Annotated in this window: 76 protein-coding genes, 1 tRNA gene and 1 other annotated feature; of the genes, 9 read left to right on the forward strand and 68 right to left on the reverse strand. The window is 45.7% G+C overall.

The window, feature by feature from the left end:
• Positions 1 to 104: 104 nt before the first annotated feature.
• The 7 genes from NLX74_RS23145 to NLX74_RS23175 form a co-directional block, all read right to left on the reverse strand.
• Entirely contained in the window at positions 105 to 1,682 is a 1,578-nt protein-coding gene (locus NLX74_RS23145; RefSeq protein WP_254330502.1) for a glycoside hydrolase family 43 protein, read from the reverse strand.
• 16 nt (positions 1,683 to 1,698) lie between these two features.
• Positions 1,699 to 2,655 (reverse strand): pectinesterase family protein, encoded by a 957-nt coding sequence (locus NLX74_RS23150; RefSeq protein ID WP_235309416.1) that lies wholly within the window; start codon positions 2,653 to 2,655, stop codon positions 1,699 to 1,701.
• Positions 2,656 to 2,680: 25 nt separating this feature from the next.
• A complete protein-coding gene (locus NLX74_RS23155) occupies positions 2,681 to 3,565 on the reverse strand; it encodes a dienelactone hydrolase family protein (protein ID WP_254330504.1) in 885 nt (294 codons plus the stop codon).
• A 23-nt stretch (positions 3,566 to 3,588) separates the two neighbouring features.
• Positions 3,589 to 4,950: a glycoside hydrolase family 28 protein gene (locus NLX74_RS23160; protein ID WP_254330506.1), complete on the reverse strand. Its 1,362-nt coding sequence runs from the start codon at positions 4,948 to 4,950 to the stop codon at positions 3,589 to 3,591.
• A gap of 131 nt (positions 4,951 to 5,081) precedes the next feature.
• Complete coding sequence (locus NLX74_RS23165) at positions 5,082 to 6,602, reverse strand: extracellular solute-binding protein (protein ID WP_028540499.1); 1,521 nt, start codon at positions 6,600 to 6,602, stop codon at positions 5,082 to 5,084.
• A 28-nt stretch (positions 6,603 to 6,630) separates the two neighbouring features.
• The gene (locus NLX74_RS23170; RefSeq protein ID WP_013311055.1) at positions 6,631 to 7,254 is read right to left on the reverse strand and encodes a YesL family protein; all 624 of its coding nucleotides are present in this window, start codon (positions 7,252 to 7,254) and stop codon (positions 6,631 to 6,633) included.
• A gap of 21 nt (positions 7,255 to 7,275) precedes the next feature.
• The gene (locus NLX74_RS23175; RefSeq protein WP_023989418.1) at positions 7,276 to 8,235 is read right to left on the reverse strand and encodes an ABC transporter permease; all 960 of its coding nucleotides are present in this window, start codon (positions 8,233 to 8,235) and stop codon (positions 7,276 to 7,278) included.
• Between the two features lie 269 nt (positions 8,236 to 8,504).
• Between NLX74_RS23175 and NLX74_RS23180 the strand changes: the two genes are divergently transcribed.
• Positions 8,505 to 9,404: a carbohydrate ABC transporter permease gene (locus tag NLX74_RS23180; protein WP_013311057.1), complete on the forward strand. Its 900-nt coding sequence runs from the start codon at positions 8,505 to 8,507 to the stop codon at positions 9,402 to 9,404.
• Here NLX74_RS23180 and NLX74_RS23185 read toward each other — a convergent pair.
• A complete protein-coding gene (locus NLX74_RS23185) occupies positions 9,401 to 11,662 on the reverse strand; it encodes a helix-turn-helix domain-containing protein (RefSeq protein ID WP_235309414.1) in 2,262 nt (753 codons plus the stop codon). The two genes, NLX74_RS23180 and NLX74_RS23185, sit on opposite strands and share 4 nt — an antisense overlap.
• A 168-nt stretch (positions 11,663 to 11,830) precedes the next feature.
• Between NLX74_RS23185 and NLX74_RS23190 the strand changes: the two genes are divergently transcribed.
• Complete coding sequence (locus tag NLX74_RS23190; RefSeq protein WP_254330507.1) at positions 11,831 to 13,327, forward strand: GDSL-type esterase/lipase family protein; 1,497 nt, start codon at positions 11,831 to 11,833, stop codon at positions 13,325 to 13,327.
• A gap of 287 nt (positions 13,328 to 13,614) precedes the next feature.
• Positions 13,615 to 13,947 (forward strand): hypothetical protein, encoded by a 333-nt coding sequence (locus NLX74_RS23195; protein ID WP_025718617.1) that lies wholly within the window; start codon positions 13,615 to 13,617, stop codon positions 13,945 to 13,947.
• Between the two features lie 90 nt (positions 13,948 to 14,037).
• Here the strand turns inward: NLX74_RS23195 and NLX74_RS23200 are convergent, their stop codons facing one another.
• Positions 14,038 to 14,616 (reverse strand): LysE family translocator, encoded by a 579-nt coding sequence (locus tag NLX74_RS23200; protein ID WP_254330509.1) that lies wholly within the window; start codon positions 14,614 to 14,616, stop codon positions 14,038 to 14,040.
• Positions 14,617 to 15,020: 404 nt separating this feature from the next.
• Between NLX74_RS23200 and NLX74_RS23205 the strand changes: the two genes are divergently transcribed.
• Together NLX74_RS23205 and NLX74_RS23210 are read left to right on the forward strand one after the other, a co-directional pair.
• Positions 15,021 to 15,263, forward strand: a complete 243-nt coding sequence (locus tag NLX74_RS23205; protein WP_235309408.1) for a PepSY domain-containing protein — start codon at positions 15,021 to 15,023, stop codon at positions 15,261 to 15,263.
• Positions 15,264 to 16,098: 835 nt separating this feature from the next.
• Positions 16,099 to 16,494: a (deoxy)nucleoside triphosphate pyrophosphohydrolase gene (locus NLX74_RS23210; RefSeq protein ID WP_235309406.1), complete on the forward strand. Its 396-nt coding sequence runs from the start codon at positions 16,099 to 16,101 to the stop codon at positions 16,492 to 16,494.
• 121 nt (positions 16,495 to 16,615) lie between these two features.
• Here NLX74_RS23210 and NLX74_RS23215 read toward each other — a convergent pair.
• From NLX74_RS23215 to lspA, 11 genes are all read right to left on the reverse strand, one after another.
• Positions 16,616 to 16,689, reverse strand: a tRNA-Ile gene (locus tag NLX74_RS23215).
• A gap of 124 nt (positions 16,690 to 16,813) precedes the next feature.
• On the reverse strand, positions 16,814 to 16,978 hold the full coding sequence (locus NLX74_RS23220; protein WP_014282411.1) for a hypothetical protein: 165 nt from the start codon (positions 16,976 to 16,978) through the stop codon (positions 16,814 to 16,816).
• Between the two features lie 146 nt (positions 16,979 to 17,124).
• Entirely contained in the window at positions 17,125 to 17,766 is a 642-nt protein-coding gene (gene pyrE, locus NLX74_RS23225; protein WP_071641730.1) for an orotate phosphoribosyltransferase, read from the reverse strand.
• Positions 17,763 to 18,557, reverse strand: coding sequence for an orotidine-5'-phosphate decarboxylase (pyrF, locus tag NLX74_RS23230; RefSeq protein WP_302058705.1), 795 nt, complete (start codon positions 18,555 to 18,557; stop codon positions 17,763 to 17,765). The genes pyrE and pyrF overlap by 4 nt, the downstream gene beginning before the upstream one ends.
• A 67-nt stretch (positions 18,558 to 18,624) precedes the next feature.
• On the reverse strand, positions 18,625 to 21,840 hold the full coding sequence (gene carB, locus NLX74_RS23235; RefSeq protein WP_235309404.1) for a carbamoyl-phosphate synthase large subunit: 3,216 nt from the start codon (positions 21,838 to 21,840) through the stop codon (positions 18,625 to 18,627).
• Position 21,841: 1 nt separating this feature from the next.
• Positions 21,842 to 22,978: a glutamine-hydrolyzing carbamoyl-phosphate synthase small subunit gene (gene carA / locus NLX74_RS23240; RefSeq protein ID WP_254330521.1), complete on the reverse strand. Its 1,137-nt coding sequence runs from the start codon at positions 22,976 to 22,978 to the stop codon at positions 21,842 to 21,844.
• A gap of 62 nt (positions 22,979 to 23,040) precedes the next feature.
• Positions 23,041 to 24,363 carry a dihydroorotase gene (locus NLX74_RS23245; RefSeq protein ID WP_254330523.1) on the reverse strand — a complete coding sequence of 441 codons (1,323 nt, stop codon included), beginning with the start codon at positions 24,361 to 24,363 and terminating at the stop codon, positions 23,041 to 23,043.
• Between the two features lie 58 nt (positions 24,364 to 24,421).
• Positions 24,422 to 25,336: an aspartate carbamoyltransferase catalytic subunit gene (locus NLX74_RS23250; RefSeq protein WP_254330525.1), complete on the reverse strand. Its 915-nt coding sequence runs from the start codon at positions 25,334 to 25,336 to the stop codon at positions 24,422 to 24,424.
• Positions 25,333 to 25,899, reverse strand: coding sequence for a bifunctional pyr operon transcriptional regulator/uracil phosphoribosyltransferase PyrR (gene pyrR, locus NLX74_RS23255; protein ID WP_043882258.1), 567 nt, complete (start codon positions 25,897 to 25,899; stop codon positions 25,333 to 25,335). Before pyrR ends, NLX74_RS23250 begins: the two co-directional genes overlap by 4 nt.
• 505 nt (positions 25,900 to 26,404) lie before the next feature.
• Complete coding sequence (locus tag NLX74_RS23260) at positions 26,405 to 27,376, reverse strand: RluA family pseudouridine synthase (RefSeq protein ID WP_254330526.1); 972 nt, start codon at positions 27,374 to 27,376, stop codon at positions 26,405 to 26,407.
• A 1-nt stretch (position 27,377) separates the two neighbouring features.
• Positions 27,378 to 27,869, reverse strand: coding sequence for a signal peptidase II (gene lspA / locus NLX74_RS23265; protein WP_023989430.1), 492 nt, complete (start codon positions 27,867 to 27,869; stop codon positions 27,378 to 27,380).
• A 235-nt stretch (positions 27,870 to 28,104) separates the two neighbouring features.
• Here lspA and NLX74_RS23270 point away from each other — a divergent pair, with 235 nt between their 5' ends.
• The gene (locus NLX74_RS23270) at positions 28,105 to 28,839 is read left to right on the forward strand and encodes a TraR/DksA C4-type zinc finger protein (RefSeq protein ID WP_235309398.1); all 735 of its coding nucleotides are present in this window, start codon (positions 28,105 to 28,107) and stop codon (positions 28,837 to 28,839) included.
• A 22-nt stretch (positions 28,840 to 28,861) separates the two neighbouring features.
• Here the strand turns inward: NLX74_RS23270 and NLX74_RS23275 are convergent, their stop codons facing one another.
• From NLX74_RS23275 to NLX74_RS23455, 37 genes are all read right to left on the reverse strand, one after another.
• Entirely contained in the window at positions 28,862 to 29,254 is a 393-nt protein-coding gene (locus NLX74_RS23275; protein WP_235309396.1) for a DUF5665 domain-containing protein, read from the reverse strand.
• Positions 29,255 to 29,394: 140 nt separating this feature from the next.
• Positions 29,395 to 32,484, reverse strand: coding sequence for an isoleucine--tRNA ligase (ileS, locus tag NLX74_RS23280; protein ID WP_254330528.1), 3,090 nt, complete (start codon positions 32,482 to 32,484; stop codon positions 29,395 to 29,397).
• A 78-nt stretch (positions 32,485 to 32,562) separates the two neighbouring features.
• Positions 32,563 to 32,842: a binding site (T-box leader), on the reverse strand.
• 161 nt (positions 32,843 to 33,003) lie between these two features.
• Entirely contained in the window at positions 33,004 to 33,513 is a 510-nt protein-coding gene (locus NLX74_RS23285; RefSeq protein WP_023989434.1) for a DivIVA domain-containing protein, read from the reverse strand.
• A gap of 173 nt (positions 33,514 to 33,686) precedes the next feature.
• Positions 33,687 to 34,469, reverse strand: a complete 783-nt coding sequence (locus tag NLX74_RS23290) for a YlmH family RNA-binding protein (RefSeq protein WP_254330530.1) — start codon at positions 34,467 to 34,469, stop codon at positions 33,687 to 33,689.
• A gap of 8 nt (positions 34,470 to 34,477) precedes the next feature.
• Complete coding sequence (locus NLX74_RS23295) at positions 34,478 to 34,735, reverse strand: YggT family protein (protein WP_023989436.1); 258 nt, start codon at positions 34,733 to 34,735, stop codon at positions 34,478 to 34,480.
• Between the two features lie 7 nt (positions 34,736 to 34,742).
• The gene (locus NLX74_RS23300; protein WP_013311078.1) at positions 34,743 to 35,195 is read right to left on the reverse strand and encodes a cell division protein SepF; all 453 of its coding nucleotides are present in this window, start codon (positions 35,193 to 35,195) and stop codon (positions 34,743 to 34,745) included.
• Positions 35,186 to 35,887: a YggS family pyridoxal phosphate-dependent enzyme gene (locus NLX74_RS23305; RefSeq protein ID WP_235309392.1), complete on the reverse strand. Its 702-nt coding sequence runs from the start codon at positions 35,885 to 35,887 to the stop codon at positions 35,186 to 35,188. Before NLX74_RS23305 ends, NLX74_RS23300 begins: the two co-directional genes overlap by 10 nt.
• A gap of 8 nt (positions 35,888 to 35,895) precedes the next feature.
• Positions 35,896 to 36,780, reverse strand: a complete 885-nt coding sequence (gene pgeF, locus NLX74_RS23310) for a peptidoglycan editing factor PgeF (protein ID WP_254330532.1) — start codon at positions 36,778 to 36,780, stop codon at positions 35,896 to 35,898.
• Positions 36,781 to 36,866: 86 nt separating this feature from the next.
• Entirely contained in the window at positions 36,867 to 37,211 is a 345-nt protein-coding gene (locus NLX74_RS23315) for a YlmC/YmxH family sporulation protein (RefSeq protein ID WP_254330533.1), read from the reverse strand.
• Between the two features lie 111 nt (positions 37,212 to 37,322).
• Positions 37,323 to 38,105, reverse strand: coding sequence for an RNA polymerase sporulation sigma factor SigG (gene sigG / locus NLX74_RS23320; RefSeq protein ID WP_007431182.1), 783 nt, complete (start codon positions 38,103 to 38,105; stop codon positions 37,323 to 37,325).
• A 96-nt stretch (positions 38,106 to 38,201) separates the two neighbouring features.
• A complete protein-coding gene (gene sigE / locus NLX74_RS23325; protein WP_235309388.1) occupies positions 38,202 to 38,942 on the reverse strand; it encodes an RNA polymerase sporulation sigma factor SigE in 741 nt (246 codons plus the stop codon).
• A 106-nt stretch (positions 38,943 to 39,048) separates the two neighbouring features.
• Complete coding sequence (gene spoIIGA / locus NLX74_RS23330) at positions 39,049 to 40,035, reverse strand: sigma-E processing peptidase SpoIIGA (protein WP_254330535.1); 987 nt, start codon at positions 40,033 to 40,035, stop codon at positions 39,049 to 39,051.
• Positions 40,036 to 40,223: 188 nt separating this feature from the next.
• On the reverse strand, positions 40,224 to 41,348 hold the full coding sequence (ftsZ, locus tag NLX74_RS23335; protein WP_013311084.1) for a cell division protein FtsZ: 1,125 nt from the start codon (positions 41,346 to 41,348) through the stop codon (positions 40,224 to 40,226).
• A 67-nt stretch (positions 41,349 to 41,415) separates the two neighbouring features.
• Complete coding sequence (ftsA, locus tag NLX74_RS23340; protein WP_250268825.1) at positions 41,416 to 42,687, reverse strand: cell division protein FtsA; 1,272 nt, start codon at positions 42,685 to 42,687, stop codon at positions 41,416 to 41,418.
• A gap of 199 nt (positions 42,688 to 42,886) precedes the next feature.
• Positions 42,887 to 43,651 (reverse strand): cell division protein FtsQ/DivIB, encoded by a 765-nt coding sequence (locus NLX74_RS23345; RefSeq protein WP_061828510.1) that lies wholly within the window; start codon positions 43,649 to 43,651, stop codon positions 42,887 to 42,889.
• A 56-nt stretch (positions 43,652 to 43,707) separates the two neighbouring features.
• Positions 43,708 to 45,018, reverse strand: a complete 1,311-nt coding sequence (gene murA, locus NLX74_RS23350) for a UDP-N-acetylglucosamine 1-carboxyvinyltransferase (RefSeq protein ID WP_254330536.1) — start codon at positions 45,016 to 45,018, stop codon at positions 43,708 to 43,710.
• Positions 45,008 to 45,913, reverse strand: coding sequence for a UDP-N-acetylmuramate dehydrogenase (gene murB, locus NLX74_RS23355; RefSeq protein ID WP_069289985.1), 906 nt, complete (start codon positions 45,911 to 45,913; stop codon positions 45,008 to 45,010). Before murB ends, murA begins: the two co-directional genes overlap by 11 nt.
• 146 nt (positions 45,914 to 46,059) lie before the next feature.
• Positions 46,060 to 47,169, reverse strand: coding sequence for an undecaprenyldiphospho-muramoylpentapeptide beta-N-acetylglucosaminyltransferase (murG, locus tag NLX74_RS23360; protein ID WP_061828512.1), 1,110 nt, complete (start codon positions 47,167 to 47,169; stop codon positions 46,060 to 46,062).
• A gap of 6 nt (positions 47,170 to 47,175) precedes the next feature.
• A complete protein-coding gene (gene spoVE / locus NLX74_RS23365) occupies positions 47,176 to 48,273 on the reverse strand; it encodes a stage V sporulation protein E (RefSeq protein ID WP_061828513.1) in 1,098 nt (365 codons plus the stop codon).
• 49 nt (positions 48,274 to 48,322) lie between these two features.
• Entirely contained in the window at positions 48,323 to 49,744 is a 1,422-nt protein-coding gene (gene murD, locus NLX74_RS23370; RefSeq protein WP_235309382.1) for a UDP-N-acetylmuramoyl-L-alanine--D-glutamate ligase, read from the reverse strand.
• 4 nt (positions 49,745 to 49,748) lie between these two features.
• The gene (gene mraY, locus NLX74_RS23375) at positions 49,749 to 50,717 is read right to left on the reverse strand and encodes a phospho-N-acetylmuramoyl-pentapeptide-transferase (protein WP_013311092.1); all 969 of its coding nucleotides are present in this window, start codon (positions 50,715 to 50,717) and stop codon (positions 49,749 to 49,751) included.
• Positions 50,718 to 50,739: 22 nt separating this feature from the next.
• Positions 50,740 to 52,143, reverse strand: coding sequence for a UDP-N-acetylmuramoyl-tripeptide--D-alanyl-D-alanine ligase (locus tag NLX74_RS23380; protein WP_235309863.1), 1,404 nt, complete (start codon positions 52,141 to 52,143; stop codon positions 50,740 to 50,742).
• Positions 52,143 to 53,630: a UDP-N-acetylmuramoyl-L-alanyl-D-glutamate--2,6-diaminopimelate ligase gene (locus NLX74_RS23385; RefSeq protein WP_069289989.1), complete on the reverse strand. Its 1,488-nt coding sequence runs from the start codon at positions 53,628 to 53,630 to the stop codon at positions 52,143 to 52,145. The genes NLX74_RS23380 and NLX74_RS23385 overlap by 1 nt, the downstream gene beginning before the upstream one ends.
• A 55-nt stretch (positions 53,631 to 53,685) precedes the next feature.
• Positions 53,686 to 55,602 (reverse strand): stage V sporulation protein D, encoded by a 1,917-nt coding sequence (locus NLX74_RS23390; RefSeq protein WP_235309381.1) that lies wholly within the window; start codon positions 55,600 to 55,602, stop codon positions 53,686 to 53,688.
• An 81-nt stretch (positions 55,603 to 55,683) separates the two neighbouring features.
• A complete protein-coding gene (locus NLX74_RS23395) occupies positions 55,684 to 57,975 on the reverse strand; it encodes a penicillin-binding transpeptidase domain-containing protein (protein ID WP_254330547.1) in 2,292 nt (763 codons plus the stop codon).
• A gap of 60 nt (positions 57,976 to 58,035) precedes the next feature.
• Positions 58,036 to 58,416 (reverse strand): hypothetical protein, encoded by a 381-nt coding sequence (locus NLX74_RS23400; RefSeq protein ID WP_235309380.1) that lies wholly within the window; start codon positions 58,414 to 58,416, stop codon positions 58,036 to 58,038.
• Between the two features lie 24 nt (positions 58,417 to 58,440).
• Positions 58,441 to 59,391: a 16S rRNA (cytosine(1402)-N(4))-methyltransferase RsmH gene (gene rsmH / locus NLX74_RS23405; RefSeq protein WP_254330549.1), complete on the reverse strand. Its 951-nt coding sequence runs from the start codon at positions 59,389 to 59,391 to the stop codon at positions 58,441 to 58,443.
• A gap of 17 nt (positions 59,392 to 59,408) precedes the next feature.
• A complete protein-coding gene (mraZ, locus tag NLX74_RS23410; RefSeq protein WP_013311099.1) occupies positions 59,409 to 59,846 on the reverse strand; it encodes a division/cell wall cluster transcriptional repressor MraZ in 438 nt (145 codons plus the stop codon).
• A gap of 330 nt (positions 59,847 to 60,176) precedes the next feature.
• Positions 60,177 to 61,442 carry an adenosylhomocysteinase gene (locus tag NLX74_RS23415; protein WP_013311100.1) on the reverse strand — a complete coding sequence of 422 codons (1,266 nt, stop codon included), beginning with the start codon at positions 61,440 to 61,442 and terminating at the stop codon, positions 60,177 to 60,179.
• 63 nt (positions 61,443 to 61,505) lie between these two features.
• On the reverse strand, positions 61,506 to 63,137 hold the full coding sequence (gene bshC / locus NLX74_RS23420; RefSeq protein ID WP_254330554.1) for a bacillithiol biosynthesis cysteine-adding enzyme BshC: 1,632 nt from the start codon (positions 63,135 to 63,137) through the stop codon (positions 61,506 to 61,508).
• Between the two features lie 122 nt (positions 63,138 to 63,259).
• Positions 63,260 to 64,198, reverse strand: a complete 939-nt coding sequence (locus NLX74_RS23425) for an ABC transporter ATP-binding protein (RefSeq protein ID WP_013311102.1) — start codon at positions 64,196 to 64,198, stop codon at positions 63,260 to 63,262.
• Between the two features lie 11 nt (positions 64,199 to 64,209).
• Complete coding sequence (locus NLX74_RS23430; protein ID WP_254330555.1) at positions 64,210 to 65,160, reverse strand: ABC transporter permease; 951 nt, start codon at positions 65,158 to 65,160, stop codon at positions 64,210 to 64,212.
• 4 nt (positions 65,161 to 65,164) lie between these two features.
• Positions 65,165 to 66,097 carry an ABC transporter permease gene (locus tag NLX74_RS23435; RefSeq protein WP_013372103.1) on the reverse strand — a complete coding sequence of 311 codons (933 nt, stop codon included), beginning with the start codon at positions 66,095 to 66,097 and terminating at the stop codon, positions 65,165 to 65,167.
• 201 nt (positions 66,098 to 66,298) lie between these two features.
• On the reverse strand, positions 66,299 to 67,999 hold the full coding sequence (locus tag NLX74_RS23440; protein ID WP_254330557.1) for a peptide ABC transporter substrate-binding protein: 1,701 nt from the start codon (positions 67,997 to 67,999) through the stop codon (positions 66,299 to 66,301).
• 153 nt (positions 68,000 to 68,152) lie between these two features.
• A complete protein-coding gene (locus NLX74_RS23445) occupies positions 68,153 to 68,542 on the reverse strand; it encodes a DUF3397 domain-containing protein (RefSeq protein ID WP_254330559.1) in 390 nt (129 codons plus the stop codon).
• A 4-nt stretch (positions 68,543 to 68,546) separates the two neighbouring features.
• Positions 68,547 to 69,527: a ketopantoate reductase family protein gene (locus NLX74_RS23450; RefSeq protein WP_254330560.1), complete on the reverse strand. Its 981-nt coding sequence runs from the start codon at positions 69,525 to 69,527 to the stop codon at positions 68,547 to 68,549.
• Positions 69,528 to 69,630: 103 nt separating this feature from the next.
• Complete coding sequence (locus tag NLX74_RS23455; RefSeq protein ID WP_254325272.1) at positions 69,631 to 70,281, reverse strand: RsfA family transcriptional regulator; 651 nt, start codon at positions 70,279 to 70,281, stop codon at positions 69,631 to 69,633.
• A 300-nt stretch (positions 70,282 to 70,581) separates the two neighbouring features.
• Here NLX74_RS23455 and NLX74_RS23460 point away from each other — a divergent pair, with 300 nt between their 5' ends.
• Positions 70,582 to 71,667 carry a hypothetical protein gene (locus NLX74_RS23460; protein ID WP_254330562.1) on the forward strand — a complete coding sequence of 362 codons (1,086 nt, stop codon included), beginning with the start codon at positions 70,582 to 70,584 and terminating at the stop codon, positions 71,665 to 71,667.
• Positions 71,668 to 71,766: 99 nt separating this feature from the next.
• Here the strand turns inward: NLX74_RS23460 and NLX74_RS23465 are convergent, their stop codons facing one another.
• The 5 genes from NLX74_RS23465 to NLX74_RS23485 all read right to left on the reverse strand — a co-directional run bounded on the left by NLX74_RS23465 (position 71,767) and on the right by NLX74_RS23485 (position 78,032).
• Positions 71,767 to 73,098: a PhoH family protein gene (locus NLX74_RS23465; RefSeq protein WP_023989462.1), complete on the reverse strand. Its 1,332-nt coding sequence runs from the start codon at positions 73,096 to 73,098 to the stop codon at positions 71,767 to 71,769.
• Positions 73,099 to 73,399: 301 nt separating this feature from the next.
• Complete coding sequence (locus tag NLX74_RS23470; protein ID WP_235309373.1) at positions 73,400 to 74,461, reverse strand: LCP family protein; 1,062 nt, start codon at positions 74,459 to 74,461, stop codon at positions 73,400 to 73,402.
• A 125-nt stretch (positions 74,462 to 74,586) separates the two neighbouring features.
• Positions 74,587 to 76,428: a translational GTPase TypA gene (typA, locus tag NLX74_RS23475; RefSeq protein WP_061828529.1), complete on the reverse strand. Its 1,842-nt coding sequence runs from the start codon at positions 76,426 to 76,428 to the stop codon at positions 74,587 to 74,589.
• Positions 76,429 to 76,720: 292 nt separating this feature from the next.
• The gene (locus tag NLX74_RS23480; RefSeq protein WP_254330564.1) at positions 76,721 to 77,212 is read right to left on the reverse strand and encodes a hypothetical protein; all 492 of its coding nucleotides are present in this window, start codon (positions 77,210 to 77,212) and stop codon (positions 76,721 to 76,723) included.
• A 160-nt stretch (positions 77,213 to 77,372) separates the two neighbouring features.
• Positions 77,373 to 78,032, reverse strand: coding sequence for a TerC family protein (locus tag NLX74_RS23485; protein WP_254325269.1), 660 nt, complete (start codon positions 78,030 to 78,032; stop codon positions 77,373 to 77,375).
• Positions 78,033 to 78,249: 217 nt separating this feature from the next.
• Between NLX74_RS23485 and NLX74_RS23490 the strand changes: the two genes are divergently transcribed.
• Positions 78,250 to 78,945, forward strand: coding sequence for a TerC family protein (locus NLX74_RS23490; RefSeq protein WP_250260925.1), 696 nt, complete (start codon positions 78,250 to 78,252; stop codon positions 78,943 to 78,945).
• Between the two features lie 71 nt (positions 78,946 to 79,016).
• Here the strand turns inward: NLX74_RS23490 and thiI are convergent, their stop codons facing one another.
• From thiI to NLX74_RS23520, 6 genes are all read right to left on the reverse strand, one after another.
• Positions 79,017 to 80,243, reverse strand: coding sequence for a tRNA uracil 4-sulfurtransferase ThiI (gene thiI, locus NLX74_RS23495; protein ID WP_069289993.1), 1,227 nt, complete (start codon positions 80,241 to 80,243; stop codon positions 79,017 to 79,019).
• Position 80,244: 1 nt separating this feature from the next.
• Positions 80,245 to 81,393 carry a cysteine desulfurase family protein gene (locus tag NLX74_RS23500; RefSeq protein WP_254330566.1) on the reverse strand — a complete coding sequence of 383 codons (1,149 nt, stop codon included), beginning with the start codon at positions 81,391 to 81,393 and terminating at the stop codon, positions 80,245 to 80,247.
• Positions 81,394 to 81,550: 157 nt separating this feature from the next.
• Complete coding sequence (locus NLX74_RS23505) at positions 81,551 to 82,243, reverse strand: lytic transglycosylase domain-containing protein (RefSeq protein WP_103049626.1); 693 nt, start codon at positions 82,241 to 82,243, stop codon at positions 81,551 to 81,553.
• A 220-nt stretch (positions 82,244 to 82,463) separates the two neighbouring features.
• Positions 82,464 to 82,856, reverse strand: a complete 393-nt coding sequence (locus NLX74_RS23510; protein ID WP_235309366.1) for a hypothetical protein — start codon at positions 82,854 to 82,856, stop codon at positions 82,464 to 82,466.
• Positions 82,857 to 82,900: 44 nt separating this feature from the next.
• Positions 82,901 to 83,128 (reverse strand): DUF1540 domain-containing protein, encoded by a 228-nt coding sequence (locus NLX74_RS23515; RefSeq protein ID WP_061828536.1) that lies wholly within the window; start codon positions 83,126 to 83,128, stop codon positions 82,901 to 82,903.
• A gap of 187 nt (positions 83,129 to 83,315) precedes the next feature.
• On the reverse strand, positions 83,316 to 83,822 hold the full coding sequence (locus tag NLX74_RS23520; protein WP_061828537.1) for a YpuI family protein: 507 nt from the start codon (positions 83,820 to 83,822) through the stop codon (positions 83,316 to 83,318).
• A 186-nt stretch (positions 83,823 to 84,008) separates the two neighbouring features.
• On the opposite strand from NLX74_RS23520, the gene NLX74_RS23525 reads away from it, so the two are divergent.
• Entirely contained in the window at positions 84,009 to 85,889 is a 1,881-nt protein-coding gene (locus tag NLX74_RS23525; protein ID WP_254330573.1) for a S8 family peptidase, read from the forward strand.
• Positions 85,890 to 85,994 lie beyond the last annotated feature (105 nt).

An 85,994-nucleotide genomic window follows, 5' to 3' on the forward strand; every position in this document is an offset into this window, starting at 1 on the left:
GTTATCTCCATATCTTACGACATGGCTTGATTCTCTTGAAGGTGTTTTGATTTGTCTCACGTTATGGGGTCAGTTCCCTTTCAACATATTCATTATCATGTTTTTTATGAGGAAAGATGATCCTTACTCTGATATAAGAAATGAGAAAAATCAGCGTAGCTTCCTTGGAATTGTTGCATATCATGAGCAGCAATACCTACAAAATTCCCTGTAAAACCACCGGATAAAAAGCTGATATCCTGCATTTCAAAAAGCCGCTTCCACGCAGGTTTGTCTCCGACTCCATAATAAAATTGCCCGTGGGATGCATGGACTTCCACAGCTAAATGTATAGGAAGATCGTCCTGAAGCGTAATCGCTTGGGGAACTAAGGTAAATGTGTTGGCTTCACATCGCATTATGCGCAGTACCTTCCCTTGTCCCTCCTCATAGCTAATATAGGCGTACAAATAATCTTCTTCATTAAGGTACAGTAGAAGCCCCGCCATTTGCAAATAGCTTGTTGGCTGATACTCCAATGCTGTTTCCACCCGGAAATGATGATCCGTTTGCCGAATGGCAAGCACATGATGCTGAAACAGACTTTGAATGGATTCTCCAGCTAGAATCCGAAGATAACCGGGGCGCTGGCTTAATGAACACCAGCTATCGTCCGCCAGGATACGCAATGTGTTCCACGTTTTATCTAATGCGGGTCCCTCGAAAAAATCCTCGAAAATATAACTCTGCTGCTCTTGCTTAACCGAGAACTTCCCTTGAGGTGCGGGCACCTCCAATTGAGGTGTATGGCCCCCGGCGGTTAATCGCAGCCAGCCTTCATCATTCCAGTACACTTGCTGCAAGGCTGTTTCCCGTCCTAAAATGGCATATTTCCCCTCTACTGGACGTGTGCATAAATGAGCCATGTACCATTCACCGTCCGGTGTTTGTACAAGACTGCCATGTCCTGCGCATTGTAACGGGAAATCCAGTCGATCACGTGACGTAAGCATGGGGTTGTGCGGGTCTACTTCATATGGCCCGGATATCTGCTTCGACCGTGCTACGGTAACGGCATGCCCCGTACCCGTTCCGCCTTCCGCTGTAACAAGATAGTAATAACCGTTTTGCTTGTAGATGTGAGGCGCTTCTGTTTTCTTCAAAGGAGTACAATCAAAGATTTTAACAGGCTCGCCAATGAGTTGTTGTTGCTTGCTGTCATACTCCTGCATGACGATGCCGGAAGATTTATTACTTTCCAACATGCGGTAATCCCACAATGCGTTCAACAGCCATTTGCGTCCGTCCTCATCGTGAAATAAAGACGGATCAAATCCGCTACTGTTAAGATAGACGGGTTCCGACCAAGGCCCTTGGATCGTAGGCGCCGTCATCACAAAATTATGAACATCCTTGAACGGACGTTTGGTGCTTTTCACATCCGTATAGAGCAGATAAAAAAGGTCATCCGCATAGCTAAGCTGCGGTGCCCAAATGCTGCAATTTTTCGGGTTTCCTCTTAAATCAACCTGATCGGTCAAAATATCTGTGCAATGCTCCCAGTTGGCCAAATCTTTGGACTGGTACACCCGTACTCCAGGCAACCACTCAAACGATGACACCACAATATAGTAAGTATCCTCGACTCGTGTAATACACGGATCGGGATTAAAGCCTTTTAATATGGGATTTTGGATCATCATGAGACCTCACTTCTCCTTACTTCCAAAATGTTACTTCATCAAATACCTGTTCCTTGCTCCATACTTCTGTTCCCGTTTCAAAACAATCTGCCCACGGAACACGCTGCTTACGTAACGTAGCAACTTCATCGGGTCCGTTATATTCCTGATAACAGACTGTTTTCTCGTTCGCGACATTGTTCCAATTGTCCCAGCCACGTGGGTCAATATGATCGCCCATTTTACAATCGACAAATACGGTCTTGGCATACTCCCGCCACGGACGCCCCAAAAAAACCGGGGTAATATCAGCTTCTGCGGTTAAGTAGCAATGGTTGAATACATAACCATACGCTTGTCCTTGCGGCGTAGAGGCGGCTGTGACGTAGCTCGTTTGGTTGTCATGATGGCGTAAACTGCGAATCTCGCAATCTTCAAAATACGCGGTAGCCCCACCAAAAATAAAGTCCACCGTCCCCTCTATATAACAATGCTGGTAGAGCTGTCGATAGTGCCTATGATGCTCCTTCAAATGGATTCCACCAAACTGGAGTCGTTCTTTCGGTGCAGGAGGTAGAGGGCCTGTAAATAAAGTATCCTGGTGCCCTTTAAAGGTACAGTTTCTAAAGACCGTTTCATCACAATGAGCGTATACCGCAACGGCCTGCCCAATGGCTTCTCCCTGTCCTGCCGTGTTGGAAATCGTGAGATTTTCCAAGATCAGATGGCTACCACCTAAAAATAAAGTAGGTGTGGCAAAGGTCCCTATTTCCTCACCCGCTTCATCCTGCTCCTTGGCATACCGATCCATTCGAATCTCTACCTGTCCGATGCCTATAATATGAAGATATGAACGGTAAATTCGCACCTCTTCCTCATAAGTACCTGATAAAATAGTTAGCGTTTCCATTTCGTTGGAATCCGACTGCTCCAATACAGCAATCGCCTCCTGAATCGTATGGAAATCGCAAAAGGATTCTTTTCCAACTAGCATGGTTACCCCGATCCTTTCATTTGATTTACAGGTGTTCAGCTAAAAATAACTGCCACGCCGTTCGCATTTCCAACGTCTCCATATGTCCACCGCCCGCAATCACAGGCTGCCAATGCTCAGGGTGACCTGCTTCCTGGTAAGCTTCCAGCAGACCTTTTGCCAAATGCTCGACTCCCTCAATAGGACACATCCGATCATTTTGACCTGTTATACTCATCCGTGGACGAGGTACGATCCGCTTTTGAATATCCAAGGTGGTAAAATGCTTCAACAAGCCAGGGACATAGGAATAGAAACCATGATGATCCAACCCCCTTTTGGCGATTAGCGTATGGGCATCTACCTGTCCACAAATATCAACCGTCACCTGTATCCGTTCATCTAACGCAGCCATCCACCATGCCATGAGTCCGCCCATCGACATACCGATTGTTGCGATACGGGAAGCATCGATATCTTCACGCTGGCACATATAATCCACCAAGCGACGGTTATCATACAGCATCATGCCCCACAGCACTTGGCCCTGCCAGAGCATTTCCTTTACCAGCTCGCTCTCAGTTTTGCCCCCACGTTCATTGAAACCCCACATGTCAATGCAGCATACACAGTACCCCATGTCTGTCAGGGTAGTAGCAAACGAGGGCTGCTGCAAGTAAGGGCTGCTATGGATCAGTTCCTTGCGCCCGTTCGTATAATTGCCTCCATGCGAATGGTTAAAAACGACCAATGGGAACGGACCGTTCCCTTGTAAGGGTGTAGCTACATAAGCGGGTACAGACTCGATCCCGTTCAAGTCGAGCAGGAGACACTCCAGTCGGTATCCCTCGCGCTCTTCTTGATTCAGCAGAGTTGCCGTTACAGGGCGATCTGCCGGAAGGTCGCCCAACAATGCTTGCAACTTATCCACGTTGTACCTCCTTTCATGCCCTCCTAATTCATCTTATTTCGTTCAGAAGGTTGTATCGTTACTTGTTCTATCAGCTTTTCGGGCTGAGCTGTATTCTTCGAATGACAACGATTGATTTCAACGTCTTCTCCATTTTCAATGTAAAAGGCAGGACCTTCATGATTCTCAATCGTCACATGTTGAAAACGAATATCCTTCACATTACCTAGATAAAAACCACGGTTGTTCATATCTTCAATCCCTGTCATCATCGCCGGACGACCGGGAATTGCATTTTTAGCCATAGAAATATCAATATTGGAAAATGTAATTTCAGCAATATATTGCTCTGCAAGTCCGTATAAGAATCCAGCAGCCGCATGAACCTGTCGTGCCGTAATATCGGAAAAATGGATTCGTCTAAAGCATGGGGTTTCATTGGTAATCGGATAGGGATTTTTATCCCACACATATTTGTCTTTGCCCCGAGGGCCGCAGAAATAATAAAGGTTCAGAATAAATGGACAAATTACATCTTCCATCACAATGTTGCTGACGCGAATATCCTCGATGGTTCCGCCACGTCCTCGTCTGGATTTCAGACGTATACCCCGATCCGTTTGCTTGAACACGCAATTACTGATCGTAACATTACGAATATCACCACTCATTTCGCTTCCCAGTACGACTGCGCCATGTCCATGTACCATCGTACAGTTGGTAATCGTAATATTTTCACATGGAATTCGCTCTTGTGTATCTTCGGTTCCTGCTTTGATGGCAATACAATCATCGCCCACATCTATATTGCAGTTGCTAATACGAACATTGGAACAGGATTCAGGATTAATGCCATCCGTATTGGGGGAGTCCGCAGGGTTAAGAATGGACAAATTATCAATCGTAACGTTATAGCAAGCGATGGGGTTTACAGTCCAACTGGGGGAATTTTTTAACATAACATCTTTAATGGTAACCCGCTGACAACGGTCAAAGCTGATTAATTTGGGTCTCGGATATTGTAACTCCTCTGGATGATTCCGGTGCTTTTCCCACCACGGTTGGCCATTTCCGTCCAGCGTTCCGCTACCTGTAACTGAAATATTCTCAAGGTTCTGTCCATAAATGCATGACGCATGCACTTCCCGCTGAACGCCTTCCCATCTGGATTCTACTACAGGGTAATCAGCCAGTTCCGTACTGAAGGACAGAGTTGCGCCAGGGCTTACATGCAGCTCAATGTTACTTTTCAGAAAGATAGCTCCTGTCAGATACGTCCCAGACGGAACATAAACGGTTCCTCCTCCAGCATTGCTGGCCGCTTCAATGGCAGCCGCAATCGCTTCTGTAGCCAACGTCGTACCATCCTGAACTGCTCCATAATCTACAATGTTATACAATTGCATTTCGTTCTCTCCTGTCTTTATATTTTGTGGATGTTAGATCCATTTTGTATTGGGAAAGCATAAGCTGCCCCCGGGTTTCAACATCCAAGAAATCATTCAAGGAGTCTGGGGGCAACAGCCATACTCAGCTATTATTTTTTCGTTTTTTTATACGCTTCCTCATACTCAGCAGTAATCCGTGATCCACCGGAGTTTTTCCAGTTTTCTACGGCTGCTTTAAATCCGGCTTCGTCAAGCTCGCCCATAATAAATTTGAAGGAGGCGTCGGTAATGATTTTCTCCAGCTCTGTTCCTTGCTCATTAGCAGTGACTGAATCCAGTGGCACGGTCGGGTCCAGAACAGCAAATTCATTATTTTCTCGGACTAATTCATTAGCCAGTTCCTTTTCTGGATTGGCATCTTTTAAGTTGTAGGTCACTTCACTTGGTCTGGAGCTTGAAAACGGCTGAACATCTGCTTGCCACAAATCTGTATTCGTAATTTTAAAGGCTCCATCTTTTTCGATTTTATAATGAGTGCCTTCAATACCACCGGTCATATACATATATACATCTTTGTCAATTAAATCATCTACAAATTGCAGCAGTCTCTTCAACTCAGCTTCCGTTTTTACTTCGGATTTTGGAAATGCCAGCAAACCTCCTACCCCGCTTCCTTCAGACCATACGTGGTATTTGCCATCTCCATTCGAAATCTTGTTAACCGGTACCAGCTTCAGTCCCTTTTGTAGGCCTTGGGACAAGGTTCTGAGGTTAGAGATATCGATCATACCCGTATAAATACCTGCTTTACCTTGTGCAAATTGTTGCTGCTGATCCGTTTTAGCGGTTACAGCAAAGTCTTTAGAGAGATATCCATTTTTGTATAATTTATTGGAATACTTTAAGGTCTCCAAATATTGAGGAGTATCAAATTCTGGCGTAAACTTTCCGCTTTCATCTACTTTCCAGCCATTAGGTGTGCCAAAGTAGGAACTTAAAGTTTTGAAGCTGCTGTAGCGTAGATCTGATCTGTCAACAAACCCAGTCGTATCATTTTTTCCATTTCCATCCGGATCATCTTCTGTAAACGCTCTCGCAACTTCATACAACTCATCCAGTGTCGTCGGCACCTTCAGTCCTAAGCGATCCAGCCAATCCTGACGAATGACTAGACCCGCCCGAGCCAGATTCTTCTGGAACGGAACGCCATACAGTACCCCTTCAATGGATGCGGCTTCCCGAACTTCAGGCGGGATCTTCTTCAAATTTTCATAATCATCCAAATACTTTCCTACATCCCAGAATAGCCCTGATTTCAAAGAGCTTCGTACTGAAGAATTTGTCATCATCGTCAGCGTCACCATATCGGCCAATTCGCCGGATGCAAGCGCGGTAGTGATTCTCTCTTCTTTGGAAGCGTCAGGCACCCAATTGAACGTGATTTTAGAATTGGTGTATTCTTCAATTTTGCTTTTGATCGTTTCTGTAGGCGGAGAAGCGGTATGCAATACGTTTAACCAGGTAAATTCCAGTTTGGACTTCGGATCATAGGTTTGGCCGCTTTGATCCTCAGCTCCCTTGTCACCGCAAGCAGCTAAAAAAACACTCATGACCATTAGTACAGCAAGAAGGCCCGATACTCCCTTTTTCGTCGTGATTCCCTTTTTCATCGTGTTTGCTCCTCTTCTGTTTATATATTTATGCCATATCTTCCTCTTTCACCAGAACCTCTCGCTCTATTTTGCTGAACACCTGATGCGTCATCCACATCACGAGATAACCCATAATACTTGCTCCGGCAAAAGTTAGAATTCCTGGGTACAAGCCTAGAATCAATGCAAAAAGCACGACAATGGCTACAAAAAGAACAAGCGTATATTGTAAATACGAAAATCCAATCACTATCGACATTTTGACCTTCAGTCTGATACCTTTCCAATCATAGTGAGCCAGTAGCGGGAAAATGTAGGCCAAAGAGATGAGATACAAAAAGGCTCCAATAAGCGTCACCACACGAACATACCAGGACGAGACATTGACTATATCCACGTAGAGTACGTAACCCACAAGGCTGTAAAGCCCGCCAATGATTGCTGCTTCTTTAAAGCTTTCTCTAAAGTAACGTACAAACGTCGAGAAAATGGCGACTTCCTCATTGCCCCGAATCCACTGCCTTAAAATACTAAGCATAGCAACGGTCGCAGGTCCGACACCTATAAAACCCAAGCCTAGAATCGTCGCAACCGTCCAAAGCAAATTAAGGTAGACCAGGCGCAGCAGGCGCATGCACCATTTGTTCATGTTTTCTACAAACCGTACCATTATGCATCCTTCCCGTCGTCATTAATAAACGCCGTCTTCACCAAATTTCTTGGCCAGTCGATTGGACCCCATAATCAGGATTAAACCTACCACACCTTTAAAAAGTCCTACCGTCGTACTGAAACTTAATTGTCCATTCTTTAAACCCGCAGTATAAATGTAGGTGTCAAAGATTTCGGCAACCTCGCGATTTAATGAGTTCAATAACAGATACATATGCTCAAAGCCCAAATCCAAAGTGCTACCGATTTTCAAAATTAACAATGTAATAATGACCGGGCGAATCGCAGGCAAGGTAACGTGCCATGTCTTTCTCAGGCGTCCAGCTCCGTCCATCTCTGCTGCCTCATACAATTGCGTATCTACCACTGTAATCGCAGATAAATAAATGATGGTAGACCAGCCGAGTTCCTTCCAAATCACTTGCCCGATGTAGACGGTTCGCAGCCATTGGGGAGAAGTTAAGAAGCTGATCTTCTCACCGCCTAGCGCGGCAATCATTTCATTCAGCACCCCACCATCTACGGTTAGGAATACATAAGAAATCGAAACAATGATAACCCATGACATAAAGTGCGGGATGTAGATAATGGTTTGAATAATGTTTTTAAAAAACATCTTCCTAACCTCGTTCAGCATGAGTGCCAAAATGATGGGCAATGGAAAAAAGATTACAATGTTCAATGCGAACAAAACCAGCGTATTGCGAAGCAGCATAAAAAACGTAGGCTCGGTAAACAAACGAATAAAATGCTTCATTCCTACCCATGGACTGCCCGTGATTCCCTGAAAAGCTTGATAATCCTGAAATGCAATCACCAATCCCCCCATAGGAAAATACTTAAAAATAATGAAGTACACCAGTCCGGGTAAAACCATTAAATAGAGCAACTTGTGTTTCTGCATTCGTAAAAGGCTTTCCGTCGTTCTTTTGTTCTTTTTCATTTTCATGTTTGGTGCGGGGACACTTGAAACTTTCATTAGTTCGACCTCCTTCAAACGTTCCTGTATACGTTTTCAAGAGTATGCGATTTTCGGCATTCCGCATATAATCATCAAATGATAGCGTTTACAAAACTGGGTGTGCAGCCTACTTTTCAACCTTATCACCTTAGCTAATGATTACTACACAACCTAATGAGCATCCGCTTATTTCCATGATTAGAGAACACCTCAAGATTTGATTATATACGGAATTCTTTCCTCTTGATAAAGTTGACATGTAAACGATTACGAGGAGGTCAACCACATTGACACAGCCATTACGAAAACAAAAATTACGAAAAAAAGAATCGCTGGGCAGCCGTATTTTCAACATTGTAAACAGTACACTATTGATTCTCATTGCCCTCACTTGTCTCTTACCTTTTTTGAATATCATCGCCAGCTCTTTTGCCTCAACCGAAGAGGTGATAGCCAAGAAGTTCATTTTATTCCCAGTTACTTTTTCCTTGGATGCCTACCGCTATATTCTGTCGACTCCCACCATTTTTAGAGGTCTCGGGGTTTCGGTCGGAGTAACGATCGTCGGTACAGTTGTAAGTATGATATTTACTGCTTTTATGGCTTATGGATTATCCCGAAGATATCTACTTGGCCGCAATACGATTAACTTCATTGTCGTGTTTTCTATGTTGTTTAGTGGGGGGATGATTCCGACATTCCTGGTTGTAAAAAGCATGGGGCTTATCAACTCGTATTGGTCCTTGATTCTTCCCGTGGCCATTAATGCGTTTAACCTGATTATCATGCGTAACTTTTTTCAGGCGCTGCCAGATGATCTGGAGGAATCAGCCAAGATGGACGGGTGCAACGATTTTGGTATCTTCTTTAAAATTATGTTGCCATTAGCCCTGCCTTCTATTGCAACCATCTCTCTATTCTACGCTGTTGCCTACTGGAATACGTATATGCACGCCATTCTCTATATCAATGATTCTGCCAAATGGCCGATTCAAGTCTTGCTACGACAAATTGTAATCGTTTCCAGTGGTATGCAGGCAGAAGGAACTGCTGTAGATGTCATCCCGCCTGCGCAGACGATTAAGATGGCGGTCATTGTCATTGCGACCGTTCCGATGTTAATCGTATATCCATTTGTGCAAAAGCACTTTGTCAAAGGAGCTTTATTAGGCGCGGTAAAAGGCTAATTGGCTTGCTTCATCTTTCGGTAAGCTCCCGGTGTAACCTGTTCTTTTTTCCGAAAAGAGCGGATAAAGTTTTGCGAATTATGATATTGCAGTCGCTCGGCGATTTCTTTAATCGTCATATCTGTCTCAACGAGCCATTTCTTGCCCATTTGTAAGCGGTAGCCCATCAGATATTCACTAAACGTCGTTCCGTATTCTTTTTTGAAAATACTGCTTAAATAATTCGGATTGTAATGAAGTCGGTCTCCAATGAGTTCTAATGATAATTCCTGGTCATATTCAGCACGGATAATAGCAGCAATTTTCTCCGAGAGACAACGGAATTGCTGGTTGGTCTTCTCTTTCATGCTTTTTACCATGGGGAAAATAACTTGCTCTATTAGCATACGTTCTATCTCTTCCGGGTTACGGATGTCCAGCAAACGATGATACAAGGCATGATTGTCTTGCGTCAGCAGCACTTCAATCCCTAATAGTTGCTCCAATTGGATGAGGTTATTCACAAACCGTACCAACAGCACTTCAAAGTTCATGGAATGATTATTTTTTATCATCATTTCCTCTAATAAAGAGTGCACGGTATGATATACCTGCTCTTCGTCCCCTATTCGGATGGCATCAAACAGTTTTGATTCCAATTCCGTAGGATAATGAAGCAGCACCGGACCTGAAATGACCATGGAAATATCTTCATAAAAAATAATCGACTCTTTGCCTAAGTTTAAACGGTGATGCAAAGCTTGCTTGCTCATCTCACAGGCTTCTTTACTTTCTAATAAGTTATCATACACCGTACTAATGCCGATGCTGATGGATACATTCAAATACTCTTTTACGTTTCGAACTAAAAGGGTCGCATCATCTAGGACTTGCTTTCTCATTTCCTGTTCGCTCTTACCTGTCAAAATTAATATGGTGGCCTGAGTGTTATCGTTCAAAATGATGGGAAGCATTCGCTGCTGCTCTGGAATCGTTTCTTCTACGATTTTGTTAATAGCCAGCAGCAAAACGTCTTTATCCGAGGGCTCTCGATCTCCCAGATTATCCAGTTGGACTAACAAGGTAATATACATTTGATTCTCGATCTGCGGATAACCCAGGCGTGGCATTTTTCGTGCCAATTCCTCTGCAGAAATACGTTTGCGGAACAGGTTGAGAATCAATTGGGTTTCCAACTGTGGCATTTCGGACTGAATGAGACTTTCCAAGCTTTCCTTCTCGGTTACAATGTTGTCGATGGAATTAATAATCCATTCAATTTCATTTTTAGAAGGTTCATTTTTGAAAGCGAAATTAGGATTTTTAGGCAAGCTTCGTTTTATTTGCTGAAATGGCTTTGTAAAGTAAATGGCAATGAAGTACGCCACTACCACCATTAAGAGCGTTAATACAAGTCCCATCATGATGATTCCGAATTTGGTCGTTTGAAAGGCATCCGCAATTTCTTTCTTATCCAATACCGTTAAGTAAGTCCAATTGTTATAGGCAGATTTGGCGTAAATGACTTGTCGTGCAGGCTGCTGATCCGTTTTCTCCAAAGTTAACATACCTGTGTTGTTCGGCTTCACTGTAGCTTCTGAAATGTGCTGAAGCTGCTGGGTGGACAATAATTGTTCAGCAGGCTGGGTTTCATACATTAAATCGCCTTGTTTATTCAAAATAAAAACAGCCATATGATCCTCGGTTTGAATCGTATGATTTAACGTTTGCAGCGAAATATCCGACAAAGCAATGGCTTGCTTCTTCTTAGAGAATACAGGCAAGGTATTCACAAAACGAATTCCTTTATCTGTTTTAACCCAGAATAGCCCCTTCTCTTGGTGGTCGATATAGGTACTAATCAGCTTTTCTCGTTCCGCTTTCGTCAAATAGGACAGGCTTCCATTGGAGATTCTCCAATTCTGATCCAGACTGATTAGTGAGTATTCCGTTCCTTCTAATCCCATCGTAGCAATATAATTGAGCTGAGTATTCACATTCCGATACGCTATAAAATCTTTTTCTGTAATGGGATTTTTCACAACATCATTAAAGGAACTGGTCGTGCTATACGTATTAAAAGCATATTCAATCGTTTGAATTTTCTGCTCCAGACTATTTCTGATCTGTGCCATGTAGCTTTGCTTGGTATTGGAAACTCTCTCCACAACGGAGCTAATTGTTGTAAAATAGATGTAGCTGCCAAAACTGGCCACCAATCCTACTCCCAAAACCAGAATCGTAATAAAAATAGTGTAGAACATTCTTCCTTTTTTCATTGCGCTCCCCCTCTGGCTCTTTGCTTCACATCAAAATTATAGCGCTTTCATAACAAGGTTTAAATCATTTTTTTCACGTGTGCATTATTTTTTACATCCGTATCATTCCAATTTAAGTCGATTTTGTTTGGTTTGCGGCAGTTAAAAAGAAATTTGGAGGAGTTACTTATGTTACATGTTGTTAGTCCTAAAGAACCGATTATAAAAGGAGAATTTCCGTCAGACACTTCCTTTCTCTCCCTCTATCCCGTAGCAGTTCGTGAAGCTCGTCCTTTTATATTGGTATTACCTGGCGGTGGCTACGAGCATTTGGCCTCACATGAAGGAGAGCCTATAGCCCGGTGGTTGAATGATCTAGGTATTCATGCGGGTGTGCTGGAGTATCAAGTCGGCGATTTCGAGATTACTTCTTTGTTGGAGGATGTAGAACATGCTCTGCAATGGATTCGCCAAACACCGCATGACTGGCTAGTCATTCCTGATCAAGTGGGGCTTATCGGTTTTTCTGCAGGCGGTCACTTGGCCTCCATTGTCTCCACTATAGGGACAGTAAAGCCAGATCTTCTGTTGTTGGGATACCCTGTAATTTCATTTCATGAGCCTTATACACATATCGGAAGCCGTACACATTTTTTAGGTGAACAGCCGACGCCGGAGCAGCTTCAAGCCTTTTCATCCGATCAGCAAGTAACTTCACAGACACCTCCAACTTTGATGTGGACTACAGCTAATGATGGCGCTGTACCAGTAGAAAATAGTCTGTTGTTCGCTTTTTCATTATCCAGAGAACATATTCCGTTTGAACTGCATGTATTTGAGGAAGGAAGACACGGATTGGGACTGTCAGAGGACAACCATGAATGCCATCAATGGCTTAATCTGGCGGAAACTTGGCTTCAAAAACATGGATATGCTCAGGCAAGGCAACAGATGACAACTCGACTGTTTATCGCTGGGGACTCCACTGCAGCTCAAAAAGGGGCTACCGAAAAACCGATGACAGGCTGGGGCGAACACTTGCAAAGCTACTTGGCACCGTCTGTTCATGTGGACAATCGTGCCGTCAATGGACGAAGCACCAAATCTTTTATAGCAGAAGGCCGGTTAGCTGATATTGAAAAAGATATTCAAGCTGGAGATTATCTGTTTATTCAATTTGGACACAACGATGAGAAACAAGAAGACCCCACTCGCTATACCGATCCTGATGGAGAGTATCGTCAAAACTTAATTCAATACATTCAGTCCGCTCGGGAGCGTGGTGGAATTCCAGTGCTATTGACCTCTGTAAGCCGCCGCCGATTCACCGCAGACGGTGAACCTGATCCGTTGGCTGTAGGAGCCTATCCTGCTGCCATGAAAAAAGTAGCCGCGGAAACCAAGACACCCCTGCTCGATATTTTTGAAGCTTCTCAGCAGCTTTATCGTTCAATGGGTGAAAAAGAGTCACAGCAGCTATTTATGCATTTGCCTAAAAAAGCGCATCCTAATTACCCCGCTGGTGTAACAGATAATACCCATTTTTCTGACGAAGGAGCCAAACAGGTCGCCCAGCTTGTAGCGGAAGCCATTCGACAGTGTGCGGAACTGTCTGCATTAAAACAGCGTATCGTAGAAAGGAATCTAGACAGCGATGAGAGGCTTGCACACCAACTTGTAAACTGATTTCAAGAACTAACTAGATACAAACACAAAACGGACTTGGAGCTAATCACTCTGACGTCCGTTTTTTATTCCGTGTGGATCAAAGACTATACAGCTAGGAGAATAGTTCAAAAGTACAGTAACTTAAAATAAAATTCTTTAATTGTTATATTTTAATTATTTTGTATTTCATAGGACTTTAGAATCATTTTATTGTATTATTTTAACAACATTTGTCGAATGAAGTGAGATCCATAACTTTACATGGTAATTTTAGGAGATTGCATCATACATAAGGAGGATTTTTTATGAAAACTAAGAAAATATTATTATCAACAGCTATGTCTCTGGGACTTATCGGGAGTATTATCGTCCCTAGCGCGTCCGCATCTGTAGGCCCTTCTCCGGTAATTACGCCTGTCGTAGAAGTTAACGGAGTATACTACAGAACGGCTACGTTGCCACGTAATTATTCCTATGCGTTGTCAAATTACCCAGGAGATACTTATAAAGTGGCGAGCGGAAATGTCACCGTCTCCGCTTCCGGGGTGGTAACCACCACTACTGCAACGAATGCAAGAGTTGAGATTTACGGCGGTAACGGTAAATTGAGAATGGTATACACTGTTAAGGTATCTTAAGATAAAAACGGTAAAAATAGCACTGTCCGTTTATTGGGGCAGTGCTATTTTTATGGACGGGCTGATGTCAACCCCTATTCTCATAGCTATTCAATGTCCTGTTCTTTGAATTCTAAAGATCATGTTTAAACCGAATCCAATTAAAACGAGGCCCGTAGCTTTATCAATAACATTTTGTACTCTCGGAGACATTAACCATTTCCTTACATAACTCAACAATAATACGATTGTGGCAAACCAAACAATGGAAACTGCTGCATAAAAGGACCCCATAAGTAAAAATTGTAGACTTGGATTGTAGTCCGGCATAATAAATTGCGGTAAAAACGTTAGAAAAAATATAGCTACTTTAGGATTTAAGGTGTTAGATATAAGTCCTTGCATAAAGGGTGACTTCTTCGAGTGTACTGTCTGGTCATAATTCTCTGTTGGTTTACGTCGTTTGATGAAAGATAATAGGCCCATATAAATCAAATAAATAGCCCCGATGTACTTAACGATTTCAAATGCGAATGCTGATTTCATTAAGAGCAAAGAAAGTCCCAATGCAGCAGCAGCCGTATGAATAAGAACACCAGTAGTTATACCTAGTGCAATTTTGATACCATCCTTTTTACCATCAGTGAGTGTTCGCTTTGTGATTAATGCAAAATCAATCCCCGGTGACATGACTATGAAAATAAGTAATAGGCACAAAAGCTAATATGTCATTCATGAATGTGCCTCCATTAATTTAAATTTTGGATACATAATATTAACGCGTTGCTGTTCTTTTTTCAACCACCATAGTCATCCTCCTGCGGTATGTAATGAACAATTTATTATTATGATAAAATTGAGATTAAGTTGAGATTAAGTTTATTAATTTTAGATGTAGCTACTAGATGATCAACACTTTCACCAAGCCATATTCAAACACTAGGATTAGCAAAAAGATCACTGGTGCTTCCCATGACCAGTGATCTTTTTATTTTCAGATCCTTCATAGCTGGCAACTAAGTAAAATTTGCACCAAAAACCTGTCTGATACATATGGATGAATGAACTAATTTTTTAAAGGGGAATGATTCTGTATGTATGGTATTGGCTATAATTCTGGTCCTGTATTTAGACAAAGAATTTCACTACAGCAAGCACAAGAAATAGCCCTTAGAAATGTGCCTGGGCAAGTTGTTCATGTAGGCATGGATTTAGAGAATGGAATTTTCATTTATGAAATTTTCATTTTGACACCACAAAACAAAATATTTGAGGTTGAGGTAGTTGCCAAAACAGGACGGATAATAAAGATTGAAGAAGAAGATGATTTTGATTGATACCTTCGGATTGCAACAACCTTCTTCCAATTCATATTTGAGTCAGAGGAGATGGAGTGAAGAAAAATATCGTGGATGAAGATTCGTGTGGTGTGGCAACGTGGGATTCGAAATTTAGAGAGACGTTACGACGATATTCTAACACTTGATCAAATCCAACAATTTCGTCGAACAGATAATTTCTCGCAAGGGTACAGGACTTTAATATGCTAGCAAAGAAGCAGTCGGTTGGATAACTTCCTTCCGATTGTTTTTTCGCCTATGGGTATTACACGTAGTTGTTTTACATATAACTTATGATTCAACTAATTGAAAACGATAGTTCAATAAACACGATAAGACGGCAGACGATAAACTGGCTGTCGTTTTATCAACTAACGTGCAGTATAGCATAACAAAGTATAGCTTCTGTTATACTGAGAATAACAATTATCTGAGGAGCTTATGTATGATTACCATATCCAAAGAACAATTAATTGAATGCTTTAAATCTGTTCTTCAGCAAGGATTTTGAAAACCAAGTCAACATGGCGGAACACGCCGCATTACTGGTTTGGGTTCATCTGATCCGTTGGATATAGATGATACTATGTGGAAAAAAACCGAACTAAGATCTTAGATTAAAGCTCTCGTTACAAAAGATGTAAAATATCGTCATATTCCAAGGAATTAACATGATACTGTAGATTTAAATTGTAGAATTAAAAAGGGGACAATTTCTAAATAATTAATGGAGATCAGAAATGGATAGCTGATGTAATTATTGGTGATTTAGTACAAACTCGTGTTGGACAAGACAAGTTTAAAGTTATGTATATTATAAGAGGTGTCGGCGATGAAATTAGTTACGGCGGCCATTATTCACAATGATGACGAATTTTTAATCACCAGACGAGGCCCCGACAACAAACATGCTGGTAAGTGGGAATTTCCTGGTGGAAAGCTTGAAATCGATGAAACACTTGAAGAATGTATTAAACGTGAGATCAAAGAAGAACTTGGAATTGATATTGAGGTTGGTCAACAATTTGGAGAGTCTGTTTATTCATATGGTCATGGTTCAATAAAATTAATTGCATTTTGGACAACGTGGGTATCTGGTGAAATTCAATTAATAGATCATGATCAATTACGTTGGGTCAACAAAGAAACAATACTCCAATATGATTTCTTACCTGCAGATTTACCATTTGTGATGCAGCTTAGTAAGGGCGATAAACCTCGACAATAAATTCACGTTAACAAATATGTTAGCAAATTATAATCGCCCCTTATAAATGCTACTTCCCTCCATTTTCTAACCCTCTATAAACAACAAAAAAACCCTTGCTACGCAAGGGTTTTTGAGGAAATGGGCCCTGAGGGACTCGAACCCCCGACCAATCGGTTATGAGCCGACCGCTCTAACCAACTGAGCTAAGGGCCCTCAAAAAAATTTGTATATTCACGTTACATATTCATAACAGCAACGTTAATTAATATACAACATTTTCTTGTGTTTCGTCAATAGTCTTTCGAAAATTTTCTTTTATAAAATTATTTTTGTGGACTTACGGAATAAATCGGACACCATAACGACCTTTGCGCGAGCGGTACACCTCCACTGCGCGGGGATCATTGTAGCCATACATCCAGCCGTCGTGTTCCAACCTTTTTGCCAGACATCCTGCCTGAAATTTAGTCGTGTACAGTCTGCCATAGTAAATCCAATACATCCGAGCTCCCTCTTTTCACATGATGGTAGGAGTAGTGTAACCGGATCGAATTCGATTTACACGGCCTGAGCCATAACAATCTACAATAGTTAGCAATGAGTACGAATCGTTCTAATCATTAGCTCTGTTGTCCCCTATAGCTCATCTTATTTGCCAAAGGAAGCCGGGTCCTGACGCCAAGAACGCAGCAGTTCCATCTCTTCTTCCTGAATGGTTCCTTCACGCAAGGCAACATTCATCAGAGCTGTATAATTGGACAAGCTTTGCAGCTCCACACCTGCTTCTTCAAAAGCTTGAGTCGCTTTGTCTAGCTGGTAGCTGAAAATAGCTAGTACCGCTAACGGCTGAGCGCCTGCTTGTGCTACAGCCTGCGCTGCTTTAATGGAGCTGCCTCCTGTAGAAATGAGATCCTCGATGACCATAACCTTTTGTCCTGCGCTGATGCGGCCTTCAATTTGGTTCTCTTTCCCATGTCCTTTGGCTTTGTCCCTTACATAGGCCATTGGCAGATTTAGCTTTTGCGCCACCCAGGCCGCATGAGGAATCCCTGCTGTAGCTGTCCCTGCAATGACTTCGGTTTCGGGATATTGCTCACGAATGAGGGCAGCAAATGAGTCTGCGATCAGCTCGCGCACCTCCGGGTAGGACATAGTCAGGCGATTGTCGCAGTAAATTGGCGATTTAATGCCGGATGTCCATGTAAAAGGCTGCTGCGGGCGCAATGCCACCGCCTGGATACGTAACAGATGGGATGCAATTTGCTCGGGTATATTATTAAATGTGGTCATACTTGTATCATCTCCTTAATAATGTGTTCCGCTGCGGCGCGTGGGTCTGCTGCTGCGGTGATAGGACGTCCAACGACAATGTAGCTGCTGCCTTGGGCAATGGCTTGTCCAGGTGTAAGCACACGCGATTGATCGCCTGTAGCACTACCTGCCGGGCGTATGCCAGGGGTTATCGTCTTAAATTCTGATCCACATACAGCACGAATGGCAGGCACTTCCAAAGGGGATGCTACCACACCATCCAATCCCGCCTCACGGGTCAGTTGTGCGTAACGAACCACTGCATCCTGTACCGTACCAGGAATACCTAACTCCTTATTCATAGTCGTCTGATCCGTGCTGGTCAGCTGTGTGACTGCAATAATGAGCGGCATGGAAAGCGAGCTGTCTGCGGAAATAGCTGCTTCTGCACCAGCTTTAGCGGCTGACATCATATTAACGCCCCCAGCAGCATGTACGTTGAACATATCCACACCTAGGCGGGTAATGCTCTCTGCCCCTCCCCGCACCGTGTTAGGGATATCATGCATTTTCAAATCCAGAAATACGGAGTATCCTCTGGACTTTAGCTGTTCTACAAAAGCTGGCCCTGCACTATAAAACAGTTGCATACCTACTTTTATATAACAGGGAATCCCCTCTAGCTGCCGAATTAACTGCTCAGCCTGTTGTGCATTGGGATAATCTAATGCAACCATCAGCCGTCCTGCCATCTGCTGAAATGCTCCATTCACCGTTCTACATCCCCTTTTCGCGTCAATTCGGGTACATTTGCCCGTGATAAAGGACATCCGTCAGCCGAAGCTGATGAATGTCCTTCCCTGTGCTACTTATTTCCTCACATCTATTCGTAACGCATTATTTGCTCAGGACTGGCATGGATTCGGATGTGAAATTGATCGTTTCCAGCATTCTTAGCAAAGCGCGTACTGTATCCAATGAGGTCATGCAGACGATGCCATTCTCAACTGCTTCACGGCGGATACGGAATCCATCACGCTCTGGCGTTTTGCCTTTGGTCAGCGTATTGAAGACAAAGTTGGCTTCACCCGTACGGATCATATCCAGGATGTTTGGGTTCCCTTCGCTCAGCTTGTTGATCGTGTTCACTGGAATGTTGGCCTGCTTCATAGCAGCCGCCGTTCCACCTGTTGCAATAATTTTATAGCCCAGTCTGTAAAAGCCCTGCATCAACTCGACAGCTTCTTCCTTGTCCTTATCCGCCACTGTAATGATGATCGCTCCAGTGGATGGAATTTTCATACCAGCCCCCACAAGTCCTTTGTACAGGGCTTTAGCATACTGAATATCGCGTCCCATAACTTCACCTGTCGATTTCATTTCCGGGCCCAGCGTCGGCTCTACACGGCGCAGTTTGGCAAAGGAGAATACCGGAACCTTAACCGAGACATAATTACTTTCAGGCCATAGACCTTCTGAATAACCTGCATCTTTAAGCTTACCGCCCAAAATAGCCTGTGTAGCCAGATTCGCCATCGGGATATTTGTTACTTTACTCAAGAAAGGAACTGTCCGCGAGGAGCGAGGATTAACCTCGATCACGTACACCTCGTCTTGATGAATAACAAACTGGATATTTACCAGACCGATCGTTTTCAATTCCTTAGCGATGCTGATTGTAATTTCCACAATTTTTTGTTTCAGCTCGGCAGACAAGTGCTGTGGTGGATACACCGCGATCGAGTCACCTGAGTGAACCCCGGCCCGTTCTACATGCTCCATAATGCCTGGTACCAATACTGTCTCGCCGTCGCAGATGGCGTCGACCTCAACTTCTTTACCCAGCATATAACGGTCGATGAGCACCGGATGCTCTGGATTGATTTTAACCGCTTCTTCCATGTACCGCAGCAATTCCGTATCTGAGTACACGATTTCCATAGCGCGCCCGCCCAAGACGTAGGATGGCCGTACCAGGACCGGATAGCCTAGCGCCTGTGCGGTTCCTACTGCTTCATCTACCGATGTGACCGTGTTGCCTTTAGGCTGTGCGATAGCCAAACGAGATAAAAGTTGCTCGAACTTTTTCCGGTCTTCCGCTTCATCGATACTTTCCAGACTCGTACCCAAAATATTCACGCCTGCCGCACTCAGCGGAGCTGCGAGATTAATGGCCGTTTGACCACCGAACTGGACGATAACCCCAATCGGTTTTTCCTGCTCGATGACATTCATGACATCTTCGAAAAAGAGCGGTTCAAAGTAGAGGCGGTCGGATGTGTTAAAGTCCGTAGATACCGTCTCCGGGTTGTTATTGATAATCACTGCTTCGTAGCCCGCTTTTTGAATAGCCCATACCGCATGTACGGTGGAGTAATCAAATTCAATCCCTTGCCCGATCCGAATCGGTCCAGAGCCGAGTACGATAACTTTCTCTTTGCTAGATGGAATCACTTCATTTTCCACCTCGTAAGAGGAGTAGTAGTACGGAGTTGTGGCTTCAAACTCGGCTGCGCACGTATCTACCATTTTGTAGACCGGACGCAGGTTTTGAGCTAGACGAAATTCACGTACCTCACGCTCGGTTATCATACTGTCGTTTTGGCCCATACTGCGAATCTCGGCGATCGAGCGGTCGGTAAAACCTTTACGTTTGGCCTGATAGAGTGTTTCGTAGGTCAGCTCAGACTCTCCAGCGATGATGGCTTCGAACTTGACGATTCCCTCTACCTTATCGAGGAACCACCAGTCAATTTTCGTCAAATCTTGAATCTCCTGCTGCTGCCAGCCGCGACGGAACGCCTCGGCTACCAAGAACAACCGCTCATCATCTGCTTTAATCAGGCGATCCTGGAGTACGTCATCAGACAGCTGTTCGGCTCCCTTAAGATGCAGACGGTGTACACCGATTTCCAACGACCGTACCGCTTTATGGATGGATTCCTCGAATGTGCGTCCGATGGCCATGACTTCACCCGTTGCTTTCATTTGCGTGCCCAGCTTGCGGTTGGCAGAAATGAATTTGTCAAATGGCCATCGTGGTATTTTGCTCACGATGTAATCCAGTGTTGGCTCAAAGCAAGCATACGTTTGACCCGTTACCGGATTCACAATTTCATCCAACGTGTAGCCCAGTGCAATTTTGGCAGCCATTTTAGCAATCGGATATCCGGTTGCCTTGGAAGCCAGTGCCGAGGAGCGACTTACGCGCGGGTTTACTTCAATTACATAGTATTGATAGCTGTGCGGATCAAGCGCAAACTGTACATTACAGCCACCTTCGATATTGAGGGCGCGGATAATTTTCAGAGAAGCGGAGCGCAGCATCTGGTATTCGCGATCTGACAGCGTCTGACTCGGAGCTACGACGATACTGTCGCCAGTATGCACGCCGACTGGATCAAAGTTCTCCATATTACAGACTACGATGCAGTTATCATTGCCGTCACGCATGACCTCATATTCGACTTCCTTCATACCTGCGATACTTTTTTCCACCAAACATTGTCCGATTGGACTGTATCTTAAGCCAGAGCTGACGGTTTCACGCAGTTCTTCTTCTGTGGAACAGATACCACCGCCTGTTCCCCCTAGCGTATAAGCCGGGCGAACGATAATTGGATAACCGATTTCGTTAGCAAATTCTAACGATTCTTCCAAGGTTGTTACAATTACACTCTCCGGTACAGGTTGTTCCAACTCGCGCATCAAATCACGGAACAGATCACGATCTTCGGCTTTTTCTATCGAATTCAGTTGAGTTCCCAGCAGCTTGACGTTTTCACGCTCCAGCACTCCGGCGCGAGCCAGTTCCACTGCCATATTCAGACCTGTCTGTCCTCCCAGCGTAGGAAGCAGCCCATCTGGACGCTCTTGACGGATAATCTGTGTTACAAAATCAAGTGTAATCGGCTCGATGTATACTTTGTCTGCCATGTTGGTGTCTGTCATGATGGTTGCCGGATTACTGTTGATCAGTACTACCTCGACGCCTTCTTCTTTGAGCGCTTGACAAGCTTGTGTACCAGCGTAATCAAATTCTGCTGCCTGACCAATGACGATAGGACCGGAACCGATCACAAGTATTTTTTTAAGTTCTGTATTTTTCGGCATATTAGCGCTCTCCTCTCACTGCGGCGGCGATAGCAGCCTGACGCGGTTGCTTTGGATGATTTCTTTTGTGCTCACGGATCATGTCCAGAAAGCGGTCAAACAGGTAGCCATTATCGTAAGGTCCTGGTGCAGCCTCTGGATGATATTGCACCGAAAACGCGGAATACTTGGTATGTTTAAGACCTTCAATCGTTTTATCGTTGTTATTAATATGCGTCACTTCAAGCTCAGTACCTTGGATCGAATCCTCATTCACCGTGTAGCCGTGATTTTGTGATGTGATAAAGCAGCGTCCGCTCTCCAGTTCTTTCACCGGATGGTTACCACCGCGATGTCCGAATTTCAGCTTTTCCGTATCCGCGCCGGAAGCTAAAGCGAACAACTGGTGTCCCAAGCAAATTCCGAAAATTGGGTATTCCCCTAACAGTTCAGCTACCGTACGAACGGCATGGGGTACGTCTTTTGGGTCTCCAGGGCCGTTAGACAGCTGGATACCGTCCGGGTCCAAGCGACGAATTTCCTCAGCCGTCGTATCATGTGGAACGACAACTACATCGCAGTCCCGTTTGTTCAGTTCGCGCAAAATGCCGCTTTTGGCACCGTAGTCAATCAATACGATCCGCTCTCCGTTGCCAGGACTGCTGTACGGATGAGGTGTGGAAGTCATAGGAACCTGATTGCGCAGTTCTTCAATGGTCAAGTCAGACATCATTTCTTTCAGTTCTTCCAGCGGCTGGGAACCAGTCGTCAAAATGCCCTTCATCGTGCCGTGATGGCGAATAATCCGGGTAAGCATGCGGGTGTCGATGTCGCTAATGCCAATGATGCCATATTCCTTCAGCAAATCGCCCACGCTGTATTGAGCACGCCAGTTACTTGGCGCTGGCTCGTAATGTCTAACAGCAAAGCCATGGACATAAGGCCGTACCGATTCAAAGTCATCACGAGTAATTCCATAGTTGCCAATCAGCGGGTAAGTCATCGTTACGATTTGTCCGCAGTAAGAGGGATCAGTCAGCACCTCTTGATAGCCTGTAATCCCTGTGTTGAAAACGACCTCGCCTGTTTTATCACCTTCCGCACCAAATGATGTGCCTGTAAACAGCGTGCCGTCCTGAAGTAACAATCTTGCCTGCATCCCGTCTCACTCCTCTATATTGTTTCCTGCTATAAGGTTCTATTTTTTTTAGTGGTTTCTATTTATTTTGCTTCGTCAGCAGACCATACCAGTTTGCCGTCTACCCAAGTTTTCACAGGCCATCCTTTGAGCTTCCAGCCTGTAAAAGGAGTGTTGCGTCCTTTGCTGGCAAACGTTTGCGGATCAACTGCCTGCTCCTGCTCCAGATCAATCATGGTCAGGTCAGCTGGAGCTCCTTCTTCCAGGCGTCCCGTATCCAGGCGGAAGACACGCGCTGGATCAGCAGTCATACGACGCACCAGAAAGTCCAGCGTCCACTGTCCGGTAGCTACGAATTTCGTGTACAACAGCGGGAAGGCCGTCTCAAATCCAACGATCCCGAATGGCGCCAGCTCCATACCTCTTGCCTTCTCTTCCTCACTGTGCGCTGCATGGTCGGTTACGACGATGTCAATCGTGCCGTCTTCCAGTCCCTCGATGCATGCCTGCACATCACGTGGGGAGCGTAGCGGAGGATTCATTTTCCAGTTCGCATCCAGCCCAGGAATGTCCTCATCTGACAATACCAAGTGGTGCGGGCATACCTCAGCCGTTACCTTGATACCAAAAGATTTCGCGTGGCGGATTAACCGCACTGACTGCTCTGTGCTGACATGGCATACATGATAGTGTGCCCCGGTTGCCTCGGATAACAAAATGTCGCGTCCGACGTGAATGGCTTCGGATTCGTTCGGAATGCCTTTAAGTCCGTGGCGCTTGGCAAATTCGCCGTCCGTCACTGCCGCTCCTTCAACAAGCGTGTTATCTTCACAGTGTGCAATAACCGGCATATCCAGTGCCTTGGCCCGCGCCATGGCGTCCTTCATCATTTGCGCGCTTTGCACCCCGACACCATCGTCAGTAAAGCCGATTGCACCTGCTGCTTTGAGCGCTTCAAAATCTGTCAGCTCACGACCCAGTTCGTTTTTCGTAATGGCTGCGTAAGGAAGAACCTTGGCAAACCCGGCTTCCTGTCCCTTTTTCAATACCAGCTGGACTGTGTCAACATTGTCCGTCACTGGACGTGTGTTTGGCATGCAGGCAATCGTCGTAAATCCGCCTTTCACCGCCGCGCGGCTGCCCGTTTCAATTGTTTCTTTATATTCAAAGCCAGGTTCTCTCAGATGCACATGCATGTCGATTAAACCGGGGGTGACCAGTTTTCCCTGGGCGTCGATCTTTTCGATTTCGCGCTCCTGCCCAGATGCCCCTTCTTCCATAAGTAGGCTCACTCCAGCATCCGCATTTGCAATAGCCAAAATCTTTCCGTCGGCGATTAGGATGGATTTCAATTCAGCCTCGCCCTGCTCGTTCAATACGCTTGCATTCATAATTAATTGTTTCATCTGAAATATTCCTCCGCTCAGTTTTCTGCAACTTTTCCTACGATCCTACTAACAGCTTCTATAGCTTCATTGCCCGTTCCATAACCGCCATGCGGATCGGAACCCCGTTTGCCATTTGTGGAAAAACTCGTGATTGTTCGCTCTCCACAACCGCACTGTCAATTTCCACGTTCCGATTCACTGGAGCTGGATGCATGATGATCGTTCCGGGCTTCAGGTTCGCTGCTCTTTTCTCTGTCAAACCGTACTGCTCTCGGTACTCATCCGCTGAGCGTAACATCCCTTCGGCATGCCGTTCCAGCTGTACCCGAAGCATCATGACCACGTCCGCCTGTAGTGCCTCTTGCATCGGAACATAAGGCGCGTACGCCGCAAGATCAGGTGCTTGCATATTATCAGGAGCGCAGAAGCTAACCTTGGCTCCGAATTTTTGCAAGGCCCACAGATTCGAGCGAGCGACACGGCTGTGCAGAATGTCTCCTATGATGGATACTCTCAAGCCTTTAAGCTCACCGAAAGTTTTGCGCATGGTGTACAGGTCCAGCAGAGCCTGCGTTGGATGCTCATTGTTGCCGTCCCCTGCATTAACCAGTGGAACACTGACCTTCTCAGCGAGCTCTTGCAGCACCCCGGCTGGCTTTAACCGGATGACTCCTGCATCAATGCCCATGGATTCGAGCGTACGTACTGTATCGTAAATGGACTCCCCTTTTTCCACACTGGAAGCCGCAGCGGAAAAGTTCAAAACCTGAGCGCCCAGCCGCTTCTCTGCCATCTCAAAAGAAAAGCGGGTGCGAGTGCTGTTTTCAAAAAACATGTTGGCCGCAAAGCGTGATTGCAGTACTGGAACCAGTTTTTCTGGTTGAGATTCCCAATAATGAGCGCGATCCAGAATGGACTCGATTTCATTTCGGCTAAGTTCCTTTAACCCGAGCAGGCTACGTTCTTTAAGTTGACTGGCTGTTGTGATCATAGCTGTTCCCCCCGGTTCTGAATGATCGTCACTTCGTCCTTACCGTCCGTCTCTTGAAGGGCTACTACGATTTCCTCAGATTTGGAGGTCGGGATGTTCTTGCCGATGTAATCCGGACGAATCGGAAGCTCACGGTGTCCGCGATCTGCTAGCACTGCCAGCTGAATCATTTGCGGTCGTCCGCAGTGCATCAATGCATCCATCGCCGCGCGGATGGTGCGGCCTGTGTACAGCACATCGTCAAAGAGAATGACTTTCTTATCATGAACCGATACGTCAGCAGGATTCATCAAAAGCTCTTTTCCATTTCCTTTAGCTTCGGCTACGCTGCTCCGGTCATCCCGGTAGGCTGTGACATCCAGCTCTCCCCATGGAATTGGTGCGCCTTCAATCTCAGCAATTTTTTCAGCCAGGCGTTGCGCCAGATGAACTCCGCGTGTTCGAATACCTACTAGCACACAATCATCAATACCTTTGTTTTTCTCCAAAATTTCATGTGCAATCCGTGTCAATGCCCGACGAATCGCAATTTCATCCATTAGTACATGTGTTTCATTACTCATGCTTCCAGCCTCCTCAGGTGATGTTCCCTTCAGACCTGGTCCCGTGTTCGGATACAAAAAAGACTCCTTGCCCAAGTTTGGCAAGGAGTCTCGTATGAACAGTCTTCCACTGTTCTCCGATCTCTCGGACACACTGAAGACATACCGCCGCAGCGGATGCACTGATCAGTGATCCATTCACGTTACCTTGCCAGCCTCACGGGACTGATTTAAAGGTGCTATTCAGGATTTCCTTTGTCCTGCTTCTCATAGTGTGAGATGGTTAGCCATCTCTTGGACAAAGTTCATCGCAACTACAAGAAGTATGACAGATTGAAAATCGTGTGTCAACACCCGTTCAACCGGAACCACCGGAAGCACTCTAATAATTATACAACTTCATTGTATAATTATCCATAGTTGTTTTTACCTATACCTTATCCCACAATAAAAAAAACCGCCATTTAGGCGGTTTAACTTAATGATTTATTCAGGTTTGTGAATAGGAATGCAAATTGTCATTGTTTTAGCGACTACGCAGGGACGCTAACACATCCTCCATATCAGGAGGGATCGGTCTGTTGAATTCCATGTACTCTCCAGTGGATGGATGCTTAAAGCCCAGTACCGCCGCATGCAGCGCCTGACCATCCATACGAACCCCTTTGCTGCGCCCATACATAGGGTCGCCAACCAATGGGTGTCCAATAAATTTCATGTGAACACGAATTTGGTGTGTGCGTCCTGTTTCCAATTGAAGTTCAAGCAGGGTATAATCTCCCAACCGTTCAATGACGAGAAAATGGGTGACTGCGTGCTTGCTGTTACGTTCCGTCACTGTGAACAATTTGCGATCACCGGAATCGCGGCCAATCGGAGCATCTACCGTTCCCTGATCGTGGCTCAAATGACCGTGAACTAAGGCTATATATTTCCGAGTCACACTATGGTCCTTAAGCTGTGCTGCAAGTGATGCGTGAGCCTGATCATTTTTAGCCGCCATCAGCAGTCCTGATGTATCCTTATCAATACGGTGAACAATACCAGGACGTAATTCCCCGTTGATGCCGGAAAGATCGTGACAGTGGTACATCAGTGCGTTAACCAATGTTCCCGAAGAGTGTCCCGGTGCAGGATGCACGACCAGACCACGTTGCTTGTTAATAACAATAACGTCCGAGTCCTCGTAAACGACATCCAACGGAATATTTTCCGGTACAATATCTACACTTTCTGGCTCCGGTATCGATAATACAATACGATCTCCTTCAGCCAGCTTGTAGTTCGCCTTGATCGCCGTACCGTTCACCAGCACGCGACCATTTCCGATCCACATCTGTATCTGAGAACGAGACACTTCCTTCATTTCTTCGGCGATATATTTGTCTATACGCGTTTTGGCATCCCCGGAATCGGCCGTCCATTCCAGAGATTCACCCTCCAGTTCGTCCTCATAAGACAGACCTGCGGCTTCGCCGTTTTCATTCACTTCGCTCATGCTATGACTTCCCTTCAATGCTATCATTGCCATTTCCTTTTTCCCGACGCGATTCCAGCAATGTATCCAAAATAATCAGTGCTACACCGATGACAATCGCCGAATCTGCCACATTAAAAATGGGGAACGTATAGCTCCCAAAATTAAATTGTGCAAAATCAACTACTTCCCCTGAAATAGCTCGATCCAAAAAGTTACCGACTGCTCCCCCCAGCACCAAACTTAGCGCAACAGGAAGTAGCTTTTGTCCAGCCTTGACTGTTTTTCGCAGGTACCAGACGATACCAATCACCACTACAATTGTAATCACGATAAAAAGCCAACGTTGACCTTCCAAAATCCCAAAAGCGGCTCCACGATTTCGATGGGAGGTGATTAAAAAGAAATTGCCGATGACTGGTATTTGTTCGTACAATTCCATCCGCGTAGCCACCAAATATTTGACTCCCTGATCAATCAAAAAAATAATTAGCGCAATACCAAAATAAATCACAGTCCTTCGTCACTCCGATCCGCTTATATCCGTTGTTGAACCCATTTATTGTAGCATAAGCATTCTCAGATCGTCCACGAATCCCGCAAGCTTCAAGTACAGATCATCCATAAAATGAACTCCTTCGCATTTGATTAGAATTTCCTATGTAAAAGAGGTCTTCCCGGTGCATGCTACATGGAGCATACTTCACACAACGCATGCGCATGTAAACCTAGAACAAGGAGAGGATTCCATGTCCCCATTGACGGAGCAACAATTGCAGGGCTTGCGTAACGAACTGCTGGAACGCAAAAAAGAAATTGAGCATCGTTTGCAAGGCAACGACCATTACGGACTCGGCGATTCCCAACGCGACCAAACCGGCGAGCTTTCTCCTATTGATAACCACCCAGGAGACCTGGCTACCGAAACCTACGAGCGAGCCAAGGATATTTCCTTACTGGAACACGACGAATTCCAATTAGAACGCATCGAATCAGCTCTAATGGCCATGGAAAAGGGGACGTATGGCATTTGTGCCGCCAGCGGTAAACCCATTCCCTATGAGCGCCTACTGGCTGTTCCCTATACCATTTACTGTAAAGAGTACAGTCCCGAAACAGAAGTGTCTAACCGCCGCCCAGTAGAGGAAGAATTTCTCGCTCCCTCGTTCGGCAGAACGAGTCTGGATGAGCGTGATGATCAAAACGGCTTCGACGGTGAAGATGCTTGGCAGATCGTCGAAAATTGGGGTACCTCTAACACACCAGCGATGGCCGAAAGTGGAGAAATCCACAGTTATGATGATATGGAAATTGAAGCAGGTGATGATAATATGGGCTTCGTAGAGCCATACGAAAGCTTTATTGCTACTGACATTTATGGACAAAATGTATCTGTTATTCGCAGCTCCATTTATCAGCGTTATATAGAAGATGGCGAGGGCGAAGGTCTGCTGGAGCCGGATACGCACGAAGACGAATCGTGAACCTCAAAGTGGAGATCGCTGCCTAATAGGTGGTAAGCTCCAATTGTCGCTGTACGATCCGTACTATATCAGCGATATAATCACCGATAATCGGCAAATTCAACGCTCCGAGCACTTGCAGCACATAAATAATGGTAGCGGCAAAAAAAGTAAAACCTAGCGCGATGCCGATTCCCCGGGAAACGCCTGATATTAGATTTAGCCAGAGTAATCGCCAAGGCTTATTCAGCAGCAAGGCGTAATCTGCAATACGTGTCCGTTCCATTTGCTCTGACACAGCACGTATCAGCTTTTCAACACGACTTAATTGCTCTGCCTGATTACCTGTTTTGCTTTTATCTGCGGCTATGGCAGCCCCTTCTCCATTGATACCTCGGAGACTCCTTCCCTGTCTACGCCTTGATCGTGCCGTCATATGCACAATCCCCCTTTTCCCATGGCTGCCCTGAACGCAGCAAACGAGCCGAAGCACGTAACGGAGAAAACCCGTTTCCGATGCTTAGGCTCGTTTTTATACGCTGCCTGTTATTGTATTATGGGACAGGGGGCTTGTAATTATTCCCCAATATGAACGCCGATGGTTTTACCGTTCACTTCCACATGTTCTGCCGGTTCGGCTTGACCAAATGTCACAGTAGTAACCAGTACGTTCTCACGCAACACAGAGTCGAAGCTTTCGATGGCCAGACGTAGCTCATTATCCACATCCAACGTCAACGCCACATACTTTTCAATCGGCAGATCCAGTTTTTTACGATAATCCTGTACCGCACGAACCACTTCACGTACCCAGCCCTCTTGCTCCAGCTCCGGTGTAATGTCTGTGTTTAACGCTACCGTTAAGCCATAACCGGAAGCAGAAGCGAAGCCTTCTTTCGCTTTTTTCTCCACCAGCAATTCTTCGGCCGTAACTTGCAGTTCTTCACCTTCTGGAGAAGCGACGTTTAACACTCCTTTTTCTACAACAGAACGGGTATCCTCAGCAGACATTCCTTTGAAAAAGTTTTGTAGGAAACCGACATTTTTGCCGTATTTCTTGCCTGCTACTTTCAAATTCAGTTTCAGTGTAAAATCTACAAAGCCGCTATCGTCCGTCTCCACATGAATATGCTTCACGTTAATCTCATCTTTGATGATTTCCTCATAGCCACTCAGTTCAAAGTCCTGATCCATGGACAGAATCAACTCGGACAACGGTTGACGCGTTTTCAAACCCGTTTCGTTGCGGACGTTACGCGCCAATTCAACGACACGGCGTGCCGTTTCCATATCTCGTTCCAGTTCCAGATCGATCAAGGACTCATTGGCAGTCGGATAATCATCCAGATGAACACTTTCCCCGTTGCTTAGGTTGAGGTAAATATCCTCTGCAAGCAGTGGTGTAAATGGCGCAAGCAGTTTGGCAGTCGTTAACAGCACCTCAGTCAGTGTACGGTATGCATCCAGCTTATCTTCTGTAAGACCATTGCCCCAGAATCGGTCGCGTGAACGACGGATATACCAGTTGCTCAGCTCATCCACAAACGATTCAATTGCTTTAGATGAGTTCAGGAAGTCATTTACAGCCAGCGCTTTGTCCACTACCAAAATGAGGCTGTTCAGACGGGACAAAATCCAACGATCCAACTTATGGGCCGATGGTTTGAACGGATGCTGTGCCGGATCAAATCCGTCGATATCTGCATACAAGGTCAGAAAAGCGTGTGTATTGACAAGCGTATCGACCAGCTTCGATTTAGCCTCACCTACAATGCCTTTGGAGAAACGTTTGCTATTCCATGGTGCACTATCGGACAGCAATGCCCAACGGAAAGCATCTGTACCGTACTCGTCAATCACTTCCCACGGATCAATAACATTGCCCTTGGATTTAGACATTTTCTGCCCTTGCTCATCCAGTACATGGCCTGTCGCCATGACAGCTTTATAAGGAGCTTTGCCAGTCAGCATAGTCGAAACCGCAAGCAAGCTATAGAACCAGCCACGAGTCTGGTCAATTCCTTCACAGATCATATCTGCCGGAAATTGCTGCTCGAACGTTTCATTATTCTCAAAAGGATAATGATGCTGCGCAAACGGCATGGAGCCGCTATCGAACCATACGTCGATTACTTCCGGTGTACGAGTCATTTCGTATTTACCGCATTGGCTACGAACCTTGATATCATCTACATATGGTTTGTGAAGCTCGATATCCGCTGGTACGTCGCCGATCGCACGTTCCCTCAACTCAGCAATACTATGCGGAGCGAACTGTTCTCCAGTTTCCTCACAAACCCAGATGTTTAGTGGTGTACCCCAATAGCGATCGCGACTGATGTTCCAATCCACCAGTTCCTCCAAAAACTTGCCAAAACGTCCTTCACGTATATGCCCCGGGTACCATTCGACTTCGCTGTTGTTGGCAATCAATTGATCCTTGATCGCAGTTGTTTTGATAAACCAGCTGTCCATAGCATAGTACAATAATGGAGTGTCGCAGCGCCAGCAGAACGGATAGCTATGCTCGTATTTTTCCTTGCTGTACAGCAAGCCTTTTTCGGACAGCATTTTAACAATATCTACATCACAGTCTTTCACAAAACGGCCTGCAAAATCAGTGATTTCCTCTACATAGTTACCTTGAAGATCCACCACGTTGATAAATTCAACACCATTTTCACGGCATACCCGGTAATCATCCTCACCATGCGCCGGAGCCATATGAACGATACCTGTACCGCTGGAGTCTGTTACGAACTTCGCACCCAGAATCTGATTACCCTTTTCAACCTGAAAATACGTAAATGGCGGGGTATACGTTTGGCCAACCAGTTCTGAACCGGATAGCGTGCCAATCACTTCATGTTCGCCTTTAATTACGTCCTCAACCAGATTTTTAGCAACGATGTATACACCGTCTTCCTGCTTCACACGTGCATATTCCAGTTCAGGGTTGACGGCGAGCGCCACGTGACTCGGCAAGGTCCAAGGCGTTGTCGTCCAAGCCAGTACATATTCACCACTGTTATGCAGTTTGAATTTAGCCGTGGCGCTCAGATCCTTCACATCTTTGTAGCCCTGCGCTACTTCATGAGAACTTAGCGTCGTTTGACAATCCGGGCAATACGGACTCACACGATGACCACGATACAGCAGATCTTTTTCATGAATCGTCGCCAAAATGTTCCATACACTCTCGATATAGTTATTATCCAATGTAATGTACGGGTTATCGAGGTCTGTCCAATATCCGATCGCTTCGGTTAAATCACGCCATTGTTGCTCATACTCAAACACGCTCGCCTTACATTTTTTAATAAACTTTTCAACACCGTATTCTTCAATTTCAGGTTTGTGGGAGATTCCCAGCTGCTTTTGTACACCCAATTCTACCGGCAAGCCATGCGTGTCCCAGCCTGCCTTACGTACGACGCGGTATCCCTTCATCGTCTGATAGCGACCGACGAAATCCTTAATTACACGGCCCAGCACGTGACCGATATGCGGTTTACCGTTAGCTGTTGGTGGGCCTTCATAAAACACAAAATTTGGCTTTCCTTCACGATTTGTGATGGATTTACGGAATGTGTCCTCCTGCTTCCATTTGCTCAGGATGCGTAGGTCACGAGACCGTGCTTTTTCTTTAACATCCACTCTGTTCATACGTCATACTCCCTCTCTGCTCATCATTGATTTCTCTAGCATTTCCTAAAAAAAGCAACAAAAAAAGCCCCATCCCTGTAAAGGGACGAGACTGTGCTCGCGTTACCACCCTGATTCCGTAAAAACAGACCATTAAAAATACAGTCTCATCACGGCTCTCTGAGCCCCACTCAACTACAGCAGGGCGCCATTATAACGCATGGCAAACGGTGATTGCTTACACACGCCATAAATCTTAAGCGCTTCAGCTCACTTCTCCGGGAGGATCTTCGGTCATGTTCTGAACGTTGGCTTGCACCGGAAGGCCAACTCTCTGAGGGACAAATCATGACGTACTCGTTCCCATCAACGAATTAAACATGTTAAATTCATCGAAATCAGCAACATCGTTGCCTTGAATAACAATCATCAGCCGACAACGGATAATCATTGAAATCAGTATAGTATTTACAGTTATAGCCTGTTTAAAGATAAAAGTCAACCCTAACAAAGCCTGATAAAAGCTTGTCAGAAATGAAATTAGTAAATTTCTTTCATCTCACGCTCGCGCTCCAGTACTTCGCGTTCCCGGTTTTCAAGTGCTTCCCAGCCGTCTTGGCTTAACAAGTCAAGCTGTGCTTCCACCAGTGTACGAAACCGTGCTCGGTAAATCGATGCCTGCTTCTTCAGTTCTTCAACCTCCAACGCGATCTTGCGGGATTTGGACAATGCTTCGTTCACAATACGATCCGCATTTTTTTCCGCTTCCTTCACGATCAGTTGGGATTCTTTCTTAGCGTTGTTACGAACTTCATCAGCCGCTTCCTGCGCTACGATAATCGTCTTACTCAGCGTATCCTCAATCGTCGCGAAATGATCGAGCTTCTCCTGTACGTTCAACAACTCGGTGCTGAGTTCTTTATTTTCACGAATAACGCCCTCGTAATCTTTGATCACCTGATCCAAAAATTCATTAACCTGATCCTCATCATAACCGCGAAGCCGGCGGGCAAATTCCTTGTTATGTATATCCAATGGCGTTAATGGCATGCCGTCCACCTCCTATAAGATTGACAAAAAATACATTTTCCGCGTCACGACGCTCACTATCATCTATCGGTCATCATACCCCGTTTTGTGAATACTGTACAGAGCAAAATCGTTCCAGTTCTTCGGCTATAGCTTAATTCTTTCGACAGAAAGCTCGTGATTCCTGCCTATAGCTATACAAACTTACCAATTTTGACACGGAATCTCCCCTTTTTTGTCATCCCGTCTGTTTCAAGCACTTTGAAACGCCCAAAACCCTGCATGGAAATAACGTCCCCCGCTTTAAGCGGAGTGGATGGATTCTCCTCCACCTTCCAATTTACCCGGCACCGCCCCGCCCGAATCGGTGTTAATATTTTACTTCGGCTTAGCTTGTACACGTCGCTGGCAATACCGTCCAGGCGCAAGGAAGCGACCGTCAGATCTAGCGCATCTAATGCAACTTCCTTCGTTCGCAGACTCGCGACAGGCAACAGTTCTGTCCATACATGAACACGATGTACCTGCTGTAAATGCATCGTCATAAAATCACCAATCTCTGAAGCTACCAATACATGGCACCCATCATCCAGTACATGAATGTCCCCGATTTTCCCACGTTTGATTCCAAGCCCCAGTAGGGCACCTAGATAATCACCGTGCTCAAGGGTACCTATTTTATGATCGTCAGATGTGATGGAAAGGACCTGAATCCCCATCTTCTCACCGTCCAAATACGAATAATCGGGCGCAATCAGCGCCCGCTTTCGTTCCGAAGCCATGTATCCGCCATCTACCCTAATCGTGACCTTGTCTTCCTTCGAAGCAAGTGTCTCCAATATGTACTGTTGGCGCGGGTCCAAAAAATCAGTCAGCTTCTGCTCATGATAAGCTCCCGCATGACTGATCCATTCGGAAGCGCGATCCACATAGTCCCGTTCATCCGGGTGAAAATGCTCATAAATCTCAGTTCGCATAACTCCTCCTAGACGAAATTACCAATTAAAGAAATCAAACCGTACGACGCAAAACGCAGAGCAATCAGCGCAACGATGGGCGAAATATCAATCATCCCGAAGATTGGCGGTATAAACCTGCGAAAAGGAGACAAATACGGCTCCACAAACTTGGCAAGTAAATCACCAATTACACTCTCTCTGGCATTAGGAAGCCATGACAGCAGAACATATGCAATGATCATGTACGAATAAATCTGAAATAGCCAGTAAATTACCTCGATCAAGAAAAGTTCACCTCATTCTGTTAAGTTCTTGTTCAGTGTCAGCCAGTATTTCTGTAATAGAGCCTTGAATTTCAACCGTATCTGGTGTACACAGAAAAATATTATTCCCGACCTTGGAAATACCACCACCCAGTGCATACACAGTACCACTCAAAAAATCAATAATGCGCAGCGCCTGATCCTTGCGAATTCGTTGCAAATTGACTACAACGGTACGATGGGAACGGATATGGTCGGCAATTTCCTGTGCTTCATCATAAGAACGCGGCTCATACAGGACAACTTTCACATTTTTCTGTGAATGGATGCTGACAACATTAGTGCCCTTCTGGTTCTTACGTTTATCAAAGCTTGGGGTTTCAATTTCTTGATCTTCCGGCGTATTCATAACCTCTCGCTCTATAACTTCCTCTTCTTCCTGAAGCCCCAGAAAGTTCATGAACTTATTCATTACGCCCAATGGAAATCCTCCTCTCGTCCGACCAGTACGGAACCAAGCCGCAGCCAGGTCGCTCCCTCTTCAACTGCCACTTCAAAATCATTGGACATCCCCATTGACAAGTGAACGATGGGTTCTCTGGTCAAGGCTTGTCCATTTAACGTATCCCGTAATTCACGCAATCCCCGAAACACAGGCCGAGTTTTTTCCGGGTCTTCTTCATGAGGAGCCATCGTCATCAAGCCAATCACGTCCACATGCTCCAACTCGCGAATTTGTTCCAAGAAGGGGGCAACCGCCTCAGAGGACAAGCCATATTTGGACATTTCTCCAGAAATATTGACTTGCACAAAAGCTTTAACTCGCAATCCCAGAGCGGCTGCTTTCTTGTCCAATTCCTGAGCGAGCGATAAGCGGTCAAGCGAATGTATAAATTTAAATTTTCCAATCACATCTTTAACCTTATTCGTTTGGAGATGACCAATAAAATGCCATGTTCCCCGGTCACCCAACTTGCTCCATTTATCAGCAGCATCCTGCCAGCGATTTTCGCCCACATGCTCCAAGTTGCTATCCAATACTGATGTCATTGCCACTGCCGAAACATATTTCGTGACAGCGATCACATTAACTTCATCACGCGAACGCCCACTTCGGGCACATGCCGCTTCTACACGGGCATTCACTTCTTTAATTCGTTCCTCCATAGACACGGGAGGACTCACCTCTCTTCCAGACCAATCCAACTCGCCATTCTTCCTGTGACGCCGCCTTCTTTGCGATATGAAAAAAACAAATCGCTACGGCTACTCGTGCATAAGGTAGTACATTCGATATGGCTCGGCAATATTCCTGCTTTCATCATAATGTGTCGATTGCATTGTTTCAAGTCAAGTAGTGTTTTTCCGTCGGTTAAGGGGAAGTAAACAGAACCTTCCCATTTATCATTACCCGGGCAATCATGCTCCAAAACCCTAATTTGGCTCATCACGTGCTCATCCACCTCATAGGATTCAGAACCAATGGAAGGACCGATAGCTGCTAGTATATCAGACGGCTGAGATCCATATTCGTTCTGCATGGTCTGTACCATTTTCAATGCAATTTCCGCAACTGTTCCCTTCCAGCCTGCATGCGCCAACCCAATCACACGGCGCACTGGATCACAAAAATATAAAGGTACACAGTCTGCATAAAAGGACGTCAGCAAAATGCCAGGTACATTCGTCAAAAGTCCATCTGTGTCCTGAAAAGCGGATGCACGATCCATAAAGCCCCGCCCGCGATCAGCAGCCTTGACGACAGCAACATGGTGACCATGAACCTGCTCACCGCACGTCCATGCTTCAGCAGCAAAACCAAGCTGCTCTGCAATGAGCTGCCGATTACGAATGACTTTCTCGGGGTCATCCCCTACGTGAAACGCACAGTTCAGACTAGCGTAGGGCACCTCACTGACACCGCCATGACGACCTGTAAAACCAGCTGTTAATCCCTGAACCTGTCGCTCCCAAGATTGAATATATAACAACTCCGGTACGGGACGCCCGCCATCTTGCATTGGCTTTGCCCCCGTAGCCTCGGTATTCACTACAAATGGTTCCATTCATTCTCACCTCTACTGCCCAGTGTACCAAAAAGCCGCCGCCGTGTCTTCACAACACACTAAAATACGTAGATAGATCTGCAAGTTCAGAAGCCCCTTCGGTCACTCCGCTCTTGACGTTCGATATACAACTTTTCTTCCCCTTCACCCGGCGGCTCTTGCAATCCTTCTAGTCGTACAAGCACAACATCCGAACCAATTTTCACAATGTTGCGCCACGGGATGACCAACTCGCTTCCGCCTCCAAACCAGCCCATAAAACGACTGCTGCTTGGAACCACAATGGCTTCAATTTTCCCCTGCCGCACGTCAATCTCCAAATCACTGATTTGTCCGAGGCGTCGTCCATCTACAATGTTAATGACATCCTTGGTTTGAAACTCGGAAATTTTCATTGCTCTTACTGACGTTTCCGGTGCACTCACACGCATCACATCCTTTATTTCACTATATGAGTGGAAGAGCCCAAAAAATGTCCTGTAAACGCAAAAACGATCCGAATAGGATCGTTTTTATCGCTGATCATTCAAGCATTCATTTCATTAGGACTTTACATGTTTTTGCATTTGCTGTATAGCCGACTTCTCTAATCTTGAAACCTGGGCTTGAGAGATACCGATTTCGTCGGCAACCTCCATTTGCGTCTTTCCTTCATAAAAACGCATAGACAATATCATCTTTTCACGCTGGCCCAGGCGATGCATCGCTTCCCGCAGAGCGATTTCCTCAATCCATGAGACGTCTTTATTTCTGTCATCACTGATCTGATCCATCACATAGATTGGGTCGCCCCCGTCGTGATATATCGGCTCGAACAGCGAAACTGGATCCTGAATCGCATCCAACGCGAACACAACGTCTTCTTTAGGCACATTCAGTGCCTCTGAAATTTCAAAAATCGTTGGTTCTCGCGAGTTCAGATTCGTCAGACTGTCCCGCACCTGAAGCGCCTTATATGCAATATCCCGTAACGAACGAGACACACGGATCGGATTGTTATCCCGCAAATAACGGCGGATCTCTCCGATAATCATCGGCACCGCATAAGTGGAGAACTTTACGTTTTGCGAAAGGTCAAAATTATCAATCGCCTTCATTAGGCCGATACATCCTACCTGAAACAAATCGTCCACAAACTCTCCCCGATTGTTAAATCGTTGAATCACACTCAGGACGAGCCGGAGATTGCCGTTGACCAATTTTTCTCTGGCTGATCGTTCATTATTTTGCTGAAGTGATGTGAACAACTCGCGCATTTCTGCATTGGTTAATACCGGCAGTTTGGCGGTATCCACACCGCAAATTTCCACTTTGTTTCGGGTCATCGTGTCTTACCTCCCAAGGAGCAACATTAATGTACATTATCTCCTGAGGGCATTTTTTTATTCGCCGTTTCCATCGCTTCCGGATATACCCATGCATTATACCATTTTATTAAATTCTTTTCGTAAGCGCTTTATAATTCGCTTTTCCAGACGCGAAATATACGATTGCGAGATACCCAACAGGTCAGCAACATCCTTCTGTGTCTTCTCCTCTCCGTCTTGTAAGCCGAAGCGCAGCTCCATAATCAAACGCTCTCGATCCGTCAATTTATCCAGTGCCTTATGCAATAATTTACGGTCCACCTGCTCCTCAATATTACGGTAAATGGTATCATTTTCCGTGCCCATCACATCAGAAAGCAACAACTCATTACCATCCCAGTCAATATTCAGAGGCTCATCAAAAGAAACTTCCGTTCTCGTTTTACTATTGCGACGCAAATACATCAAAATCTCATTCTCAATGCATCGAGAAGCGTATGTGGCAAGTTTGATTTTCTTCTCCGGATCAAAAGTGTTAACCGCTTTGATTAGTCCAATAGCACCGATGGATACGAGATCCTCAATGTTGATGCCCGTATTCTCAAATTTACGGGCAATGTATACGACTAACCGCAAATTTCTTTCGATTAGCATCGACCGTACTGCCGCATCTCCAGAAGAAAGTTTTCCCAGCAAATATTCTTCTTCGTCTCTCGTCAGCGGTGGGGGGAGCGCCTCGCTGCCGCCAATATAATAAATTTCTTCACTTTTCAGCCCAAATAAAAATAAAATACGATAATATTGCAATTGCAATGCTAACCTAATTTTCATCTTCAATTTCAACTGTTCCCGCATATCATTCTCCCCCTTTTGAAAATAGTGCAATTCCAGCTGTGCTCCGCCCATTTCACCATTGGATATTTCTCGTCGCCTTCAAACATCGTTTTGTGTTTATGCTCCGTCATCCTGATTCTGTAAAATGCTCACCAATATGTGCATCTTCTTTCTGGTTTGTATCAGCACTGCCCTCTTCTTGTGCCGTCACATCCGGGTGGATGATGGCGCGATACTTACCCTCTGCCGACAATGTCCCCCCGTCCAAGCCAATCAACACTCGATGATGTACAAAATGAACCCCATTCATCACCACCTCTACCCGGTCTGGTTTAAGGGCGAGCATAAAGGAATGATTGCGGTTAATTCCACGATAGGGGACGAGGCGAACACGATCCTGCCAGCTAAACGATTCGTCCCCCAGTTCCATCACCAGTTGGTCAGCATTACCCTCAGAACATTTTCGGAGCCAGGAGGCGGGCAAATACGATTCCCACAAAGCCGCCTCCATGACCATCACCGGGGTTCGGGTCAAAGGATCATAGAGCTGATTACCTGTATCCAACAAGCCTGTACACTCAATATGATCCTGCCCAATCCATACCTGCACTTGTCCCAAAAACCCACTCATCCTTTCTGTGCGCTGCTTTGAGGACTGCACAATACGAAAGAAAAGCATCACTCCGCCAAATGCGCATAAAATAAACCAGAATGCGATTTTGAGTTCAAAGGACATTCCACCCGAAGCGGTGTACCAGATGCCGTTAAACAATTCCCCCGTATTTTGGAGAAAATAATGCATCCCCAAAATGCCACCTGCAGCTACAAAATTGATCATGTAAAAAGCACCCATTGTACGAAGATACTTTTGCATGCTGCCAAATCCAAAAGCCACCAGCAGCATTATGACCGATAATGCCAGTTTGATCAGGAATGTAAATAAAAAGGACAGTTCCGGCACAAACATCATGACCACATACATTGCGCCGATTCCAGCTGAAGTCAACAACCTCCACCACACTGGACGGATTTTTCTCATCCAGGCGGTGACCATCAGCAACACAGCATCAATGAACAAATTGGCCAAAAAAATCAAGTCGATATAAACAACCAAGGCTTCACCCGCCCAGCGTTTGCAGGATAGGATTAAGTATAGTAGTCATGCTGTTCAAAGTCTGTCTAACGGTGGGGACGGTGACCGACTAATTTTGTCGGAAAGAGGAGAAGCGCCTGAACTGCAAGACACGGAAAACAGAAAGAAGCCCGCATCTCCAGGGAGAATGCGGGCAATCCGAATTGAAACTAGTTATCGTTATTATTATTGCGCGAACGGTTACGTAAGAATGTAGGAATGTCTAATTGGTCACTGCTTTGAGTGTTACCAAATGGACGCAAGTTAGGAGAGCCTTTTTCCGCCGATTCGGAAGTAGCCGGGTTGGCTGCCGGTTTACGTCCCGGTGCCGGTTGACTTGGCTTGCCTTCAAAGCCAGTGGCAATGACGGTAACCTTGATCTCTTCTTTCAACTCTTCGTCAATGATAGCACCGAAAATCATGTTTACTTCCGGATCGGAAGCCGATGTTACAATTTCAGCTGCCTCATTAACCTCATACAAGGACAGGTTGTTGCCGCCAGTGATGTTCATAATCACACCACGAGCACCTTCAATGGATGTCTCCAACAACGGGCTCATGATAGCCTTGCGTGCTGCTTCAGCCGCACGATTTTCACCAGTTGCTTCGCCAATCCCCATCAAAGCGGAGCCACGCTCCGTCATGATCGTCTTAACGTCAGCAAAGTCGAGGTTGATTAGACCCGGTACAGCGATCAAATCTGAAATACCTTGAACCGCCTGACGCAGAACATTGTCTGCTTCACGGAATGCTTCCAACATTGGGGTTTTCTTGTCCACAATTTCAAGCAAACGGTCATTCGGGATTACAATCAAAGTGTCTACTTTTTCTTTTAATCCTTCAATACCAAGTTCAGCTTGATTGGAACGCTTACGCCCTTCAAACGTGAATGGTCGGGTTACGACGCCTACAGTCAGCGCGCCGCATTCCTTGGCAATTTCAGCAATGACAGGAGCCGCTCCGGTTCCAGTACCGCCACCCATTCCCGCCGTTACGAATACCATATCCGCACCTTTGAGCGTATTCATAATGAGCTCACGCGACTCTTCAGCCGCTTTTTTACCCACATCGGGGTTAGCGCCGGCACCCAGACCGCGGGTCAGCTTATCCCCAATTTGAAGCTTATGCTCAGACTTTGCTAAATGAAGTGCCTGGGCATCTGTATTGACTGTAATGAACTCCACACCCTGAACACCATTTTCGATCATTCGGTTAACCGCATTGCTGCCGCCGCCTCCGACGCCGATCACTTTAATTTGAGCCAAGCTCTCCATTTCAAAATCAAATTCCAACATACTATTCCATCTCCCCCTCAATGTGCATGGATGGCCCGTCCATGATTGGCATAATTAGCAATGAACGTTATATAAATTCACTGAACATATTTTTTAAGCGTTCAATCAACCCCTGCTTTTGCTCGCCTTCCGTGGCGGGACTACTGCTTTTGGTTCGGTTAGTCGGCTTCTTGGTACTTCCGCCACTGTTGCTAACGCTAGTCGATCTTCCGCGATAGTAACGAATAGCATTATGCAAGATTCCAACTCCGCTCGTGTAGCCCGGATCCCTTACACCGATAAAATCAGGTACGGCGATCCTTACGGAAGCGGCCAGTTCGCTTTGTGCCACCTGAAGTACACCAGGCATGGAGACGGTGCCTCCGGTAAGTATATAACCTCCCGGAAGCTCTGTGTAACCCAAGCGCTTAACTTCCGCCTGAATGAGTTGAAAAATTTCCTGCACTCTCGGCTCAATAATAGCAGCCAAATCCTGCTGGTTGAATTCCTTATCCACATTACTGCCGATACGCGTCACTTTAAAGACGACATCGGCTGCCGCATCATCATACCATGCGCAGCCGTATTTAAGCTTTACTTTTTCGGCTTGATCGGTAAGGGTTCTCAGTCCGTAGGCAATATCATTGGTTACAAATTCTCCACCAATCGGAAGTGTTGATGTGGCAACAATCGTTCCTTCCTGGAAAATGGCAACATTCGTAGATCCTGCACCAATATCCACCAGCACTGAACCCATCACCTTTTCATCCTTCGAAAGAGACAATTGTCCGGCTCCAAGAGGCAGCAAGACCAGATCTTTAATCCTCAAGCCGGCTTTCTCAACGCAGCGCAACAGATTATGTATCGGGGTCTTGCCTCCAGTAACAATCGTAGCCTCTACTTCGAGACGAACTCCAATCATACCGCGAGGGTCCTGAATGCCTTCAAGGCCATCCACGACATACTGCTTGGCTACCACGTCAATAATTTCTCTCTCCGGTGGTACGGCAATAACCTCAGCTGCCTTCAGTACACGCTCAATGTCCTCCTCACCGATTTCACGGTCCTCGTTGGACACGGCTACTACGCCATGACTATTTTGCAGGCCAATATGATTGCCTGAAATCCCCACATACACTTCTGTTATTTGAATACCAACCATGCGTTCTGCGTGATCCACGGCGTTACGGATTGATTGCACGGTTTGATCAATGTCTACAATTGCACCTTTGCGAATCCCTTCCGAGTCGGCAGATCCAACTCCAATAATATTAAAGGTTCCATTATTCATTTCCCCAATAATAGCCCGAACTTTGGATGTACCGATGTCCAAACTAACAATGATGTCATTGTTGCTCAAGTCTGTGGCACCTCCTGACTCCAAAATGAATTTCGTTCTTTAAACACACTCTGTACATATTCAACAAACTCCATGCTTTCCCTCTTTTTTCTACAAATTTTTTAGAAGCCAATTTATGGTTGCAGTCACATAAAAATTTGAAGAAAAAAGAAGGAGGCAAGTCTATTACCCATAAAATCAATTCTAGCATTTTTTCACATCACTGAGTAGTATCTTTTTCTTGGCCCTCTTCACTCGTATCCGGTTTGAACGGAACGTAGGAATCCGCCTCCAACATGGTGATCAAACCTGGATCTTCTGTTTCTAGCACCTGGTTCAAATAGCTGATTTTAGAATTCAGTAGAGAAACAGTTGTAATAACCTCAAACTGGGAACGTGTGTACATTTTGATGCGATCCGGAAAAGAAGGAATCGGTGCGGGAATGATTTCCGAAATATCGGCTGTCCATTCCCCCGGAATGCGCGATAAAGCATCACACAGCTTCGCTTTGTACGGATCATCAGATTTCCATTTAGTCAAAATAGGCTTCTCAACAGCTATTCCGCTACTTCCCACGCTCACGCTTGTCCCATTCGCTAGAATAGCACGAAGGCTCCCATCACTCTGCAACTCGTAAGCGACCGTAGCAAACTCTTTAATGTGAATAGCAATAATACCCGGAAACTGCTTGTCCACTGTGACTTGCTGTATCGATTGAATTTCCCGCAGCTTCTCAGAGATGTCGGATGAACTGACTCCGAAATACTGGTCTCCAACAGCCAGACCGCTTCGATTAAGAAGCTGATCTCGGGTCGAAAATACATTACCATCAAAACGAATTTCAGAAACCCGACTCAACGAAGAACGGAAAAAGAGAACAGCGAGCAGTACGATAAACAACAAAATGAGAAGAATAGCAATCTTCCGGCTTGTTCTTTTTTTCGTTCTGTTCTTTTTAAGAACAGGTATTTGAGCATTTGGCATAGCTTCTCTCCACAAAAGCCTTTTGTCCCCCCGTTAACGGAGGGACATTACAGGCATTAATTTACGAAATCCAGGTGCTCCGGCACCGGAGACTGACGGCTCATTCGGGCACCCAGTCCCTGGAAAAGACGTTCGATCCGGTCATACCCTCTGTCAATATGATGAACCTGCTCGACAATAGTACGTCCTTGAGCCGCTAGACCCGCTATGACCAGCGCTGCCCCTGCCCGCAGATCGGTAGCCTCTACCGTAGCCCCGTACAGACGAGAAACTCCTCTTATAAAAGCAGCATTTGCATCAACCGTAATATCAGCACCCATTACATTTAGTTCATCCACATGTTTGAATCGGCTTTCGAAGACGGTCTCTTTCATGACACTAAATCCGTCCGCCAAAGAAAGCAGAACCATGACCTGAGATTGCAAATCTGTCGGAAAAGACGGGTAAGGGGAGGTAACGATCCTCTCCACTGCTTTGGGACGACTCATACAACTTACGGTCATTATATCATTCAAGATGCCGATTTGAACACCAGCCCGCCTGAGGACGTGAATCAGAGCAGACAAGTGGGATGGATTGCAGTGGGTCAGCGACACACTTCCTCGTGTAGCTGCAGCTGCAATCATAACCGTTCCAGCTACTATGCGGTCAGGAATGACCTCATACGTACACGGATTGAGGCGGCTGCCCCCCGTGATTGTAATCGTGTCGGTTCCAGCACCAATAATACGGGCTCCCATGGCATTCAAGAAGTTTTGCAGATCCTGAATCTCCGGTTCCCTCGCTGCATTGGTGATCGTTGTTCGTCCTTCAGCCAACGCAGCGGCCATCATAATATTTTCCGTTGCACCTACACTCGGGAAATCCATGTGGATGTCCGAGCCGATTAGCTTGTGGGCTCGAAACGTAATTTGCTCGTCTTTTTCCTCTATCTCTGCGCCAAGAGCTTTTAAGCCCTCTAGGTGAAGATCAATTTTGCGCTCGCCTATGGCGCAGCCTCCGGGCTGGTAAATGGAAACTTCTCCATATCTGGCGAGCAGCGGTCCCATCAGAAAGATAGATGAGCGCATTTGCTTCATCAAATCTTCCGGAATTTGGAACGTTCGGACGGACGACGTATCCACGTATACCGTTTCCTCTTCATGTCGGCATGTACAGCCGAGTCTTTCAAGGATGTGCAGCATGACCTTAATGTCTAAAAGATGGGGCACATTCCGAATTTCTACCTTACCTTGTGCAAGTAAGCTCGCTGCAAGAATAGGTAGTGCCGCATTTTTTGCCCCATGGATACGTATGGTGCCTGACAGGGGACGGCCTCCCTCAATCACCAATTTGTCCAATGTATCACCTCCGAGTTTACCGCTCACCCACTACGAAAACCTCCGGAACTAGCTTGATGCCGGTTTGAGATGATATTGTACTTTGAATATGCTTCATTAGGGTAAGCACGTCCTCTGCTGTCGCTTGACCGGTATTTACAATGAAATTGGCATGCTGTACAGATACCTCAGCGCCTCCCGCCTTCAAGCCCTTGAGACCTGCGCTCTCAATAAGACGAGCAGCATAGTCACCTGGAGGATTACGGAACACGCTTCCTGCACAAGCTAACTGTAGCGGCTGGGTCAGCCGACGGCGGTCTTTAAAAGCCGCAAGCGCTGATGAAATTTCCTCCCGATCGCCCCGCTTCATCCGAAACACTGCCTCTGTCACCATTCCACGTTGCTCATGCAACACGGAGTGACGATAGCTGAAATGCATATTGTCAGCATCGTACACAGCCAATTCCCCTGTATCCAGCACAATCTCAGCGGACTGGAATATTTGTGACACATCAGACCCATGGGCACCGGCGTTCATGTAGACAGCCCCACCAACTGATCCTGGGATACCACCAGCAAATTCAAGACCGGACAGGCCCTGCTTGCTGGCCATAACGCACAGTTTGACCAGTGAAACGCCTCCTCCAGCAACGATCTGTTCATTCTCAAAATGAACATAATCAAATCCTGGCCCCAGCTTGATCACAAGTCCCCGTATCCCTTTGTCAGAGACGAGCATGTTGGAGCCCCGCCCCAACTGCATCCAGGGAATTCCGTGCTCGCTAGCCAGCTTCAAAACTCTTGCCAGCTGCTCTTTGGTATCCGGGATGACAAGTGCATCCGCAGGGCCTCCAATCTTCCATGTCGTATATTTGGACAGCGGCTCATGCTCCAGCACTTTTCCGATATCATGCTCCGCTAATAATGGCATCCATTGCTGCATTGTACTGAAACCTCCTTGTTGCTTGCCCCGCATGGTTGTAAGGCTCTCACCTGACAACCGGCAGCCTGAGTGATGGTCACAATCTATAGGGTATCCTATGTAAATACCATCCGGTGTGTGACAACCGCCCAATTCTGCGCTGCAGACTACCTTTTATGGGCAAGACGTTCCATTTCTTTTACTAAAATATCTGCTGAGTCAGGCTTGCCGAGCGCAGACGCCGACTCTGCCATGCGACTTCGCCGTGCCTCATCCTTCATAATTCCCGCTATAGATTGAAACAGGGCCGGGCCACTCAGTTCCTTTTCTACAATCATGACGGATGCGCCTGCCTTTTCAAGTGTACGAGCATTAGCCTCCTGATGGTTATTCGTCACATTAGGTGATGGGATCAGAATGGACGGAATGCCCAAAGATGTGATCTCTGCCAAGAAGGACGCACCTGCGCGATTAACAATTAATGAGGTACAAGCCAGCACCTCTGGCATATTGTGAATATAGGGAAGCACATGTAGATGATTGGGCAATGAGCCGATCTGATTCCGTATGCTATCCAGCGTTTGCTCATAATAAGATTCACCGGTTACATATACAAAATGGACGTCTTTCAGTTGCGAAAGTTGCGGAGCCATTGCAATCATGGCGTCATTAATGGCCTTCGCTCCCCTGCTGCCACCGACCACAAGGACGACCGAACTGTTCATCGGAACCCCAATTGTAGCAAATCCCCGATCCCGGTTAGCCAAACGAACTGTTGTAGCACGCGGGTTCCCAGTGTACAGTACATTTTTAGCTTTGGGGAAAGCTCCTTCTGAGCCTTCAAAGCTAACAGCCACTGTATCCACATAGCGACTCAGAAATGTATTAGTCAACCCTGGAATTGCATTTTGCTCATGAATAATGCTGGGAATTCCCAACTTGGAAGCTGCATAAACGACGGGTCCGCATACATATCCCCCCGTGCCAATAACGACATCTGGCTTAAATTTCTTTAATAATGCTTTGGATCTGCGAACCCCTTTGAAAAAGCGCATGATCGTCTTTATATTTTCCACAGACAAGCTGCGACGAAATCCTGTGATATCAATAGCCTCAAATGGAATTTTTTCCTGAGGAACCAACTTGCTTTCGAGTCCTCGTTGACCGCCAATATATAAAAATTCAGCGTCCGGATCAATCTCTTCGCACTGTCTGGCTACGGCCAGCGCCGGATAAATATGCCCTCCGGTGCCGCCGCCGCTCAACACGACGCGCATAAACGTTCACCTCGCATAACGTGATAAATTTAGTAAAATGCCCAGAGCTGTTAGCATTAAGGTCAGAGAAGAACCTCCATAGCTGATTAAGGGCAGTGTTATTCCTGTCACCGGCATTAAACCGATAACGACACCAATATTAATGACGACCTGTACGGCGACCATTGCGACAATACCCACCGCAAGCAAACTGCCATAGGTATCGGGAATGGTTATAGCGACACGCATTCCTCTCCATACGAGAACCAAAAAGAGCCCCAGCACCGTCATTCCACCGATAAAGCCAAGCTCCTCCGCCAAAATGGAAAAAATAAAATCAGTTTGCGGCTCAGGAACGTAGCTATATTTTTGTCGACTCATGCCGAGTCCCAAGCCCGCCAGCCCGCCAGGACCAATCGCATATAGCGATTGAATAATTTGATAGCCTGCGCCAAGCGGATCGGACCAAGGGTCCAGAAAAGCGGTGATGCGCTGGAGTCGATAAGGCGCAGCTGCAATCAGTGCAGCAAACCCTGCTGCTCCCGACAGAGCCAGCAGACCGAGATGCTTCATACGCGCGCCTGCCGTAAATACGATGAGCATGGACGCTCCCATCATTACCGTGCCTGTGCCCAAATCGGGCTGGAGCATAATAAGCCCAAAAGCCAGTCCCATGAGTCCAAGCGGGGGCAACAGGCCGCGCGTAAAAGAGCTAATATCATAGTCAGGACGACTGAGCCAACGAGCGAGAAAAAGAATCATACCTAGCTTCATAAACTCGGAAGGCTGAATGCCGAAAGAGCTAATACCGAGCCAGCTTCGTGCCCCGCCTCTTACTACACCAATGCCGGGAATTAATACGGCAACCAGTAGCGCTAGACAGATCAACAACACGACCTTGGCATATTTCTGCCAGATCCGGTAGTCCGTTCTGGCAGTAAAGTACATCGCTACAAGGCCGAGCCCTGCAAACAGCAATTGCCGCTTTACAAAATAGTAGGAGTCCCCGTACTCGTGAAAAGCGAGGACGGCGCCCGCACTGTATACCATAACCATGCCGATGGCTAATAAGCTTACAATACAAACGAAAAGCCATAGATCCGGCGCTGGACGAGATTGCTTCATCAGGAGGCCACCCCTTGCATAAAAGTAGGGGCTTATCCAACCCCCCTACTTACAATTTATGCGCCGCCTCTTTAAAAATACGTCCACGCTCTTCATAGGATCGGAACATATCCCAGCTTGCACAGGCGGGTGAGAGTAATACTACATCTCCCGTCTCAGCAAATTCAGCAGCCTTGTTCACAGCCTCCACGAGCGTAGCGGCGGCATCCTCCCCATTATCGACGACCTTGACATGCTCTATTCCAGCCTGCTGGGCCCGCTCAGCCAACTTATGCCGTGTCTCACCCAAGAGCACAACGGCTTTCACACCTTCCTGCAAGGAAGGTACGAGCTCTGTATAATCAGAGCCTCGATCCAATCCTCCGGCAATGAGTACAATGGGTTGCTTAAAGGAAGATAAGGCCATCATTGTTGCTTTCGAATTGGTTGCTTTGGAATTATTGTAATAAGCTACACCAGCGTGTTCTAAAACATATTCAAGCCGATGTTCGACGCCGCGAAAAGTACTTAATGGTTCCGCCAAATTCGCTGATTCTGCGCCTGCAGCAATGGCGATTGCGCAAGCAGCAAGAGCATTTTCTACGTTAAAACGACCGGGAAGTCCAATCTCAGCTACGCCTATAATGGGATGCAGCACACCATTTCCATCGCGGTATACGATGCTACGTTCAATATCGTCCGTCACATCCAGTATGTATGGCGGGTCAGCGAACAACCCTTCCTGCAAACGTTCTGTCATAGAGAACGGAAGCAGCTTCGCTTTTATATAGGGTACGAGCTCCCGGCAGACGGGGTCATCCCAGTTCACCACCGCAGTATCCGCTGCCGTTTGATTGGCAAATAGACGCGCCTTGGATGCAACGTAGTCCTCCATGCCTCCGTGGTAGTCCAAATGGGTCTCAGCTACATTGAGCAGGCAGGCCACAGTGGGCTTGAAATCTTTTGTTCCTTTTAACTGAAAGCTGCTCAGCTCCACAACCATCCACTCGTCCGACTTGGCATCCACAGCCGCCTCACATACGGGCGTACCGATATTACCAGCCACGATTGGATTCATGCCGGATGCTTCCAACAGCTTGCCTACCCAAGTGGTCGTGGTCGTCTTTCCGTTGGAGCCAGTAATTCCGATGATCGGAGCTTTACATAGATGGTAGGCGACCTCAACCTCGGTCACGACCTCAATGCCGAGCTCGACAGCTTTCTGTACGGGAGGGGCGGTATAAGGAATCCCTGGATTTTTGACAACCAGCTTCACTCCAGGATGAATTAGCCCTTCTGGGTGACCCCCACATAAAACGGAAATTCCCAAAGCCTCTAATTCAGAAGCTTCGGGACATTGTTCCCTATCCTTTTTATCATTGACTGTCAGCTTGGCTCCGGCCTGGTGCAGCACCTTGGCAACTTGCACGCCGCTTTTAGCCAGACCGATAATGACGACTTCCTGATCTCTGTATGCGTCTGGATGGTTCATTTGTCTACAACCCCTTGTTGAGATAAAGTCCGAGTCCTGCCAACAGCAGTCCTACAGCCCAGAATGTAATAACTACGCGCCATTCGGACCAGCCGGACAGCTCGAAGTGATGATGAATTGGGCTCATTTTGAAAATACGCTTGCCACGTGTTTTAAAGGAAGCTACTTGCAAGACTACGGACAGCATTTCAATTACGAATACACCACCGATAATGAGGAACAAAATTTCGCTTTTCGTAACGATGGCAATGGCACCTATGGCGCCGCCGATTCCCAGCGAGCCTGTATCACCCATAAACACCTTGGCTGGATGAGCATTATATACGAGAAATCCGAGTACAGCGCCAATCATAGCTGCTGAGCATACTGCTGCCGGAAGCGAGGTTGCCTGAATCGCGACAATGGCATAAGCAGCAAAGGCAATGGCACTTGTACCGGACAGCAGCCCGTCCAGCCCATCCGTGAAATTGACAGCATTGCTAATCGCCAGCATCATAATAATGATGAACGGATAATAAAACCAGCCGCCCCAATCAAATGACCATGACGTTCCAGGGATGCCGATCGCAGTACTATGATCATTGCTAAGCAGAAGCCAGCACATAATTGCGCCGAACAATAATTGCCCAAACAGCTTTTGACGCGCCGTCAGACCTAACGAGCGTTTGAATACAATTTTGATATAGTCGTCCAAAAAGCCGATCAGCCCAAAACCGAGCGTAGCAACCAACAGAACGTAAAAGTCCGTATTTTTGATAGCTGAAAACTTAAGAAAGGTCAGCGTAAAAGCCACCAGAATCACGATACCGCCCATTGTAGGCGTACCTATCTTTTTAAGATGGCTTTGTGGCCCGTCATCCCGGACCTGCTGGCCGAATTTCATTCGCCGCAGCAGCGGAATGAGCAGTGGAGCGGCAATGACCGCCAGTATAAACGATACGACGATCGTCAGCAGTAATAATTGAATATCCATGGGAGTCTCCCTCTCGTCAACATCAGTTCTGTAGCGGACCGTTTTTCAGCGCATCCACAATTTCTTCTAGTCGCATCCCTCTGGATGCCTTAACCAGCACAATATCATTGGCGTGGAGATGAACCTGCAAATGCTGGATCAGCTCTTGCTTATCTGTATAAGCGTGCACGTTAGCAGTTGGCATCAACCCTTGCGCACCCTGCGCAATCGAAGTGCCTAACGCACCGTAGGTATACAGTACCTCTACGTCGTGCTTTGCCGCGAAAATTCCAATCTCCTCATGGAATTGCTTTTCCTCAGGTCCCAGCTCCAGCATGTCACCAAGCACGGCGACTTTACGTCCGTCCGTTTTATACGCAGACAACGTCTGAATGGCAGCCTTCATTGAAGCCGGGCTGGCATTATAAGCGTCGTTTAGCACGGTAAGTCCATTAGGACAGTTCACGACCTCAATGCGCATGCCCGTCAGTTTTAAAGACGATAACCCTTTACGTATATGGTCTGCATCGACATTGAAATGACGCGCTACCGCCAGTGCTGCCAAACCATTTACAACATTGTGCTGTCCAAGCAAGGGAAGCCGGAAAGCCTCTTTGCCAGATTGGGCTGTTATGAATAAGCTACCTTCTCCATCCGAAGTGATTTCAGTCGGATAGTCATCATTGCCTGTAGCTAGCCCGAACGTAAACAATTTCAAACCTTCAGGCTTGACCGTTTCAGACTCCGCCAACACTTGTGAAAGCAGTGGTTCATCCCCATTGTAGATCAGCAAACCACCAGGCTTAAGGCCACTTGTAATCTCCAACTTTGCACGAGCGATTTCCGTTCGAGAACCAAGCTGCAGCAAGTGCGATTCGCCTATGTTCGTTATGATAGCTACATCTGGTTGAGCGATATTAGCCAGCAGACGAATCTCTCCGCGCCCACTCATACCCATCTCCAGAATGAGAATATCTGTATCCTGCGGCATGGAAAGTACCGTTAAAGGCAAACCGATATGATTGTTATAATTCCCTTCGGTTTTGTGTACTTTAAAAGTCGTACCCAGCAGAGCGTTTACGATGTCTTTCGTTGTCGTCTTGCCGTTGCTTCCCGTGATCCCAACGACAGAAACGCCAATTTCGCGTAAGTATGCAGCTGCTAGATGCTGAAGGGCTTCTAACGTATCCTCTACCTCAATAGCGTTCTCAGCCGGAGGTGCTCCATGATCCTTTTGCCATAAAAATGCAGCTGCACCTGCCTCGCTTACGATCTGCTGCACATAATTATGTCCATCAAACCGTTCGCCCACGAGTGGAACAAACAACCCTTGGCTCTGCGGCCTGCGAGAATCTGTAAAAACGCCTTCGACCATCTGTTCGGCGTCCGCTTCTCCATGAAGTGTTCCTCCACACATAGATGCAATCTGACCGATTGTTCTTTTCATCACTTGGATAAACCCCTTATCGCTTCTTTGGCTACGATGCGGTCATCGAATTCATGCACCGTTTTTCCGATCAACTGGTAAGTCTCATGACCTTTTCCCGCAATCAATACTACATCGTCAGGGCTTGCCATTTCAACAGCTTTATGAATTGCAGTTCTGCGATCCACGATCAATTCGTATCGTTCTGCGGGTACACCTTCGTCAATCAACCCTTGTTCGATGTCTTTCAAAATCACTTTCGGGTCCTCTGTTCGCGGATTATCGGAAGTAATAAACGAATGATCGCTGTAACGCGCAGCAATTTTCCCCATCAACGGACGTTTTGTACGATCCCGGTCACCGCCGCATCCAAATACACACCATACTTTACCGACCGCAAATTCCTTTACGGTGCGAAGAACATTTTCTAATCCGTCCGGTGTATGGGCATAATCTACAATAACAGCAAAGGGCTGACCCGCATCTACAGGCTCTACCCGCCCATCTACGCCTGCGATAGACTCTAGACTGCGCTTGATATCCACTAGCGAGATTCCTTCCAGCAAAGCAGCGGTAATGGCCGCCAGTGCGTTGTACACATTGAACTTGCCCACCATTCGAAGCTCAATATCGGTATCTCCTTTAAAAGTAGACACATGGAAGGAGGTTCCCTTGGAACCTATAGTGATACGAGATGCCTGCACATCAGACTCCTTTTCTACGCCGTATGTAATCACTTGGGCCGCAGTTTGAGCCTGCAAATAGGAAGAAGCCGGATCGTCTGCATTCAGAACAGCATATTTGCTATCTGATGCATCCCGCGAGAAAGCATTTCCCAACCTAGAGAACAAAAGTCCTTTTGCAGCACGGTACTCCTCCATTGTGTTGTGGTAGTCCAGGTGGTCCTGCGTCAGGTTTGTAAATATAGCGGTGCGAAAATCAGTTCCTTTGACGCGGCCCTGCTCCAACGCATGTGAGGATACTTCCATGACACAGCATTGAACCCCCTGCTCTGCCATATTTCCGAGATAACGTTGCAGTTCCACCGCTTCGGGCGTAGTGCCAGACATTGGGTAAGACTGACCTCCGTAACGCATTTGAATCGTACCAATCAGTCCGGTGTTCACCCCGGCATCCTTCATGATCTTTTCAATCAGATAAGTTATCGTTGTTTTACCGTTGGTTCCGGTTATGCCGATCATGCGCATACGTCGGCTCGGTGAATCAAACATATAATCCGCCAAAACCGCCATGGCATGTCGTGCATCCTTAACTACAAGTTGCGGAACAGGTACATCCAGTTCCCGTTCAACGACCAATGCTGCCGCCCCGGACGCAATTGCCTGCTCAGCATAGTCATGTCCGTCCACTGTAAAACCTGGCAAACATAGAAATAAATCTCCCTGTTGCACTCGACGTGAATCCGCCCCGATTCCTCGGCAATCCACTGTACCGTCACCCACCACACGGGAGACGGCCAGCAGTGAAGCCAATTGTTGAAGCTGCATCTTTCATTCCTCCATTGCTCTCTCGTTATTCATAGTATGGTATAAAATGAACCTATCAATCCCCCATGTAAATACGGATCGTTGATCCCCGCTCCAATCTGGAGCCCGGCTTCGGCGCCTGACTCACGACCGTCTTGCCTGACCCAGATTTCACGAGCATAAAGTTCATATTCATATCTTCGTACAAATCAGCTGCAGTAGCACCTACCAGATCAGGTACCGTTTCGATCGGATTTTCTCCATACTTGTACTCTTTGGCAATTTGATTGGTGCGAGGCGGTATTTTCAAGGCAATCAGCGCGTCCTTTAAAATATTTTGCACGATTGGCGCAGCAACCACCCCGCCGAATTGAATGCCTTTCGGGTTATCGACAGCGGTATAAACGACGATTTGCGGATCATCCGCCGGTGCAAAACCAATAAAGGATACAATATGCTCCGAGGAAGAATAACGCCCGTTAATCACCTTTTGTGCTGTCCCCGTTTTACCTCCCACCCGGTAGCCTTCAATGAAAGCAGGACGACCTGTACCTTTAGCAACGACGCTTTCCAGCGCTTCCCTTACCTGTAGGGAGGTTTCCTCTGAAATAACCCTACGTACCAGTTCTGGCTCTACTTTTTCCAGCACTTTTCCGGTTCCCGGCTGAACCCAACCTTTTGTAATGTGAGGCTTATAAAGATTACCGCCATTGATTGCCGCTGATACAGCCGTAACCTGCTGGATCGGAGTAACAGACACCCCTTGACCAAAAGCGGTTGTCGCCAGCTCTACAGGACCGACCTGAGGTAGTTTGAACAAAATACCGTTGCCCTCACCAATCATGTCGATCCCCGTTTTGCTGCCGAAGCCAAAATTGCGAATGTATTTGAACAGTGTTTCTTTACCTAATCGCTGCCCCAATGTTACAAAACCAGGGTTGCAAGAATTCTCCACCACTTGAAGGAAAGTTTGGCTTCCATGTCCGCCTTTCTTCCAGCAACGCAGGCGTGCTCCACCGACTTCAATATATCCCGGATCAAAAAAACGGTCATTTTTGAGATTAACCTTCTTTTCTTCCAAGGCAGCAGCCAATGTAATAATTTTGAAAGTAGACCCAGGTTCATATGTCATCCAGATAGGCAGATTTCGATTATAGATTTCAGGCGCATATTGCTTGTATTGCGCTGGCTCATAGCTTGGTCGTCCAGCCATGCCTAATATTTCACCCGTCTTAGGGTTCATAGCTATAGACAATGCGGACTTCGCCTGAAATTTGACCATGGCTTGGTCAAGCTCCCGTTCCATAATGGACTGCACAGACTTATCAATGGTTAATTGTAAATTCAGTCCATCCTTCGGTTCAATGTATTTTTCAGAAGAACCAGGCATTAGACGACCACCTGCATCCGATAAATACGCAATGCTTCCGTCGATTCCCCGAAGCTTACTGTTTTGCTGCTTCTCTACGCCTGTCAGCCCTTGATTATCAATTCCTGTAAACCCAAGAATATGAGCCGCTAGATCACCATAAGGATAATAACGTTTGTTGTCTTCAGCAACAACGATACCCGGCAGCTTCAAATCACGAATTTGCTGCGCTTTCTCCATCGTAATTTTTCGTCCGCCGGGCTGAAGTTTTTGGCTTGCTGTTCGTTTGGTAATCAGCTTGAGCACTTTATCCTCACTCATATCCAGCAAGGGTGCCAGCCTGCGTGCCGTTTCTTCCGGCTTCTTAATTTGTACTGGTATCGCCATGACTGTCGGCGAACTGACATTATAGGTCAGCGCCGTACCCTGCCGATCCAAAATTTCGCCACGCTTGGCGGCAAATGGAATATTGCGGCGCCACGAATCCTCAGCCTTGGCCGAGAGCTCGCCTCCTTTACCCAATTGAACATAGGCGAGCCGGATCGACAAGGCCGCAAACAGTACAAATAATCCCATTAGCCCCCATACCAGCCTCCGCCGCATGGTCACGTTAGATTTTTTCAAACGCGCTCCCTCCGTTCCTCAAATACTCATGACATGTCTTACCTCATGAATATTCAAAAGAACGGACATTAGAACAAGCTATCAGTTATCCTCGCCTTTAATCGCAGCAGCATTTTCCTCATCTGCAACAGCAGATATTCCTCCCTTAGGAGCTCCCGAGTCTGTTCCAGCATCAGCAGTAGTACTGGAATCAGTTTTAGTATCGACCTCCGGTTTCACTCCGGTCACCGTTTCTTTGGCCGGCTGAAGCGTCACGCTGACAATCCGCTTTCCATTTACCATTTGCGCCTTTTGAGAGACAACATAACCTTCGCCGCTTACCTGCACACCAACCTTCATAAGGGTCAGAACTTGAAGTGTGTCACGCAACGAAACACCTGTAAAATCAGGAATAGTCATGTTGGCACTATCCTCAGTCAGCAAGTAAATGCGTTGTCCGGGTTTCATTTTGACGCCTGCTTCAGGATACTGGCGAACAATTTTGGAGCCTTTGCCTACCGTTTCATAGGCAATTCCCTGTTTGAGCAATGCATTTTGCGCATCCTTCTTCACCTGACCAGTTAATGTTGGTATCGTTGGCAAATTCACTGTTTTTACAACAGCGGCACCTGATTTATTCGTTTTGGTTCCCGTTTTGGGAACTCCCATATATAGCAGCGATTGGGATACGATTTTTTTAAATACAGGCGCTGCTGCTGTACCGCCGCCTACTGATTTGTTGGGTTCGTCCATAACAACCAAAACAGCTATTTTCGGATCATTTACCGGTGCAAAACCTATAAAGGACACGACATCCTTCGAATGGTCATATACTTTTCCGACGACCTTCGTCGCTGTACCTGTTTTACCAGCTACACGATATCCGTCAATATAAGCAAGGCGTCCCGTACCAATTTCTTGGTCAGATACGACCTGCTCTAGATAGCTGCTTGTCTGGACTGCCGATTCCCGAGTAATCACTTGGCGGACTTCCTTCGGTTGAATCGTCTGAACTTCGCCTGTATCTGGGTTGATGATTTCCTTCACCAGATGAGGCTGCATCAGCTTCCCCCCGTTAGCAATTGCCGAGATGGCAGCTACCTGCTGGATTGGCGTCACCTGAACACGTCCGTGTCCATATGAAGCGGTTGCGACCTCGGATTTGTACTGGGTATGGAACGTAATAGCTCCGGTAGACTCACTTGGAAGATCAATGCCCGTTTTCACGCCGAATCCAAAGTTATTAATATATTTCTTCAGTCTCTCGCCACCCAACTTATCCAAACCCAGATGGACGAAACCAACGTTACTTGAGCGCTTGACTCCCTGCAGATAGGTTAACGTTCCCCAGTTGCGGCTTACATCACGAATATCCCAGCCTCCGACCCGAATCATACCAGATTGGTAAGATTCATTTGGATTGAACACCTTTTCTTGAACCGCAGCTGCCAAGGTTACAATCTTAAACGTGGAGCCAGGCTCGTAGATAGATTGAGTAGCATTATTACGGAAATATTCCAAGGGTGTACTCCCATATGTATTGGGATTAAAATTCGGATAAGTTGCCATACCAAGAACATCCATCGTCTGGGGATCAGCAGCTACTACAGTCATCGTTTTCGGGTTGTATTTTGCAATAGCTTCCTGCATGGCATCCTCTATATAATACTGAATCGTATCGTCAATCGTCAGCTTTAAATTTTTACCATTTTGTGCCGGCTCATAGACACTTTCCGATCCTTGAAGAGGAACTCCCTTCCGATCCCGCTGATACAGAAGCTTTCCAGCCGTCCCCGAGAGCTCTTTATTATAATAAGCTTCCAACCCCATACCTGCTGTGCCATCTTTTCTTTGATAGCCAAGAACATGGGAAGCCAGCTTATTTTCCGGATAATAGCGTTTGGATTCTTGAACGGTGTCCACAGCTCCAATTACTTCATACTTATCCTTCAAATACTCTTTGAACGTATCCACTTGCGCCTTGATCTCAGGGTCTACCTTCCAGCCCCCATTACGAATCTCGCGATTTTTTAAGTAGTTCCCCTTTTTATCCTTTGCAGAAAGATGTCCTCTAAGCTCATCCTCAGGCGTTTTGAGTAACTGGTGCAGCTTAACTACAACCTCATTCTCCAAATCATACTCCTGAATGATGCTAGGATTGACAACTACCGTATAAGCCGGTGCATCCGTAGCCAATACGTTTCCTTTACGGTCCGTAATGGTTCCACGCTTGGGCTGAATCACCTGATCTCTTTCTACTTGATTAACTACCAGGTTATGCCAGTACTCCCCGCTCACAACTTGAATCCAAAATACCTTAAGTAGCAGAACAAGAAAAAAGAGGGTAATACATCCCCCTATTAGCAGTGTGCGAAGCTTTATTCTTTTGACCATAGCTCAAACCTCTCTGCAAAAAAATGTACATCAGAGCATAGCTTGATGCTATGCCCTTAACTATTTGGCAGCCTGCTTTTCCACACGAATGGGCTCTCTTGTTGGTTCGATATATCCTTGTTGCTTTGCAGTCGGCACGATCTGATTTTCCAGACGCTCCTTTTGCATCTTCAGTTGGGCGATATTGGTCTGTAATTTGGTAATGTCCTTGCTTGCCGTATTAATCGAATAATTGATTTGATAAATGTGAGCGTACCTGCTAATCAACATACCAGCAATGACAATGCACGCTACAAGTGTCAATAGATACAGCAGCTTTTCTCGAATCGGCAGCTCTCTGCGGCGTGTAACGACTTTGGTGGTCTCACGATACCGTTGTTGCTGAACCTGTTCCTGACGGGCTTTTTCTTTTACAGCCAAATTACCGCGTGTATAAGCCATGTCGCCTCTCCTTCTCCATTAAATTTACAATTTTTCGGCAACTCTCAGCTTCGCTGACCGGGACCGTGGATTAAGCTCTAATTCCTGCTCCGACGCCACAATCGGCTTACGGTTCACCAGCTTCAGATCGCCTTCCATTTTGTCCTCCAAAATAGGCAAATCAGATGGATAGATGCTTTTCGCCAAATACCCCTTGAAAATATGCTTGCATATCCGATCCTCCAGAGAATGGAATGTAATGACCGAAATTCTGCCTCCTGGAGCCAGACATCTTACTGCCTGATGCAAAGTATCTTCCAGTGCACCCAACTCATCATTCACAGCAATCCGCAAAGCCTGGAAACTGCGTTTAGCCGGATGTCCCCCGGTTCTGCGTGCCGCAGCCGGAATTCCTTCTTTGATAATATCGACAAGTTCCCCTGTTGTGTGAATAGGCTTGTTCAATCGACGTTCAATCATGATCTTTGCGATCCGCCGTGAAAACTTCTCTTCTCCGTAATGAAACAAAATACGCGCAATCTCTGCTTCGGACCATTCATTGACAATTTCGTAAGCCGTAAGCGAGCTACTCTGATCCATCCGCATATCAAGCGGCGCATCATGATTGTAGCTAAATCCCCGTTCCCCCTCATCGAACTGGGGCGAGGACACACCCAGATCGAACAAAATCCCCTGGACCTGCGGGACGCCGTCTTTCTCGGGCAATCCCAATTCGGTCAGCTTGTCCTGCAAGTGGCGAAAGTTGGATTTCACTAATGAAATCTTGCCTTCATAGGCTGACAGCTTCTCTCGCGCATTGTTCAATGCCCAGTCGTCCTGATCAAAGGCAATGAGCCTTCCCTCAGGGCCAAGCTGTGATGCAATGACGGAACTGTGTCCTGCCCCTCCCAACGTGCAGTCCACATAAATCCCGTCCTGCCTGATGTTTAGTGCCTGTGTTGCTTCTTCTTTGAGTACGGTAATGTGGTGAAACAAACGGCTGACCTCCTAAATTACAATTCAAAGTTGAAATCAACCAATTTCTCAGCAATGTCGTTAAATGCTTCTTCTGATTGGTTGAAATATTGCTCCCAAGTGTGCTTGCTCCAAATCTCTACACGGGTGGACACTCCCAATACGACGCACTCTTTAGTGAGCTTGGCGTATTCGCACAAATTCCCCGGTAAATTTACCCTGCCCTGTTTGTCCAATTCGCATTCAGTCGCCCCCGAGAAAAAAAAACGGGTAAACGCCCGCGCATCGGCCTTCATCAGAGGCAGTGCTTTAAGTTTTTTCTCCATGACAGCCCACTCATCCATGGGATACACGAAGAGGCATTGGTCCAACCCGCGGGTAACCACGAACGAGGCACCGAGAAGTTCACGAAACTTGGCCGGTACAGTAAGCCGGCCCTTCTCATCAATGCTATGTTGGAACTCCCCCATAAACATTGGTTTCGTCACCCCTTACCCTATTCTCCCACTTTGGCCCACTTTCCACCACCTAAGCATAATAGATTCGCTTTAAAAAATCAAAGACCTCTTTTTCATTACCAAAAAGTGATAGAAGCTGGATCCATACCATTATGTCTGTTATTGTAGCCCCGCGTCACAAGATGCAAAAAAGCCCTTATCCCATGAAGCCGTCCCCCGACAATATGCATCAGGCTTCGAAATAACACGGAATAAAGGGCTTACTCTCTGTCCATTATGTCAACCTAAACAAATACTTGCATTAAAAACGCAACACTTTGCAGCGAAAATCGTGATGGAAAAATCCGATTACGCGTTCCAGCTGTCCAAATAGATCTTTTGGTCTTCAGTTAACGTGTCAATTTGGATTCCCAGACTATCAAGCTTGAATCGAGCTACCTGCTCATCAATTTCATAAGGTACATTAATAACGGCTTTGCCTAGTTCATTGTAACGATCATTCACATATTTCAAGCCAAGCGCCTGAAGCGCAAATGTCGTATCCATAATTTCCGCAGGATGTCCATCAGCAGCAGCCAGATTCACGAGGCGTCCTTCTGCCAGCAAATACATTTTACGTCCATCTTTAAAGCGATATTCCTCGATATTGCGACGCACCGTACGAATGGATTCGGAACGTTTAGCAAGCTCAGGCTTACTAACCTCCACATCAAAATGCCCTGCGTTACACAGCACAGCTCCATCCTTCATCACATCAAAGTGTTCTCCTGTAATTACAGCCTTGTTTCCAGTTACTGTAATAAAGAAGTCGCCCAGTTTAGCAGCCTCTACCATCGGCAAGACATGGAAACCATCCATATGGGCTTCTACTGCCTTGATCGGATCAACTTCGGTTACAACAACGTTGGCTCCCAACCCTTTCGCACGCATTGCAACTCCTTTGCCACACCAGCCATAACCTACCACAACCACTGTACTTCCTGCTACAACCAGATTAGTCGTACGAATAATACCGTCGAAAGCTGACTGTCCTGTACCATAGCGGTTATCAAACAAATATTTGCAGTAAGCATCATTAACAGCCACCATCGGAAAGTGAAGTTGCCCTTCTTTTTCCAAAGCCTTCAAACGAATAATGCCAGTAGTTGTCTCCTCTGCTCCCCCACGGATCGTTGAAATCAGATCAGGCCGTTCGGATTGCAACAGAGTAACCAAGTCACCACCATCATCTATAATGAGATCCGGCTTTGTTTCCAGTGCCTTGATTTGCAAATTCTTGAATTCTTCTGGGTCTGGATTGTATTTAGCTAATACTGTAACGCCATCTTCAACTAATGCGGCGCAAACATCATCTTGTGTAGACAATGGATTACTCCCCGTAATAGTTACCTGAGCTCCACCTGCTTGTACCACTTTAGCCAGGTAAGCCGTTTTGGCCTCCAAATGTAGACAGATGGTTACCTTCAGACCAGCAAAAGGCTGCTCTTGCTCAAATTGTTGACGTATACGGTTCAATACCGGCATATGGGCTTCTACCCAATCAATTTTCAAATGACCTTCAGGGGCCAATTTAAGATCGTGAACTATGCTATTTTGTAGAGAATGGGAAGTCATACTTTGTTTCCTCCTTCATATTGGTTAAATTTGCTTCATGATAAATCCTATATAAAATAACAATCATACATAAATCACACGATGCGTACCTGTCAGATCCAATGGTACATTCATAATCGTATCAATCAAGCTGAGACCATGACGGTTTAGAAAATGATAGATCGTATACGCCCGCTCCTGCGGCTGTCCAAATGGAAAAAGCGACCATTCGATGCGATCCCACTGACGAAGTGCTGTTTCATTTTGCCGAAGCAACGCTTCCTGAACTTTTGCTTCCAGATAGGCGATCTGTGCCAGAATCTTCTCGCGGTTGGTTTCTCCGAGCCGTAGCAAACCTTTTTCAATCAAACCTGTCTGCTGCACAAGTGGTTTGTACATGCGGACAAAAGCTTCCTTAGCCCCGGAAAACTGATCCTGCATTCCAAGCTGATCTTGAGTGGCAATCCATTGCTTTTTCCGTTCCTCAAGTCCGTCTCTAACTTGACCAAAACTTAATTCATACTTAAGCATATGCTTCTCCACACCTGGCTCTACCAACGTAAAAGACATTCGTGGCAGCAGTATCGGCATCTGCATCTCCAACACCCCGAAAGCATCCCGTGTAATCGCCCAGTAAGCAATCTCACCTAGACCCAGCACAGATGCCAGCACCGGAAACAGTGAATCCTGCATTAGAGGACGAGTTAGCACATTGTTACTAAAACGTTCGGGATGTCTATCTATCTCTTCAAGCAGTTCATCCACAGTAAACGCCACCAGACCGTGTCGATCCGTGAATAGTCCAGCTTTTTTGAAAAGCAACAGGCGTTCATCTTCATGGATATAAAAGAGATTCGCGCCACCTTCATGCACATCGGCTTGTAAATGATATCCATAATCTACGATCCGTGTGGCTGCCGTCCGATAAGCCTGCTCCAACTCATCATTGTGCTGAACCAGCCGCTTAAAAACGGATGCTTCCAGCTTGCGTAGCGAAGGATCTGCTGAATCCAAGAGTACTAATCCATAGGTGCCGAACAAAAGGCCCAGCAACTTGGCAAAGGCTTCACTCAGTCCATATGAATCCGTTATCCCGTTCTCAATCATGCGCATTATATCAGCCTTATGTTCTGAATCTGGCAAGCTTTGCTCTATATCCGCTATCGCTTGCTTCCATTCAAAAGCGTCAACTTTAATGGCACTAACCGAAGAACGGCGTTCAGGTTGCTTATTCAGCTTGATTTTGACGGCTTGTGGGTCATTTGCCATTACGTATGTATGATTGACCTCGTCCCAGTCATGATCTTCGCCAGCAATCCAGAAGACGGGAATAACCGGACGTCCAAGCCGTTCCTCTGCTTCTCTCGCCGCCTTAATGAGGGTAGCGGCTTTGTAAATGACCAGCATCGGACCTGTGAACAGTCCGCTTTGCTGACCGCCAGCTACTACCAGAGCATCTGGACTTTCCAGACGGTCCAATGAAGCACGAACCGCCTCATACGAATTGTATTTCTCATTGTATATACGAAGACATGCTACGACATCCTTACGGTTTAATCGCAGATGCCCCGTCTTATCCAGCCACTTCGCCCGTTGGGCATAAGCATCGGCGTGCAGCACATTATATTCATACAAGTCGCTCGCGCGTCCTGTACCCTGTATATAATCTTCTGCCAAAGCCGACCCTCCGCTAAGCGTTTCCGGAATTATTTTCATGGGTCTGCCTCCTGTCTCCACCAAAACCTTACTGCTTGATTGTACCGAAAGCCTATGTCCACGTCAAAGCTTCCTACAAAAAAAACCGCCGAATAACTCGGCGGTTGGTGCATAAAACAAGATCAGGCGTAGGGCTCAGCTACAAAATGTCCTTTAGACACTTCGATGAGCGTGGCATTTTCCAGGTTATAAGCCCCTGTCTTACTGCCAGATGCATCATGAATCGGGCCTGCTTGGTCGCCTGGCATAATAATCCGTTTTTTGTTGGCTTCTACTTCTGGATCAGGAAGTGGGATCGCCGACAAAAGCATTTTCGTATAAGGATGGATCGGATTTGCATACAACTCAGCACTTTCTGCAAGCTCAACCATTCTACCCATATACATTACAGCTACCCGATCACTGATGTGCTTGACCATCGACAGATCATGCGCAATAAACAGGTATGTCAGACCCAAACGTTCTTGAAGCTCTTTTAACAGGTTGACAACCTGAGCCTGAATAGATACGTCAAGAGCTGAAATCGGCTCATCACAAATGATGAATTTAGGATTAACAGCCAGTGCACGTGCAATACCGATCCGTTGACGTTGACCACCAGAAAACTCATGCGGATAGCGTGTTGCATGGTCAGGGTTCAAACCAACCAGATCAAGTAACTCTTCGATCCGTTTCTTGCGTTCTGCACGGCTACCCGCCATATTGTGAATATCCAGTGCCTCACCAATAATATCAGAAACGGTAAAACGCGGATTCAATGATGCATACGGATCTTGAAAGATCATCTGCATATCACGGCGCATTGCTTTCATTTTACTTGGTGATAATTTGTAAATATCCGTACCGTTAAAACGTACGCTACCTGCTGTAGGTTCATACAAGCGCAAAATCGTACGACCCGCTGTAGACTTACCACAGCCGGATTCGCCAACCATACCCAGCGTTTCACCCTCGCGAATATAGAAATTCAGGTTGTCCACCGCTTTGAGCACACGGTTTTTGCCAACATTAAAATACTTTTTAAGACCTTCAACCTCAATTAAATTGTTGCTACTCACCATGATCTCACCTCCTATTTCTTCAACTTCGGATCAAGCGCATCACGCAAGCCGTCGCCAAAAAGGTTGAACGCAAGCATAATCAAACTGATCAAACCTGCTGGGAAAAGCATCCGCCACGGGTAATACATCCACCCGGTCAGAGCTGATTCAATCATTGAACCCAGCGATGCCTCCGGATTCGGTACCCCTAAACCGAGGAAGCTCAGGAAAGCTTCGGAAAAAATAGCGGTTGGAACGCTCAACGTCAATGTAACGATGATCGGACCTACTGCATTAGGCAAGAGGTGGCGGAAAAGCAAACGACCTGCTCCAGCACCCATGGAACGGGAAGCAAGTACAAACTCTCTGTTTTTGAGTTGCATCATTTCACCACGTACAATCCACGACATGTTAATCCACCCCGTTACACAGAGCGCAATAATAATTGTAGTGATACTTGGCTCCAGTACAACCAGCAACAGGATCGTAACAAGCAAGTAAGGAATGGAGTACAAGATTTCAGAAAATTTATTCATGATTTCATCAACGCGGCCACCAAAGTAACCCATAATTCCACCATAAATAACACCAATCAGCAAATCAATCAAAGCTGCAGCCAGACCTATCGTCAAGGAAATCCGTGCTCCCATCCATGTACGGACAAACATATCACGTCCAAGATCATCCGTACCGAACCAATGCTCCGCAGAAGGTGGCAGATTCGTGCTCAGTAAATCATTAGAGTAATAATTATAGGGTGACAATATCGGACCGATTAAAGAAAAAAGCACAATCAGAACTAAAACAATCAAGCTAGTCATTGCAACCTTGTTTTTACGAAGTCGTTCCCAAGCATCGCGCCAAGCAGATAAGCTTTCTCGCTGAATAACTTCAGACTGCTTTTCATCGACCCCTATTTTTCGGAAATCTTCCGGTTTTACCTGAAGTTTATCCAAATTCACAGCATTGTCTTTCACAGACATAAAGTTACCCCTCCTTCCCGCCGGACAGCTTAATCCGAGGATCAATAAACCCATACGCGACATCTGTAATAAAACGCGCTAACATAAGCAAAACACCGTAAAAAATCGTTATGCCCATAATCATGGTGTAATCACGGCTTGTGATACTTTCCACAAACACTTTACCAATACCGCCAATCCCGAAAATCCGTTCAATAACCACAGATCCGGTAATAATATTCGCTGTCATTGGACCAACGTAGGTAACAACTGGCAAAATAGCATTCCGCACAACGTGTTTGAACATGATCGTAATGGATTTCAAGCCTTTAGCTTTGGCCGTTTTGATATAATCTGCATGCAGTACTTCTATCATACTGGAACGCGTCAATCGTGCAATAAATGCAATTGGTTGAGCGGACAAAGCCGCAACAGGCAGAACGTAGTCCATTGGGCCCTCGAAGCCCATAACATTAAACAATTCCAACTTTTGGGCAAAAAAGAACTGAATTAATGATGCCAGAACGAAGCTGGGAACCGCAATACCCAGAATTGCCAATATCATCGCTACGGTATCAATGAGTCTACGATGGTATAAAGCCGCCAGCATACCTAGTAAAATACCGACAATAATGGAAACAATAATTGCGACCAGACCTAATTTTAGTGATACCATGAAGGTCTGTCCAATAATGTCGCTCACATTTTGATTCAATTTTTTCATAGAAATACCAAAATCACCCGTAACAATATCACCTAAGTATTTAAAATATTGTACATATACAGGCTTATCCAACCCATACTGTTCCATTAATCGGGCTTGAATCTCAGGAGACGTCGCTCTTTCGCTCATGAAAGGGTTACCTGGAATTGCCTTCATCAGAAAGAACGTCGCAGAGATCAGAATGAGCAAAGAAATAAGCATAAATATAAATTTACTGATCAAATAACGCGCCATCGCCCGTTTACACCTCCCATATTTTTCGACACCATTCGATTCTATAGAAATAGAGTTGGGTTGTCCAATCTACTTATATGCATGGTTAATTTAATCATTTTAAGAAGAACCCTCACACACAAAAAAAACGGGATATATATGGCAGTACCCACATATATATCCCGAAGTAACTCCTCAACTTCAGAATCAAGTATCAGCTACTTACTGTGTTATATAAGCTCTTGTAAAATCAATTGCACCACTAAAATCCAAGGCAACGCCTTTTACATTTGGTTTCGTCAAAGAAGTATTAGAGTAGTAATAAATCGGCAGTAAAACCATATCATCCTGAACAAGAAGCTTCTCTGCTTTCGCAAATATTTCCATGCGTTTTCCTGGATCAGTTTCTGTTTTAGCCGCTTTAATCAAACCATCATATTCAGGATTAGAATATCCAGAATTATTGTTGCCATTACCAGTTGTCCAGATATCCAGGAAAGTCATCGGATCATTAAAGTCAGCAGACCATCCACCACGTGCAATTTGGAAATTCAACTTGTTACGTGTTTGGATAAATACGCCCCACTCCTGGTTTTGCGTTTTCACGTCGATTCCCAGGCTTTTCTTCCACATATCTGCAACTGCCAAAGCAATTTTTTGGTGTCCTTCAGTAGAATTGTAGAGTAGAGTGATTGGAGGGAGTGAAGTTACTCCTTCTTCCTTCATACCTTCTTGAAGCAATTTCTTCGCTTCAGCTACATCTTCTTTGAAATAATCATCTTTATGTTCATTACGGTATTCCTGAGATAAACCTTTAATACCCGGAGGTACAAAGCCGTAAGCAGGAATTTCTCCACCCATCGTTACTCTTTCAACAATCGGCTGACGTTGAATCGACATTGCAAATGCTTTACGAATTTTAAGATTATTGAACGGTTTTTCGGTGACGTTAAACAAATAGTAATAGGTGCTTGCTATACCTTTAGCCTGGAATTCGTTAGGCATTTCATTTTTCACAGCCATCATTTGGTCTGCAGGAATTTCGCCATTAGGTTTACCTGCATAATCAAGTTGTCCACTTCTGTAAGAAGCGAGTTCTGTTGCACCGCTGTTTACAAGGGACATTGTAATTTTCTTCAGTTTAATTTCGTCCTTACCCCAATAATTCTCGCTTTTGGAAACCTCGATCTTTTGACCTGTCTCCCAAGTCGACAATGTGAAAGGCCCGTTAGTGATCATGCTTTCTTTTTTAGTCGCCCATTTATCATTTCCTTGAACAGACGGATGCACCGGGTAATAGGTGTAGAAAGAAGTCAATCCCAGGAAGTAAGGTGTTGCATGTTCCAGTTCTACCTGCAATGTATGGTCGTCAACTGCTTTGACACCTACATCTTTGAAGTCCGTAACTTTAGTACCTTTAAAAGATTTGGAAGTGCTCAGGTTGTAACCCTCAGCATTTTTGATATAGTACAATTGGTAAGCATATGGAGGTGCAGGAGCCGTGGAAGGATCCAATACCCGTTGCCAAGCAAATACGAAGTCGCTTGCTTTGACTGGGTCGCCATTACTCCATTTTGCAGTATCGCGAAGCTTGAACGTATAGGTTTTGCCGTCATCGGAAATTTTCCAAGATTCAGCTACGCCAGGAATTTCTTTACCATCAGGGCCCATGCGAACAAGACCTTCATACATTGTTTTTAAAACAGTGTTTGCTTGAGTATCTTGAGCCTGTGCCGGATCGAACGTTGGCGGCTCGGATGCAAGGTTAATGCGCAAAATTTGCTTGTCGGCCGCAGCCGGCGTAGTCGAGGTGTTTTCTTGTGCGCCCTTACCATTGGTATCGTTCTTGCCGCCGCAACCTGCGAGCAGTGCGCCAACTGCAAGAATGAGTGTCAAAAGGACTAAAAAGCTTTTCCTTTTCATCTAGCGTTTTCCCCCTAGTTCTAAAGTGGTATATGTTTATAGATTATACAACCAGCGGTCAAAAAAATCTACATTACATTTCTTCAAATTGAGCTTTTTTTTCAAAAAAACATGATTAATTCATATTTTTTCACCTTTTCATGTCACCTTATATCACATGGTGTTGAATATATTCTTAAATATACCAACTACAGTCAACAAAATATACGCCAATGTCATCGCCATAAAAGTTAATCTCCAGACCGCTCTACATAATCTTTTACCATCAACCTTCCCTTTTATTCGATTTTGAGCTCCTCCAATTAAACCCAAGGCCAGTAATAGAAGCAGTAGAATCAAATAAAAACCGAATCGAGATGTAAAAATGATGTTAAAGAGTGCTGCGACGGAAAATATCAGAAAAAACGTGGTAATATCCATAGAAGTAAGTAACGATTTCTTTTTTTCCATTTTAAGAATGTAGCGACAAACCGCAAACACGATCAAAAACGGAAAAAAGGGAAGAATACTGAAAGTGATAATAGTACCTTGTATAAGACTCAACTGATCACCCCTCTTTTAGCCGCATGCCTTCAATTAATTGCCACAATAACTCATGAGTTGGTGCAGTAACTCCAGCCCGATCTGCCATCTGCACCAGTTGTCCGTTAATCGAAGCAACTTCCGTCATGGACTGTGCAAGTACATCAGCTAGCATGGACGAGTGATTCTCTGCCGTTGCCCGGCATACATTCATAATTTGCTCCCACCATGCGTTTTCCCAGTGGATACCATGAGCTTCATACACTTGAATGCCTTCATCGTACAGCCTGCGCATCATATGTATTCGAATAGGGTCCGAAAGCAGCTCGCCATTACGAACTCGCCATAACGCCGTCAGCGGATTGATCACAGCATTGATCAACAACTTGCGATACATACCGTTCTCGATTTCTTTCGACAAGCAAGCGTCAAATCCTGCTGCAACCAGCCGATTTAGCACACATTGATTAAAATTATTGTTCTTCGACTCCTCCTCTTCCTCCGAACATCCTATTTCAGTAACACCCGATCCTGCATGTACAATAGATGCTACTCCCTGCCTCTTGGCTCCTTCAGTCGTCACAGCAGGGTATACTACAGCTTTAGGCCAAGCCTTTCTAATGCGTTCTATATGGCCGATTCCATTCTGCAAGCAAACAATTCCTGTATCTCTATCCACTTGAGCTGCAGGCTGGATCTGTTCTAATACTTCCTCAATCGCCCCCTGTTTGGTCATAAGCATTATCCATCGTGCCGGAGCCTGTGAATTTAACCGTTGCCAATCTGCTAATGGCGCTACCTTCAATTTATTCCCGGACACATGTACTGCCGTCTGTCCCTCCTTATCAAACACAGTAATCCCTTCACGAGCAATGATGCGTGCCTGCTCAAGTGTACGCGTCCACAGCCTTACTTTTGTACCTGAGGCAGACAACCTCCCGGCAAACAACAATCCCAGCGAACCCGCTCCAATAATATCAATCACCTTGTATCGTCTCGCTTCCATCTTTTTTTCTACTATATCATATGCACTCTAGAGAAATACAAAAAACGCCAACTACAGCAAAGCGCTAGTTGACGTTTTATTTCAATATTGAAAAGTAATCTTGTTACTCAATGCGCTCCAGATTCCCATTGGCGTCCATTTTGAATCTGGATTTAAGCTCTTCCTCATCATCAGTGATTAAAGCCAAGCGCCGAGCCCGGTCCATAATCTGAATCAGAGCTTTATAATCATCATTCACAACACGATAGTCGGTTTGCACCTCATTCACTTCTTTGGACAGCCGGTCATTAATGGAGCGAAGCTGATTCAATTCTTCTTCCTTTTCCCGTAAATCTTTCTCCAGCATCTTAATCTGCCGATTCGTTTCCTGGACAGATCCCTTCCATTGACGCAAGAAGCGAATTACTGCATCAATAGATAACGTATCCTCACTCGTACCGTCCGTTCTGTACCCACCTTCGACCGTATCAAGCGAGGCAAAAGCCGCAACCTGTGATACACCTACCGGGTTCTGCTTACGGATATAGCTGCGCTTCTGGCGCTGTGCTTTGGCAATGCTAATCGCTTCATCATAACGTTTGCGCACGCAGCTGTTCCAACGAAAGCCGCATGCTGCAGAGGTTCTTCCGATTTTTTGACCAACCTCCTCAAACGCAGCGAGCTGCGTCCCACCTTCACGGATATGCCGCAATGTCACCTCCGCCAATATCAAGTCATCTTCCACACTCCATGCATCTTGTCTTATTGCAGTCATGCCTCTAGCCCTCCTAACAACATCCTGAAATAACCGTCTTCATGAACCGATCTTGCCGGTATTTGAATAGGGTATAAAAGCTGTTTATTCATTCCTATGCCTCTCGTAGAGTTCATAGAATCTATTTGATACTAAATTGTATTTCCATTTCTGCAAGAACTCATACGTGAATGTAAACAGTTTCGGGTTTCAAGCATGCTCAGACTGCTGTACAATAAAATGAATGGTTAAAGAAACAGAAAGGATCATATACATCATTACCATTAGTTTTTTTCGCGAATACATAAAAGGGGAAACCAAATGAACAAACGAATAAAAATCACAATCAGCACCCTGCTGACCACTATCATGATGCTAACTTTCATATATGTACGTCCTACTCTGGCCGCTCCCTCCCATGAAGAAAATCAGATTTTACAAGATAGCCTGTCGATTGTAGAGATAGACCATGAAATTGAGCGAATCAGTCAAGAGCAGCAGACTCTTTTGCAGCGTCAGCGGGAATTGCGAAGTAATCTCACCGTTCAGCAAGAGCAAATGACCATACAACGGAAGCGTGCAGGTTCTGTGCTGCGATCGTATTATATGGGAGAAAGGGACAAGCTGTTGAGTGTAGTGCTAGGGGCGAAAAGTATAAGGCAACTTCTCTCTCTGTACGATTACTACTTATTATTAATTAGTCACGATCAGGATGTGCTTCATGAATACGAATCCAATTATCAATCTATGCGAAAAACAGAACAACAAGTCACCCAAGCCTCAATGGAATTGGAGACAGTCAAAACAAACTTACTGGCACAACGCAAACGCATTATCCTGCTTCAGTCGCGTGTAAATGACGGCGTTAACGCCAGTAATGACCCGGATACCCTACGCAAGCTTATTGGCGAAATGACAGCTTATTGGGAAAATGTAGGTGTCTACGAGGTAAATAAGCACTTTAAAGCATTAGCTCAAGCTATGCAGGATTTACCGCAATTCATTCAACAACAACAAGGTGCTATGGTTACAAATGGAAAAGTGATTACGATAAGCATTCGCGAAGAAGACTTTAACCGTTTTTTAAAGTCAGAAAATGAATTGTTTAATCACTTCAACTTTACATTTGCACAGGATCGAATTATGGTAGAAGGTCAGCAGGGAACGATGAAATTAAGAGTAGAAGGTCACTACACGGTAGAAAATGAATCGAAAAATGCAATTTTATTTCATGTAGATCGATTGGTATTTAATGGTCTGGAACTACCTGATACGACCCGCAACAAGCTGGAAAAAGATTTTGATCTAGGTTTCTACCCACAGCAGCTTATTTCCTATGTCAAAGCCACAGAAGTACGCACTTTAGCAGGAATGCTTGAAGTTAAGCTCGAATTAAACTTTAAATAAGCTTTTGCTCACTTTCATTGTTCTGAATTTTTACGTGTACAAAACAAGAGACCCCGGGATATTCCCGAGGTCTTTATTATTGTCATAACGATAGGAATTTTATAGCAGATCGGCTGCCAACTGCGCAAGCTTGGAGCGTTCTCCTTTTTCCAACATGATATGCCCACTAATCCCTTCTTGCTTAAACCGCTCCACCACATAGGTTAGACCGTTACTGGCTGCATCCAGATAAGGGTGATCAATCTGCTCCGGATCTCCCATCAAAATGATCTTGCTCCCCTCACCCACCCGGGACACAATCGTTTTGATCTCATGTCGGGATAAGTTTTGCGCCTCATCGACTATAATAAATTGCCCAGGTATCGAACGCCCGCGAATATAAGTAAGTGCCTCCACCTGAATACTGCCCAAGCCCATCAAAATTTTGTCGATATCACCTGATTTTTTGGCATCAAACAGATACTCTAGATTATCGTAGATTGGTTGCATCCACGGGCGAAGCTTTTCATCCTTTTCTCCCGGTAAATAACCAATATCCTTACCCATAGGAACAACAGGCCGAGCAATCAATAGTTTCTTGAAGCGATGTTCATCCTCTACCTTAAGCAAACCTGCCGCCAGCGCCAGCAGCGTTTTGCCCGTACCCGCTTTTCCTGTAATGGTCACGAGGGGGATATCGTCATTAAGCAAAAGCTCCAATGCCATCCGCTGTTGAGCATTACGCGCGCTGATTCCCCACACCGATTCGTTACTTAAGTACAGCGGCTCTAATCGCTCTGCCTCCTGATTTACTTTCAGCAAAGCTGATTTTCCAGTTCCCATTTCATCTTTCAGAATGACAAATTCATGTGGATACAGCGTATAAGGTAGTTCCAGCGGCTTGATTGGTAAAAAACGGTTAGAGTAAAATTCATCTATGATGGACGGGTGCACCTGTATTGCCGAGTATCCGGGATATAGCTCACTTAGATCGCCTGTTCTATCGGATAGGTAGTCTTCGGTCAGCAGTCCCAATACATCTGCCTTGATCCTGACCAGCACATCTTTACTGACCAAAACGACCGAACGTGGTTCAGGCTGCTCCTGCTCTTCCAGATGATAATTCAAGGCGACCGCCAAAATCCGGTTATCGTTCGAAACCTCCCCGAACATCTCCTGAACTTTCAAAAAACTTCGGTGGTTTAACTCAACCTTAAGCCTTCCACCTTGGGGAAGTGGAACGCCACTATGCAGATGACCCACTTCTCTCAACCCGTCCAACAATCGCGATACATTGCGGGCATTCCGTCCAATCTCATCCGCGTTGCGTTTTTTGGAGTCGATTTCTTCCAGAACTACAGCTGGAATAACAACTTCATGTTCTTTGAAGGTAAATATGGCTTTCGGATCATGCAGCAGCACATTCGTATCCAGCACAAAAATTTTCTTCATTAAATCCCCTCCAAAGCGGCGTGGACAATCTCGTGTTTCATACTATACCTATTCACCGGGTACCTAATACTTGCTGATTCCCTGAAAAAAGAACCCCAAAGCAGCATAAAACAACGAAAAGTTGTAAGTGAAGATAGCCTCTGAGCCTGTCCATTTTTGAAATTAGGCACAAAAGGCCCAGTGATTGCTCACTGGACCTAGACTTGGTTCACTATAACTTTAGACATACCTCAACCCCCTTATGTTATATAAGAGCTTTACTCGCTGCGAGTATAACATAAGTGGGAAGAAAGATACATACTCAGGAATTGGAAGAAGCTGCGGTATTGTCGCTTGCTTTTTTAGCTAATTCCTCTTGTAGCGCTTGCTTGGCCAAATCGAGCTGTTGCTCATCAATGTACACATACGGGCTACGCCACGTTCCTGCTACCGGATTGTATTTCACATTTTGCTTGGAAATATTCCAATAGGTTTGTACGATATTTTTCATTTGCTGTGACTCGATATCAGTCATCATATTCTTATCAACCGATTTAATAATTGCACTAAACTTGGTCAAAGCGTTAAAGGATTGCATTTGGTCAATTAGGGAATGAAGCACCTGATTTTGTCGACGATTACGATCAAAGTCGTCAGATTCAGCTGTTCTCGGACGACAATTCGATTTGCGGTAGCGAACAAAATCAAGAGCCTGATCACCGTTCAAATGCTTGGCTCCAACTGTCAGGTTAATATCGGTACCATCTGCACGGTCACGATAACACATGTTTTTATCAACCGTCACATCTACGCCACCCAAATTATCTACTACATCTCTAAAGCCCTGGAAGTTAATAACCGTCACATAATCAATATCAATGTTTAAATATTTGCCAATCATCTTCTTCATTTGTTCTTCAGCAACTTCGCCAGATTCTTTCTCTCTAGCCTTAAACACCGGATAATACTCATTCAACTTGCGAGGTTTATATCCATCCATTTCTAGACGCGTATCGCGCGGTAAGGACACGATGGTAGACGATTTAGTATTGGGGTTCAATGTAGCTACCATAATAACGTCGGACAAATAAGTCGGATGATCAGGGCGGTAATCGGTTCCTAGCAATAAGATAGTCAAAGGCTTAGCTTCTGCCAATTGTGTTTTGGGTACTTCCTTGTTGATTCCCGTATCCAAAACTTCCTCTACCTGATTGTAAAGATAGTAGGTATAACCACCTGCTGCCAAAATACCTATAATAAGCAGAAACAAGACAAACTTCATAAACGATCTGAAAAAGCTTTTTTTCTTTTTCGTTTTTTTCGGTTTGGCGGACTTTTTCCCGCTTTGTGTCCGGGGAGGCAATCCGTTTGAAAGATTACTCATGCTTCAACACCTTTTCCTGCGTTTTGAGAAATATAGCTTTCTCCAAGTTTACAATCCTAAAACACACACAGCGGCGCATCCCGTTCCCGGGCGTCGCCGCTGTGGCCAAAGACCAATCCAATCAATTACATATTTGCTTGTGCTGTTTTACGTTGTTTCTCCGCACGCTCGCGTTCACCTTTGTTCAAGATCTTTTTACGCAAACGGATAGCGTTAGGTGTAATTTCGCAATACTCATCATCATTCAGATATTCGAGCGCCTGCTCCAAAGAGAAGATAACAGGTGTTTTCAATTTAACTGTATCGTCTTTTGTTGCTGAACGAACGTTTGTCAGTTGTTTTTCTTTACAAATGTTAACGACGATGTCGTTATCACGTGTGTGCTCCCCAACGATCATACCCTCATAGATTTCAGTACCTGGCTCCAGGAACAAAATACCGCGATCTTCCACGCCCAGCATACCATAAAATGTAGAGCTGCCGTTTTCCGTTGACACGAGTACACCCTGATGACGTCCACCTACTTGACCGCCAACAAATGGTCCATAGCTGTCAAACGCATGGTTCATTACGCCATAACCACGAGTCAAAGTCAGGAAGTTTGTAGTGTAGCCGATCAGACCACGTGCAGGGATCAAGAATTCCAAGCGAACCTGTCCGGTGCCGTTATTAATCATGTTAACCATTTCGGCTTTACGGGAGCCCAAACTTTCCATAACCGCACCCATGCTTTCTTCCGGAATATCAATAAGGAGACGTTCGATTGGCTCCATTTTCTTACCGTCAATTTCCTTGACGATAACTTCCGGCTTGGACACTTGCAGTTCGTAACCTTCACGACGCATATTTTCAATCAGGATACCCAGATGCAACTCACCACGTCCGGATACAATAAAGGCGTCCGGGCTATCTGTTTCATCAACACGTAAGCTGACATCCGTTTCGAGTTCTTTCAGAAGACGCTCACGCAATTTACGGGATGTTACCCACTTACCATCGCGACCTGCGAACGGGCTGTTGTTAACCAGGAAGGTCATTTGCAGTGTCGGCTCATCAATCTTCAGTACAGGCAACGCTTCAGGATGATTTGGATCAGCAATGGTTTCACCGATGTTGATATCTTTAATTCCCGCAATCGCCACAATGTCACCAGCGCCCGCTTGGTCAGTTTCAATACGTTTCAGACCTTGGAAGCCGAACAGCTTCTCAATACGCGCTGATTTACTGCTACCATCACGCTGCATAACTGTGACTGCTTGCCCCTGCTTGATGATACCGCGGTTTACACGACCTACTGCAATTCGGCCAAGGTATTCGTTATAGTCCATCAGTGTTACGAGGAATTGAAGAGGCTCATCTACTTTCTCAGTTGGAGCCGGAATGTGCTCTACAACTGTTTCGTACAATGCTTGCATGTTATCGTCTTGCTTTTCAGCATCCATGCTGGATGTTCCGTTCAGCGCCGAAGCGTACACAACAGGGAATTCCAATTGCTCGTCATTCGCACCCAGCTCGATGAACAGATCCAGTACTTCGTCAATAACTTCTGCCGGACGAGCTGCCGGACGGTCAATTTTGTTTACTACAACGATTGGCGTCAGATTTTGCTCCAGCGCTTTACGCAGTACGAATTTCGTTTGCGGCATGCAACCTTCGTAAGCATCAACGACGAGCAAAACACCGTCAACCATTTTCATAATCCGTTCCACTTCGCCACCAAAGTCGGCGTGTCCCGGTGTATCTACAATGTTAATCAGATAATCTTTGTAAGTGATAGCTGTATTTTTAGCCAAAATCGTAATACCGCGTTCACGCTCCAGATCGTTGGAGTCCATGGCGCGCTCCTGAACAGCCTCGTGTTCTCTAAATGTTCCGGACTGTTGAAGCAGCTTGTCGACAAGCGTCGTTTTTCCGTGGTCGACGTGGGCAATAATCGCAATATTGCGAATGTTTTCTCTAGCATGCATGGTTTGTATCCATATCCTTTCCGTATATCAAAATAGTGTCTCTATCCTGAAGCAGTGCTGATTCAAGGCTAACAATCGTTCTTTAGGCCCACTCCCTGCCAGCCTTCTATATGTTTCAGGCTTTGTACAGACAGCTTCTCTCTCCGATTCGCGTGAAAACCTTAAAATAAGCGTCAGAAATCATTCCGACGCTCTTATCATATCCATTATATTATAGTTGAAATATGTCATAAAGCAAGACATTATTGCCTGTTCCGTAATTTACCGCCATAAAATCTCACAGCTTGTCGTTTTACCTTTTGCGTTTGCCACGGTTGTTTAGGACCAACCAGATTCCAGCGCCAATCAGTAAAACTGCAATAACATATATGATACCCGTTCTTAGGGAGGTAATAACCAATAAAAGCACCGATACCAAGCCCAATATTACGCCCCCTGTATATACATTGCGAGAAAGCGAAATATCATTAATGGCGTACTCCCATAATCCAATCGCCATACCTAGAAGTAACAAAGGCCATAAATAGGCCATTAAATGCCAGCCCCAAATATTGCAGAGCAAAAATAAGAAGCCATAAACCGACAAAATCCCTGCCGGCAGCAACATAAAGGGTGAAACTTTACGCTTTATGTACATTGCATGCAGTACGATTCCAGGTATTAAAAACAGCAAAGGCCAAAAGTTTCGTCCCAAAAAGGAGAACGCCCCCAGTTTCCCCAACAAAATAATCAGTCCTACGGCAACAATGCCCACTCCGATCATACGCTCTTTTCCGGAATTCATCGTGGTCTCCTTTGTTTGCTGAATTTGTTTTTAGGTCTCTTAATGTGATTGTTTTTAAGTATATTTTTGTGAATATAGAGTCTTTACAAAAACCGAGTAAACCTGGCATTCGCAAAAACTCTATGTCTATTTTAGCCGATGTTTTCCAAAAAAACTACGTTCAAATATGGCGAGCTCGTAACTGACGATATATACCTGCAACGACAACTGCTGTTGCCAAGAGTCCCGGTAACCATGCATGTATAAGCTCTCCCGTACCTGCTAACCATACACCCAATCGGGGATCACGCAGTAGCATTTCTCCTGCCGTAAAAGCCAGGATTGCAGATCCGAGCAAAACAAGTACAGGGAACCGGTGAAGCCAGATCGCAATCACGTTGCTGCCCCAGACGACAATCGGAATGCTAATCGCAATCCCAATGACAATAATGGCGATATCCCCATCTGCTAGGGCTGCAATAGCTAATACATTATCTAGACTCATCACAAAGTCCGCTACCAGAATCACCTGTATAGCCTTCCATATGGTTGTTTCTGCTCTTACTCCCACATGATCCTCATTCTCATAAAGCAGCTTAAACGCAATCCATAACAGAAGTAGACCGCCTGCCGCCTGAATAAAGGGTACGCCCAGCAAAATGACAGCTACAAAAGTCAAAACACAGCGCAGGAGGACTGCACCGACTGCCCCCCACCATATAGCTTGACTCCGCTGCCTTGCAGGCAAGTTTTTGCTCGCCATGGCTATAACAACTGCATTATCACCGCTTAACACCAAATTAATCATTAATATTTTCAACAGCAAAATGATATGCTCCATGTGTACAAACACCCCCATCCTACTTGTATGCGAAATAGGACGAGGCTATGCTTATAAGCCTTGTCAAATAAGTCATCATTTATTAAAAATTGATGTCAAATTTGTTGAGTAAAGACCTTGAAATCAATAACAAACAGCAATATAATGAATCGTATTTCCGAAAAACGGGTATTAAAATAAACAATATACAATGATTTTAGGATGTTTAATCAGGGAGATGAGAACGATTGATATGTCCGGACTTCAGTTCTTTTGGCTACTGCTTAATGTGATATTTATTGACCTTCTGCTCGCAGGAGATAATGCGATTGTAATTGGACTTGCCGCCAGAAAGCTGCCTCCTGCAACGCAAAAAAAAGCGATCCTGTACGGTACCGGTGGTGCCCTGCTCATTCGCATAGCAGCCACCATTGTGGTACTCTGGCTGCTTCAAGTACCATGGTTGTTACTCATCGGGGGTGTCATGTTAGTCTGGATCGCGTATAAGTTGCTCGTAGACCAGGAGGATCATACCGAAGTCAAAGCGGGAACAACGTTATGGGGTGCTATCCGTACGATTGTTGTAGCCGATGCGGCTATGGGTCTGGACAACGTGATTGCTGTTGCTGGCGCGGCCCAGCAGCATTTGCTACTTGTAGTGCTGGGACTATTAATCAGTGTACCGATCGTTGTATGGGGTAGCACTCTTTTTATCAAGTTGATCAATAAATTCCCTTGGATTATCTATTTAGGATCGGCTGTGCTTGGTTATACAGCCTCTAATATGATTACTGAAGAACGTAAGCTGGAACCCTACTTTACTGAGCACCCTGCGCTGCGTATCTTGTTTATTACCGCAGTCATGGCAGGTATTTTGCTCACAGGATATCTTCAAAATCGCAGAGCAGTGTCCAGTCGAGAAAAAGCCGTCTAAAATGATTCAAAAACTGTTTTAATTAAAATAAAAAGGCAGACCCAAAATAGCTGGCGGGTCTGCCTTTTTGTTTAAAACCAATCTTCCTGTATAACTTCCTCTTTGCGCCCCTCTATAGCTCCGCCTGCCTCCAGGACAAGCGTCTCTGTTGTAGCCACAGCCTGTTCAATCAACACATTTAAATCCCGAATAGAGGCTTCAATCTTTTGAACAACCCACAAATTTGGATTGGTCGTTGGGGATTTAGGAACAAACAATGTGCAGCAATCCTCATAGGGGAGTATCGATAGATCGTAGGTGCCAATCTGCTTTGCGATTTCCGTGATCTCCTGTTTATCCATCATTACGAGAGGTCGCAGCAATGGTAATTCTGTCGAGCGGCCAATCACATTCATGCTGGATAACGTTTGACTAGCGACTTGCCCCAGACTGTCGCCTGTCACGAGTGCCAGTGCTCCTTCACGCTCAGCCAGCATCGTTGCAATTCGCAGCATAGACCGTCTCATTAGCGTAATAATCAGATTATCCTGTCCAGTGCGCGTAAAGGCCGTCTGCACCTCTGTAAACGGTACAAGGTGGATTTTGATCCGACCCGCATAGCCTGCTAATACCCTTGCCAAATCAATAACCTTTTCTTTCGCACGTTCACTTGTAAATGGATAGCTATAAAAATGTACACATTCGATTTCCAATCCTCTACGCATGGAAGACCATCCTGCTACCGGGCTGTCAATTCCACCAGACAGCAGCAGCATAGCTTTACCGTTCGTTCCTAACGGAAAGCCCCCTACAGCCATAATAACATCGCTGAATATATAGGCCGCCTGCTCTCTAACCTCCACACGTAACTCAATATCTGGCTGATGTACATCGACCCTCAACGCTTGAAACTCTCGCAATATAGGAGAACCAATTAAATGATTCATCTCTTGTGAGGAATGAGCAAACTCCTTCCATACTCTGCGGGCATTTACCTTGAACGTCGTTCCCTCGGTCACATTCAGCTCACGCATCAAAGCTACAGCGGTCTCAATGATAGCACCCAGCTCGACAGGAGCCATTTTGACAGGACTTATTGTCGTGATGCCAAACACTTTTTGTAACACCTGAATGATCTGTTCATAAGGCTCTCCTCCAAGAACCACATAAATCCGTCCAAATTCCTTCCGCAAAGAAGCACCGGGAAAGGGTTTGAGCAGCAGCTTCACGTGATTCAGTACTGCCTTTTCAAAACGAGTCCGATTCTTTCCTTTTAATGTAAATTCACCAAAGCGAAGTAACAGCATATCATAGTGCATTTTAACGTTTCCACCTTTCAAGGGATTCCAGCTTGGCTACAGCCTTTCGCAGTGCAAGTATAAGCTCATCGATATCCTGTTCCGTATGTTCATCACCGAAGCTGATACGAATGCCGCCAGACGCTTCTGCCTCATTGCATCCCATCGCCAGCAGCACCCGACTGGGTTCAGCCAATTTCGAAGAGCAAGCCGATTTGGTGGATACTACCACACCCAGTTGCTCTAGCGTATGCAGCATTACCTCGGCTTTCATGCCCGGATACGAAAAGTGGACAATATGCGGCGCTTCTTCCCCGCTGTTCAGCCGCAGTTGAGGGAGTGTCTTCACTTCTGCGACCACCCGTTCTCTCCACTCGGTCATACGGCGTGCTGTCTCTACTTGCCGTTCGCCCGCCAACCGTATCGCCTTAGACATACCAACAAGCACCGGTACATTTTCCGTACCTGCACGAAAACCCTGCTCCTGAGAGCCGCCACTATGCAGTGGGAAAAGCTCTACACCTTCCCGAACGAATAGTAGTCCAGCACCTTTGGGTCCACGCAACTTATGCGCAGAGAGACTGTACAGATCAGCCTGCCATCCCCGGATATCAACCGGTAGCTTTCCAAACCCCTGTACACCGTCAATATGAAATAGAACGCGAGGGAACTGTTTCTTCAGCGCAACTCCGATATCATGCAACGGTTGCACCCTTCCCGTCTCATTATTGACATGCATAATACTGACTAAAATCGTATCTTTACGGACAGCGGCACAAACCTGTTCGGCGCTCACATGCCCTTCTGCATCGACAGGTAAAAATGTAACCTCAAATCCCAGATTTGTCAGTTGTCTGCAAGCTTCATACACCGACGGGTGCTCTGTCGATACAGTAACAATATGCTTGCCTCTGGTCTGATACTGCAAAGCTGCTCCCTTGATAGCAAGATTGTTGCTTTCCGTTGCCCCAGATGTGAAGACAAGCTCTGATGGATACACTGCCAAAGCCGCAGCACATACTTCGCGCGAACGCTTAAGCAACTTATCCGCATCCTCTCCATATCGATGCATTGAGGATGGATTCCCGTAGTGGCGTCTCATGACCTCGGCAACTGTTGTAATCACCTCTTCAAAAGGCGGAGTTGTCGCGGCATAATCAAAATATTTCATTGCACTCCCCTTTTCCGCTCTATAACTGCTGCAACAAAAAAAGACCAAAACAGGGAAAGGCCGCTACATTATAGCGACACCCTTTCCCCATATTGATCCTGTCTGCGGACCTAATCTAATTGAAATTACGCACTTTTTTCGTTGTAAGCTATAGGGCTTAGATCGTATATTTTTCACGTGCATTTTGAATTTTGGTAATATATCTTTGCGTTTCCACCGGAAGCTTGTCCAGTACAGCCATTAACTGTTCATCACTACTTACACCAAGCCGCTGCACCCGTCCGGGACCTGCATTATATGCAGCCAGCGCCATATTTTCTTGTCCGTTAAATCGTTTAATCTGGTAGGACAAATAACGAACACCGGCATCAATATTTTGAACAGGATCATATGGGTCGCTGACTCCCAGGCCTTGAGCCGTAGCATCCATAAGCTGCATAAGCCCTTTGGCTCCGGCCGAAGAAGTGACCGACGGATTAAACGAAGATTCCGTATCAATAACCGCTTTAATCAACGCTACTGGAACGCCGTATTTCTGGCTAGCCTCGTTAATCAAATCATCATATGCTGTAGGTGTTGTGGGTCCGTCTGTTGCTGTGCTGGAAGGAGCGGGGTACAATGACGAAGCCGTTCCCCTCGAAGGTCCCAATTGAAGCCATAGCAAACCGTTTTCGTCTCTGGTAACATCACTTGAATTTTCTCGTGTCACAGCACCATCGGTTTCCAACTGACCTACTTGTTCCAGTAATCCGGAAAAAGCGTCCGTTGTACCCGTCTGGGTTGTAGCACTCATATTATTTAACAGCTGCATGTCTAACATGGACTTGGACACGCGCGGATCAATTTGCATGTGGTGTTCCCAACTTTCTATAGTTGTTATATCCCAAATAGCTTGTCATTACTGCTATGATACAACTTTTTACTATGTACTTCCATACCTTTTAATGAAAAAAAGCTCCGTTTCTGTCGAAAAGACAGCGGAGCTTTATAGATCAGCTTTAATGTAATTATATCACTAAGATGATTTTCTCGGATATACAAAAGAAAACTGAGCTTGTTCTTCAGTAGGGTCAACGAACGAACGGGATAAAAGCAAAATAACTCAATGTCGCCAGCGCCCCAAGACCAATAGACCAAATGCCGGTCGTTTTGCTGCCATTCACATAAGCAAAAAAACCTAAAACTGCAGCAATAGGCCCCAGCACAATTGACCACATAAACAATGAGGCAATTCCTGCAGCTAGCCCAATATAGCCAGAAATACGACCACTATTGTTTATAACCTGCTCTTGACCCTTAACCTCATGTCGAGTCACAGCTGAGCCGGGAGCAACCTCTGCTGCATATTCCTCACGATCATTACGGCGCTTGGCAGATCGTTCATGAATGTGACGGGGGTAATCTACACGTTCGCGGCTAACATGCTCTTTACTCTGATGCTTGTCATTTTCATGATCTTCCATAATAAACTGCACCTCCAAATGCGAAATGAATCGCGCAATAAAATTTACACGGACTTCGGCTTAAAAGTGTGGCAACAGGTTGCGGCTGACGTGGCAGCCTTATCACGTTCTTCTGAACTGAAGCTTTCTCCCGCATATTCTTCTTTAAATTTCTTACCGGCATGACCATCAACTTCAATCATGATCAAATCTGCCTTGCAAAAGTTGTTTTCTCCCCAATAATGGCAATTGGCTACGCTACACTTAACGATTGGCTTGGCCTCTTGGCTCATGATTATCACCTCGGATTCATTGTCCCCCCGCTACCCTGCACCTATGCGTTCATGGTATATGGCAGTTGGTGACATACGAAAAAAGCCGCTTCCTTCACCTCCTCCAAAATGGCAGGAAGCAAGTAGAAAACGGCTTGCTTGTCTTGTTTTAGTTTTTGATTAGAAATGATCTTCCCCGTTGAATGCTTTAGGCATGAGTACGTCGAGTCTGCATCCGGCGCTGAGTCAAATAGTCACTTTCATAATAAGTCAGATCATCACGCAATTCTTCAAAATTTTTCGTAATGTCCATGATCACTTCGCGAGCGGCTGGCACTGGCGTTTTACGGAAGCGAATAGCATCTTGTCCCGTATACGCATAGCGTCCATCCTCTGCGTAAGATTCATTTTTGGGATAAAAAAAGCTGTTCACACAGTCATGGTAAACGTTATACAATGCCTTTTCCGCAAAATCGACGTCAAAATTGGCACGGCGTAAAGCCACACCCAGCTTTTCATAAGATACTTCGGAAAAAACAAGGACATGACGGAGATCCGACAAAAGGCCTTTGTAAAAAAGCACGGACTCCTCATTGCCATCTGCAGCAAGTTGTGGCAGAGCATGCTCATTGAGGAATGTTTCCACCCGTTTCACGGCAGTTTTCAGTCTCTCCTGCGCCGACTCACATAATTTTTGTACGTTGACTGCTGACATCAAGGCAGCTCCCCCTTATTTGTTGCTTGTTCATCAATTTGATTACCCGAAAATAGTCCCTTCTAACCGAAAGAGCTGTAATTTTCAGTATTTATCCTACCACAAATGAGCATTGAAAGGTATAAAAACATGCCAACCTCCTCACGCTAAACCATAAATTTATGAATACTCAAGGAGGACGGTCTCATGTCTCGGCGAAAATGGTTAAAACCCCTGCTCGGAGCAGCTGCCGGGGTGCTTCTCATCACACTGATGCTGCCTTCCCGTGATCACCGCCATACACCGCAGCCCGAATATACGGCCAAGATGGTGCCACAGCAAGAGAAGCAGCTCAAAAAAGGAATGTTGGCTTTGGACCTGTCCGCTACGGATACCCTCACACGCATGGATGCAAGGCAGGATATTCAATACGTGATGCGGGAGCTTGATGGTAAAACTGCTGATCAGAAAAGGCAGTTTACCCGCACGCTCCAGCAATCGCACAGTCATCTTCATACGTTACTGTGGATTCACACACGCGACGGGAACACGAGTACCTATACGGGCGGTAAATCACAAACTCGTCTGCTGAGTCATCCTCAAATTAAAAGCAGTTTGGCCGCGGCTCGCCGTTCCGTCATGCAAAATAAATCCTACGAATCTGCTGCATTTCAGGCTGAAGGCGGTAAATATTTTGTCATGGCAGAACCATCGGCTGACGGAACATGTGGTGTTGCTGCCCTGGTTAGTCAGCAAGTATTGCGTGACGTGGAGAAGCATCAGCGTAAGAATTTGCGGTTGATTCCCTATCCAAAAGAAGGCAGCTACAAAATCGAATCCGTACATCCCGACACATTGCACGATATTACTGTCAAGACGGGCCACGACAACGAAAATGCAAGTCATTATTTTGAAAACGAAATTGTCGTTCGCTTCCGTCACAATCCTGATTCACGACAACTGCAGGAAATTGCAGCAGATTTACACTGTGCGCCAGGCCGCAAGCTTGGTTATACCTATGTATTTCATTCGGATAAGATGAACTTCAAGGAGCTAAAGCAATATTTTTCAAGAAAGTGGAACCCGCTTTATACTGAGCCTCACTATATGTATCTAACCAATGAGAAAACACCTATCCAAGCGGACAACTCTATCCCCAATGATCTGCTCTTTTCCCGCTATCAATGGAATCTGCCGGCTACGGAAACCAACCGGGGTTGGAAATTAAGCAAAGGAAGCAAGGACGTAATTGTCGCTGTCGTAGATACGGGAGTAGATTTGGATCACCCCGACCTAAAAGGTCAAATCCTTTCAGGTCATAACGTGGTAAACCCGTCTGAAAAACCTTATGATGACGTCGGTCACGGAACGCACGTCGCTGGCATCATTTCTGCCCTCGTGAATAATGGTGAGGGGGTCGCTGGCATGACATGGTACAACAAAGTCATGCCGATTAAGGTTCTTGACCAATCCGGCTCCGGTACGACTTACTCGGTTGCAGAAGGTATTATATGGGCAGCTGATCATGGGGCCAAGGTCATCAATTTAAGTCTGGGCAATTACGCACAAGCTGAATTTTTGCATGATGCGATCAAATACGCCTATGATAAAGATGTCGTATTAGTTGCAGCTACAGGTAATGACAATACGGAACGACCTGGCTATCCAGCAGCGTATCCAGAAGTATTTGCCGTTTCCGCTACAGATTCTTCTATGCACCGTGCATCCTTTTCTAACTATGGAGATTATGTAGACGTCATGGCTCCAGGTGCAAGTATCGCCAGTACGTACCCAGGAAATCAATATGCTGCACTGTCAGGCACTTCCATGGCCAGTCCCCATGTATCAGCGCTTGCTGCACTGATTCGATCCATTAACCCCGATCTGACCAACAAAGAGGTAATGGAATTAATGAGAAGCAGCGTAATTGACTTGGGCACACCAGGGCATGACAAATATTTCGGGTATGGTCAAATTGACGTGTATAAAGCGTTGAAAGCAGCACAACGTCCATATGTTCCTTTGCAATTCTATCCACAGCATTTAAGTGACAAGTTAAAATCTATATTAAAGAAACTGGAAACGTAAGATTCCTATTAGAAAAAAGCAGCCATGTTTGAAGTGACCCCTTAAAGTTAGACAACTATTTTTATGCAACCAGTTGGGCATGAGCTCGGTATTGTACCGGGCTCA

The organism is Paenibacillus sp. MZ03-122A (assembly GCF_024213325.1).
Lineage (GTDB): Bacteria > Bacillota > Bacilli > Paenibacillales > Paenibacillaceae > Paenibacillus > Paenibacillus polymyxa_B.

Coding starts and splice junctions, on each gene's coding strand:
- NLX74_RS23165 (WP_028540499.1), bottom strand. CDS start 6,602: ATGAAAAAGGGAATCACGACGAAAAAGGGAGTATCGGGCCTTCTTGCT.
- NLX74_RS23315 (WP_254330533.1), bottom strand. CDS start 37,211: ATGCGTGTGAGTGCACCGGAAACGTCAGTAAGAGCAATGAAAATTTCC.
- NLX74_RS23220 (WP_014282411.1), bottom strand. CDS start 16,978: ATGTATTGGATTTACTATGGCAGACTGTACACGACTAAATTTCAGGCA.
- NLX74_RS23275 (WP_235309396.1), bottom strand. CDS start 29,254: ATGACGGCACGATCAAGGCGTAGACAGGGAAGGAGTCTCCGAGGTATC.
- NLX74_RS23195 (WP_025718617.1), top strand. CDS start 13,615: ATGAAAACTAAGAAAATATTATTATCAACAGCTATGTCTCTGGGACTT.
- ileS (WP_254330528.1), bottom strand. CDS start 32,484: ATGAACAGAGTGGATGTTAAAGAAAAAGCACGGTCTCGTGACCTACGC.
- NLX74_RS23510 (WP_235309366.1), bottom strand. CDS start 82,856: ATGGAAGATCATGAAAATGACAAGCATCAGAGTAAAGAGCATGTTAGC.
- NLX74_RS23480 (WP_254330564.1), bottom strand. CDS start 77,212: ATGAATTCCGGAAAAGAGCGTATGATCGGAGTGGGCATTGTTGCCGTA.
- NLX74_RS23185 (WP_235309414.1), bottom strand. CDS start 11,662: ATGAAAAAAGGAAGAATGTTCTACACTATTTTTATTACGATTCTGGTT.
- NLX74_RS23385 (WP_069289989.1), bottom strand. CDS start 53,630: ATGCAGCTTCAACAATTGGCTTCACTGCTGGCCGTCTCCCGTGTGGTG.
- NLX74_RS23150 (WP_235309416.1), bottom strand. CDS start 2,655: ATGCTAGTTGGAAAAGAATCCTTTTGCGATTTCCATACGATTCAGGAG.
- sigG (WP_007431182.1), bottom strand. CDS start 38,105: ATGACCCGAAACAAAGTGGAAATTTGCGGTGTGGATACCGCCAAACTG.
- NLX74_RS23250 (WP_254330525.1), bottom strand. CDS start 25,336: ATGATCACAACAGCCAGTCAACTTAAAGAACGTAGCCTGCTCGGGTTA.
- mraZ (WP_013311099.1), bottom strand. CDS start 59,846: ATGTTTATGGGGGAGTTCCAACATAGCATTGATGAGAAGGGCCGGCTT.
- NLX74_RS23460 (WP_254330562.1), top strand. CDS start 70,582: ATGAACAAACGAATAAAAATCACAATCAGCACCCTGCTGACCACTATC.
- NLX74_RS23450 (WP_254330560.1), bottom strand. CDS start 69,527: ATGGAAGCGAGACGATACAAGGTGATTGATATTATTGGAGCGGGTTCG.
- NLX74_RS23345 (WP_061828510.1), bottom strand. CDS start 43,651: ATGCCAAATGCTCAAATACCTGTTCTTAAAAAGAACAGAACGAAAAAA.
- murG (WP_061828512.1), bottom strand. CDS start 47,169: ATGCGCGTCGTGTTGAGCGGCGGCGGCACCGGAGGGCATATTTATCCG.
- NLX74_RS23260 (WP_254330526.1), bottom strand. CDS start 27,376: ATGAGCGAAGTGAATGAAAACGGCGAAGCCGCAGGTCTGTCTTATGAG.
- NLX74_RS23415 (WP_013311100.1), bottom strand. CDS start 61,442: ATGACTTCCCATTCTCTACAAAATAGCATAGTTCACGATCTTAAATTG.
- NLX74_RS23145 (WP_254330502.1), bottom strand. CDS start 1,682: ATGATGATCCAAAATCCCATATTAAAAGGCTTTAATCCCGATCCGTGT.
- pyrE (WP_071641730.1), bottom strand. CDS start 17,766: ATGACCACATTTAATAATATACCCGAGCAAATTGCATCCCATCTGTTA.
- NLX74_RS23505 (WP_103049626.1), bottom strand. CDS start 82,243: ATGCAAATTGATCCGCGCGTGTCCAAGTCCATGTTAGACATGCAGCTG.
- NLX74_RS23160 (WP_254330506.1), bottom strand. CDS start 4,950: ATGCAATTGTATAACATTGTAGATTATGGAGCAGTTCAGGATGGTACG.
- NLX74_RS23435 (WP_013372103.1), bottom strand. CDS start 66,097: ATGGCGCGTTATTTGATCAGTAAATTTATATTTATGCTTATTTCTTTG.
- thiI (WP_069289993.1), bottom strand. CDS start 80,243: ATGCACTATGATATGCTGTTACTTCGCTTTGGTGAATTTACATTAAAA.
- spoVE (WP_061828513.1), bottom strand. CDS start 48,273: ATGAAGCAATCTCGTCCAGCGCCGGATCTATGGCTTTTCGTTTGTATT.
- NLX74_RS23270 (WP_235309398.1), top strand. CDS start 28,105: ATGTCCCCATTGACGGAGCAACAATTGCAGGGCTTGCGTAACGAACTG.
- pgeF (WP_254330532.1), bottom strand. CDS start 36,780: ATGGAACCATTTGTAGTGAATACCGAGGCTACGGGGGCAAAGCCAATG.
- NLX74_RS23245 (WP_254330523.1), bottom strand. CDS start 24,363: ATGAAACAATTAATTATGAATGCAAGCGTATTGAACGAGCAGGGCGAG.
- ftsZ (WP_013311084.1), bottom strand. CDS start 41,348: ATGTTGGAATTTGATTTTGAAATGGAGAGCTTGGCTCAAATTAAAGTG.
- NLX74_RS23440 (WP_254330557.1), bottom strand. CDS start 67,999: ATGAAAAGGAAAAGCTTTTTAGTCCTTTTGACACTCATTCTTGCAGTT.
- NLX74_RS23285 (WP_023989434.1), bottom strand. CDS start 33,513: ATGCCATTAACGCCATTGGATATACATAACAAGGAATTTGCCCGCCGG.
- NLX74_RS23400 (WP_235309380.1), bottom strand. CDS start 58,416: ATGGCTTATACACGCGGTAATTTGGCTGTAAAAGAAAAAGCCCGTCAG.
- NLX74_RS23190 (WP_254330507.1), top strand. CDS start 11,831: ATGTTACATGTTGTTAGTCCTAAAGAACCGATTATAAAAGGAGAATTT.
- NLX74_RS23470 (WP_235309373.1), bottom strand. CDS start 74,461: ATGAGTAATCTTTCAAACGGATTGCCTCCCCGGACACAAAGCGGGAAA.
- NLX74_RS23430 (WP_254330555.1), bottom strand. CDS start 65,160: ATGTCTGTGAAAGACAATGCTGTGAATTTGGATAAACTTCAGGTAAAA.
- NLX74_RS23425 (WP_013311102.1), bottom strand. CDS start 64,198: ATGGTGAGTAGCAACAATTTAATTGAGGTTGAAGGTCTTAAAAAGTAT.
- NLX74_RS23465 (WP_023989462.1), bottom strand. CDS start 73,098: ATGAAGAAAATTTTTGTGCTGGATACGAATGTGCTGCTGCATGATCCG.
- murD (WP_235309382.1), bottom strand. CDS start 49,744: ATGAACCATCCAGACGCATACAGAGATCAGGAAGTCGTCATTATCGGT.
- NLX74_RS23515 (WP_061828536.1), bottom strand. CDS start 83,128: ATGAGCCAAGAGGCCAAGCCAATCGTTAAGTGTAGCGTAGCCAATTGC.
- murB (WP_069289985.1), bottom strand. CDS start 45,913: ATGCAGCAATGGATGCCATTATTAGCGGAGCATGATATCGGAAAAGTG.
- NLX74_RS23175 (WP_023989418.1), bottom strand. CDS start 8,235: ATGAAAGTTTCAAGTGTCCCCGCACCAAACATGAAAATGAAAAAGAAC.
- sigE (WP_235309388.1), bottom strand. CDS start 38,942: ATGCGGGAACAGTTGAAATTGAAGATGAAAATTAGGTTAGCATTGCAA.
- carB (WP_235309404.1), bottom strand. CDS start 21,840: ATGCCGAAAAATACAGAACTTAAAAAAATACTTGTGATCGGTTCCGGT.
- NLX74_RS23200 (WP_254330509.1), bottom strand. CDS start 14,616: ATGTCACCGGGGATTGATTTTGCATTAATCACAAAGCGAACACTCACT.
- NLX74_RS23525 (WP_254330573.1), top strand. CDS start 84,009: ATGTCTCGGCGAAAATGGTTAAAACCCCTGCTCGGAGCAGCTGCCGGG.
- bshC (WP_254330554.1), bottom strand. CDS start 63,137: ATGAAAATAATTCCGGAAACGCTTAGCGGAGGGTCGGCTTTGGCAGAA.
- carA (WP_254330521.1), bottom strand. CDS start 22,978: ATGCAGGCAAGATTGTTACTTCAGGACGGCACGCTGTTTACAGGCACA.
- NLX74_RS23490 (WP_250260925.1), top strand. CDS start 78,250: ATGAGAACGATTGATATGTCCGGACTTCAGTTCTTTTGGCTACTGCTT.
- NLX74_RS23170 (WP_013311055.1), bottom strand. CDS start 7,254: ATGGTACGGTTTGTAGAAAACATGAACAAATGGTGCATGCGCCTGCTG.
- NLX74_RS23205 (WP_235309408.1), top strand. CDS start 15,021: ATGTATGGTATTGGCTATAATTCTGGTCCTGTATTTAGACAAAGAATT.
- NLX74_RS23500 (WP_254330566.1), bottom strand. CDS start 81,393: ATGAAATATTTTGATTATGCCGCGACAACTCCGCCTTTTGAAGAGGTG.
- mraY (WP_013311092.1), bottom strand. CDS start 50,717: ATGGATATTCAATTATTACTGCTGACGATCGTCGTATCGTTTATACTG.
- NLX74_RS23290 (WP_254330530.1), bottom strand. CDS start 34,469: ATGCGAACTGAGATTTATGAGCATTTTCACCCGGATGAACGGGACTAT.
- NLX74_RS23395 (WP_254330547.1), bottom strand. CDS start 57,975: ATGGTCAAAAGAATAAAGCTTCGCACACTGCTAATAGGGGGATGTATT.
- pyrF (WP_302058705.1), bottom strand. CDS start 18,557: ATGTCCTTTATCACGGGCAAATGTACCCGAATTGACGCGAAAAGGGGA.
- pyrR (WP_043882258.1), bottom strand. CDS start 25,899: ATGAGTAATGAAACACATGTACTAATGGATGAAATTGCGATTCGTCGG.
- NLX74_RS23380 (WP_235309863.1), bottom strand. CDS start 52,143: ATGAAAAGAACAATCGGTCAGATTGCATCTATGTGTGGAGGAACACTT.
- NLX74_RS23485 (WP_254325269.1), bottom strand. CDS start 78,032: ATGGAGCATATCATTTTGCTGTTGAAAATATTAATGATTAATTTGGTG.
- NLX74_RS23455 (WP_254325272.1), bottom strand. CDS start 70,281: ATGACTGCAATAAGACAAGATGCATGGAGTGTGGAAGATGACTTGATA.
- typA (WP_061828529.1), bottom strand. CDS start 76,428: ATGCATGCTAGAGAAAACATTCGCAATATTGCGATTATTGCCCACGTC.
- NLX74_RS23520 (WP_061828537.1), bottom strand. CDS start 83,822: ATGTCAGCAGTCAACGTACAAAAATTATGTGAGTCGGCGCAGGAGAGA.
- NLX74_RS23210 (WP_235309406.1), top strand. CDS start 16,099: ATGAAATTAGTTACGGCGGCCATTATTCACAATGATGACGAATTTTTA.